123 protein-coding genes and 4 tRNA genes (2 of these 127 cut by a window edge) are annotated in these 114,989 nt (G+C 38.3%); 80 read left to right on the top strand and 47 right to left on the bottom strand.

What is annotated here, in order from left to right; all coding sequences use genetic code 11:
- Positions 1-1,265: the 3' portion of an ATP-binding protein gene (locus ACOMC3_RS13670; RefSeq protein WP_420316441.1), read on the top strand. It extends 241 nt beyond the left edge of the window; 1,265 of the gene's 1,506 nt are visible here — the last part of the coding sequence; its start codon lies off the left edge, out of view; it ends in the stop codon at positions 1,263-1,265.
- On the opposite strand, the gene ACOMC3_RS13665 is transcribed toward ACOMC3_RS13670, so the two are convergent.
- The 9 genes from ACOMC3_RS13665 to ACOMC3_RS13625 form a co-directional block, all read right to left on the bottom strand.
- The gene (locus ACOMC3_RS13665; protein ID WP_420316440.1) at positions 1,262-2,305 is read right to left on the bottom strand and encodes a hypothetical protein; all 1,044 of its coding nucleotides are present in this window, start codon (positions 2,303-2,305) and stop codon (positions 1,262-1,264) included. The genes ACOMC3_RS13670 and ACOMC3_RS13665 overlap by 4 nt on opposite strands.
- Before the next feature lie 6 nt (positions 2,306-2,311).
- Positions 2,312-3,271, bottom strand: coding sequence for a bestrophin family protein (locus tag ACOMC3_RS13660; protein ID WP_420316439.1), 960 nt, complete (start codon positions 3,269-3,271; stop codon positions 2,312-2,314).
- Positions 3,272-4,345, bottom strand: a complete 1,074-nt coding sequence (locus ACOMC3_RS13655; protein WP_420316438.1) for a glycosyltransferase family protein — start codon at positions 4,343-4,345, stop codon at positions 3,272-3,274.
- Positions 4,346-4,358: 13 nt separating this feature from the next.
- A complete protein-coding gene (locus ACOMC3_RS13650; protein WP_420316437.1) occupies positions 4,359-5,675 on the bottom strand; it encodes a sensor histidine kinase in 1,317 nt (438 codons plus the stop codon).
- 37 nt (positions 5,676-5,712) lie between these two features.
- A complete protein-coding gene (locus ACOMC3_RS13645) occupies positions 5,713-7,095 on the bottom strand; it encodes a sigma-54-dependent transcriptional regulator (protein WP_420319320.1) in 1,383 nt (460 codons plus the stop codon).
- A 115-nt stretch (positions 7,096-7,210) separates the two neighbouring features.
- Positions 7,211-8,668 carry a TolC family protein gene (locus ACOMC3_RS13640; RefSeq protein WP_420316436.1) on the bottom strand — a complete coding sequence of 486 codons (1,458 nt, stop codon included), beginning with the start codon at positions 8,666-8,668 and terminating at the stop codon, positions 7,211-7,213.
- On the bottom strand, positions 8,665-9,966 hold the full coding sequence (locus tag ACOMC3_RS13635; protein WP_420316435.1) for an HlyD family secretion protein: 1,302 nt from the start codon (positions 9,964-9,966) through the stop codon (positions 8,665-8,667). Before ACOMC3_RS13635 ends, ACOMC3_RS13640 begins: the two co-directional genes overlap by 4 nt.
- A 41-nt stretch (positions 9,967-10,007) precedes the next feature.
- Positions 10,008-12,170 (bottom strand): peptidase domain-containing ABC transporter, encoded by a 2,163-nt coding sequence (locus tag ACOMC3_RS13630; RefSeq protein WP_420316434.1) that lies wholly within the window; start codon positions 12,168-12,170, stop codon positions 10,008-10,010.
- Positions 12,167-12,844, bottom strand: coding sequence for a TetR/AcrR family transcriptional regulator (locus ACOMC3_RS13625; protein ID WP_420316433.1), 678 nt, complete (start codon positions 12,842-12,844; stop codon positions 12,167-12,169). The genes ACOMC3_RS13630 and ACOMC3_RS13625 overlap by 4 nt, the downstream gene beginning before the upstream one ends.
- A gap of 393 nt (positions 12,845-13,237) precedes the next feature.
- Between ACOMC3_RS13625 and ACOMC3_RS13620 the strand changes: the two genes are divergently transcribed.
- The 3 genes from ACOMC3_RS13620 (at position 13,238) to ACOMC3_RS13610 (ending at position 16,646) form a co-directional block, all read left to right on the top strand.
- Complete coding sequence (locus ACOMC3_RS13620; protein ID WP_420316432.1) at positions 13,238-14,485, top strand: efflux RND transporter periplasmic adaptor subunit; 1,248 nt, start codon at positions 13,238-13,240, stop codon at positions 14,483-14,485.
- 58 nt (positions 14,486-14,543) lie between these two features.
- Entirely contained in the window at positions 14,544-15,254 is a 711-nt protein-coding gene (locus ACOMC3_RS13615; protein ID WP_420316431.1) for an ABC transporter ATP-binding protein, read from the top strand.
- Positions 15,255-15,344: 90 nt separating this feature from the next.
- Entirely contained in the window at positions 15,345-16,646 is a 1,302-nt protein-coding gene (locus ACOMC3_RS13610) for a TolC family protein (protein WP_420316430.1), read from the top strand.
- A gap of 6 nt (positions 16,647-16,652) precedes the next feature.
- Here ACOMC3_RS13610 and ACOMC3_RS13605 read toward each other — a convergent pair whose 3' ends face one another.
- The 4 genes from ACOMC3_RS13605 to rsfS are packed head-to-tail and all read right to left on the bottom strand — an operon-like array spanning position 16,653 to position 20,702.
- Entirely contained in the window at positions 16,653-17,432 is a 780-nt protein-coding gene (locus ACOMC3_RS13605; RefSeq protein WP_420316429.1) for a hypothetical protein, read from the bottom strand.
- A complete protein-coding gene (locus ACOMC3_RS13600) occupies positions 17,413-18,204 on the bottom strand; it encodes a UDP-2,3-diacylglucosamine diphosphatase (RefSeq protein WP_420316428.1) in 792 nt (263 codons plus the stop codon). Before ACOMC3_RS13600 ends, ACOMC3_RS13605 begins: the two co-directional genes overlap by 20 nt.
- 2 nt (positions 18,205-18,206) lie before the next feature.
- A complete protein-coding gene (gene ftsH, locus ACOMC3_RS13595) occupies positions 18,207-20,273 on the bottom strand; it encodes an ATP-dependent zinc metalloprotease FtsH (RefSeq protein WP_420316427.1) in 2,067 nt (688 codons plus the stop codon).
- 51 nt (positions 20,274-20,324) lie between these two features.
- Positions 20,325-20,702 carry a ribosome silencing factor gene (gene rsfS, locus ACOMC3_RS13590; RefSeq protein WP_420316426.1) on the bottom strand — a complete coding sequence of 126 codons (378 nt, stop codon included), beginning with the start codon at positions 20,700-20,702 and terminating at the stop codon, positions 20,325-20,327.
- A 44-nt stretch (positions 20,703-20,746) separates the two neighbouring features.
- Here rsfS and ACOMC3_RS13585 point away from each other — a divergent pair, with 44 nt between their 5' ends.
- The 6 genes from ACOMC3_RS13585 (at position 20,747) to nadD (ending at position 25,263) form a co-directional block, all read left to right on the top strand.
- Positions 20,747-21,505 (top strand): biotin--[acetyl-CoA-carboxylase] ligase, encoded by a 759-nt coding sequence (locus tag ACOMC3_RS13585; protein WP_420316425.1) that lies wholly within the window; start codon positions 20,747-20,749, stop codon positions 21,503-21,505.
- A 92-nt stretch (positions 21,506-21,597) separates the two neighbouring features.
- The gene (gene ahcY, locus ACOMC3_RS13580) at positions 21,598-22,905 is read left to right on the top strand and encodes an adenosylhomocysteinase (protein WP_420316424.1); all 1,308 of its coding nucleotides are present in this window, start codon (positions 21,598-21,600) and stop codon (positions 22,903-22,905) included.
- A 268-nt stretch (positions 22,906-23,173) separates the two neighbouring features.
- Positions 23,174-23,764: a sigma-70 family RNA polymerase sigma factor gene (locus ACOMC3_RS13575; RefSeq protein ID WP_420316423.1), complete on the top strand. Its 591-nt coding sequence runs from the start codon at positions 23,174-23,176 to the stop codon at positions 23,762-23,764.
- Positions 23,765-23,883: 119 nt separating this feature from the next.
- Positions 23,884-24,069: a hypothetical protein gene (locus ACOMC3_RS13570; protein ID WP_420316422.1), complete on the top strand. Its 186-nt coding sequence runs from the start codon at positions 23,884-23,886 to the stop codon at positions 24,067-24,069.
- Positions 24,070-24,122: 53 nt separating this feature from the next.
- Positions 24,123-24,689, top strand: a complete 567-nt coding sequence (gmk, locus tag ACOMC3_RS13565; protein WP_420316421.1) for a guanylate kinase — start codon at positions 24,123-24,125, stop codon at positions 24,687-24,689.
- Position 24,690: 1 nt separating this feature from the next.
- Positions 24,691-25,263 carry a nicotinate (nicotinamide) nucleotide adenylyltransferase gene (nadD, locus tag ACOMC3_RS13560; RefSeq protein ID WP_420316420.1) on the top strand — a complete coding sequence of 191 codons (573 nt, stop codon included), beginning with the start codon at positions 24,691-24,693 and terminating at the stop codon, positions 25,261-25,263.
- Positions 25,264-25,306: 43 nt separating this feature from the next.
- Here nadD and frr read toward each other — a convergent pair whose 3' ends face one another.
- Genes frr through ACOMC3_RS13545 form a run of 3 tightly spaced genes read right to left on the bottom strand, consistent with a single transcriptional unit; the run spans position 25,307 to position 27,137 of the window.
- A complete protein-coding gene (gene frr, locus ACOMC3_RS13555; RefSeq protein WP_420316419.1) occupies positions 25,307-25,861 on the bottom strand; it encodes a ribosome recycling factor in 555 nt (184 codons plus the stop codon).
- Positions 25,862-25,880: 19 nt separating this feature from the next.
- A complete protein-coding gene (gene pyrH, locus ACOMC3_RS13550; RefSeq protein WP_420316418.1) occupies positions 25,881-26,585 on the bottom strand; it encodes a UMP kinase in 705 nt (234 codons plus the stop codon).
- Positions 26,586-26,642: 57 nt separating this feature from the next.
- Entirely contained in the window at positions 26,643-27,137 is a 495-nt protein-coding gene (locus tag ACOMC3_RS13545) for an acetyl-CoA carboxylase biotin carboxyl carrier protein subunit (protein ID WP_420316417.1), read from the bottom strand.
- Positions 27,138-27,293: 156 nt separating this feature from the next.
- Between ACOMC3_RS13545 and ACOMC3_RS13540 the strand changes: the two genes are divergently transcribed.
- The 51 genes from ACOMC3_RS13540 (at position 27,294) to ACOMC3_RS13290 (ending at position 63,202) form a co-directional block, all read left to right on the top strand.
- Positions 27,294-27,376 (top strand) — tRNA-Tyr (locus ACOMC3_RS13540).
- 56 nt (positions 27,377-27,432) lie between these two features.
- Positions 27,433-27,505 (top strand) — tRNA-Gly (locus tag ACOMC3_RS13535).
- Positions 27,506-27,776: 271 nt separating this feature from the next.
- Positions 27,777-27,848: transfer RNA gene (locus ACOMC3_RS13530), tRNA-Thr, on the top strand.
- Positions 27,849-27,914: 66 nt separating this feature from the next.
- On the top strand, positions 27,915-29,102 hold the full coding sequence (tuf, locus tag ACOMC3_RS13525) for an elongation factor Tu (RefSeq protein ID WP_420316416.1): 1,188 nt from the start codon (positions 27,915-27,917) through the stop codon (positions 29,100-29,102).
- Between the two features lie 94 nt (positions 29,103-29,196).
- A tRNA-Trp gene (locus ACOMC3_RS13520) sits at positions 29,197-29,269 on the top strand.
- 21 nt (positions 29,270-29,290) lie between these two features.
- Positions 29,291-29,482, top strand: coding sequence for a preprotein translocase subunit SecE (gene secE / locus ACOMC3_RS13515; RefSeq protein WP_420316415.1), 192 nt, complete (start codon positions 29,291-29,293; stop codon positions 29,480-29,482).
- Between the two features lie 16 nt (positions 29,483-29,498).
- Complete coding sequence (gene nusG / locus ACOMC3_RS13510; RefSeq protein ID WP_420316414.1) at positions 29,499-30,062, top strand: transcription termination/antitermination protein NusG; 564 nt, start codon at positions 29,499-29,501, stop codon at positions 30,060-30,062.
- 10 nt (positions 30,063-30,072) lie between these two features.
- Positions 30,073-30,516, top strand: a complete 444-nt coding sequence (gene rplK, locus ACOMC3_RS13505; RefSeq protein ID WP_420316413.1) for a 50S ribosomal protein L11 — start codon at positions 30,073-30,075, stop codon at positions 30,514-30,516.
- A gap of 9 nt (positions 30,517-30,525) precedes the next feature.
- Positions 30,526-31,227 (top strand): 50S ribosomal protein L1, encoded by a 702-nt coding sequence (gene rplA / locus ACOMC3_RS13500; RefSeq protein ID WP_420316412.1) that lies wholly within the window; start codon positions 30,526-30,528, stop codon positions 31,225-31,227.
- Positions 31,228-31,229: 2 nt separating this feature from the next.
- Positions 31,230-31,760, top strand: a complete 531-nt coding sequence (rplJ, locus tag ACOMC3_RS13495; RefSeq protein ID WP_420316411.1) for a 50S ribosomal protein L10 — start codon at positions 31,230-31,232, stop codon at positions 31,758-31,760.
- Between the two features lie 31 nt (positions 31,761-31,791).
- Positions 31,792-32,175 (top strand): 50S ribosomal protein L7/L12, encoded by a 384-nt coding sequence (rplL, locus tag ACOMC3_RS13490; RefSeq protein WP_420316410.1) that lies wholly within the window; start codon positions 31,792-31,794, stop codon positions 32,173-32,175.
- Positions 32,176-32,293: 118 nt separating this feature from the next.
- Positions 32,294-36,163, top strand: a complete 3,870-nt coding sequence (gene rpoB, locus ACOMC3_RS13485) for a DNA-directed RNA polymerase subunit beta (protein WP_420316409.1) — start codon at positions 32,294-32,296, stop codon at positions 36,161-36,163.
- A 60-nt stretch (positions 36,164-36,223) separates the two neighbouring features.
- On the top strand, positions 36,224-40,534 hold the full coding sequence (rpoC, locus tag ACOMC3_RS13480) for a DNA-directed RNA polymerase subunit beta' (RefSeq protein ID WP_420316408.1): 4,311 nt from the start codon (positions 36,224-36,226) through the stop codon (positions 40,532-40,534).
- A gap of 6 nt (positions 40,535-40,540) precedes the next feature.
- Entirely contained in the window at positions 40,541-40,882 is a 342-nt protein-coding gene (locus ACOMC3_RS13475) for a DUF3467 domain-containing protein (protein WP_420316407.1), read from the top strand.
- Between the two features lie 120 nt (positions 40,883-41,002).
- Positions 41,003-41,377: a 30S ribosomal protein S12 gene (rpsL, locus tag ACOMC3_RS13470; RefSeq protein WP_089356794.1), complete on the top strand. Its 375-nt coding sequence runs from the start codon at positions 41,003-41,005 to the stop codon at positions 41,375-41,377.
- Between the two features lie 12 nt (positions 41,378-41,389).
- Positions 41,390-41,857 (top strand): 30S ribosomal protein S7, encoded by a 468-nt coding sequence (gene rpsG / locus ACOMC3_RS13465; protein WP_420316406.1) that lies wholly within the window; start codon positions 41,390-41,392, stop codon positions 41,855-41,857.
- Between the two features lie 8 nt (positions 41,858-41,865).
- Positions 41,866-43,974 (top strand): elongation factor G, encoded by a 2,109-nt coding sequence (gene fusA, locus ACOMC3_RS13460; RefSeq protein ID WP_420316405.1) that lies wholly within the window; start codon positions 41,866-41,868, stop codon positions 43,972-43,974.
- A gap of 11 nt (positions 43,975-43,985) precedes the next feature.
- Complete coding sequence (gene rpsJ, locus ACOMC3_RS13455; protein ID WP_089356797.1) at positions 43,986-44,291, top strand: 30S ribosomal protein S10; 306 nt, start codon at positions 43,986-43,988, stop codon at positions 44,289-44,291.
- A gap of 172 nt (positions 44,292-44,463) precedes the next feature.
- On the top strand, positions 44,464-45,096 hold the full coding sequence (gene rplC, locus ACOMC3_RS13450) for a 50S ribosomal protein L3 (RefSeq protein ID WP_420316404.1): 633 nt from the start codon (positions 44,464-44,466) through the stop codon (positions 45,094-45,096).
- Between the two features lie 2 nt (positions 45,097-45,098).
- The gene (gene rplD, locus ACOMC3_RS13445; RefSeq protein WP_420316403.1) at positions 45,099-45,725 is read left to right on the top strand and encodes a 50S ribosomal protein L4; all 627 of its coding nucleotides are present in this window, start codon (positions 45,099-45,101) and stop codon (positions 45,723-45,725) included.
- Between the two features lies 1 nt (position 45,726).
- Positions 45,727-46,014 carry a 50S ribosomal protein L23 gene (gene rplW, locus ACOMC3_RS13440; protein ID WP_420316402.1) on the top strand — a complete coding sequence of 96 codons (288 nt, stop codon included), beginning with the start codon at positions 45,727-45,729 and terminating at the stop codon, positions 46,012-46,014.
- A gap of 9 nt (positions 46,015-46,023) precedes the next feature.
- Positions 46,024-46,845 carry a 50S ribosomal protein L2 gene (rplB, locus tag ACOMC3_RS13435; protein WP_420316401.1) on the top strand — a complete coding sequence of 274 codons (822 nt, stop codon included), beginning with the start codon at positions 46,024-46,026 and terminating at the stop codon, positions 46,843-46,845.
- On the top strand, positions 46,845-47,123 hold the full coding sequence (gene rpsS / locus ACOMC3_RS13430; RefSeq protein WP_350217600.1) for a 30S ribosomal protein S19: 279 nt from the start codon (positions 46,845-46,847) through the stop codon (positions 47,121-47,123). Before rplB ends, rpsS begins: the two co-directional genes overlap by 1 nt.
- 8 nt (positions 47,124-47,131) lie before the next feature.
- Entirely contained in the window at positions 47,132-47,602 is a 471-nt protein-coding gene (rplV, locus tag ACOMC3_RS13425) for a 50S ribosomal protein L22 (RefSeq protein ID WP_420316400.1), read from the top strand.
- Positions 47,602-48,327, top strand: a complete 726-nt coding sequence (rpsC, locus tag ACOMC3_RS13420) for a 30S ribosomal protein S3 (protein WP_420316399.1) — start codon at positions 47,602-47,604, stop codon at positions 48,325-48,327. Before rplV ends, rpsC begins: the two co-directional genes overlap by 1 nt.
- Before the next feature lie 13 nt (positions 48,328-48,340).
- Positions 48,341-48,763: a 50S ribosomal protein L16 gene (gene rplP, locus ACOMC3_RS13415; RefSeq protein ID WP_348280430.1), complete on the top strand. Its 423-nt coding sequence runs from the start codon at positions 48,341-48,343 to the stop codon at positions 48,761-48,763.
- A complete protein-coding gene (rpmC, locus tag ACOMC3_RS13410; protein ID WP_420316398.1) occupies positions 48,763-48,975 on the top strand; it encodes a 50S ribosomal protein L29 in 213 nt (70 codons plus the stop codon). Before rplP ends, rpmC begins: the two co-directional genes overlap by 1 nt.
- A gap of 9 nt (positions 48,976-48,984) precedes the next feature.
- On the top strand, positions 48,985-49,239 hold the full coding sequence (rpsQ, locus tag ACOMC3_RS13405; RefSeq protein ID WP_089356807.1) for a 30S ribosomal protein S17: 255 nt from the start codon (positions 48,985-48,987) through the stop codon (positions 49,237-49,239).
- Positions 49,239-49,607, top strand: a complete 369-nt coding sequence (rplN, locus tag ACOMC3_RS13400; RefSeq protein ID WP_089356808.1) for a 50S ribosomal protein L14 — start codon at positions 49,239-49,241, stop codon at positions 49,605-49,607. The genes rpsQ and rplN overlap by 1 nt, the downstream gene beginning before the upstream one ends.
- Positions 49,608-49,609: 2 nt before the next feature.
- Positions 49,610-49,942 (top strand): 50S ribosomal protein L24, encoded by a 333-nt coding sequence (rplX, locus tag ACOMC3_RS13395; protein WP_420316397.1) that lies wholly within the window; start codon positions 49,610-49,612, stop codon positions 49,940-49,942.
- A complete protein-coding gene (gene rplE, locus ACOMC3_RS13390; RefSeq protein WP_420316396.1) occupies positions 49,935-50,489 on the top strand; it encodes a 50S ribosomal protein L5 in 555 nt (184 codons plus the stop codon). Before rplX ends, rplE begins: the two co-directional genes overlap by 8 nt.
- A gap of 6 nt (positions 50,490-50,495) precedes the next feature.
- The gene (gene rpsN, locus ACOMC3_RS13385) at positions 50,496-50,765 is read left to right on the top strand and encodes a 30S ribosomal protein S14 (RefSeq protein ID WP_420316395.1); all 270 of its coding nucleotides are present in this window, start codon (positions 50,496-50,498) and stop codon (positions 50,763-50,765) included.
- A gap of 86 nt (positions 50,766-50,851) precedes the next feature.
- The gene (gene rpsH / locus ACOMC3_RS13380; protein ID WP_420316394.1) at positions 50,852-51,250 is read left to right on the top strand and encodes a 30S ribosomal protein S8; all 399 of its coding nucleotides are present in this window, start codon (positions 50,852-50,854) and stop codon (positions 51,248-51,250) included.
- Between the two features lie 10 nt (positions 51,251-51,260).
- Positions 51,261-51,812, top strand: a complete 552-nt coding sequence (gene rplF / locus ACOMC3_RS13375; protein WP_420316393.1) for a 50S ribosomal protein L6 — start codon at positions 51,261-51,263, stop codon at positions 51,810-51,812.
- 6 nt (positions 51,813-51,818) lie between these two features.
- Complete coding sequence (gene rplR / locus ACOMC3_RS13370) at positions 51,819-52,166, top strand: 50S ribosomal protein L18 (protein WP_420316392.1); 348 nt, start codon at positions 51,819-51,821, stop codon at positions 52,164-52,166.
- A 13-nt stretch (positions 52,167-52,179) separates the two neighbouring features.
- Entirely contained in the window at positions 52,180-52,698 is a 519-nt protein-coding gene (gene rpsE / locus ACOMC3_RS13365; RefSeq protein WP_350221207.1) for a 30S ribosomal protein S5, read from the top strand.
- A gap of 4 nt (positions 52,699-52,702) precedes the next feature.
- A complete protein-coding gene (gene rpmD, locus ACOMC3_RS13360; RefSeq protein WP_420316391.1) occupies positions 52,703-52,882 on the top strand; it encodes a 50S ribosomal protein L30 in 180 nt (59 codons plus the stop codon).
- A 1-nt stretch (position 52,883) separates the two neighbouring features.
- Positions 52,884-53,333, top strand: a complete 450-nt coding sequence (gene rplO, locus ACOMC3_RS13355; protein ID WP_420316390.1) for a 50S ribosomal protein L15 — start codon at positions 52,884-52,886, stop codon at positions 53,331-53,333.
- On the top strand, positions 53,333-54,640 hold the full coding sequence (secY, locus tag ACOMC3_RS13350) for a preprotein translocase subunit SecY (RefSeq protein WP_370089307.1): 1,308 nt from the start codon (positions 53,333-53,335) through the stop codon (positions 54,638-54,640). Before rplO ends, secY begins: the two co-directional genes overlap by 1 nt.
- Positions 54,640-54,858 (top strand): translation initiation factor IF-1, encoded by a 219-nt coding sequence (gene infA, locus ACOMC3_RS13345; RefSeq protein ID WP_089356818.1) that lies wholly within the window; start codon positions 54,640-54,642, stop codon positions 54,856-54,858. The genes secY and infA overlap by 1 nt, the downstream gene beginning before the upstream one ends.
- Positions 54,859-54,887: 29 nt before the next feature.
- On the top strand, positions 54,888-55,004 hold the full coding sequence (gene ykgO, locus ACOMC3_RS13340; RefSeq protein WP_348280443.1) for a type B 50S ribosomal protein L36: 117 nt from the start codon (positions 54,888-54,890) through the stop codon (positions 55,002-55,004).
- 2 nt (positions 55,005-55,006) lie between these two features.
- Entirely contained in the window at positions 55,007-55,384 is a 378-nt protein-coding gene (rpsM, locus tag ACOMC3_RS13335) for a 30S ribosomal protein S13 (protein ID WP_420316389.1), read from the top strand.
- Positions 55,385-55,391: 7 nt separating this feature from the next.
- On the top strand, positions 55,392-55,784 hold the full coding sequence (gene rpsK / locus ACOMC3_RS13330) for a 30S ribosomal protein S11 (protein ID WP_350217613.1): 393 nt from the start codon (positions 55,392-55,394) through the stop codon (positions 55,782-55,784).
- 21 nt (positions 55,785-55,805) lie between these two features.
- Positions 55,806-56,408: a 30S ribosomal protein S4 gene (rpsD, locus tag ACOMC3_RS13325; RefSeq protein WP_420316388.1), complete on the top strand. Its 603-nt coding sequence runs from the start codon at positions 55,806-55,808 to the stop codon at positions 56,406-56,408.
- A 20-nt stretch (positions 56,409-56,428) separates the two neighbouring features.
- Complete coding sequence (locus ACOMC3_RS13320; RefSeq protein WP_420316387.1) at positions 56,429-57,418, top strand: DNA-directed RNA polymerase subunit alpha; 990 nt, start codon at positions 56,429-56,431, stop codon at positions 57,416-57,418.
- A complete protein-coding gene (rplQ, locus tag ACOMC3_RS13315) occupies positions 57,418-58,035 on the top strand; it encodes a 50S ribosomal protein L17 (RefSeq protein ID WP_420316386.1) in 618 nt (205 codons plus the stop codon). The genes ACOMC3_RS13320 and rplQ overlap by 1 nt, the downstream gene beginning before the upstream one ends.
- An 89-nt stretch (positions 58,036-58,124) precedes the next feature.
- Complete coding sequence (carA, locus tag ACOMC3_RS13310; RefSeq protein WP_420316385.1) at positions 58,125-59,228, top strand: glutamine-hydrolyzing carbamoyl-phosphate synthase small subunit; 1,104 nt, start codon at positions 58,125-58,127, stop codon at positions 59,226-59,228.
- Entirely contained in the window at positions 59,228-60,505 is a 1,278-nt protein-coding gene (eno, locus tag ACOMC3_RS13305; RefSeq protein WP_420316384.1) for a phosphopyruvate hydratase, read from the top strand. The genes carA and eno overlap by 1 nt, the downstream gene beginning before the upstream one ends.
- A gap of 160 nt (positions 60,506-60,665) precedes the next feature.
- Entirely contained in the window at positions 60,666-61,358 is a 693-nt protein-coding gene (locus ACOMC3_RS13300; protein WP_420316383.1) for a LiaF transmembrane domain-containing protein, read from the top strand.
- A 49-nt stretch (positions 61,359-61,407) separates the two neighbouring features.
- Entirely contained in the window at positions 61,408-62,463 is a 1,056-nt protein-coding gene (locus tag ACOMC3_RS13295; protein ID WP_420316382.1) for a sensor histidine kinase, read from the top strand.
- Positions 62,456-63,202 (top strand): LytR/AlgR family response regulator transcription factor, encoded by a 747-nt coding sequence (locus ACOMC3_RS13290; protein ID WP_420316381.1) that lies wholly within the window; start codon positions 62,456-62,458, stop codon positions 63,200-63,202. The genes ACOMC3_RS13295 and ACOMC3_RS13290 overlap by 8 nt, the downstream gene beginning before the upstream one ends.
- A 74-nt stretch (positions 63,203-63,276) precedes the next feature.
- Here the strand turns inward: ACOMC3_RS13290 and ACOMC3_RS13285 are convergent, their stop codons facing one another.
- The 4 genes from ACOMC3_RS13285 to ACOMC3_RS13270 form a co-directional block, all read right to left on the bottom strand.
- Entirely contained in the window at positions 63,277-64,581 is a 1,305-nt protein-coding gene (locus ACOMC3_RS13285; RefSeq protein ID WP_420316380.1) for an NAD(P)/FAD-dependent oxidoreductase, read from the bottom strand.
- An 88-nt stretch (positions 64,582-64,669) separates the two neighbouring features.
- Positions 64,670-65,266, bottom strand: coding sequence for a hypothetical protein (locus ACOMC3_RS13280; RefSeq protein WP_420316379.1), 597 nt, complete (start codon positions 65,264-65,266; stop codon positions 64,670-64,672).
- Positions 65,259-65,753, bottom strand: coding sequence for an RNA polymerase sigma factor (locus ACOMC3_RS13275; RefSeq protein WP_420316378.1), 495 nt, complete (start codon positions 65,751-65,753; stop codon positions 65,259-65,261). The genes ACOMC3_RS13280 and ACOMC3_RS13275 overlap by 8 nt, the downstream gene beginning before the upstream one ends.
- Positions 65,750-66,583, bottom strand: coding sequence for an alpha/beta fold hydrolase (locus ACOMC3_RS13270; RefSeq protein ID WP_420316377.1), 834 nt, complete (start codon positions 66,581-66,583; stop codon positions 65,750-65,752). The genes ACOMC3_RS13275 and ACOMC3_RS13270 overlap by 4 nt, the downstream gene beginning before the upstream one ends.
- A 121-nt stretch (positions 66,584-66,704) precedes the next feature.
- Here ACOMC3_RS13270 and ACOMC3_RS13265 point away from each other — a divergent pair, with 121 nt between their 5' ends.
- Together ACOMC3_RS13265 and ACOMC3_RS13260 are read left to right on the top strand one after the other, a co-directional pair.
- Complete coding sequence (locus ACOMC3_RS13265; RefSeq protein ID WP_420316376.1) at positions 66,705-67,076, top strand: BlaI/MecI/CopY family transcriptional regulator; 372 nt, start codon at positions 66,705-66,707, stop codon at positions 67,074-67,076.
- Complete coding sequence (locus tag ACOMC3_RS13260) at positions 67,076-69,211, top strand: peptidoglycan DD-metalloendopeptidase family protein (RefSeq protein ID WP_420316375.1); 2,136 nt, start codon at positions 67,076-67,078, stop codon at positions 69,209-69,211. The genes ACOMC3_RS13265 and ACOMC3_RS13260 overlap by 1 nt, the downstream gene beginning before the upstream one ends.
- Positions 69,212-69,216: 5 nt before the next feature.
- Here the strand turns inward: ACOMC3_RS13260 and ACOMC3_RS13255 are convergent, their stop codons facing one another.
- The 4 genes from ACOMC3_RS13255 to ACOMC3_RS13240 form a co-directional block, all read right to left on the bottom strand.
- A complete protein-coding gene (locus tag ACOMC3_RS13255; RefSeq protein ID WP_420316374.1) occupies positions 69,217-69,885 on the bottom strand; it encodes a LytR/AlgR family response regulator transcription factor in 669 nt (222 codons plus the stop codon).
- Entirely contained in the window at positions 69,878-70,909 is a 1,032-nt protein-coding gene (locus ACOMC3_RS13250; RefSeq protein WP_420316373.1) for a sensor histidine kinase, read from the bottom strand. Before ACOMC3_RS13250 ends, ACOMC3_RS13255 begins: the two co-directional genes overlap by 8 nt.
- A complete protein-coding gene (locus ACOMC3_RS13245; protein ID WP_420316372.1) occupies positions 70,909-71,763 on the bottom strand; it encodes a hypothetical protein in 855 nt (284 codons plus the stop codon). Before ACOMC3_RS13245 ends, ACOMC3_RS13250 begins: the two co-directional genes overlap by 1 nt.
- A gap of 145 nt (positions 71,764-71,908) precedes the next feature.
- Positions 71,909-73,009: an MFS transporter gene (locus ACOMC3_RS13240; protein ID WP_420316371.1), complete on the bottom strand. Its 1,101-nt coding sequence runs from the start codon at positions 73,007-73,009 to the stop codon at positions 71,909-71,911.
- A 221-nt stretch (positions 73,010-73,230) separates the two neighbouring features.
- Between ACOMC3_RS13240 and ACOMC3_RS13235 the strand changes: the two genes are divergently transcribed.
- Positions 73,231-74,505, top strand: a complete 1,275-nt coding sequence (locus ACOMC3_RS13235; protein WP_420316370.1) for an acetyl-CoA hydrolase/transferase family protein — start codon at positions 73,231-73,233, stop codon at positions 74,503-74,505.
- A gap of 10 nt (positions 74,506-74,515) precedes the next feature.
- Here ACOMC3_RS13235 and ACOMC3_RS13230 read toward each other — a convergent pair whose 3' ends face one another.
- The 3 genes from ACOMC3_RS13230 to ACOMC3_RS13220 all read right to left on the bottom strand — a co-directional run bounded on the left by ACOMC3_RS13230 (position 74,516) and on the right by ACOMC3_RS13220 (position 77,572).
- A complete protein-coding gene (locus ACOMC3_RS13230; RefSeq protein ID WP_420316369.1) occupies positions 74,516-76,255 on the bottom strand; it encodes an ATP-binding protein in 1,740 nt (579 codons plus the stop codon).
- A gap of 79 nt (positions 76,256-76,334) precedes the next feature.
- On the bottom strand, positions 76,335-77,003 hold the full coding sequence (locus ACOMC3_RS13225) for a DUF2490 domain-containing protein (protein ID WP_420316368.1): 669 nt from the start codon (positions 77,001-77,003) through the stop codon (positions 76,335-76,337).
- The gene (locus tag ACOMC3_RS13220; protein ID WP_420316367.1) at positions 77,003-77,572 is read right to left on the bottom strand and encodes a hypothetical protein; all 570 of its coding nucleotides are present in this window, start codon (positions 77,570-77,572) and stop codon (positions 77,003-77,005) included. The genes ACOMC3_RS13225 and ACOMC3_RS13220 overlap by 1 nt, the downstream gene beginning before the upstream one ends.
- 103 nt (positions 77,573-77,675) lie before the next feature.
- On the opposite strand from ACOMC3_RS13220, the gene ACOMC3_RS13215 reads away from it, so the two are divergent.
- Complete coding sequence (locus tag ACOMC3_RS13215; RefSeq protein WP_420316366.1) at positions 77,676-78,437, top strand: TerC family protein; 762 nt, start codon at positions 77,676-77,678, stop codon at positions 78,435-78,437.
- A 6-nt stretch (positions 78,438-78,443) separates the two neighbouring features.
- On the opposite strand, the gene ACOMC3_RS13210 is transcribed toward ACOMC3_RS13215, so the two are convergent.
- Positions 78,444-78,914, bottom strand: coding sequence for a YHS domain-containing (seleno)protein (locus tag ACOMC3_RS13210; RefSeq protein ID WP_420316365.1), 471 nt, complete (start codon positions 78,912-78,914; stop codon positions 78,444-78,446).
- A gap of 95 nt (positions 78,915-79,009) precedes the next feature.
- Between ACOMC3_RS13210 and ACOMC3_RS13205 the strand changes: the two genes are divergently transcribed.
- Positions 79,010-79,408 carry a hypothetical protein gene (locus ACOMC3_RS13205; RefSeq protein WP_420316364.1) on the top strand — a complete coding sequence of 133 codons (399 nt, stop codon included), beginning with the start codon at positions 79,010-79,012 and terminating at the stop codon, positions 79,406-79,408.
- 34 nt (positions 79,409-79,442) lie between these two features.
- On the opposite strand, the gene ACOMC3_RS13200 is transcribed toward ACOMC3_RS13205, so the two are convergent.
- The 3 genes from ACOMC3_RS13200 to ACOMC3_RS13190 all read right to left on the bottom strand — a co-directional run bounded on the left by ACOMC3_RS13200 (position 79,443) and on the right by ACOMC3_RS13190 (position 81,922).
- Complete coding sequence (locus ACOMC3_RS13200; RefSeq protein ID WP_420316363.1) at positions 79,443-80,420, bottom strand: acyl-ACP desaturase; 978 nt, start codon at positions 80,418-80,420, stop codon at positions 79,443-79,445.
- Positions 80,421-80,497: 77 nt separating this feature from the next.
- Positions 80,498-81,517, bottom strand: coding sequence for a nucleoid-associated protein (locus ACOMC3_RS13195; RefSeq protein WP_420316362.1), 1,020 nt, complete (start codon positions 81,515-81,517; stop codon positions 80,498-80,500).
- A 21-nt stretch (positions 81,518-81,538) separates the two neighbouring features.
- Positions 81,539-81,922, bottom strand: coding sequence for a VOC family protein (locus tag ACOMC3_RS13190; RefSeq protein WP_420316361.1), 384 nt, complete (start codon positions 81,920-81,922; stop codon positions 81,539-81,541).
- A gap of 336 nt (positions 81,923-82,258) precedes the next feature.
- Between ACOMC3_RS13190 and ACOMC3_RS13185 the strand changes: the two genes are divergently transcribed.
- Positions 82,259-83,332, top strand: a complete 1,074-nt coding sequence (locus tag ACOMC3_RS13185) for a hypothetical protein (RefSeq protein ID WP_420316360.1) — start codon at positions 82,259-82,261, stop codon at positions 83,330-83,332.
- A 61-nt stretch (positions 83,333-83,393) separates the two neighbouring features.
- Here the strand turns inward: ACOMC3_RS13185 and ACOMC3_RS13180 are convergent, their stop codons facing one another.
- The 3 genes from ACOMC3_RS13180 to ACOMC3_RS13170 form a co-directional block, all read right to left on the bottom strand.
- Positions 83,394-84,065 (bottom strand): DUF2461 domain-containing protein, encoded by a 672-nt coding sequence (locus ACOMC3_RS13180; RefSeq protein WP_420316359.1) that lies wholly within the window; start codon positions 84,063-84,065, stop codon positions 83,394-83,396.
- An 85-nt stretch (positions 84,066-84,150) separates the two neighbouring features.
- The gene (locus ACOMC3_RS13175; RefSeq protein ID WP_420316358.1) at positions 84,151-84,654 is read right to left on the bottom strand and encodes a uridine kinase family protein; all 504 of its coding nucleotides are present in this window, start codon (positions 84,652-84,654) and stop codon (positions 84,151-84,153) included.
- 211 nt (positions 84,655-84,865) lie between these two features.
- Positions 84,866-85,456 carry a hypothetical protein gene (locus ACOMC3_RS13170; protein WP_420316357.1) on the bottom strand — a complete coding sequence of 197 codons (591 nt, stop codon included), beginning with the start codon at positions 85,454-85,456 and terminating at the stop codon, positions 84,866-84,868.
- Between the two features lie 186 nt (positions 85,457-85,642).
- Here ACOMC3_RS13170 and ACOMC3_RS13165 point away from each other — a divergent pair, with 186 nt between their 5' ends.
- Positions 85,643-86,530 (top strand): helix-turn-helix domain-containing protein, encoded by an 888-nt coding sequence (locus ACOMC3_RS13165; RefSeq protein WP_420316356.1) that lies wholly within the window; start codon positions 85,643-85,645, stop codon positions 86,528-86,530.
- Positions 86,531-86,536: 6 nt separating this feature from the next.
- On the opposite strand, the gene ACOMC3_RS13160 is transcribed toward ACOMC3_RS13165, so the two are convergent.
- Positions 86,537-86,917, bottom strand: coding sequence for an endonuclease domain-containing protein (locus ACOMC3_RS13160; RefSeq protein WP_420316355.1), 381 nt, complete (start codon positions 86,915-86,917; stop codon positions 86,537-86,539).
- Positions 86,918-87,133: 216 nt separating this feature from the next.
- Positions 87,134-87,604, bottom strand: coding sequence for a hypothetical protein (locus ACOMC3_RS13155; RefSeq protein WP_420316354.1), 471 nt, complete (start codon positions 87,602-87,604; stop codon positions 87,134-87,136).
- Between the two features lie 238 nt (positions 87,605-87,842).
- Between ACOMC3_RS13155 and ACOMC3_RS13150 the strand changes: the two genes are divergently transcribed.
- Together ACOMC3_RS13150 and ACOMC3_RS13145 are read left to right on the top strand one after the other, a co-directional pair.
- Positions 87,843-91,226: a methylmalonyl-CoA mutase family protein gene (locus ACOMC3_RS13150; protein WP_420316353.1), complete on the top strand. Its 3,384-nt coding sequence runs from the start codon at positions 87,843-87,845 to the stop codon at positions 91,224-91,226.
- Complete coding sequence (locus ACOMC3_RS13145) at positions 91,226-91,600, top strand: DUF1801 domain-containing protein (RefSeq protein ID WP_420316352.1); 375 nt, start codon at positions 91,226-91,228, stop codon at positions 91,598-91,600. Before ACOMC3_RS13150 ends, ACOMC3_RS13145 begins: the two co-directional genes overlap by 1 nt.
- A 2-nt stretch (positions 91,601-91,602) precedes the next feature.
- On the opposite strand, the gene ACOMC3_RS13140 is transcribed toward ACOMC3_RS13145, so the two are convergent.
- From ACOMC3_RS13140 to ACOMC3_RS13130, 3 genes are all read right to left on the bottom strand, one after another.
- Complete coding sequence (locus ACOMC3_RS13140; protein ID WP_420316351.1) at positions 91,603-91,989, bottom strand: group III truncated hemoglobin; 387 nt, start codon at positions 91,987-91,989, stop codon at positions 91,603-91,605.
- Between the two features lie 83 nt (positions 91,990-92,072).
- Positions 92,073-93,935: a gamma-glutamyltransferase family protein gene (locus ACOMC3_RS13135; protein ID WP_420316350.1), complete on the bottom strand. Its 1,863-nt coding sequence runs from the start codon at positions 93,933-93,935 to the stop codon at positions 92,073-92,075.
- A gap of 123 nt (positions 93,936-94,058) precedes the next feature.
- Complete coding sequence (locus ACOMC3_RS13130; protein ID WP_420316349.1) at positions 94,059-99,767, bottom strand: Ig-like domain-containing protein; 5,709 nt, start codon at positions 99,765-99,767, stop codon at positions 94,059-94,061.
- A gap of 111 nt (positions 99,768-99,878) precedes the next feature.
- On the opposite strand from ACOMC3_RS13130, the gene ACOMC3_RS13125 reads away from it, so the two are divergent.
- Entirely contained in the window at positions 99,879-100,424 is a 546-nt protein-coding gene (locus ACOMC3_RS13125; RefSeq protein WP_420316348.1) for an RNA polymerase sigma factor, read from the top strand.
- Positions 100,412-101,101, top strand: coding sequence for a CDC27 family protein (locus ACOMC3_RS13120; RefSeq protein ID WP_420316347.1), 690 nt, complete (start codon positions 100,412-100,414; stop codon positions 101,099-101,101). Before ACOMC3_RS13125 ends, ACOMC3_RS13120 begins: the two co-directional genes overlap by 13 nt.
- Here the strand turns inward: ACOMC3_RS13120 and ACOMC3_RS13115 are convergent.
- Entirely contained in the window at positions 101,092-103,944 is a 2,853-nt protein-coding gene (locus ACOMC3_RS13115; protein ID WP_420316346.1) for a CHAT domain-containing protein, read from the bottom strand. The genes ACOMC3_RS13120 and ACOMC3_RS13115 overlap by 10 nt on opposite strands.
- A gap of 141 nt (positions 103,945-104,085) precedes the next feature.
- Between ACOMC3_RS13115 and ACOMC3_RS13110 the strand changes: the two genes are divergently transcribed.
- A complete protein-coding gene (locus tag ACOMC3_RS13110; RefSeq protein ID WP_420316345.1) occupies positions 104,086-104,871 on the top strand; it encodes a hypothetical protein in 786 nt (261 codons plus the stop codon).
- Between the two features lie 77 nt (positions 104,872-104,948).
- Here ACOMC3_RS13110 and ACOMC3_RS13105 read toward each other — a convergent pair whose 3' ends face one another.
- On the bottom strand, positions 104,949-105,716 hold the full coding sequence (locus ACOMC3_RS13105) for a class I SAM-dependent methyltransferase (RefSeq protein WP_420316344.1): 768 nt from the start codon (positions 105,714-105,716) through the stop codon (positions 104,949-104,951).
- 84 nt (positions 105,717-105,800) lie between these two features.
- On the opposite strand from ACOMC3_RS13105, the gene ACOMC3_RS13100 reads away from it, so the two are divergent.
- From ACOMC3_RS13100 to ACOMC3_RS13090, 3 genes are read left to right on the top strand one after another with little or no spacing between them, the layout of a single operon-like run.
- On the top strand, positions 105,801-106,211 hold the full coding sequence (locus tag ACOMC3_RS13100; RefSeq protein WP_420316343.1) for a hypothetical protein: 411 nt from the start codon (positions 105,801-105,803) through the stop codon (positions 106,209-106,211).
- A 21-nt stretch (positions 106,212-106,232) separates the two neighbouring features.
- The gene (locus ACOMC3_RS13095; protein ID WP_420316342.1) at positions 106,233-106,991 is read left to right on the top strand and encodes a hypothetical protein; all 759 of its coding nucleotides are present in this window, start codon (positions 106,233-106,235) and stop codon (positions 106,989-106,991) included.
- A 2-nt stretch (positions 106,992-106,993) separates the two neighbouring features.
- Positions 106,994-107,578 (top strand): acyl-CoA thioesterase, encoded by a 585-nt coding sequence (locus tag ACOMC3_RS13090; RefSeq protein ID WP_420316341.1) that lies wholly within the window; start codon positions 106,994-106,996, stop codon positions 107,576-107,578.
- Here ACOMC3_RS13090 and ACOMC3_RS13085 read toward each other — a convergent pair.
- From ACOMC3_RS13085 to ACOMC3_RS13070, 4 genes are read right to left on the bottom strand one after another with little or no spacing between them, the layout of a single operon-like run.
- Positions 107,553-107,960, bottom strand: coding sequence for a DUF3052 domain-containing protein (locus tag ACOMC3_RS13085; protein WP_420316340.1), 408 nt, complete (start codon positions 107,958-107,960; stop codon positions 107,553-107,555). The genes ACOMC3_RS13090 and ACOMC3_RS13085 overlap by 26 nt on opposite strands.
- A complete protein-coding gene (locus ACOMC3_RS13080) occupies positions 107,961-109,145 on the bottom strand; it encodes a J domain-containing protein (protein ID WP_420316339.1) in 1,185 nt (394 codons plus the stop codon). It lies immediately after the preceding gene.
- Positions 109,146-109,191: 46 nt separating this feature from the next.
- Positions 109,192-109,557 (bottom strand): fluoride efflux transporter CrcB, encoded by a 366-nt coding sequence (gene crcB, locus ACOMC3_RS13075; RefSeq protein WP_420316338.1) that lies wholly within the window; start codon positions 109,555-109,557, stop codon positions 109,192-109,194.
- An 8-nt stretch (positions 109,558-109,565) separates the two neighbouring features.
- Positions 109,566-110,144 carry an ACP phosphodiesterase gene (locus ACOMC3_RS13070; RefSeq protein WP_420316337.1) on the bottom strand — a complete coding sequence of 193 codons (579 nt, stop codon included), beginning with the start codon at positions 110,142-110,144 and terminating at the stop codon, positions 109,566-109,568.
- A 149-nt stretch (positions 110,145-110,293) separates the two neighbouring features.
- Between ACOMC3_RS13070 and ACOMC3_RS13065 the strand changes: the two genes are divergently transcribed.
- The 4 genes from ACOMC3_RS13065 (at position 110,294) to ACOMC3_RS13050 (ending at position 113,191) form a co-directional block, all read left to right on the top strand.
- Positions 110,294-110,668, top strand: a complete 375-nt coding sequence (locus tag ACOMC3_RS13065) for a TerB family tellurite resistance protein (RefSeq protein WP_420316336.1) — start codon at positions 110,294-110,296, stop codon at positions 110,666-110,668.
- Positions 110,665-111,087, top strand: a complete 423-nt coding sequence (locus ACOMC3_RS13060; RefSeq protein ID WP_420316335.1) for a YybH family protein — start codon at positions 110,665-110,667, stop codon at positions 111,085-111,087. The genes ACOMC3_RS13065 and ACOMC3_RS13060 overlap by 4 nt, the downstream gene beginning before the upstream one ends.
- A gap of 86 nt (positions 111,088-111,173) precedes the next feature.
- Positions 111,174-111,623, top strand: a complete 450-nt coding sequence (locus tag ACOMC3_RS13055; RefSeq protein ID WP_420316334.1) for a CBS domain-containing protein — start codon at positions 111,174-111,176, stop codon at positions 111,621-111,623.
- Positions 111,624-111,673: 50 nt separating this feature from the next.
- On the top strand, positions 111,674-113,191 hold the full coding sequence (locus tag ACOMC3_RS13050) for a serine hydrolase (RefSeq protein WP_420316333.1): 1,518 nt from the start codon (positions 111,674-111,676) through the stop codon (positions 113,189-113,191).
- Positions 113,192-113,200: 9 nt separating this feature from the next.
- On the opposite strand, the gene ACOMC3_RS13045 is transcribed toward ACOMC3_RS13050, so the two are convergent.
- Together ACOMC3_RS13045 and ACOMC3_RS13040 are read right to left on the bottom strand one after the other, a co-directional pair.
- A complete protein-coding gene (locus ACOMC3_RS13045) occupies positions 113,201-114,835 on the bottom strand; it encodes a peptidoglycan DD-metalloendopeptidase family protein (RefSeq protein WP_420316332.1) in 1,635 nt (544 codons plus the stop codon).
- A 54-nt stretch (positions 114,836-114,889) separates the two neighbouring features.
- Positions 114,890-114,989, bottom strand: partial view of a YdeI/OmpD-associated family protein gene (locus ACOMC3_RS13040; RefSeq protein WP_420316331.1) — the end only. The gene runs 476 nt beyond the window's last position; the window shows 100 of its 576 coding nt (coding positions 477-576); the start codon falls outside the window, past its right edge — the gene reads right to left on this strand; the stop codon is at positions 114,890-114,892.

The raw sequence follows: 114,989 nt of genomic DNA, 5'->3' as shown, positions 1-114,989 counted from the left end.
GAGATTTGATGCATGACATGATGGCCGTTAACAGAGCCATTGAGGTTTATCTTATTAGTCTGAAGGGTGAGATTCTTTATTCTGTTGTTTTGGATCATGACAATCCTAACAATCCTACAGAATTTATAGATCTGGCGCCTGTAAAGGAGTTTATAAATTCCAATGGAAACCGTTATATCCTTGGAGATGACCCACGAGATAAGAATCAAAAGAAAATTTTCTCAGCAGCCAGATTCAATGAAAATGGACAGGAAGGCTACATATATATTGTTTTAGCAGGCCAGGAGATTGATAAAGTATCGTCAAGCTTGTTCACTAGTTATTTCATGAAATTAGGAATCGTAGCTTCAATTTTGACAACACTATTTATTCTATTTCTTGGTTTTTTAAGCATCTGGTTTCTAACAAAAAATCTAAGATCGATCATTGCTACGGTTAGAAGATTTAGGGAAGGAGATATGGATATTCGTATTGAAAATCCTCAACAAAATGATCTATCAGTGCTTGCAGTCAACTTTAATGAGATGGCAGATACCATTAAGGAAAATATAGAAGAGATAAAATCTGTTGACATACTCAGAAGAGAATTAATAGCCAATGTGTCTCATGATTTAAGAACTCCACTCTCCATCATCAACGGGTATATCGAAACTTTACAGATGAAAAAGGAGACATTAAGCGAGGATGAGCAGAATAAATATTTGAATATCATCAAAGGGAGTTCGGATAAACTTTCTCGTTTAGTTTCTCAACTATTTGAGTACTCTAAGCTTGAAGCAAGACAGATTCAACCTCAAAAAGAACCTTTTGCAATCACCGACTTATCATTGGACCTTGTCTCGAAGTATCAGATTTTAGGTAAAGAAAAAAATATTGAAATTAAACTGGAGGCAGATGATCAATTACCGCTCGTTTTTGCAGATATAAGTTTGGTAGAACGAGCAATACAAAATTTGCTAGATAATGCAATAAAATTCACTCCGATAGGTGGATTAATTAAACTACAAATTTCTTCAAACGATGATGAGATAAAAGTCGGAATATCAGATAATGGACCAGGAATAAAAAAGAGCGATCAATCCATAATTTTTGATAGATATCGGCAGTCCAGAAAACACTCTCAAAATGAAGGATTAGGTCTGGGATTGGCTATCGTGAAAAAGATAATGGAATTGCATAACACAACCATCAAGGTCATAAGCACACCTAATCAAGGAAGTACTTTTGAATTCAATCTTCCTAAATATCAAGTTTCAATGTCTTAATAGTCCTTATATAGATTCGGCTTCCTGGTAAGCATCTCCAGACTCATTTCGACTAGTTCACCCATATTTTCACAAACAAGAAAATCTTTTTCTTCATAAAAATCTGCAAGCTCTTTCCTGAGTCGCTTAATATTATCAGGCTTTGATAATTTGTCTTTTTTCATAGCCGAGAGCAGATCAGCCACACGCTTGTGCTCGACTTTTAACCTGTTAGCGATGTTAGATCTTTCCTCTCGTTGGTATTGCCTTACGGTCTCTGGAGTCATGTGCTTAAGGCCGATTTTGATTATAGGGTTATTCTGTGTGTAGTATTGAGGAAGATAAATGGCCCTCCTTCCCTCATAAGATTGCTGGTCAAAGTCAATGGCTCTCAAGCGATATTCTACATCTTCAAAATCAGGCGTAATGTCAATTACGAAATTACTGCTGTGCATATCACCTAATAGCCTCACAAAACAGCGCTCATTAAACTTCACAAATTCTTTAGCTAAACGTATTTCATTTAGTGTACTACTTTTTAAATACTTCTTAATAAAAAGTTCAGCCGGAACACCAACAATATGTTCCTCGATTAGCGTTTCTCTATTTACTACATAACTTATTTTATTCGGAGAAAGTAGGTGTTCTAACTCAAGCCCATAAATGCGGGAAGCATCTGCACGCTTAATATAGAAATAGTCAAAATTGTCATTGATTTGGTTAACGACCCTAATTCTAAATGGCTGTGTATTTCCGTAAGCACAAAGGTCTACACGATCAATGATGAGATGGTCCATCACAGAAAGGTCACCATCGGACTTCATGATCGCATAAACTTTTTTCAATGATGCATTGATATGCACCATATCTCCTTGTGGAAAGAAAACCGTTTCCCATAAGGTGTCATTGCCCGATTTATCATAAAGTGGAATCGAATTATCATATCTCAATAGGTCACCATAGTAGATGGGCAAATCAATCTCACGATCATATTTTTTGATATAGGATCTCAGGGGTTTACTTATTGGAAAGATTTCTTTTTTCTTACTGATTATTGCCATCGGTTCTTAATCAAGGTATTTAACACCAAAACGGCCTGTCTTTGGTTCTATTGGTGCTGGAACAGTATCACTTTTAATCATTTCAAGAAGATCAATTTCAATATTTCGAGTAATCGTAGTTATCGGAGTGTCAGCAGCTCTTCCCTCAAAAGGATCTTCAGTTACAGCCCCTGATTTTTCCAAAATGGTAAATACGAACGAGATGGCAATGGCCATTGGAATAGCTCCCCATCCCATTTCTGGCGTTAGCGCAAATGGGAGACAAATGACAAAAAGCCAAAGAAATACTCCGGTGAAGTAGTTGTAGTAGTAGGGAAATATGGTTCCTTTTATACGCTCTGCTTTGCCTTGTAAATCATAAAATTCTTTTATGACATTAGCCAACTCCATGTGTCTGAAGTCTTCAATGATTTTACTTTCATAGGCTTCCTGCAATTTTTTTCCTTGAATGTGAAGAAGCTGAGTGGGTTTGTTATGCAGTTTTTTTATTGCTTCAATTTCATCTTCTGAAATATATTTCTCCAGGTCACTCCAGTGATTGTGTTTTCTTAAATGCATAATCAATGCATATAACCAACCAATGTGCCGGTGAATCAACTCTTTCCGCCATGACTCTATCTGATCGTTTTTAATCTTACCTTTTGAGAAATGGCCTGATGAAAATGTACAGATCATCACTCCGAACGTACGGCTTGCGTTAACCACACCACCCCAGACTTTGCGTGCTTCCCACCAGCGGTCATAGGCACTGTTATTTCTAAATCCCAGAAATATCGCTAACGCTCCACCTAAAATGGTTACTGGAACCATAGGTAGAGTGATTGGATTGAATGTGAAGATTTCACCAAACTTATATTGAACAGTAGCCAATATGGAAATGATTGTAAATAATAGGATATTCTTTCTGTTGTAGAAAGTGATTCCAAGAACCTGTTTAAAAGGATTATCTGAATATTTTATTAACATTTATGTCAGAATTTTTAAGAATGTTTCTGGTGTTGAATGGCACCATTGCCTAAATTCATCACCCACATCTTTATGATTAGGAAGATAATCCAACAAAATTTCTAAGTCAAAAATTTCACTAGAGACCCCAGCGCCTGCCTTTACAGCATCAAGTGCATTGCATGCTTGCTCATAATGACCTGCTACTGGCACCATGAGTATTGGTTTTTTTAGATACATCGCTTCACATACAGATTCAAATCCTGCTGTTGTTAAGTAGCCTTTGCATGAGGCCATCAATTGGATAAATTTCTTATCATCGAGTTGATGAAAGGTGAGTGTGTCATCAATGATAAGTTCATTTGGTTCATCTTTTTTATCCCAAAAACATTGAATTGGAATTTCAGGATGTTTTAAATGAAATGCTTTGACATCTTCAGCGTATCCATGATTTACCATATAAACCAAAAAGTGATTCCCCTTTTTAGAAATTTGTTCTTTGATCTCATCTCTTAGCAATGGGGGAACAACATGTAAATTTTTAGAAGGCTCGTCTTTCATCTTCCTAAACGAAAGTGCAAGAACTTTTTTTGCTTTATAACCTGCCAGTTTATTGCCTAAAAGGAGGGATGCTTTGTCATAAATACGCCCCTTAGGAAACTCAAATTCAGAGTGATTTAAAAGAAACTGATGCGCAAGTACAAAATGCTCAGGTTGAGGTCTTTTAAGTAGAAAATAGAGACCACTTAAAAAGTCGTAGAAATTGATGATTGCATCAGGATTTTCTTTATTAACAATTTGATCAATTTCTCTTATGCTTCTAAGAAAAGTTCGAAACCTGATTAGGTTAAAAAAAAGTGTTTTAAAAAAATTGACTGACTTATTCTTTTTGTCAGTTACAAAATTTGGACTTTCAAGTTGAGTGATAGGCGAGTGTATCTGGTCTAAAAAGAAATTTGGAAGTATCCTCCGCTTACTTTTCCCAACAATCACATGAGACACCTCATGACCGTTAGAGTTAAGGATGTGATACAAGGAGATGGCTTGAGTCATGTGCCCTCTTCCTTCGCCCTGAACGATGAAAATGTATTTCAATTGATCCAGCTATTTAGCTGGCAAACTTAAGTAGAAACTCAGTGCCTTCTCCGATTTGAGACTTTGCGGTTATGTTACCACCGTGCTTTCTCATTATTTGCTTTGAAAGGCTTAGACCAATTCCGGATCCATTTTTCTTAGTGGTAAAGAATGGGATAAATATTTTCTTCAATGCTTCCTCTTCTATACCAGTTCCATTATCAGTTACCGAGATAAAAGCTCCACCACCATCGATCGGCATAGCAGTTATTGTCAATGACTTGTTTTCCTTATCTGTTGCTGCCAAAGCCTGCACTGCGTTTTTTACCACGTTGATGATTACCTGCTCTATTTGTTCTCGATCAATATTGACTGAGAGACCAGGCTTTACAGAACAATTGACTGAGATATTGGAATGTTCGATATCTGGTTTAAGCAATACCAGGATATGCTTGATCATATCCTCTATTTCATGGCACTCAAGGTTTGGATGCTTGATTCTGGTCATGTTCCTGAAGTCAGAAACAAACTTGATAAGGCTTTCACTTCTATTATGGATTGTTTTTACCGACAGATAGAAGTCTTCAATGGTGTCATCTTTTATCTGATTTATATTCTTCCCATTCTCTAGAAATTCTGCAAGTTCTGTTTCAACTGTTGCTGCAAGTGAGGAGATTGGAGTTACCGAGTTCATGATTTCATGAGTTAAAACTCTTATAAGGTTTTGCCAGGCCTCCATCTCTTTTTCTTCCAATTCTGACTGAATATTCTGGATAGAAATCAATTTAAAAGGTTTGCCCCGAAGTGATAATTCTATAGCATAAACTGCTAATTGAACCTCATCTTCGTTTTTAGAAATCTTTAGAAGATCTCGTCCGCCAGTACGTAAATCCTTTATTGTTTCAAACAACGAAGGGTGATCCCTGCCTATTTGGTTAATATTTTTTATCATCTTAAGACCAAGCAGCTTTTTAGCTGCATTGTTCATGATTTGAACTTCACCATCATCATCAAATGTGATAATTCCTATGCCTATATGCTGTACTATCGTTCTCAAATACTGATGTTGTGCTTCTTTATCTGCACGGATCTCCCTGAACTTTTTTAAAATTTCATTGAACTCATGATATAATAAATCTCTACTGGATCCTGTGTGTCTCTCCGGATAGGTATTGGTAAAATCGTCATAATGGATACTCTCCAAAAAATGTACGATTTCACGATTTGACTTCTCCAAAAAGTTGTACAAGTACCATACTTGAAAAAGCACCAGACAAAACACAAGAAACTTGGTGAAAAAATAGGACTCAGAGTAGTAGAGATGAGTAAATACAAATAGGGTTAGTAGCATTGCTATCAACCTTATGAGTAACTGAAATTTGAATGATTTATAAGCCATGCTTCTCTAATCTTCTGTATAATGAGGCTCTGGTAAGCCCTAGCTCTTTGGCGGCCTTTGAAATATTTCCCTCATACTTATTCACAACCTTTTGAATGGTTGTTTTTTCCATATCATCCAGATTATAAGAGTCAGGTTCGAGTGAAAGGTTGCTGTCTGGTTTCTGTGCAAGAAAGAAAAAATCCTCAGGCATTAACTGAGAATTGTCACTCATGATGATTGCTCTCTCGATGGCATGTTGAAGCTCTCGAATATTTCCAGGCCATGGATATTTCTGGAGTTTGCCTACTGTTGATGATGCTACCCCATCAATACTTTTTCTATATTTTCCAGCGTACATTTTTACAAAATGATTAGCCAGCATCTCCATGTCCTCCATACGCTCTCGAAGAGGTGGTAGCTGAATTTCAACCGTATTGATTCGATACAGAAGATCTTGCCTGAATGTGTTTTCATTTACCATTTCATAGACAGGCATGTTTGTAGCACTAATTAGTCGAATATCTACCGGTATTTCCTGATTACTGCCAATTCGAGTTACTTTTCTGTTTTGTATGGCTGTGAGCAGCTTCGACTGCAATGGCTGACTTAAGTTTCCAATCTCATCGAGGAAAAGTGTACCGCGAGATGCTACTTCAAACCGACCAGCTCTATCTTCTTTTGCATCTGTAAAAGCTCCCTTTTTGTGACCGAAAAGCTCACTTTCAAATAGCGACTCAGTAATTGCACCCATGTCCACACCAATAAATGGCATGTCTTTGCGTAAAGATTTTTGATGGATGGCTCTAGCTATTAATTCCTTGCCTGTTCCATTCTCACCCAATATCAAAACATTGGCATCTGTTGAAGCGACTTTGTCAATCAGTTTGAATACCTTTTTAATCGCATCACTTTCACCAATTATATCCTTAAACGCTTTGCTGCTATCTGCTTGGAGAGTTTTACTTGTTTGCTTAAGCATAGAAACCTCCTTACGACTATTTTTTAGCCGCGCAGCACTTGACAAGGTTGCAAGAAGCTTTTCATTTTGCCATGGTTTTAATACAAAATCAGTTGCGCCAGCCTTGAGCGCTTTTACAGCCATCTCTACGTCACCAAATGCTGTTATAAGAATTACTACAGCTTCCGGATCCTTTTCAAGGATTTGCTCTAGCCAATAAAATCCCTCTTTACCACTTGTAGTATCCTGACTGAAATTCATATCCAGCAGGATTACTTCGAAGCTGTCATTATTTAATAAGAATGGTATTTTTCTGGGGTCTTTTTCAATAACAACTTCTTTGATATGCTTCTTCAACAACATTTTTGCTGCTAAAAGCACATCTTCATCATCATCTATTATTAAAATTTTATTAATTGCTTCTTCCACGATTAGATTGATTTTCTTTATTAAACACGATAATGGTGCCAACCCCTAAAAAGGACTAATAATGCACACTAAGGCTAATCTAGATAAATATAACCGTTCGATAACGAACAGTGGAGGATTAATTTGTTATAAAATCGGACATATTCTGCAATCCGAGAATGGGGTAACCGACAATATGATAGAATTCAGCTTTGCTCTTCTCCCATTTTGTAAACGCATCGAAAAAATCAGTTTGAGCTTCAATGTACTTATCCTGCTGTATATTCAGCTTAAATAAGTCAGTCTCACCATTTTGAAGGTTAATGATTTCAGCTTCTAAAAGTCTTCTGTAATTATTTGACACGCCGAGATATTGATTCAAAAGCTCTTGAAAAGCGACACTTTGAGCGTATGCGCCAAGAACTTCATTCTTGAGCTCCACCTGACTCTGAGCCATTTCAAATTCATTGCTCTGCAACTTCAATTGAGTTTGTTGAATTTTGCCACGTTCCTTTCTTAAAAGTATCGGTAGTGAAAATTCAACTCCCAGTTTGTAATTATCCCCGAATTCAGGCGAACGAGAATCGAATTCTGGATTAATAGGTGCATCGATGAATGAATAAGAAAGATCTATTTGTGGTTTTAAGCTTTCTCGTGCCCATCTCATGTCAGCATCTAGCTGATTTCTCTTTCCTAATAGTTTAGCAATATCAGGATTACTTGTCATCGCAAATTCGATTGCACTTTTTACTTGGTCCTCTTTTGGAGTAGCAAAAAGAGATGTTGAATCAGGAAGTACATTGGGAAGAAGTTCCAATGGTAGAAGATTCTCAGACCACATATGTTTACTCAAGTTTAGCTTTGCGAGTTCATATTCAAGTATTGCCTTTCGGTAGTCTACTGATCGTTTTTGAAAGTTGATTTTGGCTTGTAATGTATCAACCATTGCAGCTTCTCCAAATTCATAATCGATGAGTGTTCGATCAAAAAGATTTTGGGCCAGGACAATTGCTTGCTGCATAAGTTCGCGCTTTCTACTAGCCATGTACCAATTCCAGTAATCTTTCACGATAGTAAAAAGGACCTTATTGATTTCCTTGTTCTGTTCGGCTTCAGCAATCTGAGAAAAGGCATCCGCTTTTCTAATCGCATTTCGTCTTTCGTCAAAAAATAAGCCTTTGCCCAAAGGAACTGAAACTCCAACGGACAATTGTTCGAAATCTGATTCAGGAGAAATGAAATTTTCTGGGTTTAAAAATTCACCGCTGTTTCTCGTAAATTCAACTTTGGGATCAATTCCAATCCAGGTTGGGATTTTGAAAGAGGTATTTAATAGGTTGTAATACTCTTTTTCTTTAAACTCTTTCAGGTTATAATCAGCTTCAATTTTAGGATCCAAATTACCCCTGGCCTCTCTTATCACCGCTTCTGCAGTTTCATCTAGTAAGTTGGCTTGTTTCACCACAGGGTGATAAGAAAGCGTCATTTTAATGACATCCTCTAGTGATAGATACGAAGTATCGGCATTCAGAGAATCCTGCTGAGCAAATCCTATATTAGCCAAAGCCATTGATATGAGAAATAATGCTACTCTCATTTTTTATCATCCTTTGCTAATCGTTCAATTCCCTCAATGTCTTCATAAATGGTAGGAGGGAAGCCATTCATGTTTCGCCAGATTTCATACCAAATAGGTACATTGTTTAACATAACCCAGCCTTTAGCCGCAGAGCCCATTCTTAGGAGTTGGGGCCAATTGTCCTCGTCAGGATCAGGTTTTACAATTATTCTGAACATGCCATTTTTACTTTGTACTCGATCAATAATTGCTACCTCACCTCCAAATGTGCCGACTGATGCATTTGGCCAACCGGAAAATTGTAAAGCAGGCCAGCCATCAAATTCTACCCGGACCTTCCTGCCCTCTCTTATTAATGGAATATCCATCGCTTTCACATACATTTCAAATGCGATATCAGTTGATTTTGGAAGAATTGTTGCCACGGCATCACCTTCTTTTATGGTTTCTCCAATCCCGGCTTTCATTGCTTGAACCACATATCCTGATTGAGGGGCTATCAATTGATATTGTGATTGTCGTACCAGAATATTGGCGAGTTCATTTTCCATTTTGGAAATCTCGCCTTGAGTTTCATTTAAACTGGCTATTGTCTCATTTAAGTCGGATTGCGCTTTACTAATTTTGTCTGCATAATCAGCATCAATTGAAGCAAATTCAAGGTTTGCATTCGCAAGATCCGCCTTTCTCTGAAGCCACTCATTTTCGGCTTTTAGAACTTTAGCAGCACCCATTTGAAATTTATTCTCTATTTCCTGGAATTTTGTCAACGTAATGTTGCCAGCATCATATCTGTTTTTATTCCTCTCAAATACGCTTTTAGCATTATCATAATTTACTTTCTCTGCAACGAATTCTAAACTATCTGCTTCTAGTTTCAAACTTGCCTGACGGAGTTTATTTTGTGCTTGCGAAGATTTCGCCTTTAATGCATCACGTAAAGCAGCAACCTGTCTTCTTAAAGCTAAAATTTTATTGTTTTTAGCTTCTGCTGCATTTTTCTTTGCATCAAGTTGCTCTTCAATTCTCATGACCAGATTAGGGTCAAAATACTTATCCTTAATCTCTGTGATGGTCAAAATAGTATCTCCAACAGTTACAAACTGTCCTTCGACAATGTGCCATTCGATAATACGCCCTGCTATTGCCGATTGAACCTGCTGTGGCCTATTCATTGGATTGAGGGCTGTAAGTTTTCCCTTGCCACGAATATTTTGTTGCCATGGGAGAAAAAGAAATATGATAAATATTATGGTTGCGAAAATGAGAACTTTAGCTACAGTTCGACCGACTCCAGGAGTTTTAAGTGTTCTCAAGGAGTATAGATGAGTTTCGGAAAGTTTATCTAAATGGTCCATTAGTAAATCTCTTTAATGATTTCTTCTCGCTTAATAAGGTCGTCAAAAGGATCCAATGCTTTTGCCGCCCCATCTTCCATATAGAGTACTTTGTCACATGCCGCCATTACAAGCGGGTCATTAGAAACCACAATGAGCGTCCACTTTTTATCTTCCCTCGTGAGCATTTCAATCAACTTAAGGCGTTCTCCTTTTGTGAAAGTGTTAAAGAAGTCATTGAGAATAAGCATGGCTGGTTGTTTTGCCAAGCACCTTGCTAAGACTAATTTGTTCACAAACGATGATGAAAACCCTTTGCCTGCACTCAACACCTGAGTGTTTAATCCATTATCCAAAGAATTGATGCTTTTTGATAGCCCCACTTCTTTGATTGCGTCAAGTGCATGATTAATATCTGAAGTAGGCTTTCCAACAAGAATATTCTCCAAAATGGTACCTTCAAAAATATCCTCCTGAGATACGTTTTTACCAATTTTATCCCTTATGTATGTTGAATCAAGGTCTTTTAAGGATAAGTCATTGTAGGTTAAAACACCATCATAATTCTGATGAATACCAGCAATAATGTTCGTCAGTGTGGTTTTTCCAGCACCACTTCCACCACTTATACAAAGTGAGCTACCTTTTGGTATTTCAATATTTAAATGTTTCAGAGAGGGATTTTTTGATCCTGGATAGATATAGGTGACATCTTCCAATGTAACTTTCAATCCATCGGCCATTTGGGATTGTGGAATGTCAATTCCACCTGGTCTTTCTAATGGTAGGTCTGTAACATGAGAAATTTTATCCACTGCAGTAAGCATGTCATAAACAACATCCATGTACATGATAATTTTTTCTACCGAACCAAGGACCAAAATGATGATTACTTCCGATGCAACAAATTGTCCTAAAGTGATTTCTCTTTGAACAACCAGGAGTGTACCAAGAATTAAAAGTCCGCCGGTGACCACTGCTTTAAATAAGAGAATAAATGAATATTGTGAGATGAGCACTTTGAAATGAGCGCTCCTGTTTTTTAAGTAGTTATTCACATAATAGTCAGTCTTTTTTAGAGGAAGAATTGTGTTCCCAGCAAGCTTAAATGAATAAAGAGTTCTTGCCATCTCCTCTAGCCAATAGACCACCTTGTACTTATACTTTGATTCCTGGATGGAGCTTTTTAAACCTTTTGGGCCGGTTAAATAGAAAATAAGGAATAATAGACCTAATAAACCCAAGCCAAACAGAATGAAGAATGGGTGATAGAAGGATAGCAATAACAATCCAAATATGATCTGAATTACACCGGTAGATAAATCAATCAACAATTTTGGTAATCCTTTTTGAAGTGTCAGAACATCAAAAAAGCGATTCATGAGCTCCGGCATATGCAGATTTAATACAGATTCCATTTTGATGCGTGGCACACGAAATGCAAATTCAAATGCTGCTTTTGTAAATACCCTCCGTTGTAAGTACTCTACAATGGTGATTTGAAGAACTTGCAAAACTCCCGTTCCAAGAACCCCTAATATGATTAAGCCTATTAGTAAGTACACTGAACTGAAAACCACCCCTCCTGAAATCAATTCAACAGCGGCCTGAATTCCCAGCGGCAAAGTCAAACTCACTAAACCGATGAGCGCTGCGTAGACATACACGTAGAAAATATCTTTTCTGTCCGCAGATAACAAATTAATTAACCTTTTAACAGGAGTGATTAAGGAAGATTCTCCATTAGCTGTAAAACTTTGATAAGCGAAGCAGGTCAGTGTTAGAATTTCCCCTTCAGAATTCGTGGAGAAATTGATTTTTTTGAAGTCTGGAGTTCTTAACTCCCGTAGCTGTCCTCCGGGGGTAATAAACTCAAGCAGAACTTCTTTTTTTCTCTTACTTATAAATGCAGGATGAAAACCATCTTGTTGAATAAATACTATGGTTGGAGATGCAGTGTCAGATATAAATTCCTGAAGTGTTTCATGCTTCATGTGTTTCTCAAAAAGGACTATACCTCCTTCATTTCCAGCTTCAATTAAGTCTCTTTGAAATTCAGCGAGCTCATTATCTTCATAGAATCTTGATATTATGTCAACTCGTTCCAGCTTTGAAATATTTAGATCAATATCAAGCTTCGTCGCACATTCCTGCAGACACCTTATAATTTGTTGATTATTCATGATTTCAGTGAACTAAATATTAAAGATGTAAGGAACTCACAATTACGATCGTACATTTTTTCTTCTTTTTTAATGTCTGTGAGCCTGGGTAAATGCTCTGCGAAAAATATCTGTTGATGAGCTGCCTCAAGACAAGTACTTGTGAGGGATCTTGAAAATTTAAATGCTGGATTAATTTCGAGCATATAAGAAGCTATTGTCATGCAAAGAGATTTATAACCTTTAAATAGCCCTTCTCTGTTTATTTGATCCACATTTTTAGTAAGATAGGTTTTATCCGATTCACTAATCACTATTCTCTGCAATACGCTTTCACTTATTCCTGGAAAATTGTCGTCATCTGCCAGTTTACTTGTAATAAGTTGTATTGCAATTTTTAGTTTTTCTTCAGCATTTGAAATATTGTGGGTTTCGAAAGTGATTTTGTATTCAACATAATTCCAATACCAAGCAATGAGATAAACAAGTAATCTATGCTTATTCTCAAAATATCGATAGATGGAAGCTTCAGTCGAATTGATTCTTTTTGAAAGCTTCTTGAAGGTAAAAGATTCAAATCCTATTTCATCAATCATGTAAATGCCCTCCTGTACTATTTTTTGGCCTAAATCTGTTGATTGAGGATCTCTTAAGTAAAGAGCAGTATTCAATTGAATTTGAAGTTTTGCTATCATAATAGATTATTTCACTATCAAGTATAATAGTAATGCTATCATAACGAATAATTTTCTTATTGGTTCACATTTTTTTTTCAATTGAACTTTTACTAATATTGAAGTCATTAGTCCTTTTTATTTTGAGTTTTTGACCTTTGGGTTCAGGTGTTAGTCCTCCTGAACCTTTTTTTTTGACTGAAGTCACCAAATCTTCCTCAGCATTTTCCTGATTTTTATTTAGAAGCAAGAATGAAGTGATCGATTGCGAACACTTTTCTGTACCATTCTGTACATAGCATCATCTGGCTTTGTTGAAATAATTAGCATAAGAGCCTGTTAAATAGGGTTTTATGATTAATGGCATTCTTATTGGCATAGAAGATCGACGAAACCTAAACGACCAAATTGTCAATGGACAGAAAGATTAAAAAGAAGAAGTGGACCATTAAGAAAATCAGTATTTACTGTGGCAGTGGATTACTTGTGGTCTTTATAGTATACAATTTCTTGCTCTCAGGTGGTGGAACCCGCCTGAATGTTGAAAGAAATAAAATCAATATCGCTTCAGTGATAGAGGGTGATTTTCAGGAGTTTATCCCTGTGGATGGCAATGTTTTGCCAATAAAGACAATTCGGCTAGACGCTATAGAAGGAGGAGTTGTTTCGAAGAAATATTATGATGGAGGTATCCTGATAGATAAAGGGGATACTATTCTAGCATTAGCCAATAATGATTTAGTGCAAAGTTTTGTCCGTGAGGAAACTCAAGCATCCATTTTGGTGAACAATCTAGAAAACACCAAGCTAAGCCTTCAAAGAAATCAGTTTGATCTTCGAAGGAGTCTAATTGAGCTTGATTATCAAATTGATGCGGCAAGAGATGCATATGAGAGAGGTGAAAAACTCTTTGAAGAAAAAATCATTTCAGAGCAAGAATTTTTGAATCTGAAAAGAGAATACAATCGATTGATAGATAATCGGGAGATCCAAATTGAATCCAACAGATTCGATTCTTTAAATGCAGTTATTCAAATAAGGCAGACTGAGGAAACTTTATTAAGAACCCGAAATAACCTCGATATGATAAAAAGGAATTTGGACAACTTATACATCAAAGCACCAATAGATGGAAGATTGTCCACTGTTGATGTTGAAGTTGGGGAATCTATAGGCCCTGGTCAGAACATCGGACAGATAGATGATCTGAATGGATTTAAGGTTCGTGCAACTATTGACGAACATTATATATCTAGAATATATGCAGGGTTGCAAGGAACGTTCACGTTTGCTGGAAATGATTTCGGTTTGGCGATTACAAAAGTGTATCCAGAGGTGAATAACGGACTATTTGAGGTAGATATGGCATTCGACACCATTCCAAATGGAATTAGAAGAGGTCAGACGCTCCAAATCCGTCTGCAACTGAGCGAAAATATTACAGCTGTTCAGATTCCTAGAGGAAGTTTTTATCAGACTACCGGTGGAAATTGGATTTTTGTTGTGAATGAGGATGAGACTGAAGCTGTAAGAAGAGACATAAGATTAGGCAGACAAAATCAACGATACTACGAAGTAGTGGAAGGATTGCAACCTGGAGAGAAAGTTGTTGTCTCTTCATATAGAGGATATGAAGACAAAGATATCCTTGTGATAAAGTAACCAATTAAAAAAAAGAAAGTAATTAATTAGAACCCAAAAGACTAAACTCAATAAAATCATGGAAAACGCTAAAGCACTTATTCAAACGAAAGATCTAAAGAAATTTTACTACACAGATGAAATTGAAACAACTGCCCTTGCAGGTGTAAACCTAACTATTAAGGAAGGTGAGTTTGTTGCGATTATGGGGCCATCTGGTTGTGGTAAATCAACATTACTCAATATAATTGGACTATTAGACAACCCTTCAGAAGGTGAATTTCATTTCACTGAACTGGAAATCTCTGGGTATAAAGAGAGACAAAGAGCGGATCTTAGAAAAGCAAATATTGGATTCGTATTTCAGAGCTTCAACCTAATTGATGAATTAACAGTTTTTGAAAACATCGAACTGCCATTGATTTACTTGAAGTATTCTGCAGCGGAAAGAAAGAAAAGAGTAGAAGAAGTGATGGAGCATATGAAAATTATGCACAGAAGAAATCACTTTCCTCAGCAACTTTCTGGTGGTCAGCAGCAACGTGTGGCAATTTCAAGAGCAGTGGTTGCAAAACCTAAATTAATTCTAGCGGATGAGCCCACGGGTAATTTGGACTCTGCAAACGGACAAGAAGTGATGAACCTACTTACTGAGCTTAACGAAGCTGGGACTACAGTAATTATGGTGACTCACTCTCCTGTAGATGCAGAATATGCGCATCGTGTTGTACACTTATTTGATGGTCAGATCGTCTCTGAAAACATCAATGCTAAAGAAGCTTTAGTGTAATTCTCTTCATACTTACACATAATCAGCCCCGACCCATCATCATTGATGGGTTGGTAGCTGTGCACTAAAAAACCTTCAAAGACCTTTACTATGCGGGAATTTATTTTCGGACTTCTTATAACTTTTGGATTTGTAGCGTTGGCACAAGTCGAAGGACGTATACTGACACTTGATGAGTGTATTGAAATGGCATTGTCAAGAAATTTGACGATCAAACAAAATCAAAATACGCTGATTGGCGCCCAATCCAACAAAAGACAGGCGTATTATAATTTCCTCCCGGATTTGAATGCCAACTTAAATCACTCTTATTCAGATGGTAGTGATATTGTGGCCGGTGATGTAATCGCATTTACAAGTTGGAACGGAAGACCCAACATTTCATCTAACGTAATTATTTTTAATGCTTTTTCAAATCATCATTTGCTTAACAGAAGACAACATGAATTTGAATCCTCAAGGTATCTACTAGAAGATAGCAAGATAGCTATCAAAGCAACAGTAATTAGAAACTACCTCAATGTTTTGGTAGACACAGAAAATAAGCGTATTTCAGATCAAAGACTTGATTTTCTGGAAGAGCAATTGGACAGGGAAAAGAAACGAGTTACAGTCGGTGTTGGAAACCTTGAAACGGTTTACAATTTCCAATCTCAAGTTGCAAATGAAAAATTGAATAATGTTAATTTAAATAATCAATATCGAGCTGATCTTTTAAATCTATTGCAATCCATTCAAATCGAAACTTATCAAGGCATCACTTTGGAGCCATTACAGATAGATGATGTTGAATTTCTAGTTGAGTATGATGAGTTTAATGAGGTTTTAGATGAAATATTAAATTATTCATTTAGACTTAAAAGTGCAGAGGAGAGTGAAGTCGCTGCTGAGTCTCAGCTAAAGCAAGTGAAAAGTGGAAGGTACCCAACACTATCTCTGTTTGGGCAGCATGCAAGAAATTTCACCTCTCAAAACGATATAGATTACACCAATCAGATTAAGGATACTCCAACCAACTTTGCTCAGCTGTCTTTCCAAATTCCTATTTTCAATCGGTACAGAATACAAAATAACATTGATAATACACGAGTGGTCATGATGAATGCTCAATTACAGTCTGATCAGGCTTTGCTTAATGTAACAAATGCAGCGCAAAGAGATTACTTGGATTTACTAGCAGCACAAGCGTCATACGAAACAGCTCATGAAAACTATGAAGCATTGAATCAAACCTTTGAGTTTATTAAGAAGAGATTTGAAACGGGAAATACTGACTTTTATTCTTATCTGGAAAGTCTTAACAATAAGAATAGGGCAGAAGGACAATTAATTAATGCAAAGTATACGATCGTACTGAGAAAGCGTATCCTGGATCTCTATAGAGGAAAATAATATCAGCTACTCTGTGTAATTGTAAAAGGACAGCTTTCTGTCATTGATATAAAGAAATTTTTCTTTCAGTTTTAATACCCCATCAGGATTTCCTTTCAAAGAAATCTTGCCGATATCACGTCCGGATATTGGATCAAATTGTAGGATTCCTCCCTGTGTAAAAGCGAGTAATTGATCGTTAATTAATTGAAAATACCGCATGTCGCTTATTTGTTTGGAGTAGACTCGCCCCCCATATTGATCCAATACGTGGATGCCTTGATTATGACCAACAATCAAAAGATTTTGGTATGCCTGAATTTTATTGATTGAATCTCCAAGGTCAAGCTGCACTTCTAGCACCACACTTTTTCGTAGTGTGCTTATTTTTATTAATCGTTGAGGATTATTTTCAATTACCCAGATATCTCCATCTGGTGCAGGGCAAGCAATCATCCCTAATTGAACGCTATAGTCCTGTAAGTAGTAATTTTTCGGAACTGAAGAGAACCTATCTAGAATGGTGATTTGTTGATTATCAAAGTAGAAAATAAAAGGTTTTAGATTGTTCTGAACATCAATTAGTGTGATTGAAGAAGAATTAGATAATGCAAAATTTTCAAGCAATTCTCCTTCTGAATTGTATTTAACTAATCCACCATCTTTAAAACCTAAATAGAAATTCCCTTGAATATCGGCAGTATAATAGCTAGCCGATTTGTTAATCTTTAATTCACCTGTTTTTTCCCAACTCTGAGCTTGAATAAGTGAAGGTATAAAAACGAGACTAATCTTTAAAAACTTCAAGAGTCGCTTTTTCACCATCGAATGCAAGATAGTTACATTGTGAGACCCACTCGCCCAAATTATAATAAGTGGAATTTTTATTTACAGTAAGTTCCAGAGGAAGGTGACGATGACCAAAAACATAATAATCATGATGAAGTTTCTGATCCATTTTTTTGCAAAAAGTTAACAATTGTTCGTTCTCTTCTTCCTCACATTTTTCATTGAAGGCCCCTGAAGATAATCGACTTTTCTTACTCCAATATTGCGCTATTGAAACGCCAATATCAGGATGAATCCATTTATACAGCCATTTAGAAAGTGGGTTTATAAAAACCTTCTTAAGAACCTTGAATGTTTGATCGCCTGGTCCCAATCCATCACCATGACCGATAAGGAATAGTTTGTTTTGAATATCGAGCCTGACAAGATTGTTATGAATTTGAATATCTAGCTCGGAGCTAAAATAATCTTTCATCCACAAATCATGATTGCCGGTAAATATATGAATAGGAATTCCACGATCTCTTAGCTCAGCTAATTTACCTTGAAATCTAAGGAACCCTTTGGGCACAACAGTTTTGTATTCAAACCAGAAGTCGAAAATATCGCCCAATAAAAAAATGGCTGAAGCATCTTTAGATACATACTCCAGCCATTTTGCAATTTTCTTTTCGCGTTTTAGACTTTCTTCTTTGTTTGGAATTCCAAGGTGGAAGTCGCTTGCGAAATAGACTTTCTTGTCTGAAGGTAGCTCCTTATAAGAGCTAATTAGCTCAGGATGTACCTTCATGTTTACTTGTCTTTACCTGCGGTAGATTCTTCTTTTTCGACCGCCTCTTTTACTTCATTTTTTACCTTATCTAAATTTTTGGCTTTTTTCTCCTTCTTTTTTTCTTTCTTTTCATCTACATCATCAGTTCCATTTGTGAAGGCATCATAAGTAGTTGGAGTCTTAAATGGACGCTTACCAATCAATCCTTCAAGGTCAGACTGGAAGATGATTTCTCTTTTTAGAAGTTCTTTAGCTAATATTTCAAGCTCACTTTGTTTAGACTGAAGCAGTTCCTTTGTTCTTTTATATGCCTTATCTATGAGTGCCTTAACTTCCTTGTCGATTAGTTCTGCCGTTGCATCAGAGTAAGGCTTAGTGAAATTATAATCAGACTGTTTGGAATCATAGAAAGACACATTTCCTATCTTCTCATTCATTCCATAGATAGTAACAATACTGTAAGCAAGTTTGGTAATACGCTCTAAGTCACTAAGAGCACCAGTTGAAATTTTGCCGAAAATGATATCTTCAGCAACTCTTCCGCCCAAAGCCATACACATTTCATCAAATAGCTGCTCCGTTTGATACAAGAATTGCTCTTTTGGGAGATACTGAGCATAACCCAAAGCTGCGACACCTCTTGGAACAATACTCACTTTTACCAATGGATCAGCATGCTCCAGAAACCAGCCAGCTACAGCGTGTCCTGCTTCGTGGTAGGCTACAATTTTCTTTTCTTCTGGAGAAATGATTTTATTTTTCTTCTCAAGACCACCTATCACTCTATCGATAGCATCCTGGAAGTCTGTTATATCTACTTTTTTCTTGTCTTTACGAGCTGCAATAAGAGCAGCTTCGTTGCAAACGTTCGCAATTTCAGCTCCTGCGAATCCAGGTGTCTGAGCAGCTAGTTTTTTAGTATCAACATCTTTAGAGATTTGGATGGGTTTGATATGAACTTTAAATATCGCTTCTCGCCCAACTATATCAGGCTTGTCAATGCTGATTTGACGATCAAATCTTCCAGGTCTTAATAAAGCTGAATCCAATACATCTGGTCTGTTGGTTGCTGCAAGAATAATTACTCCTACGTCTGTAGAGAAACCATCCATTTCTACCAATAGTGAATTCAATGTATTCTCACGCTCATCATTAGAACCAGGCATCTGACCTCTACCTCGTGATCGGCCTATTGCGTCTATCTCATCAATGAATACAATGCAAGGTGCTTTCTCTTTTGCTTGCTTAAATAAATCTCTCACTCGAGCTGCTCCTACACCAACAAACATTTCTACAAAATCAGACCCAGATAAGGTGAAGAAAGGAACACCTGCTTCTCCTGCGACAGCTTTTGCCAGTAAGGTTTTACCAGTTCCTGGAGGGCCTACAAGTAGAGCACCTTTTGGGATTTTACCCCCAAGCTTGGTAAACTTTTCTGGGTTTTTTAAAAACTCAACGATTTCACGGATCTCCTCCTTGGCTTCCTCCAAGCCTGCAGCATCTGAAAAGGTAATTTTTACTTTATTCTGAGCGTCAAATAATGAAGCTTTCGATTTTCCAATATTGAAAATTTGACCCCCAGGTCCACCGCCTCCGGTCATTCTTCTCATCAAGAACCAAAATCCAAAAATCAATAGTATCAAAAATCCCCAGTTGAAGAATATATTGGTGTAGTCGCTTCTTTCCTCAATCTGATAATCGTATCGTTGATCCTCAGGAAGTTCAGTCATTAATTCCTCATAATCTCGAACAAATTTTTCGATACTTACAATCTCTACCTTATAATGAGGTCCACCTCCAGGATTTAGAATGCTTCTATTCTGCTCTAATTCTATTTTATATTTAGTATTACTTAAAGCTTCTGGTTTTAGAGTTATCTCAATGAAATCTTGATTTTTTATTAAAACCACCTTTTGTACATCATTGGATTTAATCATTTTTTCAAATGATCTAAAGGTGGTAGTCACAGCACCACTGTCATTAGAGAATATGGTTAATCCAATGACTAGAGCTAGTAATCCGCCGATTAACCAGCCCTGAAATCCAGGTCTTGGTTTGGGTGCGTCTTTTCTTTTCTTATCGGGCATATTTTTGTTTCTCCTGTAAAAATTTGGTTTAGCTAACGAGGTATGTTGGTATTAGTTTTCTTCTACGCGTGTAATCTTCGCATCTCCCCACAATTCCTCTAATCCGTAAAAAGTTCGTTTTTCTTTATTAAAAATATGAGCAACTACATCTACATAATCTAATAATATCCATTCTTTGTTTTGCTGCCCCTCTCTTTTCCAGGGGTTTTGTTTGGAATTCTTATGAATTTGTTCCTCAACAGAGTCTGAAATGGCATCAATTTGTGTATCAGAATTACCACTGCAAATCACGAAATAATCAGCGATTGCATGTTTTACATCCCTCAAATCCATCACCACAACGTCAATGGCTTTCTTATCCAACATCCCATCTACAACCCACTCACTCAGAACTTCCGAATTGACGTCTTTACTTACTTTCTGGTTCACTAATAGTTTACAATTAATTTTGCCGCAAAGTTACATTAATTCTATTGCATAAATTCTTTGCCAAACCCTTATTCTTAGGTAAAAAAGTCCTTTTTCTGCCAGAATGTCATTCAACTAATGATGAGTTGATGAATTTGGCCAAAAATCCTCATGAAGCAGAAGGTCTGATAGTCTACTCAAACGATCAAACGAGTGGTAAAGGCCAAAGGGGAAATCAATGGTTGGCTGAATCAGGTAAAAACATCCTGATGTCACTGTTATTGAGACCTAAGTTTCTCGATCCTAAAAATCAATTCTACCTTAACCTAATAGCGGGGTTAGCCATTGTAGATGCCATTGAGTCTTTAACAGACGGAAATGTGACATTAAAATGGCCGAATGATGTCTATCTAAATGGAAAAAAATTAGCTGGGATCTTAATTGAGAACAATTTGCGTGGGAGCAATCTTGAATCTTCAGTCGTCGGGATAGGATTAAATGTAAATCAGAAAAGTTTTAACATGCCTAAAGCAACTTCTTTAAGACTTGAAACCGGGCAAAAATATGATCTTCAAGAGATTCTTGAAGAATTAACCGTTCAAATTGAAAGATGGTATTTGAAATTAAAATCTGGAGAAAACGACGTTATTCTTAGCAAATATCATGAACTCCTCATGTGGAGAGGTGAGCAAAGAAAGTTTAAGGTGAAGGAGAATGAATTTCTTGGGGAAATTATAGGAATTGATGAGCACGGAAGACTTGCAATAAATCACCATCACGGTCTTCATTATTATGGAATTAAGGAAGTAGAGTTTATAAGTTAGTACTATTTGGCAGGTATAGAACCTTAATGATCTTTAAGGGTTATATCTTTGCACTCCCAAAACGAGAATTGAGATTGAAATTATTATAAATAATGAGCGTAACAACAGAAAAATTTAAAGTAAAAGACATTGCCCTTGCTGATTGGGGCCGGAAAGAAATTGAACTGGCTGAGGCTGAAATGCCGGGTTTGATGGCGTTGAGAGAGGAATATGGTAAAAGCAAACCATTAGCAGGAGCCCGTATAGCAGGTTGTCTTCATATGACAATTCAAACTGCTGTATTAATTGAAACATTGGTTGAGTTGGGTGCAGAAGTAACATGGTCATCATGCAATATTTTCTCAACTCAAGATCATGCTGCTGCGGCTATCGCGAAAGCTGACGTTCCAGTGTATGCATGGAAAGGAATGAATGATGAGGAATTTGATTGGTGCATCGAGCAAACACTATTTGCTTTTGAAGATGGCAAACCTTTAAATATGATTCTTGATGATGGTGGTGACCTAACCAATATGGTTCTAGATAGATATCCTGAATTGGTGAAGGATATCAGAGGATTATCAGAGGAGACTACTACTGGAGTTCACAGATTATATGAGCGCATGAAGAACGGCACCCTCCCAATGCCAGCGATCAACGTAAATGACTCAGTTACTAAGTCTAAATTTGATAATAAGTATGGCTGTAAAGAGTCACTTGTTGATGCAATAAGAAGAGCTACTGATGTCATGCTTGCTGGAAAAGTTGCCGTAGTAGCAGGTTATGGCGATGTAGGAAAAGGTTCTGCTGCATCTTTAAGAGGGGCAGGAGTAAGAGTAATTGTTACAGAGATAGATCCAATTTGTGCACTACAAGCTGCAATGGACGGGTTTGAAGTGAAAAAAATGTCTGATTCTGTTTCAAGAGCTGACATTGTAGTTACTGCCACCGGAAATAAAGATATCATTAGAGGTGAGCACTTCGAGAAAATGAAGGACAAAGCGATTGTTTGTAATATCGGTCACTTTGATAATGAAATAGACATGGCATGGTTGAAGAAAAACCATGGTAACTCACATATTGAGATTAAACCACAAGTTGACCTTTACAACGTGAATGGTAATGATATAATAGTACTTGCTGAGGGTAGACTGGTAAATCTTGGATGCGCAACAGGTCACCCATCATTTGTAATGTCAAACTCATTTACGAATCAAACATTAGCTCAATTAGAACTTTGGCAAAATCATGAAAATTATGATAACGCTGTTTATATGTTGCCTAAGCATTTAGATGAAAAAGTAGCAGCATTACACCTGGCTAAGATTGGAGTTGAATTAGATACTCTTTCAAAAGATCAGGCTGATTACATTGGCGTTGAGGTAGAAGGACCATTCAAACCTGAGTATTACAGGTATTAAAATGTATTTGATCTTAAATAGAAAAGGATTCTTCTAATTAGGAGAATCCTTTTTTGTTTTATAACAATATCTGACTCAATGACAGGTTTTTTGGGATTGGCAGGCTTTATGTGTATTTTATATAGATGCGATTTATTATTTATCAGTGAACATTCATTGGATAAATAAGTTCTAATTGTATTGTGCATGACATGCTAGAATTTATTTAGAACTATTCTAAATCAGACACGTATGTTGATGTACATACACATAAAAATGTGAGAAGAGAATGACCAATCAAGTAGATACTCCAGTAAAAAGATCTTATTCTGAGGTGAAAAAAGTGCAAGTCTTTGATGGCGAGTTTATGCCACATATCGACTCCATGTACAATTTTGCTTATCGTTTGACATTTGATGAAGACGATGCAAAAGATTTGGTTCAGGATACATACATGAAAGCCTATAGATTCATTAATTCGTTCCAGGAAGGAACAAATGCAAAAGCATGGTTATACAGGATCTTGAAGAATAGCTTCATAAACGACTACAGAAAGAAAAGTAAACAACCCTCTAAAGTTGATTATCAAGAGGTTGAGCAATTTTACAATTCTGAAGACACACCAAGCAATGCGACAGTAGATCTCCGAATGGAGACAACTAAGGATATGATTGGCGATGAGATCAGCAATGCTTTAAATTCTTTAGCCGTAGATTTTAGAACAGTCGTTATACTCTGTGATCTAGAAGGATTTACTTATGAAGAGATGGCGAAAATTCTAGATATTCCAATTGGTACAGTTAGATCGAGATTGCATAGAGCCCGTAATCTGCTAAGGGAAAAATTGGGGACCTACGCTTACTCAATGGGATACAACTAGGCTGGAACTTTTTTAATCAACTCACGATTCCATACTAAACGAAATACGTTCTAGAAATGTCAGATTGTCCCGATTGTGGTTGCAGTGATTTTGATAAGTGCTTGAGGATATTGAATCTCATGTTGGATAACGAAGCTACTCCTGCTCAGGAAGAATTCTTTTATGGTCACATTGAAAAATGTATGGTGTGTTTTGCTCATTACAATGTTGAAAAACAAATAAGACAACTTTTGAAAACAAAGCTTAATAACAAGGACGTTCCCTTCGCTCTGGCTGACGAAATCCGAAGAAAGATTGTTTCTTAATTATTGTTCAAGATAAATTGTGCCACCAATTCATTCGGTCTTAAATTCGCCGGATGGAGGGAAAGGCTATCATATTTTCAGCACCATCTGGAGCAGGCAAAACTACCATAGTTCATAGCTTGCTCGATAGAATCCCCAGTTTAAGATTTTCTATTTCAGCCACTACCAGACCTAAACGCCCAACCGAAATTCATGGTCGGGACTATTATTTTTTATCTCTTGAAGAATTCAAATACAGGCAGTCTTCTGACTTAATGGAATGGGAGGAAGTCTATGCAGACACATTCTATGGCACTCTTAAAAGTGAAGTTGAAAGAATTTGGGGGGAGGGGAATCATGTGATATTTGATGTAGATGTAAAAGGAGGAAAAAAATTAAAAAAAATCTTCGGAGATAAAGCATTATCAATATTTGTCAAGGTAAAAACCGAGGATGTGTTGAGAGAGCGATTGCAGATGCGAAAAACAGAAAGCGCAGACTCACTCAACCAGCGAGTGAATAAAGCTGCTGAAGAAATGAAGGAAGAAATTCATTTTGATAAGGTGGTTCTAAATGACGATCTCGACAAGGCTATTTTGGAGGCTGAGATTCTTGTTAAAGATTTTATTAAAAAAACCTAAAATGGAAATAGGGCTTTTTTTTGGTTCGTTTAATCCTGTTCATACTGGCCATATGATTATTGCCAATCTTGTTAAAGAAACCACGGATGTTCAAGAAGTTTGGTTCATAGTCAGTCCTCAAAATCCTTTTAAGAAAAATAAAAACTTACTGCATGAATTTGATCGAATTGATATGGTCAATGCAGCCATCGCAGATGATTATAGTTTTCGGTCGAGCGATATAGAGTTCAACATGCCTCGTCCAAGTTATACAATTGATACCCTAACAATTCTTCAGGAAAAACATCCCGATAAAAAATTTAGACTAATTATAGGAGAGGATAATTTGGCTTCATTTCCTAAGTGGAAAAATTACGATCAGATACTTAAGCATTTCGGTCTTATTGTTTATCCTCGTCCACATTCCAAAACTTCAGAACTGACCTCTCATATAAATGTAGAGATGATAGAGGCCCCTCAAGTAGACATTTCTGCTACTTTAATTAGGAAATTGGTTAAGAATGAAAAATCAATCAAATACCTGGTTCCTGATCAAGTAGAAGGATTAATTAAGAAAAAAGGATTTTTTAAATAGGTAGAAGAATTACTATCTAGTCTTTCGTTATAAATTCACCTATTTAAATTGTCATAATATCCTTCTCTTTACTTTCCACAAGAGAATCGATTTTATTAGTATAATTATCTGTCAACTTTTGCACCTCATCTTCAGCATTCTTGATAAGATCCTCTGAGACACCATCCAATTTCTTAAGAGAATCATTAGTTTCTTTTCTTGCATTTCTAATACTGATCTTCCCTTTCTCTGCTTCAGCTTTCACTTGTTTCATTAGGTTAGTTCTTCGCTCTTCGGTGAGTGGGGGGATATTTATTCGAATTTGCTCTCCATCATTTTGAGGATTGAAACCTAGATTGCTATTAATTATGGCTCTTTCAATCTCTTGGAGCATAGCTTTTTCCCATGGCTTAACACTTAAAGTACGCGCGTCTGGGGTCGTCACTCCAGCAACTTGATTTAGAGGGGTCATTGTGCCGTAATATTCCACTTCCACTCCGTCAAGCATATTGGGCATGGCTTTTCCAGCCCTAATTTTAGAGAATTCGTCTAAGGTGTGCTGCACAGCACTTTCCATCATTTCTTTAGCAGTATCCAGATATATGTCAATTTCTTCCATGATTGAAAATTAAGAATTATCAATGAATAAGAGTGCCAACTTCCTCTCCCGAGACAATTTTAGCCAGGTTTCCCTCTGTATTCATGTCAAAAACAATGATTGGCAAATCATTTTCTTGACAAAGAGTAAAGGCTGTCATGTCCATAATATTCAGGTTCTTTTCGTAGGCTTCCTGAAAGGTGATTTTTGCATAACGTTCTGCGTTCGGATTTTTTTCAGGATCTTCAGAATAAACACCATCAACTCTCGTACCCTTCAAAACAACATCTGCTTCTATTTCAATGGCTCTCAAGCTAGCAGTGGAGTCTGTTGTGAAATATGGGTTTCCTATTCCGGCACCAAAGATTACTACTCTACCTTTCTCAAGGTGACGAATGGCCCTCCTTCTTATAAATGGCTCACATACTTGCTCCATTTTCAGACCTGACATAAGACGAGTATACATTCCTTGCTTTTCAAACATACTCTGCAGAGCCATCGCATTAATCACTGTGGCAAGCATACCCATGTAGTCCCCCTGCACTCTATCAATTCCTGAAGCTTCACCTTCTACACCTCTAAATATATTTCCACCACCTATTACCACGGCGACTTCAATTCCTTGGTCAACCACATTTTTAATCTCTTCGGCATATTGAATAAGCCTATTAGAATCAATACCATGCTGTTGATCTCCCATCAGCGCCTCACCAGAGAGTTTTAATAAAATTCGTTTGTATGTCATAAATGTTTATAGGTAATGATGGATGAAATCGTGCAAATATATATGGAATACTACCTACTACTCGAATGAAATTAATACCTGATTTTTTTCAACATTATCTTTTTCTGAAACATGAATTTTACTAACTGTGCCTATTCCAGGAGATTTGATAACATTTTCCATCTTCATCGCTTCAAGTACAAGAAGCTTGTCCCCTTCATTTACTTCATCCCCCTCATTTACAATGATGTTGAGTATGGACCCGGGCATTGGAGCTTTAATGTCTTTTACTGCAGTTGATGCTGCAACGTCCATTCCAAGTTTCGCTAATATTTGATCAATATGATCAGTTACTTTGACGTCTAATATTTGATCATTTATTTTCAATTTCATTTCTTTTCCATCTTGCTCTACGATATCTACTCGGAATATGCGATTAGATTTGAAAATTTTATAAGAGTTATTATCTATTTGAATGATCTCTCCGTCAAAGGCGTGGTTGTTTAGAAAAACCCCCTCTTTTTTGTTTTCTACGCTAATTATTTCGGTTTCTCCGACCTGTACTTCAATCATGGAAATGCGGTTTGTTTATTAGGTTGTCAAAAATATGGATTGCTAAAGACTTTTTATCTAAAAATGATATTTGATTAGTTAGAAAAACCATATACTTTTGCAATCCTTTTTCTGGAAAGCTTCTGGAAAAAGTCGTTCTTAAAAGTGTTTTAGAAAGGGGAGATACTCAAGCGGCCAACGAGGACAGACTGTAAATCTGTTGGTGAATTCCTTCGCAGGTTCGAATCCTGCTCTCCCCACTTTGAAAATTTTCAAATTTCAAGAATAAATGAAGATTGATGTTTGAAAATTCTAAGCGGGTGTAGCTCAGTTGGTAGAGCGACAGCCTTCCAAGCTGTAGGTCGCGGGTTCGAGCCTCGTCACCCGCTCAAATGTCGAAAAAGTTCGACATTGAGCAAAAGTGAAATTGTAAAGATTTCATTTGTGTTCAGTACTGTAAAAAATGAAAGTGGGTGTAGCTCACCTGATCGATTTTTCGGTCAGTTGAGAAACAGCTCGTTCAAACTACAGCTTTTAAGCTGTATGTCACGGCGGTTCGTCGTTACGATTCGAGCTTTGTCACCCGCTCAAATCCCTGAGAAATCAGGGTCTTTGAGCTCTTTGGTTCAAAAATCTGAACTTTAAGAGTTTTGATTTAAAGCCGATGTAGCTCAGGGGTAGAGCGTTTCCTTGGTAAGGAAGAGGTCAGGGGTTCAAATCCCCTCATTGGCTCTTATTCAAGGTGAATAAAGAAAATAGAGTAATAACAATAAATTAAACAAACGAGGATTATCAAGCATGGCTAAAGAAACCTTTGATCGTTCGAAACCACACGTAAATATTGGTACAATCGGACACGTTGACCATGGTAAAACAACTTTAACTGCCGCAATTTCAGCTGTGTTAGCTGGAAAAGGATTGGCAGATATTAAAGATTTCTCTTCTATCGATAACGCACCGGAAGAGAAAGAAAGAGGTATTACCATTAATACTTCACACATTGAGTATCAGACTGAAAAACGTCACTATGCTCATGTTGACTGCCCTGGTCACGCGGATTATGTAAAAAACATGGTAACTGGAGCTGCTCAGATGGATGGAGCTATCATCGTTGTAGCTGCAACTGACGGTCCAATGCCACAAACAAGAGAGCACATCCTTCTTTCAAGACAGGTTGGTGTACCAGCTTTGGTTGTGTTCATGAACAAGGTTGATTTAGTAGATGATCCAGAACTACTTGAACTTGTTGAAATGGAAATCAGAGAGCTTCTTTCTGATTATGATTTCCCAGGTGATGATGTTCCTGTAATTCAAGGTTCTGCTCTTGGTGGTCTTAATGGAGACGCCAAGTGGGTAGAGAAAATCGAAGAATTGATGGATGCTGTGGATGAATACATTCCACTTCCAGAAAGAGCTGTCGATAAAGATTTCTTGATGCCAGTAGAGGACGTATTCTCAATTACTGGTCGAGGTACTGTTGCTACAGGTAGAATTGAGAGAGGTGTGATCAACTCGGGTGATCCTGTTGATATCATCGGAATGGGAGCTGAAGGACTTAAGTCTACAATTACTGGAGTAGAGATGTTCCGTAAGATTCTTGATAGAGGTGAGGCTGGCGATAACGTTGGACTTCTTTTGAGAGGTATTGAAAAAGACCAGATCAAAAGAGGAATGATTATATGTAAGCCTGGATCTGTAACTCCTCATGCTAAGTTTAATGCAGAGGTATACGTTCTATCAAAAGAAGAAGGTGGACGTCACACACCATTCTTCAACAAATATAGACCTCAGTTTTACTTGAGAACTACTGACGTAACTGGTGAAATCATGCTTCCTGCAAATGTGGAGATGGTAATGCCTGGTGATAACGTAACAATTGAAGTAAACCTTATCAACCCTGTCGCTCTTGAAAAAGGATTGCGATTTGCGATCAGAGAAGGTGGACGAACTGTAGGTTCTGGTCAGGTAACTGAAATTCTTGATTAATAAATAGTTATCCCGTAAGCGATTGTCTTACGGGATTTGTTTATACAAACTGATTACTCTAAATTTGCAGTCCTTTTGGGACTGCTTGTTTTTTACGGGTGTAGCTCAATTGGTAGAGTAGCGGTCTCCAAAACCGTTGGTTGGGGGTTCGAGTCCCTCCTCCCGTGCTTTTAAAATGAAGGAAAATTATGTCTAAAGTTATCACATTTTTCAAAGAATCATACGATGAGTTGTCGCACAAAGTGTCATGGCCAAAGTATGGTGATTTGCAAAATAGCGCCATTCTGGTTTTGGTCGCATCACTGATTTTTGCTCTTATGATAGGAGCAATAGACTATGCCTTCGAAAATTTGATGGAATTTATTTATCAGGAACTATAATACGTACGGGGTAGACATGGAGCATAAGTGGTACGTAGTAAGAGCCGTAAGCGGCAAGGAGAGAAAGGTCAAAGAAGCTATTGAAAACGAAGTAGCTCGTCAAGAATTGGCTGATTATATCCCTCAGGTACTTATTCCTTCGGAAAAAGTATACGAGATGCGAAACGGTAAAAAAAGAGTTAGAGAAAGAAATTTCTTTCCAGGATATGTATTGATCCAAGCTGACTTCTCCAATGGTGAAGTACAACACCTGGTTACGAATAAAGAGCTAATTCCTAATGTGATCGGCTTCTTAGGATCAACAGGAAGTAGCACTACAAAAGATCCAATCCCTTTGAGACAAGCTGAGGTGAATAGAATTCTCGGTAAAGTTGATGAGGTGGAGGAATATGAAGAGAAGCTTGACACCCCATTCATTGTGGGTGAAAGCGTGAAAGTGATGGACGGTCCCTTTAGTGGCTTCACGGGTACAGTAGAGGAGGTTTTTGAGGATCGTAAGAAGCTTAATGTTACGGTTAAGATTTTTGGCAGAAATACACCTGTCGAATTGAATTATATACAGGTAGAAAAAGAAGATTAATTAGGTAGAAATGGCTAAAGAAATAACAGGCTATTTGAAATTACAGATTCGTGGAGGTGCGGCTAATCCGTCACCACCAGTTGGACCTGCGCTTGGAGCTAAAGGTCTGAATATCATGGACTTCTGTAAGCAGTTTAACGCAAGAACTCAGGATAAGCCAGGACAGCTTCTTCCGGTTGTTGTTACTATATATGCTGACAAGTCTTTTGATTTTGTAATTAAGACACCTCCTGCTGCATCCCTTATAATGGAAGCAGCTAAGTTGAAAAAAGGATCTTCCGAGCCGAACCGTGTGAAAGTAGGATCTGTGACTTGGGATCAGGTGAAAACAATCGCCGAAACCAAAATGCAGGATTTGAATGCGTTCAATATTGAGTCTGCTATGAGAGTGGTGGCCGGTTCAGCGCGAAGCATGGGTGTGAAAATTTCAGGTAAAGCCCCTTGGGCAAATTAATATTTGGTAATGGGAAAGCTTACAAAAAATCAAAAGAAAGCTCAGGAACTTTTAGAAGTTGGTAAAGAGTATTCTTTGGAAGAAGCGTCTAAGCTGGTGAAGGAAATTACCTTCAGTAAGTTTGATGCATCAGTAGATATCGATATCCGATTGGGTGTTGATCCAAAGAAAGCTGACCAAATGGTTCGTGGAGTAGTATCTCTACCTCATGGAGTAGGTAAAGATGTGAGAGTTTTGGTGCTATGCACGCCTGATAAAGAGCAAGAAGCAAAAGATGCTGGTGCAGATCACGTAGGGTTAGATGATTATGTTAAGAAGATTGAAGGTGGATGGACAGATATTGACGTAATTATCACTATGCCAACAGTGATGGCACAAGTAGGTAAACTCGGAAGGGTTCTAGGACCAAGAGGTTTAATGCCAAATCCAAAGTCTGGTACAGTTACTATGGACATTGGACAGGCAGTAAAAGAAGTAAAAGCTGGTAAAATCGACTTTAAGGTTGATAAGTTTGGAATCATCCATACGAGCGTTGGAAAAGTATCTTTCGAAGCAGATAAGATCAAAGAAAATGCATTGGAAATGATCCAAACAATATCAAAGTTGAAGCCTGCTTCTGCGAAAGGAGCATACTTCAGGTCGATCACTCTCTCAAGTACAATGAGTAGTGGAATACCAATTGATAAAAGTAGCATAGCAAGCACAAAATAGTTATGACACGACAAGACAAAGCACAATTAATAAGTGACCTTACTGAAAAGTTAAAGGAAACAGATCATTTCTATATTGCTGATACTTCTGGTCTCTCTGTAGCTGAGATCAACAAGTTCAGAGAAATGTGCTTCAATAAAGGAGTTGAATACAAGCTTGTTAAAAACACGCTTATCAAGAAAGCTCTAGAGAATATTGAAGGAGACTTTTCATCTTTAGTTGAAGTGTTGAAAGGTACTTCAGGAATTATGTTCGTAAATGAAACTGCGAACGCTCCTGCAAAGATCATTAAGGAATTCAAGAAAGAGGATTCTAAAGATAGACCGAAATTCAAGGCTGCTTCCATAGACTCGGATTTATTCATTGGTGAAGACCAACTAGGAGCACTTGCTAGCTTGAAATCTAAACAAGAGCTTGTTGGAGAGGTCATCACGTTATTGCAATCGCCTGCTAAGAATGTACTTACTCTTCTACAGAGTGGGGAACATAAGCTTGCTGGTATTGTTAAAACACTTTCAGAAAGAGAGAATTAAAAATTTTTAAACAGAATTAACACTTAATAAAATGGCGGATTTAAAAGAATTTGCAGAGCAATTAGTTAACCTTTCAGTTAAAGAGGTAAACGAACTAGCTAATATCCTTAAAGACGAGTATGGCATAGAGCCTGCTGCAGCTGCAGGACCAGTAATGGTTGCTGGAGGTGCTGGCGGTGATGCTGCTGGTGGAGCTGAAGAGAAGTCTTCATTTGACGTTATCCTTAAATCTCCAGGCGGTGCAAAACTTGCTATCGTTAAGTTGGTGAAAGAACTTACTGGACTAGGCCTGAAAGAAGCGAAAGAGCTTGTTGATGGAGCTCCTAAAGCAGTAAAAGAAGGTATCGCTAAGGACGAAGCTGAAGCATTGAAAAAGCAGCTTGAGGAAGCTGGTGCTGAAGTAGAATTAAAGTAATTAGCACAATAATACAAAGGCATTAGGCCCTGACAACAAATCGTCAGGGTCTTTTCCTGTTTGTATATGATGCTAAACGTTCTTTTTCAAAAATTTATAAACTAAAACTCCGTAAGCTTTGGCTAACAACAATAACACGAGAATCAATTTCTCTTCAATAAAATCAGTTATTGATTATCCGGATTTTCTGGATGTACAATTAAAGTCATTTGTTGATTTTTTCCAGCTTGACACACCTGCTGAGCACAAAGAAGGTGAAGGCCTTTATAAGGTGTTCATGGAAAACTTTCCTATTACGGATTCCAGAGAGAATTTCGTATTAGAATTTGTGGACTATACAGTAGATCCTCCAAAATACAGCATCCAAGAATGCATCGAAAGAGGATTAACATATTCTGTACCACTAAAAGCAAAACTTCGTCTTCTCTGTAATGACGAAGAAAATGAAGATTTTGAAACAATTGAGCAGGAAGTATTCTTAGGGAATATTCCTTACATGACTGAAAAAGGCTCATTCGTTATAAATGGAGCTGAGCGTGTAATCGTATCTCAATTACACAGATCTCCAGGGGTATTCTTTGCACAAAGTAAGCACACCAACGGTACACTTCTTTATAGTGCCAGAATTATCCCATTTAAAGGATCATGGATTGAGTTTGCTACGGACGTAAACAACGTAATGTATGCATACATCGATCGTAAGAAGAAGTTTCCTATCACAACTCTATTGCGATCTATTGGATATGGCTCTGATAAAGAAATTCTAGACCTATTTGGTCTTTCAGAGGAAATAGAAGCCACTGAAAAAGACCTTAAGAAGGTTATTGATCGAAGACTTGCGGCAAGGGTTCTCAGAACCTGGACGGAAGATTTCGTGGATGAAGATACTGGAGAAGTAGTTTCTATTGATAGAAATGAAGTTGTATTAGAGCGTGATAGTATGATCACGGAAGATGATATTCAAACCATCATTGATTCCGGCTCAAAATCGATTATCGTTCACAGAAAAGACGTGAATATCGCAGAGTATTCAATCGTCTATAACACACTTCAGAAAGACAATTCAAATTCTGAAAAAGAAGCAGTTGAGCAGATTTATCGTCAGTTGAGAAATACGGAGGCTCCTGATGAACAAACTGCAAGAGACATTATCACAAGCTTATTCTTCTCTGATAAGAGATATGACCTTGGTGAAGTAGGACGATACAGAATTAATAAAAAATTAGGTATCGATACTGATTGGGATAGAAGAGTTCTCTCCACTGAAGATATTATCCTAATCGTTAAGTACTTGATTGGCTTAATAAATAGTAAAGCTGTGGTTGATGATATTGACCACTTGAGTAATAGACGAGTAAGAACTGTAGGTGAGCAGCTTTATTCTCAATTCGGAGTTGGGCTTGCAAGAATGGCAAGAACCATTCGTGAGAGAATGAACGTTAGAGACAATGAAGATTTCAAGCCGGTTGATTTGATCAACGCAAGAACTTTATCTTCTGTAATCAATTCATTCTTTGGTACAAACCAGTTATCTCAGTTTATGGATCAAACGAATCCACTCGCTGAGGTTACTCATAAAAGAAGAATGTCTGCGCTTGGACCTGGAGGTCTTTCAAGAGAAAGAGCGGGATTTGAGGTTCGAGATGTTCACTACACTCACTATGGTAGACTTTGTACCATTGAAACTCCGGAGGGACCAAACATTGGTTTGATTTCTTCGCTATGTGTTCATGCGAAAGTGAACCAAATGGGATTCATTGAAACGCCATATAGAGAGGTTGGGAAAGGTACTGTGGATATGTCAGGGAATGTTAAATACCTAACGGCAGAAGAAGAAGATACACACAACATCGCTCAAGCAAATGCCCCATTATCTGATAAGGGCAAATTCTTGAATGATAAGATCAAAGCAAGATTCGAAGGTGACTTCCCACTTTGTAGTGAAGATGAAGTTAGTTATATGGATGTTGCACCAAACCAAATTGTGTCCGTTGCAGCGTCGATGATTCCATTCTTGGAGCATGATGATGCGAACAGAGCATTGATGGGATCAAACATGCAGCGTCAAGCCGTTCCTTTGATGAGACCCCAGGCTCCAATCGTTGGTACAGGCCTTGAAGAAAGAGTGGCACTTGATTCAAGAGCATTGATTCGTGCAGAAGGCGATGGTTTGATCGAATACGTAGATTCTAATAAAATTACCGTTCGATACGACCTGTCTGATGAGCAAAAAATCATATCCTTTGATGATGACATAATGACCTATGATCTGGTTAAGTTCAGAAGAACTAATCAGGATACATGCATTAACCTAAAGCCTATCGTTCAAAAAGGAGATAAGGTTAAGAAAGGACAAGCATTATGTGATGGATTTGCTACTGAGAAAGGTGAGCTAGCATTGGGAATTAATATGCAAGTTGCCTTTATGCCGTGGCAAGGATACAACTTTGAGGATGCAATTGTAATCTCAGAAAGAGTAGTAAGAGAAGATATCTTCACTTCAATTCACATTGATGAATTCGAACTCGAAGTAAGAGATACGAAGCGTGGTGAGGAAGAGTTAACCAGTGAAATTCCAAACGTTTCAGAAGAGGCAGTTAAAAACCTGGATGAAAATGGAATCATTAGAACGGGTGCTGAGATCAAGGAGGGAGATATCCTTATTGGTAAAATCACTCCAAAAGGAGAATCTGATCCTACTCCTGAAGAAAAGCTATTAAGAGCAATCTTCGGTGATAAAGCGGGTGATGTGAAAGATGCTTCATTGAAAGCTTCCCCATCTCTGAAAGGAGTAGTAATTGATACAAAACTCTTCTCAAGACCTAAAAAGGACAAAGATGTAAGAGCTAGAGCTAAGAAAGAAGTTGAGTTACTTAAGAACAGGTACAGTCAGCAACTTACTGAAGCTAGGGCTACAATGATTGAAAAGATCGCTCAACTTCTAGATGGCAAAACATGTCAGGGAATCAAGCATAAGTTTGGTGAAGAGGTAATGAGTAAAGGAGTTAAGTTCAGCAGAAAGAATATTGAAGCGAACTTATTCCCTCCAAAGAATAAGTACAGAGATGAAAGTAATTATAACGTTCCAGAAGAGGCGAACTTAATTTCTGACTTAATTATAGAAAACTGGGTGACCGATGAAAAAACTAATGAGCTTGTATTTAAGCTTGTTAAAAATTACATGGGTTATAGAAATGATATTTCAGGCCACTTCAAAAGAGAAAGATTCACTTTAGAAGTAGGTGATGAACTACCGGCTGGAATTGTACAACTAGCAAAAGTTTATGTTGCTAAAAAGCGTAAGCTGCAAGTTGGAGATAAAATGGCGGGACGCCACGGAAACAAAGGTGTGGTTGCTAAGATTGTTCGTGAAGAGGATATGCCATTCATGGAAGACGGAACTCCAGTGGATATCGTATTGAACCCGCTAGGTGTACCATCGAGGATGAATATTGGTCAGATTTATGAGACTGTTCTCGGATGGGCTGGTTTGAAGCTTGGAAGAAAATATGCAACTCCAATTTTTGATGGGGCAACTGAGGAAGAAGTTCAAAATGAGCTTAAAGAAGCAGGTCTTCCAGATTTTGGTAGAACATACTTATATGATGGTTTAACTGGTGAACGTTTTGATCAGCCGGTTACTGTTGGTGTGATTTACATGCTTAAACTCGGTCACTTAGTTGACGATAAGATGCACGCACGAAGTATTGGCCCATACTCTCTCATTACTCAGCAACCGCTTGGTGGTAAGGCTCAGTTTGGAGGTCAGCGTTTCGGTGAGATGGAGGTTTGGGCTCTTGAGGCATTTGGTGCTGCCAATGTTCTACAGGAAATCCTTACTATTAAATCTGATGATGTAATTGGTAGAGCAAAAGCTTATGAAGCGATCGTCAAAGGCGAGAACATGAATAAGCCTAACATTCCAGAATCATTCAATGTATTAATACATGAATTGAGAGGATTGGCTCTTGAAATTACTTTGGACTAATTAATTATTGACAATCATTTCCCTGACCACTGCGTCAGGGGACTTTATTGATATACAAACATGGCGTTCAGAAAAAACAAAAAAATTCACAACGACTTCTCTAAGGTTACCATAAGCCTTGCCTCTCCAGAATCAATCTTGGAAAGCTCACATGGTGAAGTAACCCAGCCTGAAACCATCAACTACAGGACTTATAAGCCTGAGATGGGTGGCCTTTTCTGTGAGCGAATTTTCGGTCCAGTAAAAGATTGGGAATGTCACTGTGGAAAATATAAAAGAATTCGATACAAAGGCATCATCTGTGATAGATGTGGTGTTGAAGTGACGGAGAAAAAAGTACGAAGAGAGCGAATGGGCCATATTGAATTGGTTGTTCCTGTTGCTCACATTTGGTACTTCAAATCTTTGCCAAACAAAATTGGATACCTACTTGGTGTTCCAACTAAAAAATTAGACCAGATTATTTATTACGAGCGATACATCGTAATTCAGCCTGGTGTAAAAGAAGAAGATGGCATTACAAGACTTGATTTCTTAACTGAAGAAGAATACTTAGATATTCTGGATAAACTTCCACGAGAGAATCAATTACTTGATGACGATGATCCGAATAAATTCATTGCTAAGATGGGTGCGGATGCATTGGAAATGCTATTGGCAAGAACCAAGCTTGATGAATTGTCTTTTGAACTAAGACATCAGGCTGCAACCGATACTTCTCAGCAAAGAAAAGCAGAAGCTCTTAAGAGACTCAGAGTGGTAGAGGCATTCAGAGATGCAAAAACGCGTATTGAGAATAAGCCTGAATGGATGATCGTAAAAATGGTACCGGTAATTCCGCCAGAATTACGACCATTGGTTCCATTGGATGGCGGTCGATTTGCTACTTCTGATTTGAATGATCTTTACAGAAGAGTAATCATCAGAAATAATCGTCTTAAGAGACTTATAGACATTAAAGCTCCGGAAGTAATTCTTAGAAATGAGAAGAGAATGCTTCAGGAAGCAGTGGATTCACTTTTTGATAACTCAAGAAAAGTAAATGCAGTAAGATCAGATGGAAACAGAGCGCTTAAATCTTTGAGTGATATGCTTAAAGGTAAGCAAGGTCGATTCCGTCAAAACCTACTTGGTAAAAGGGTTGACTATTCTGGTCGATCTGTAATCGTGGTAGGTCCTGAATTGAAAATGCATGAGTGTGGGTTGCCAAAGAATATGGCAGCAGAGTTATTCAAGCCATTCATTATCAGAAAGCTGATTGAACGAGGAATCGTGAAGACTGTAAAATCTGCAAAGAAAATTGTAGATCGAAAAGATCCAGTCGTTTGGGATATCCTTGAAAACGTATTGAAAGGACACCCTGTATTACTTAACAGGGCACCTACATTGCACAGATTAGGTATTCAAGCTTTCCAACCAAAACTTATTGAAGGAAAAGCGATTCAGCTTCACCCGCTAGCATGTACAGCATTCAACGCCGATTTCGATGGTGACCAAATGGCTGTTCACGTACCACTAGGGCATGAAGCAATATTGGAAGCTTCTTTATTGATGCTTTCTTCTCACAATATCCTTAACCCTGCGAATGGAGCACCGATTGCGGTACCATCTCAGGATATGGTATTGGGACTTTATTACATTACTAAAGGAAGAAGAAGTACCGATAAGGAAAAAGTTGCTGGAGAAGGGAAAATATTCTACTCTCATGAAGAAGTAATTATTGCCCTTAATGAAAAGCAAATTTCTCAGCACGCTTACATCAAGGTTCGAACTAAAGTTCGAAATGAAAAAGGTGAGCTGGAAACAAAAATTATTGAAACTGTAGCAGGAAGAGTATTATTTAATGAGTCTGTTCCTGAGGAAGTTGGTTTTGTTGATGAACTTCTAACTAAGAAAAAACTACAGAAGATTATCTCCAATGTATTCAAGATTGTGGGTATGGCTAGGACCGCACACTTCCTTGATGATATTAAGTCTCTTGGTTTCCAAATGGCTTACAAAGGAGGTCTTTCAATGGGACTTGATAACATCAACGTACCAGCAGAGAAAGAAAAATTGGTTGAGCAGGCGAAAGAAGAGGTAGATGCTGTATGGCAAAACTACCTTATGGGTCTGATCACTGACAATGAGCGTTACAATCAGGTTATCGATATCTGGACAAGAACCAACACGATGTTGACTAACTCTCTGATGAAGCAGATGGAAGAGGATGATCAAGGCTTCAACTCGATCTATATGATGATGCACTCAGGTGCAAGGGGATCTAGAGAGCAGATTCGTCAGCTTGGTGGTATGAGAGGATTGATGGCTAAGCCACAGAAAAACCTTCAAGGATCTGTTGGTGAGATTATTGAAAACCCGATTCTTTCTAACTTCAAAGAAGGTCTGGATGTAATCGAGTACTTTATCTCTACTCACGGTGCTAGAAAAGGTCTTGCAGATACAGCCTTGAAAACGGCCGATGCTGGATACCTGACTAGACGTCTTGTAGATGTAGCTCAGGATGTCGTAATCAATGAAGATGATTGTGGTACACTAAGAGGGCTTTCTGTTTCTGCATTGAAAGACAATGAAGAAGTAGTAGAGGCGCTTTCCGAGAGAATCTTGGGCCGAGTATCTGTTCATGATATCTACGATCCAATCACGGAAGAATTAGTGATTGAATCTGGTGCTGAGTTTACTGAGGAAATTGCTGATTACATTGATCAGTCGAGTATAGAAGAAGTTGAAATTAGATCAGTATTAACTTGTGAAACTCGTCAAGGAGTATGTGCTAAATGCTACGGTAGAAACCTTTCAACCGGTAGAATGTCACATATTGGCGAGGCTGTTGGTGTAATTGCAGCACAGTCAATTGGTGAGCCAGGTACACAGCTTACGTTGAGAACATTCCACGTAGGGGGTACAGCATCAAACATTGCGGTAGATGCAAATATAAAAGCGAAGTTTGATGGGGTCATTGAATTTGATGAGCTGAGAACGGTAAAGTCTACTGATGATGAAGGCAACAAGATCGAGGTAGTAATGGGACGTTCAGGAGAGATCAAAATCTTGGACGCTAAGAAGGAAAAAGTATTGATCACCAACCATGTACCATACGGTGCTATCCTGAAGGTGAAAGATGGTGGAAAAGTATCTAAAGGTGATGAGCTTTGCTACTGGGATCCATACAATGCTGTTATTATGTCTGAATTTGATGGAACAGCTTCTTTTGATTCAATCATTGAAGGTATTACATTCAAAGAAGAATCGGATGAGCAGACTGGGCACAGAGAAAAAGTTATTATCGATACGAAAGATAAGACTAAGAACCCAGCTATTGAGATCGTTGATAAGGATGGAGAGACACAAAAAGCATACAACATACCAGTTGGTGCTCACCTAGCGATTGATCAAGGTGCTAAGATTAAGCCAGGTCAAGTTCTTGCGAAGATTCCAAGAAAAACTGGTAAATCAAGAGATATTACAGGAGGTCTTCCACGAGTAACAGAATTATTCGAGGCAAGAAATCCGTCAAACCCAGCAGTTGTTAGTGAGATTGATGGTGTTGTTGAATACGGTGGTATCAAACGTGGAAACAGAGAGATTTACATCGAATCAAAAGATGGAATCAAGAAACGTTACATGGTGCCTCTTTCTAAGCATATTTTGGTTCAAGATAATGATTATGTACGTGCAGGTGATGCGCTATCTGATGGCGCCATTACTCCAGCTGATATTCTAAAAATCAAGGGACCAACTGCTGTGCAGGAATACTTAGTGAATGAAATTCAGGAAGTATACCGATTGCAAGGGGTAAAGATCAATGATAAGCACATTGAGGCGATCGTTCGTCAAATGATGCAGAAAGTGGTAATCGAGAATCCTGGAGATACAAGCTTCTTGACAAATCAATTAGCAGATCGATTTGCCTTCATGGAGGAAAATGACATTATCCTTGATAAGAAGGTTGTTGTTGAACCTGGAGATTCTTCGAATTATAAAGCTGGACAGATCATTGATGCGAGAAGCCTTAGAGATGAAGTTTCTAGCTTGAAACGAAGAGACCTTAAGCCGATGGTTACACGGGATGCAGAACCTGCAACTGGCAAGCCAACGCTTCAGGGAATTACTCAGGCGTCACTTGGAACAGAAAGTTTTATATCTGCTGCGTCATTCCAGGAGACAACAAAAGTATTGAGTGAAGCCTCGATAAAGGGTAAAGCGGATACTTTGATAGGTCTGAAAGAAAATGTAATTGTTGGTCACTTGATTCCAGCAGGTACAGGAATTAGAAAGCACCAGAAATACATCGTAAACTCTCAGGAGGAATACGAGAAACTGGTTTCTTCTAAAGAAGAGTTCGAATCAAAAGAGGTTGAAGAAGCCTAAACGATTATGAGCGACGATCAGAATAAAAAAGTAGAAACAAAAAATCCAAATAATAATCAGATTAACATAGAGCTCTCGGAGGAAACTGCCGAGGGCGTCTATGCCAATCTGGCAATGATTGCTCACTCAAGTAGTGAATTTGTTATCGACTTTATCCGTCTGATGCCTGGAGTTCCGAAAGCCAAGGTGAAATCAAGAATTGTGATTACACCAGAGCATGCCAAACGTTTACTTGGAGCTCTTAAGGAGAATATTCAAAAATATGAGGACACCTTCGGTGAGATTAAGCAAGCCGATGATATGCCAAAGTTCCCAATGAACTTTGGAGGTACTGTAGGAGAGGCTTAAAGAACATCTAAACTCATATTTAAAACATTTCCATTTATTTAATCTTTTAACTTTTTGATATAATCTCAATATATCTATCTTTGCGTTCCCAAATTTTGGGACGATTAGAAATTATAGCGTATGCCAACTATACAACAATTAGTAAGGAAGGGTAGAAAAAAGCTGACTTCAAAGTCTAAATCCCCAGCATTGGATTCATGTCCACAGAGAAGAGGGGTGTGTACACGTGTGTATACAACCACTCCTAAAAAGCCAAACTCAGCAATGAGGAAAGTGGCAAGGGTAAGACTTACCAATGGAAAAGAAGTTAATGCTTACATTCCAGGAGAAGGTCACAACCTTCAAGAGCACTCAATTGTGCTTATCAGAGGAGGTAGAGTAAAAGATTTACCAGGTGTAAGATATCACATCATTAGAGGTGCATTGGATACCGCTGGTGTAAATGGACGTCTACAAAGAAGATCTAAATACGGCGCTAAGCGACCTAAAAAATAATTTGCAGGAGAAATGAGAAAAGCAAAACCAAAAAAGAGATACATCCTTCCTGATCCAATTTATCAGGATACTCTCGTTACCAAGTTTGTAAACAATCTAATGTTAGATGGTAAAAAGAGTCTCTCTTACAAAATCTTTTACGGAGCAATTAATCAAGTAGAAGAAAAAACAGGTGAAAACGGTCTTGAAACCTGGAAGTCGGCACTAAGTAACATTATGCCTTCTGTTGAGGTTAAGGCAAGAAGAGTTGGAGGCGCAAACTTCCAGGTACCTATAGAAGTTCGTCCAGAACGAAAAATATCACTCGGCATCAAATGGATGATCAAGTATGCAAGGCTAAGAGGTGAAAAAACCATGGAAGATCGTCTTGCAAATGAAATTATTGCTGCATCAAAAGGTGAAGGAGCCTCTGTGAAGAAAAAGGATGATATGCACAGAATGGCTGAAGCTAATAAAGCATTCTCACACTTCAGATTCTAAGAACCAAAATGGCAAGAGACTTAAGACTTACAAGAAATATCGGTATCGCTGCTCACATTGATGCCGGAAAAACAACAACCACTGAGCGTATACTTTATTATGCAGGTATCAACCATAAAATTGGTGAAGTACATGATGGAGGCGCTACAATGGACTGGATGGAGCAGGAGCAAGAAAGAGGTATTACAATTACGTCTGCTGCAACTACCGTATTCTGGAAGTACAAAGATGAGGATTATCACATCAATATTATTGATACTCCTGGACACGTTGATTTTACTGTTGAAGTAAACAGGTCATTACGTGTACTAGATGGATTGGTATTCTTGTTTAGTGCTGTTGATGGAGTAGAACCACAGTCAGAGACTAACTGGAGACTTGCTGATAACTACAAAGTAGCAAGAATCGGATTCGTCAACAAAATGGATCGTTCTGGAGCTGACTTCTTGAAAGTTTGCAAGCAAGTAAAAGAAATGCTTGGAACGAAAGCAGTACCTCTTCAATTGCCTATCGGAGCTGAAGATAATTTTAAAGGTGTTGTTGACCTGGTTGAGAATAAAGCCTATATCTGGAATGAAGAGGATATGGGAATGACTTTTGAAGAAATTGATATTCCTGCTGACATGCAGGAAGAAGTAGATGAGTATAGAGAACATCTTGTTGAATCAGTAGCAGAATACGATGAGAACTTGATGGAGAAATACTTCGAAGATCCTGCTAGTATTACAAGAGATGAAATCGTTGCTGCTCTAAGAGCAGCAACGATTGACTTGGCTTTTGTGCCAATGCTTTGTGGTTCAGCGTTCAAAAATAAAGGTGTTCAGACGCTATTGAATTATGTGATGGAGTTACTTCCTTCACCATTGGATAGAGATAGTATTACTGGCACAAATCCAGATACTGAAGAACCGACTACAAGAAAACCTTCAAGTGATGAGCCATTCTCTGCATTGGCATTTAAAATCGCAACAGATCCATTCGTTGGGCGTCTATGTTTTGTAAGATCATATTCAGGAACGCTTGAATCCGGTTCTTATATATATAATACAAGAACTAGCAAAAAAGAGCGTATTTCACGAATTTTTCAGATGCACGCCAATAAGCAAAATCAAATTGATAAACTTCATTGCGGTGATATTGGGGCAGTTGTAGGATTTAAAGACATTAAAACGGGAGACACTCTGTGTAACGAGAAAGCGAAAATCGTTCTTGAGTCAATGGTATTCCCTGATCCTGTTATCGGATATGCAATTGAGCCTAAAACTCAGGCGGATGTTGATAAGTTAGGTATTGCAATTGGCAAGCTAATAGAGGAGGATCCAACCTTACAAGTTGAGACTAACCATGAAACTGGTCAGACTATCTTGAAAGGTATGGGTGAACTTCACTTAGATATTATCATTGACCGATTGAAGAGAGAGTTTAAGGTTGAAATCAACCAGGGAGCTCCTCAGGTAGCATACAAAGAAGCAATTACCACTTCTATAGAACACAAAGAGGTTTATAAGAAACAGTCTGGTGGTCGAGGTAAATTTGCTGATATCGTATTTGAGATAGGTCCAAAAGACGAAGATCACGAACAAGATGGCCTGCAATTTGTCAATGAAATTGTTGGAGGAGTAATTCCAAAAGAGTTTATTCCTGCGATTCAAAAAGGCTTTGAGCAAGCAATGGTTAATGGGCCTTTAGCTGGGTATCCAGTGGATACTATGAAGGTAAGATTATACCACGGCTCATTCCACGATGTTGATTCAGATTCACTATCGTTCGAATTAGCTGCTCGTTCAGGGTTTAAGTCTGCGGCCTCAAAATGTGGTCCTGTAATACTTGAGCCAATTATGGCAGTTGAAGTTGTTACTCCGGATGAGTACACAGGAACAATTACTGGAGATTTAAATAAGCGAAGAGGTATGATGAAGGGAATGGATACAAGAGGTACTTCAGCTGTTATTAAAGCAGACGTTCCTCTATCAGAACTATTTGGATATGTGACTGACCTAAGAACAAATAGTTCAGGTCGAGCAACTGCTTCATTGACGTTCTCCCACTACGATCAGGTGCCTAAGAATATCGCTGAAGGAATTATTGCAGATGTGAAAGGCACAGCCAACGTTTAAAAGTTTAGAAGATGAACCAAAAAATTAGAATAAAACTTAAGTCTTACGACCATAACTTGGTTGACAAGTCTTCTGAGAAAATTGTTCGAGCAGTAAAGACTACTGGAGCAGTTGTAAGTGGGCCAATCCCTCTTCCGACAGTTAAAGAAAAATTTACTGTGTTGAAATCACCTCATGTGAATAAAAAAGCAAGAGAACAATTTCAGCTTTGCACCTATAAAAGACTGGTAGATATCTACAGCAATAGTGCAAAAACAGTTGATGCGCTTATGAAGCTGGAGCTTCCAAGTGGAGTAGACGTTGAGATAAAAGTATAATGCGGTTTTAAACCGTCTGAGAGAACCAATTGGTCCATATCGATTGGTTCTTTTTTTGTCTAAAAAATAACCGAACAATTTTTTTGTTCGGCATGTGGATTTGCTATCTTTGCAGTCCTTTTCACGAAAAGTTTGCCTGAGAGGGTGATTAAAAGATATAAACGAGTAGAAAATGCCTGGTTTAATAGGAAGGAAAGTAGGAATGACAAATGTCTTTGACGAGAATGGTAAAAGCATCGCTTGTACTCTTGTTGAAGCTGGTCCTTGCGTCGTGACTCAAGTTAAGAACGAAGAGACAGACGGATATAAAGCTGTGCAGTTGGCATATGGTGAGCGGAAGGAAAAAAATACACCTAAAGCGCTTCAGGGTCATTTTGCTAAGGCAAAGACTACTCCTAAGCAAAAGGTGGTTGAATTTAGAGATTTCAGAGAAGAGTTTGAAGATAAAGTTAAGCTTGGAAATGAAATTAAAATAGAAGATGTATTCAATGAGCAAGATTATGTAGATGCTATTGGTACATCTAAAGGAAAAGGTTTTCAGGGAGTTGTTAAGAGACATGGATTTGGCGGTGTAGGACAGGCAACCCACGGTCAACATAACAGGCTAAGAGCTCCAGGATCTATTGGTGCTGCATCTTTCCCTTCAAGAGTTTTTAAAGGCTTGAAGATGGGTGGCAGAACTGGTGGAGATAGAGTAAAAGTTTTAAACCTTAGAGTTTTGAAAGTATATCCTGAGAAAAATTTGGTACTTATTTCGGGTGCTATTCCAGGAGCTAAAAATTCATTCGTAATACTTGAGAAGTAATCATGAAGGTAGCTGTATTAAATATTAAAGGAGAGGAAACAGGTCGAGAAATCAACCTTGATAAGAGTGTCTTTGGCATTGAGCCAAATGAGCATGCGGTTTACCTTGATGTAAAAAATTACCTGGCTAATCAGCGACAAGGTACTGCAAAGACGAAAGATAAAGGTGAGATCACCGCTTCTACTCGTAAGATTAAGAAACAAAAAGGTACTGGTACAGCCAGAGCCGGGAGTGTTAAGTCTGGAATTATGAGAGGTGGTGGAACATTTTTTGGTCCTCAACCAAGGGATTACGGATTTAAACTGAATAAGAAAGTAAAGAAATTAGCAAGAAAATCGGTTCTTTCTTCAAGAGCTAAGGAAAAAGCTATTCAAATATTGGAGGATTTCAATTTCGAAACTCCAAAGACTAAAGAATTCATCAGCATTCTTAATAACCTTTCTGCATCTGATAAGAAATCATTGGTACTTGTATCAAGCGAAAGCAAAAACGTTTTCTTGTCTTCCAGAAATCTTAAGAAAACACATGTTTCAACTGTTGACGAAGTAAACACTTACGATTTGATTAACGCTGAGCGTCTGATCATTTGTGAAGGAACACTTGAGCAACTTAAAGCGAGATTGAACTAAGATGGGAGTTTTAATAAAACCACTAGTAACCGAAAAAGTATCCGCTCTAAATGAGCATGGTAAATACGGATTCGTTGTTGCTAAAAATGCTAACAAGGTTCAGATTAAGACTGAAGTTGAAAAGACTTACGGTGTTACTGTAGAATCTGTAAATACAATGATTCAACCTGGTAATTCGAAAAGAAGATATACCAAGTCAAGAGTCATCGAAGGAAGAACCCCAGCTTATAAGAAAGCAATTGTGCAAGTAGCTGAGGGTGATATAATCGATTTTTATAGCGGAATATAATAAACAGAGATGGCTGTAAAAAAACTTAAACCAACTACACCAGGACAGAGATATAGAATGGCTCCTGTCTTTGATGATATTACTAAGACTACTCCAGAGCGGTCGTTAGTAGCTACATCAAAAAGAAATGGTGGAAGAAATAATCAGGGTAGAATGACCGTGAGAAATGTTGGCGGTGGTCACAAGCGTAAGCTTAGACTAATCGACTTCAAAAGAGATAAACACGGAATACCTGCAACAGTAAAGGCAATTGAATACGATCCAAACAGATCTGCAAGAATTGCATTGCTTTACTACGCTGACGGTGAAAAAAGATACATTATAGCGCCAGCTGGCCTAGAGGTAGGAACGGTTGTCAATTCAGGTAAAGGAGTTGCACCTGAAGTAGGAAATACCCTTTTCCTCTCAGAAATTCCTCTGGGTACAATTATTCACAACATCGAGTTGAAGCCTGGAAAAGGTGGTGTGATGGCGCGAAGTGCAGGTACTTATGTGCAGTTGGTAGCGCGTGAAGGCAAGTATTCTACGGTGAAGCTTCCTTCAGGTGAAATGAGAATGGTACTTAATACGTGTCTTGCTACTGTGGGAACTGTATCTAATTCTGATCACATGAGTGTCAGATTGGGTAAAGCAGGTAGAAACAGATGGTTAGGTAAGCGACCAAGAGTAAGAGGTGTGGCTATGAACCCCGTCGATCACCCAATGGGTGGTGGAGAAGGTAGATCTTCTGGAGGTCATCCAAGATCTAGAAATGGTCAGTACACGAAGGGTATGAAAACCCGTCGACCAAATAAATATTCTGATAAGCAGATAGTTAAACGAAGGAAATAATGTCAAGATCATTAAAGAAAGGACCTTATATAGACTTCCGACTTGAGAAAAAAGTCGATGCTATGAATGACTCTGGTAAGAAGTCTGTGATCAAAACATGGTCAAGAAGATCAATGATATCTCCGGATTTTGTAGGACACACTTTCGCTGTTCACAACGGAAATAAATTCATCCCTGTTTTCGTAACTGAAAATATGGTAGGACATAAACTTGGCGAATTTGCACCGACTAGAAACTTTAGAGGTCACATCGCTAAGAAGGATAAAGGTAAAAGATAAGAGCACCAATGGAAGCTGAAAAGAAATTAAAGAAATCAGTACGAATCAGACTTCAGAAAGAAGCTGACAAGAAATTCCGTGAAGAGAACAAAGGAAAACTCGGTGCGGTAAAGTCTTCACTTAAAAATGTTCCTACTTCTCCTCGAAAGATGAGATTAGTGGCAGACATGATAAGAGGTGAGCGTGCCAATATTGCTCTTAACATTCTTCGATTTGATGCGCATCACGCATCAAATACGCTTGAAAAGCTTCTTCTAACGGCAATTGCAGATTGGCAAATGCAAAACGAAGACATTAGCATCGAAGAAGCTGATTTGTATGTGAAAGAAATCTATGTGGATAGTGCAAGAATGCTTAAGCGTTTAAGACCTGCCCCACAAGGACGAGCTCACAGAATCAGAAAAAGATCAAATCATGTGACTATCGTAATCGATAATCACAATCAGGATACAAACGAAACTAAAGAAAGCAACAAGTAATGGGACAAAAAGTAAACCCAGTTGGATTTAGATTAGGAGTTATTAAGGGGTGGGATTCTGCCTGGTTTGATAGCAAGTCCTATGCTGATAAGATTGTTGAAGACAACAAAATACGAAAGTACATCGCTGCTCGTATGCCTAAAGGTGGTATATCTAAAATAGTGATCGAACGAACACTTAAAAGAATTACGCTTACAGTTCACACTGCTCGTCCGGGTGTTGTAATTGGTAAGGGTGGGTCTGAAGTTGATAAGATCAAGGAAGAGTTGAAAAACCTTACTGGCAAAGATCTTCAGATTAACATATTCGAGATTAAAAGACCTGAGTTAGATGCTAAGTTGGTTGGTGAGTCTATTGCTCAACAACTTCAGGCTAGAATCTCTTTCCGTCGAGCTATGAAGCAATCAATTGCTTCTTCGATGCGAGTTGGAGCTCAGGGAATTAAAATCAAATGCTCTGGACGATTGGGTGGTGCAGAAATGGCACGGAGTGAGCAATATAAAGAGGGAAGAATTCCTCTACATACTTTGAGAGCTGATATTGATTATGCAATTACTGAAGCTCATACAATCTATGGAAAGATTGGTATCAAGGTATGGATATTCAAAGGAGAAGTTTTCGGTAAGAGAGATCTTTCGCCGAACGTAGGACAAGCAGGTGGTGGAAATAACGCACCTGGAGGAGCTTCGAATAGAAGAAGAAGAGAAAACAGAAGAAGAAAGTAAAGTTTTGTAAAGCATGTTACAGCCAAAACGAACGAAATTTAGAAAAATGCAAAAAGGCCGAGTGAAGGGTCTTGCTCAACGTGGGCATAGACTTGCATTCGGAACTTTTGGAATCAAGGCCATGGAGCCGGGATGGATTACCAGCCGTCAGATAGAGGCTGCCAGGATTGCAATGACCAGAGCTATGAAAAGAGAAGGTCAAGTGTGGATCCGAATCTTTCCAGACAAGCCTGTGACTAAGAAGCCAGCTGAAGTGAGGATGGGAAAAGGAAAAGGAGCACCTGAATATTGGGTGGCAACTGTAAAGCCTGGGACTGTTCTTTTCGAAGCTGCTGGAGTTGATATCGAATTGGCGAAGGAAGCTTTAAGATTGGCGGCTCAGAAACTTCCAATCTCTACGAAATTTACATTAGCAAAAGATTATAAGCCAGAGTAATGAAAAATTCTGAACTAAGAGGATTAAGTCTGGACGAGCTGAAAAATAAGCTTGCGGTAGAAAAAGAGAATTATGCTAAGCTCAAGTTTGCGCATAGCATTACTCCAATTGAAAATCCAATGAAAATTCGAGAAAATAGAAAATTGGTCGCAAGAATTCAGACAGAAATTAAGGCCAAGGAATTAAATCAAGTTGCTGAAGCAAGCAAATAATTTTCAGTAATGGAAAGAAATTTAAGAAAAGAAAGAATCGGACAAGTGGTGAGCAATAAAATGCAGAAAAGCATCACTGTAGCTGTTGAACGTAAAGTAAAACATCCGATCTACGGAAAGTTTGTGAGAAAAACCACTAAGCTCACAGCTCACGACGAGAAGAATGATTGCAATATCGGTGATACCGTGAAAGTAATGGAAACTCGTCCTATGAGTAAAAGCAAAAGATGGAGGTTGGTAGAAATTATTGAAAGAGCAAAATAATGGTACAGCAGGAGTCAAGATTATCGGTTGCGGACAATAGCGGCGCTAAAGAAGTGCTAGTTATCCGTGTGCTTGGTGGCACTAAGAAGCGATATGCTTCTGTTGGTGACAAAGTGATTGTGACTGTTAAGCATGCACTTTCATCAAGTAGTTTAAAAAAAGGAACTGTTTCAAGAGCAGTAGTAGTTCGTACGAAGAAAGAAGTACGAAGAAAAGATGGAAGCTATATCCGCTTTGAGGATAATGCAGCTGTTTTACTTACTGCTAACGACGAGCCGAGAGGTACAAGGATCTTTGGTCCTGTAGCAAGAGAGCTTAGAGAGAAGCAATTCATGAAGATTGTATCATTAGCACCAGAAGTACTTTAATAATGAGCAAAGTAAAATTTCATATAAGAAAAGGCGACACTGTTAAGATCACTGCCGGTAATGACAAAGGAAAGACCGGTAAAGTACTTGAAGTGGATACTGCTAAGTATAGAGCCGTTGTTGAAGGAGCAAACATGGTTACTAAACATGTAAAACCTTCTGCTACCAATCCGGAAGGCGGAATTCAGCAAACAGAAGCTGGTATTCATCTTAGCAACCTAATGGTAATTGATCCATCTTCAGGAGATGCATCACGAGTAGGTAGAAAGAAAAATGCAGATGGTAAGCTGCAGAGATATTCAAAAAAATCAGGAGAATTTATCACTAATGGCTAGTCCTAGATTAAAAGAAAAATATAGCAAGGAGATTGTCGCACACTTGAAAGAAAAGTTTGAGTACAAATCCGTAATGCAGGTACCGAAGCTTACTAAGATTGCTATCAATAAAGGTATTGGTGCTGCAGTCTCTGACAAGAAGTTGGTAGATGTAGGAGTAGAAGAGCTTACAATGATCACTGGTCAAAAAGCAGTTCCTACCATCGCAAAGAAATCAGTCTCAAACTTTAAGCTTAGAGAGGGAATGCCTATTGGAGCTAAGGTTACCTTGAGAGGTGATAAAATGTATGAATTCCTTGATCGACTGGTAACAGTAGCATTGCCACGAGTAAGAGACTTCAAAGGAATTAGAGAAAAAGGATTTGATGGAAGAGGTAACTACACATTAGGTGTGCAGGAACAAATTATCTTCCCTGAAATCAGTATCGATAAAGTAAACAAAATTACAGGTATGGACATCACGTTTGTGACAACTGCACAGACTGATGAGGAGAGTCTTGAATTATTAAGATCTCTTGGAATGCCGTTTACTTCAAAGAAGAACTAAGAAATTATGGCTAGAGAAGCAGTAAAAGCGAGAGAAAGAAAAAGAGAAAAGCTTGTAGCAAGATATGCTGAAAAAAGAGCAGCTTTAAAAGAAGCTGGTGATTATCAGGCACTAGACAAGCTTCCGAGAAACTCTTCTAAAGTGAGATTACATAACAGATGTAAGCTTACCGGTAGACCAAAGGGCTACATGAGGAGATTCGGAATCTCAAGGGTGACATTTAGAGAAATGGCATCTGAAGGAAAGATACCAGGAGTAACAAAAGCTAGTTGGTAGATTTAAGAAATTCTTCCTTTCGTTTCAAAATATAAATTATTATTTTTGCACCCCCTTTTTCAGAGGGGGATAAGTGTGTTTAAGAAATGGTAACAGACCCGATAGCAGATTATTTAACAAGGATTCGAAACGCCATAGGCGCGAATCACCGTGTAGTAGAGGTGCCTGCTTCTAATTTAAAGAAGGAGATCACTAAGGTATTGCACAGCAAGGGTTTCATCAGAAACTACAAGTTTGAGGATGATGGAAAGCAAGGAATCATCAAGATTGCCTTGAAATACAACCCGCAAACAAAGCAGTCAGCAATTACTAGCCTGGAGAGAGTAAGTTCTCCCGGTCTTAGAAAATATACTGGTGCTGAAACCCTACCAAGAGTACTAAATGGTCTTGGTATCGCAATTTTATCTACCTCTAAAGGCGTGATTTCTGATAAAGAAGCACGTCGAGAGAATGTAGGTGGAGAAGTTTTATGTTACGTCTATTAATAGAATTGAGATGTCAAGGATAGGAAAAGCACCGATTAATTTACCCGAGGGAGTTTCTGTCACTATCGATAAAAACGTAGTGAATGTGAAAGGTCCTAAAGGTGAGCTAACTCAACAGATAGATCCGGATATAACTTGTAAAGTTGAAGATGGAGTTATAACTGTAGATCGTCCAACTGAGCAAAAAAGACATAAATCCTTACACGGACTTTACAGATCATTAGTTAATAACATGATCGAAGGAGTAAGTAATGGGTTTAAAAAGGAGATGGAACTTGTAGGGGTAGGTTATAAAGCTGCTGTGCAGAACAACGTTTTGGAACTAAACCTTGGATACTCGCACAGTATTTATTTCGCTGTTCCTGAAGAAATCAAGGTTTCTGCAGAGACAGAAAAAGGAAAGAATCCAAAAGTGACTGTTGAAGGTATCGATAAACAACTAGTTGGTCAGATATCTGCAAAAATTAAGTCACTAAGAAAAGTAGAGCCATACAAAGGAAAAGGTATTCGCTTTGTGGGAGAACAAATTAGAAGAAAAGCTGGTAAAACTGCTGCTAAATAATAAGATATGGCAATTACTAAAACAGCAAGAAGAAAAAGACTTAGACTGGGTATTCGAAGCAAAATATCCGGAACAGCTGAGAGACCAAGAGTTTCTGTATTTAAAAGTAATAAAGGCATTTATGCTCAACTTATCGATGACGTTAATGGTAAAACATTGGCTTCAGCTTCTACTAAGGAGATAGGTAAGCAGAGCTTGAATGTTGAGGTAGCTAAAGAAGTGGGGAAAAAATTAGCTGAAAACGCTAAAAGTGCTGGAATTGAAACAGTAGTTTTCGATCGAGGTGGCTATCCATATCATGGCAGAGTAAAATCATTGGCAGAAGGTGCTCGTGAAGGGGGTTTAAAATTCTAAGGAAACGGAAATTATGTCACAAAGCAATATAAGATCTATAAAAGCAAGTGAAATCGACCTTCAGGAGCGAGTAGTTGCTATTAAGCGAGTAGCTAAAGTAGTGAAAGGTGGTCGTCGATTTAGCTTCTCTGCAATCGTAGTAGTAGGAGATGGAAATGGAGTAGTAGGATACGGGCTTGGAAAAGCAAATGAGGTTACTGACGCTATCACTAAAGGAATCGATGATGCTAAAAAGAACCTAGTTCGAGTACCCGTATTTAAAGGTACGGTACCACACGATGCGATTGGTAAGTTTGGAGGAGGATTAGTGCTTCTTAAGCCTGCTGCAGCTGGTACAGGCGTAATTGCAGGTGGTGCTATGCGTGCAGTATTGGAGAGTGCTGGAGTACATGATGTACTTGCAAAATCAAAAGGTTCTTCAAATCCACACAACGTGGTAAAAGCAACTTTTGATGCTTTGAATAAAATGAGAGATCCATTTGCTGTAGCACAGCAAAGAGGGGTGTCATTAGATAAAGTTTTCAATGGCTAAGGCAATGGGAAAAGTATTAATCACACAAAAGAGAAGTACGATCAAACGTCCTGAGAACCAAAAGCGAACCATGGTTGCTTTGGGTCTTGGTAAAATCAATAAGTCCGTTGAAAAGGAATTGACTCCAGCAATTAGCGGGATGATCAAAACGGTGAATCACTTAGTAGAAGTTAAAGAGCTGTAACATGAGACTTGAATCATTAAAGCCTGCTGAAGGCTCAACAAAAAACAGAAAGCGAATTGGTAGAGGTCAGGGCTCAGGAAGAGGCGGTACTTCTACGAAGGGACATAAAGGTGCTCAGTCAAGAGCTGGGTATTCTAGAAAAACAGGATTTGAAGGTGGTCAGATGCCACTTCAAAGAAGAGTTCCTAAGTTCGGTTTCAAGAACAATAACAAGGTAGTTTCTAAGCCAATCAATCTGGACGACCTTCAGAAGTTAAGTGAAGCAAAGAAACTAAAGGAAATTACTCCTGAGATCCTTAAAGAAAACGGTCTTGCTCAGAAAAATGATATTATCAAAGTTTTGGGTAGAGGCGAATTAAAAGCAGGACTTAAAGTTACAGCACACAAATTCTCAAAAACAGCACAAGAAGCTATTGAGAAAGCTGGTGGATCAATTACAGTTGTTGAATAATGAAGAAATTCATAGATACCATACGAAACATATTTTCCATCGAGGAACTAAGAACCAGAATCCTAAATACGATAGGATTTTTGGTAATTTTTAGAATTGGTTCTTTTGTGGTTTTACCAGGAGTCGATCCATCGAAACTTACCGGTCAGGCATCAGGTATTTTTGGATTATTGGATACATTCCTAGGTGGGGCATTTAGTAATGCTTCAGTGTTTGCACTTGGTATCATGCCTTATATCTCTGCTTCCATTGTGTTGCAGTTGATGACAGTGGCGGTTCCTTACTTCCAAAAACTTCAAAAAGAAGGAGATAGTGGAAGAAAGAAAATTAATCAGTTAACGAGAGTACTGACGATTGCAATTTGTATGGCACAAGGTTTTAGCTATGTGTCTGCAGCAATAGAACCAACGGCAATTCTTAGTAATACATTCTTCTTCAAGTTTACTTCAGTAATCATCCTTACTTCAGGAACGATTTTCTGTATGTGGCTTGGTGAAAAAATTACTGATAAAGGAATTGGTAATGGTATTTCAATGCTTATCATGATTGGAATCATATCAAGATTCCCGGGAAGTATAGCTGCGGAAGCAATTACTAGGGGAATGAGTGAGATGCTTCTTTTCATCCTTGAATTAGTAGCATTATTCTTTGTTGTGTTAGTAACTGTAGCCTTGGTACAAGCTGTTCGAAGAGTTCCAGTTCAATACGCAAAACAAGTTGTTGGAAACAAAGTGTATGGTGGTCAGCGTCAGTACATTCCATTGAAAGTGAATGCATCTGGTGTAATGCCGATCATATTTGCTCAATCTATTATGTTTCTTCCGGCAATGCTTGCTGGTTTATGGAGAGAGGAAAGTGATTTTGCGAACTACATTGGAACTACGTTTTCTGACTTTACATCATGGCAGTATAATTTGACATTTGCGATAATGATTATCGTATTCACATTCTTCTATACTGCTATCACAATCAATCCTAATCAGATTGCAGATGATATGAAAAGAAATGGTGGTTTCGTGCCGGGTATTAAGCCGGGTAAACAAACTGCTGATTTCCTAGACAATATTTTATCAAGAATTACTCTACCAGGTGCGATTTTCCTAGCGATTATCGCCATACTTCCAGCTTTCGCTATGATCGCAGGAGTGAATCAAGGGTTTGCTCAGTTTTATGGAGGAACATCATTATTGATTATGGTTGGAGTGATTTTAGATACCCTTCAGCAGATTGAGAGTTACCTGCTCATGAGGCATTATGAAGGTATGATGAAGTCAGGTAGAGTAAAAGGAAGAACTCAAGCAGCATAATGGCAAAACAAGCATCCATAGAACAAGACGGAACGATTGTGGAAGCATTGTCAAATGCAATGTTTAGAGTGGAACTTGAAAATGGTCATGAAGTAATAGCGCATATCTCAGGAAAGATGAGAATGCACTATATCAAGATTTTACCTGGTGATAAGGTGAAATTAGAGATGTCACCTTATGACTTAACTAAAGGAAGAATAGTTTATCGCTATAAATAACAGTCGGAGACTGATAAAATAGAAAAGAAATGAAAGTAAGAGCATCCGTAAAAAAAAGAAGCGCTGATTGCAAAGTGATCAGAAGAAAAGGGAAGCTTTATGTGATCAATAAAAAGAATCCAAAGTTTAAACAAAGACAAGGATAATTATGGCAAGAGTTGCAGGAGTAGATATTCCCGATAATAAGCGAGGCGAAATCGCCTTGACATACATATTTGGTATCGGAAAAGCATCAGCACAAAAGATTTTGACAGATGCTGGAGTTGATCCCAATAAAAAAGTTCAGGATTGGACTGATGATGAGGGAGGCAATGTAAGAACTGTAATCCGGGAGAACTTCAAAGTAGAAGGTGTTCTTAAAGGAGAAGTTCAATTGAGTATCAAGCGACTTTTAGATATTGGTTGCTATAGAGGTCTTCGTCATAGAAAAAGTCTTCCGGTTAGAGGTCAGCATACCAAGAACAATGCTAGAACTCGAAAAGGTAAGAGAAAGACGGTTGCTAATAAGAAGAAAGCTGTTAAGTAATAGATAGATGGCACAAAAGAGAAAAGATAAAGCTAAAAAGAGAGTTGTTGCTGTTGATGCAATTGGCCAAGCCCATATTAAAGCTTCATTCAACAACATCATCATTTCAATGACCAACGGAACTGGTCAGGTAATTAGCTGGGCCTCAGCTGGTAAAATGGGATTCAGAGGTTCTAAAAAGAACACACCCTATGCTGCTCAGGTAGCTGCACAAGAATGTGCACAAAAAGCATATGATCTAGGTTTAAGGAAAGTAGAAGTTTTCGTAAAAGGTCCTGGATCTGGAAGAGAGTCTGCCATCCGAACCATCCAAAATACTGGTATAGAAGTTACAATGATTAAAGATGTAACTCCACTACCACATAATGGATGTAGACCACCGAAAAGAAGAAGAGTTTAAGATATTAAATAGTTATAGATAATGGCAAGATATACTGGGCCTAAAACTAAGATTTCAAGACGATTTGGAGAGCCAATCTTCGGAGCTAGCAAAGCGCTACAGAAGAAGGCATATCCTCCTGGTCAGCATGGTAGAGGAAGGAGAAAAAAGCAGTCTGAATATGCTATCCAGTTAGCGGAAAAGCAGAAGGCAAAGTACACTTATGGCGTACTTGAGCGTCAGTTCTCTAATGCTTTTGAAAAGGCTTCAAGAAAAAGCGGCATTACAGGTGAAATCTTACTTCAGTTATTAGAAGCAAGATTGGATAACACCGTATTCCGATTAGGTATTGCGCCGACAAGAAGAGCAGCTAGACAATTGGTTTCTCATAAGCACATTACAGTGAATGGAGAAATTGTAAATGTTCCTTCTTATACCTTAAGAAATAATGACGTCATAGGTGTTAGAGAGAAGTCAAAATCTCTTGAAGCCATAACTGACAGCTTAGCATCTAATGCACGAAGCTATTCTTGGTTGGAATGGGATTCTGCTAGTATGACTGGCAAATTTCTAAACTCTCCAAGTAGAGAAGAAATCCCTGAGAATATCAAGGAACAGTTGATCGTCGAATTGTACTCTAAGTAAACACTCTAAAAATAAGATATATGTCTATCCTAGCATTTCAAATGCCGGAAAAAGTGGTAATGGAAAAAGCAGATGATTTCCATGGCCTCTTTACTTTCAAACCTCTTGAAAAAGGATATGGTGTTACTATCGGTAATGCTCTAAGAAGAATTCTTCTCTCCTCATTGGAGGGATATGCAATAACAGGTGTGAAAATACCAAGTGTTTTGCATGAATTCTCTACCATTGAAGGAGTAGTCGAAGACGTGAGTGAAATGATTCTGAACCTAAAGATGGTTCGTTTCAAGAAAATTGAAGACGTTGCTGACGGGTCTATTACAGTTAATGTTTCTAATATGAAGAAACTTACTGCTGGAGACTTGGCAAAAGCAACTACCTCTTTTGAGATCCTAAACCCAGATCACGTGATTTGTCATTTAGACGAGTCTGCAAAGTTTGAAATGGAGCTAACTATCTCAAAAGGAAGAGGGTATGTTGGTGCTGATGAAAATAAGCCAGCTGATCAGAATTTCGGTTTCATTGCTATTGACTCAATCTTTACACCAATCAAAAATGTAAAGTACAGTGTTGAAAACACAAGGGTTGAGCAAAAGACTGACTATGAGCAACTAACACTTGATATTGAAACTGACGGATCAATTCACCCTGAGAATGCATTAAAAGGTGCAGCTAATATTTTGATTCAACACTTCATGTTATTCTCTGATCAGAATATGATCCTTGAGACTCAGGAAGCTGGTGAACCAGAGCAGGTAGATGAGGAGCTTCTTCACATGAGAAAGATGCTTAAGACTAACTTGAATGATCTTGATCTTTCGGTTAGAGCTTACAACTGCTTAAAAGCTGCTGATGTGAGAACTTTAGGAGATCTAGTTTCTCTTGAAATTTCTGACATGATGAAATTTAGAAACTTCGGTAAGAAGTCTCTTGCTGAACTAGAGCAATTGGTTTCTGATAAAGGTCTTACCTTCGGAATGGACCTTGGTAAATACAAATTGGAGGAAGAATAATGAGACACGGAAAGAAATTCAATCACCTTGGTAGAAAGACTGCTCATAGAAGTGCAATGCTTTCTAATATGGCATCTTCTCTTATCATGCATAAGAGGATCAATACCACTGTAGCTAAGGCGAAAGCGCTTAGAAAATACATTGAGCCACTTCTGACCAAGTCTAAAACAGATGATACTAACTCAAGAAGAGTTGTATTCTCCTATCTTCAGGACAAAGAGTCTGTAACTGAACTTTTCAATACTGTAGCTGGAAAGATTGCTAATCGACCAGGTGGATATACTCGTATTATCAAAACAGGTGCAAGGCTGGGAGATAATGCGGAGATGTGCATGATGGAGCTAGTTGACTTCAATGAGCTATTGCTTTCTGAAACAGAGAGCAGTAAGGCTAAGACAAGAAGATCTAGAAGAGGTGGAAAAAGCAAGGCTCAAGAAGAAACTCCAAAGGCAGAAACAGCTGAAGTGAAGGAAGAAGTAGTTGAGGAAGCTCAGGTAGAAGAAGTGAAAGCAGAAGCTGCTGTAGAAGAAGTGGAAGCTAAGGCTGAGGAGGCCGAAGCACCTAAAGAAGAAAAGGAAGAGGAAACAAAAGAAGACAATAAGAAAAAAGAAGATTAAATTGTCACCTCTATTAAAATATAAAGCCATCAGTCATCTCACTGATGGCTTTTTTATTGCCCAATCCATCACTATTTTTGCTCCCCAGTATGAAATACCCTATCCGTAAAAAAGCAACACTTTTACTTCAGGACGGCACTACATTTACTGGACATTCAATTGGCAAGGAAGGTACTTCAGGTGGAGAAATCTGCTTTAATACCGGAATGACTGGATACCAGGAAATCTACACTGACCCGTCTTATTTCGGTCAAATCATTGTAAATACCACATCACATATTGGTAATTATGGTGCTGTTGAATCAGAGGTTGAAAGTGAAAATCCAACTATTAAAGGACTAGTTGTCAACGATTTTTCCCAGATCTATAGCAGAACGAAAGCCTCAGAAAGTCTTCAAGAATTTCTTGAAAGAAACAATACTGTAGGAATCGCAGGATTAGATACCAGAAAAATAGTTCGTCACATTCGAACCAAAGGTGCAATGAATGCCATTATTTCTTCTGAATTGGAAGGTGAAGCCTTGCAGACTGAGCTTGACAAGATTCCTAGTATGGAAGCACTTGAGCTTTCAACTCAGGTTACCACCAAAGAGCCATATGAGCTAGGTGAAACTAATGATGGCTTTAAGGTTGCTGTATTGGACTTAGGAATTAAAAAATCTATTCTTAAGAACCTGGTTGGCAGAAACTGTCATTGTAAGGTATTTCCAGCGAAAACGACTTTTGCTGAAATGGAGAAATGGAATCCTGATGGCTATTTCATCTCCAATGGTCCCGGCGATCCGGCTGTGATGGATTATGCTTCTAGTACTGTGAAAGAAGTGTTGGACGCAAATAAGCCAGTTTTTGGAATATGTATGGGTAGCCAAATTCTTGCATTGGCAGTAGGTATTCCTACCTATAAAATGCATCATGGTCACAGAGGACTTAATCACCCAGTTAAGAATCTTAATACAGGTTTAAGTGAAGTCACTTCACAAAATCATGGATTTGCTGTTGAGATGGAAGCCCTTAAAAATTCTGATGTCGCTGAGTTGACTCACATCGATTTAAATCACGATACGGTTGAAGGGTTGAGATTAAAAAATAAACCTGCTTTTGCAGTGCAATACCATCCAGAATCATCGCCTGGTCCAAATGATTCTACCTATCTATTTGATGATTTTATTCAATTAATAAAAGACAATAAGTAATGAGTGTTATTGAAAGTGTGTTTGCGAGACAAATTATGGATTCTCGTGGTAACCCAACTGTGGAAGTAGAGGTCATCACAGAAGATGGGTATATCGGAAGAGCAGCAGTGCCTTCCGGAGCTTCTACCGGAGAGCATGAAGCAGTAGAACTTAGAGATGGAGATAAGTCGCGCTACATGGGTAAGGGTGTTCAAAAAGCTGTTGATAATGTGAATGAAATCATTGCACCGGAAATAGAAGGGTTGTTGGTGGTAGAGCAGGCGTACATTGATCAGGTTATGATTGACTTAGATGGGACACCCAATAAATCTAAACTAGGAGCTAATGCAATTCTCGGTGTATCATTAGCTGTAGCTCATGCTGGCGCAGACGCTTGTCAACTTCCTTTATACAGATATATTGGGGGCGTTAATGCTAAAGTCCTTCCGGTTCCAATGATGAATATTATCAATGGAGGTTCGCACTCGGATGCTCCGATTGCCTTTCAGGAATTTATGATTCGTCCGGTTGGAGCCCCAACATTTACTGAGGCACTTAGGATGGGTGGAGAAATTTTTCATAACCTGAAAGCAATCATCCATGATAAAGGATTGAGCACTGCTGTAGGAGATGAGGGTGGCTTTGCGCCAAACTTTGAGGGTGGCACTGAGGAAGCCCTTGAAAGTGTTTTGGCAGCCATTGAAAAAGCAGGATATAAACCAGGTTCTGATGTAACTATCGCTTTAGATTGCGCATCTTCAGAGTTCTTCGAGAATGGAGTATACGATTATAGCAAATTTGAAGGACCAAACGGTGCAAAGAGATCAAGTGCAGAACAAGCTGAATATCTTGCAGAATTAGTTGGTAAATATCCCATAGATAGTATTGAGGATGGATGTGATGAGAATGATTGGGAAGGCTGGAAAATTGTAACAGAAAAGATCGGAAACAAATGCCAGTTAGTTGGAGATGATTTATTAGTTACCAACGTAAAATTTCTTGAGAAAGCAATCAAAGAGAAAGCAGCTAATTCTATTTTAATTAAAGTCAATCAAATTGGTACACTAACTGAAACTTTGGATGCCATCGAAATGGCCCACAAAGCAGGATGGACGGCTGTAGTTTCTCATCGATCCGGAGAAACAGAGGACGCTACTATTGCCGATATTGCAGTTGCAACAAATAGTGGTCAGATTAAAACTGGTTCAATGAGTAGATCTGATAGAATGGCCAAATACAACCAGCTGTTGCGTATCGAAGAGGAGCTTGGAGAAGTGGCCATTTATCCAAGTAGATAGAAAAATTTGAAGAAATAATTAAGGCCTCCCTTTGGGAGGCTTTTTTGTTTCACAAGAGTGAAAACTTAGCTTACCAGTATATATCCGCAGCTTACCGATTTGATATAGGAAAAATAATCCCTACTAAAGAGTTTTGAGTATAATTTAAAACTAAAAGGATATGAGAACACATGAAAATTCAAAATCAAAAGCGTGGGTAGGTATCGTGCTGGTAGCCTTAGGTGGCTATTTTCTTCTTAGAAATCTGGACCTCATTCCATCTTTTCTTCCATTCTGGTTATTTAGCTGGGAGATGATCTTTGTCATCATAGGTGGAGCAATGCTCGCCTCCGGAAGGAGAGAGGGATTAGTATTCCTTGGAATAGGGGCCTTCTTTATCATACCTGATATCCTTCATATTCCGCATTTTCATATGCGTGACTGGTGGCCCTTAATTCTTATAGCAGTGGGGTTGTCTATTTTTTTAAGACGGAGAAATTATAACCAAATATCCCCTGGTAAATCAAATGATGAATTCTTTGAGGATGTTTCCATCTTTGGCGGATCAGAAAAGACAATTACGTCACAAAATTTGAAGACGGCTCGCATAAACTCGATTTTCGGAGGCTCTGAGTTAAACTTACTAGGCGTAAAGCTTGGTCAAAAAGAAGTAATTCTGGATTACCTATGCATATTTGGGGGAAACGAAATCATTGTTCCGAACGACTGGACTATTGTGAATGAGATGTTTGTACTATTTGGCGGATACTCGGATAAACGTGCCATTGTTTCAGGTGTAAAGCCGGATCCTGAAAAAGTACTTCGACTCAAAGGACTAATCCTTTTCGGTGGATCTGAAGTTAGAGGAGGCTAGACATCATGGTCGTTGTATACCTTTAGGCATATTTACACCTAAACACTAAATGAAGCACCCAATTCTCAGCGGTTCAGGCTACAAACTTTATGTCATTGTTTGGCTGATAGTTATGATCGCACATGGCTCGGTGCTTTATTTTTTTTACGATTTTTCACTCACGATCTCCATCACGGATAGTATCGTTTATAACCTCACCTTCGGTTCTATTGTACCAGGCTTTTGGTTTATTGTGACTTTTGGAAGCTTGAATAAAGATGAGCTTTCACTCATTGGAACACATACGGGAGCAGCGTTTCTTACTATCGTTGTATGGCTTTCTGTTTCCGGATTTATTCTCAAGTATATATTTCAGAGTAGCTCAGTATATCTTGAATTTCTGTCCTCATCCAATGTATGGCGAATCATTGTTGGTATCCTGTTTTACAGTATCAGCGTTCTTATTTTTTACCTGATCAAATATTATCAAGATATGCAGAAGCGGATGAACCGAGAGCTGGAGCTGCAAAACCTGCTAAAAGATGCAGAGCTAAGAATGCTCAAATCTCAAATTAATCCTCACTTCATTTTTAATAGCCTTAATTCAATCAGTGCACTTACAGTTTCCATGCCCGAAAGTGCTCGGGAAATGGTCATTAAGCTTAGCGAATTTCTAAGGTACTCATTGGGAAAAGACAGCAGCGAGTTGAACTCGCTAGGGCAGGAAATAAAAAATGCAACGCTTTACCTGGATATTGAAAAAGTGCGATTTGGTGATCGATTGAAGTTTGAAAAGAAGCTTTCAGACGAGTGCGTTAAGGTGAAAGTACCCAACCTGATATTACAACCACTGTTTGAAAATGCCATTAAATATGGCGTCTATGATAGCATGGATCCAGTTATCATTAAACTCACTTGTGAGTCGAGTGATGAGGTATTGATACTACAGCTTGTTAATTCTTTTGATCCAAAGGCAGCACCTACTAGAGGAGAAGGAATTGGCTTAGAAAATGTTCGAAAACGACTCCAGGTGGTTTATGGCAGAAATGATTTACTTGAAGTAAACAAGAAGGAAAATGAATTTAGTGTTAGTTTGAAAATCCCAAAACATCTGGAGAATGACTAAGATTCGCACACTTATCATCGACGATGAGCACCTGGCTCGTCAGATCATTAGGGACTACCTAAAGGAAGATAGCCAAATGGAAATTATTGGTGAATGTGGAGATGGTTTTGATGGATTTAAGCAAATAATTGAGCTCAAGCCTGATTTGGTATTTCTGGATGTTATGATGCCAAAGCTCACAGGTTTTGAGATGTTGGAGTTGGTAGAACGGCCACCCGTGATCGTATTTAGCACAGCATATGATGAATATGCGATTAAGGCATTTGAACAAAATGCTGTTGATTATCTACTAAAGCCCTATTCAAAGGAGCGGTTCATTGAAGCAGTGAATAAAGCAAAGGATAAACTGGATCATTCTACGGATCAAAAGGCGATCCATAAGGTGATTGAAAATCATCAAAGACCTGAGACTCTTTCAAGAGTGGCAGTTAGGAATGGGTCTAAGATTCATATTGTTTCTGCCGACAAGATCAAATACATTGAAGCACAAGACGATTATGTGAAACTGCATACTTACGATGGAAACTTCTTGAAACAGCAGACAATGAAGTACTATGAAAACCACCTCTCAGAAAATGATTTCTTGCGCATTCATCGATCTTATATTGTCCGGCTTAAAGAAATATCTCGAGTGGAACTGATGGGTAAAGACACACATGTAGTATTGCTGCAAGATGGGACACAACTTAGTGTTAGTCGTTCAGGCTATTCACGATTGAAAGAGGTATTGGATTTTTAATTCTTTCACTAAGCTAAGTTTAGATCCGGTTCTTATATCTCCATCACTTTCCTCGATTAACCCACCGTACGAGCTTAGTCAACCAGGTCAGATTTTAACCGTTCATTGCCAAGGGCTTTCTTTGTAATTTGATACATGCGATCATTCGAACCTTCCTTACCCAGTAAAAGGTTAGTTGCAATGTCACCATACGTCATCGTTCCTTTTGCCCCAACGCCTGACATACCACCAATTAGAACAGCATTTGTATCGAATGAGCCATCTTCCAATAGTAAGTTGGTCACAAGAGGTACTTCTGATTTTGTGAGTGAATAAACACATGAATAACTGCTATGATACTCCAAGTCTTCTTTTTCAATATCTAAACCAATCATTTTTAGATAGTCAATTGTTTGATTGACGCTCCATTCTTTCTCGGATTCAGTTATAGGTTGAGACCATACATCATCCAAGTTGGTAATTTCTGTTCGCTTAAAGTGTCCACCGACCTTCAAAATGGGGATACCATCTGAATCATATTTTTCTATCATTGAGTAAAACAATTCGGAATGGAGTTTAATCACAGGATATGACTCAATCAATTTTTTTTGTTCTACTTCATTCAACTGCCTATAAACTTCCGGATTGATTTTAAGAAAAGCTAAGAATAAACGTTTAGGTGTGATCAAATGATCAATTGCTGGTGAGATGTTTTCTAATAGTTTTCCATTGTAAGGCCCAGCTGCCGCTATTATTTTTTCTGACTGAATTGTTTGACTTATCTGGTTTTTCCTATCCATGATGGTCACTTCATATCCATGACTTGTTCTATTAACGGTTTTTACATGTTGATTGTATTTTATCTCTCCACCAGCATATTCGATTGCTTTGTGAAGTTTTTGAATAAGTACTCGAGGATTCATTGTTCCTGAATGCTTTCGATATTCTCGAATAACTTTTAGTGAATCTGGGATATTTAAATCAAATTTCAGTTTGGCTGTCTTGGCATCCCCGGCAAAAGAAACACTATCAGAAGAGGTTGATAAAGTATCTGGCTTATCCAAATTGAATACAGCAATTTCTTCTGAACTCTCTGGGTAGAAAATGTAGGTTACTGGAGAAGTTGTATATATATCTTCTAAGGAGTGAGCCATTGGCTCTTTTGTGTTCAGGAAGTTGATCAGTTTTTGAGTTTCTTCAATTCCTTTTATTTGTAAGTAAGCATAGATGTCATCTATTGGTCCTAAACTTCTGGAGATTCGCGCTTCACCATGGCTCGATCCTGATGTGTAAATGGAGTCTTGTTTCTCAAGTAAAATCACGGATTCACCTTTCTGAGCTAAGTGCCAGGCGGTTGCACTTCCCATTAATCCACCACCAATTACTATATAAGATTCCATTTCTTGGTTAGTTTGACAGCAAGTAAAAATCCAAACTGCAAATACAAAAATGATCCACCGCAACATAATGCAAGATAGGCTGTTCGGATTATAAAGCTGTCAGCTCTTTCCTCATCTGAACAATTTCAGCTAACTCCACCATCTCTTTTTTAATCCCTTTTCTAATCTGTGTGATTAGTATAATAGCACCAATTACATATCCCACATCCATGATGATCATCCATTGTAAATCAATGTATTTGCTAAATTCTGGAGTAAGCATGTAGAATCCCAGTGTGTAAAGTCCTACTATGGTGACTGTCACAGGTCCGTGAATTCTTTTCCTAAACTGGTAGAATTTTAATGAGTTGTCAACACTCCTGATTGCGTGTTCGGTTAAATCTATTTGTTTTGATCTAATTGAACTTATCCATTCAATCAAAATCCGAAGCGTGAGCCCGCCAATCATAAGCACTACACCAATTTTGCTGATCAATTGCTGAAAAGGGGTGACGTAGTAAAAGAAAGTGGTAATCATGATGAGTGCCATTGTAAGAATCAGCATGTTCCCATAGTGAGCATAAAGCACATTTTTCTTATTCTTCTTTGCCTTTTCAATGATATCACTAATTTCAATGTCAGCACTTTTAATGGAAGATTTAGCATCCTTCCATTGGTTTTGGAGTTTTTTCAATTCTTCATCCATTACTCATTAGTTTTTTTAGTCTCTTTTTGATCCGGTGAATTTTTACCCTAAGGTTGGTTTCAGAAATTCCAATCACCTCTGCGATCTCTTCATATTCCAATTCCTCCAATACCATTGTTATGATCAATCGATCGATTTTGTTTAATTGGTCAATTGCTTTGTATAGGTCATTGGCTCTTTCTTCCTTTAATCCTGTTTCTTCAACCTCAATACCAACTTCTACTTCACCAATCGGACTGTGTTTTTGTTTTTTGTTTTTGCGATGATACTGAAGGCAGGTATTCACTGTAATTCGGTATATCCAGGTTTTATATGAAGACCTGCCTTCAAATCTATCCATCGCGTTCCATGTGTTGATAAATACCTCCTGAGTAAGATCATTTGCTAAATCATAGTCCCCGCTGGCATACCCAAGGCACAACTGTGCTACCATGGATCGGTATTTATCAAATAATTCTTGAAAGGCCGTTTGGTTTGTTTCCTTCATTTAGCTAGAAAGCTATTTACTTTTTCATAAAACCAATCTTTCTGGTCAAACATGATGAAGTGTCTACTGTTCTCTGCAATCAGTATTTGCTTGTTCGGTACACGTTCAAACTGGCTCTCCACTGTTTCTTGCACCGTCTTTGCATCCGGAAAAGAGGCTGCAATGACAAGTGTTTCTGCTTTAATTGCTGATAAAGATTCCCTGATATCCAATTTCAATAAATCTGTATATCCGTAGACATATGTTTTTCTATCTGCGTCTAAAATCCACTGTGTCAGTGTTTCAACCTTGTCTTCCCTGAATGTCATGTATTTGGCCATCATACTTGCATTTTGTTTAAATGCTTCATCTGTCATTGACAGCATTTGATTGTTGTAAGGGCTTTCATACTGCAATTGATCCGCAGCAACTCCCGGCATCATTACTTCCCGCATACATGGCAAGCCATCCACTACAATTAATCGTTTGATGCGATCAGGTAACTCTGCAGCAATATCAGCCCCTAAAGTTCCTCCCATACTATGACCAATGATGTTCAGATCAGTCAAGTCCTCTTCGACGATATATTTTATCAGTTCACTTTTTATGGTACTGTACCAAGGCATTTCAATCGATTGGATGCCGTTAAACCCTGCGTATGAAATCAGATGGTTTTCGAATGTGCCTTCCATGTTTCGAATGGTTTCTTGCCATACAGATCCGGGGTTGGTAAAGCCTGGCAAGAACAGAATTGGCTCGCCGCTTCCTGATTTTTCTACTTTAATAGCAGGTCCAGCAAATGCTGATATGCAAATTGTGATGAATGATAATGTAATTAATTGCTTTTTCATTTTTTTAGAATTTTTTGGACCTTGGATGCAAAGTCTATTCAATTTGTTACACTTCTGAGAAAAAATATTTATAACTATAAAAATAGTTGTATAATTATAATTATAGTTATAGTATTGTGTCATGAAGGAATTGACCAAAGCAGAGGAACAACTCATGCAGATCCTGTGGGGGCTGGAAAAAGCCTACCTAAAGGACATTGTAGAGCAATACCCGGAACCGGCACCTGCATACACTACAATTTCAACTGTAGTCAATGTATTGGTGAAAAAAGGGTTTGTCGGGTTTGAAACTCATGGGAAGTCGCGGGAATACTACCCGCTAATTACTAAGGAGAAGTACACTCGTCAATCTATGAATGGTCTAATGAGTAGCTTTTTTGACAACTCTGCTAAAAAATTCGCTTCTTTCTTTGCCAGCCAGGAAGAGCTTTCTGTGGAAGAGTTAAAGGCCATACGTAAACTGATTGATGAACAAATAACCCAGCGTAAGTAATGAGTGAAGTGTTGATCTATATTGGAAAGGTGCTTGTGATACAGGTTGTTTTCTATGGATTTTACAGATTAGTGTTGCGGAATTCGATCCAGCATGGCTTGAATCGATTGTTTTTGCTTGCAGCCTTGGTCATAAGTTTTATCATTCCTTTCATTCAGATACCCGAACGAATGCCGATCCAACCGCTTGTAGAATCCCCTGTGATTGTGTGGGTGCAGGAATCGGCATTAGAGTTAGAAGTGGTTCCAGTCAACGCTGAAAGTGAGGAGGTTCTGTTCTCAGTATGGCATTTTATCCCATTAGTATACACGCTAGTTACATGCATCTTGTTCATTCGATCAGGGATGTATCTATTCTTTATTCTAAAACTCAAAAAACATTCATTATATGTAAAAAAACGATGGTTTAAACTTTTTAAGACGTCACAAACTCGTCCGTTTAGTTTCTTTTCAAATGTGTTTATTCCCAAAGACGTCTTTGGTTCAAATGCATTCGATCAAATCCTGGCCCATGAGTGTGTGCATGTCAAGCAGCGTCATTCGATTGACCGGCTGCTATTGGATTTTCTTGTTTCGCTGTTTTGGTTTAATCCCTTCATCTATTTGTATCGAAACGCACTCATTGAAATCCATGAATTTCAGGCAGATGAAGCGGTAATTAATCAGTTCAATGATCCGATTGGTTATCAGGAGGTGTTATATTCTCAGCTGCATCATGCTACATATTCTGGTTTGGTGAGTCATTTCAATTTTTCAATGATTAAAAAACGAATTGTTATGATGAACAAACAAAAAAATAAATACTCAGTGCTGTTATATGCACTGACTTTGCCAGTATTGGTATCGGTTATTTTCGCTTTCTCAAGCAAGGAAGCCATTACTCCAATCCATGACCTAAGTTCGGAGATAGCTGGTTTAATTGGTCCTAGCAATGGACTTAGTATGCCAGATTTCAAGTTGTCGAACTTCTCCAAGTCAGATCAACAAGATTCTAATGTTCCATCCATTTTGCCTATTAAAGATATCGAAAAGGTAAAAATGACCTCAGGGTATGGAATGAGAATGCATCCTATTTACAAGGTGAAAAAGATGCATTTAGGAACTGATTTTTCTTGTCCGCTAGGAACAGAGATCATAGCTCCTGCTAATGGCACTGTGGCCAAGGTAGAAAAAAAAGAGGGCTATGGGAATCTATTAACCATAGATCATGGAGATAAAATGGTCACACGTTATGCTCAGCTTTCAGAATTCAAAGTAAAAGAAGGTGATGAAGTGAAAAAGGGTAACGTGATCGCATTGTCCGGAAATTCTGGGGCTTCTACCGCACCCCATCTTCACTATGAGGTGAAGAAAAATGGGGAGTACGTTGATCCAGCTGGTTATATAAAAGATTATGATTTTAAACCAAGGGTTAAGGAAACCCCCTCCAGTGAGAATGAAGCACGTCAGGAAGCACTTCATAGACAAGAACAAGAACTAGCTGCTCAGCAGAAAATGTTAGTGGCAAAGGAGGAGGCAGAACAAGCAAAAGTCGATGAGATACGAGCGAATGAGAGGCTTAGAGAAGCTACCGAGGAAGAAAGAAAAGCCTATCAGCTCCAAAAAGAAGCAGAAGAGCAGAGACTGATGGAAGAGAAAATTAAGAAGGAAAAGCTAAAATTTAAGGATAGTAAACAAGAATCAGACGGAGCGCTTTTAGAGATAGGGTTAGAAAAAATGACTTTATCTGGCAAAAAACCAATGTATATTCTTAATGGAGAAGAAGTTGATGATGTTGCAGATCTTGATCTATCTGAAATAGATAATATCACTGTGCTAAAGGGAGAAAAGGCAAAGAGTAAGTACGGTGAGAAAGGAGAGGATGGTGTAATTGAAATCGTTACCAAAGACAAAGAGAAAGAGAAAGATAAAGATAAAAACAAAGACAAGGGTAAGGAGAAGAGTAAAGAAAAAGAGAAGATTAAGGATACTGATCCTCGATTGAATAAGGTTTATGAATTTTTGGAAGACTATGATAAAAAGGGATTCGATCCTGATAATTGGAATATTGTCTTAAAAAGTGATCGGGTTAAGTTGAAAAGGGTAGGAAGTCTGGAGGGTATTGTGCTTTATGATGAATTTTTCGCAAAAAAATAGTGTGATCACTTCCTAAAAACTTCATTCACTCTATCCCGGTAGGATTGCCCTATTGGGATTTTTGTTTCTGCAATTTTGATCTGGTTACCTTCTACATATTCAAGGCAAGGAATCGAAATAATGTAGGTTTTGTGTACTCTCAAAAATGTGTCAGGTAAGATTTCCTCGAGTTTACGTAAGGTCTCACTAATAATCAAGGTTTTGTCTTTCAGATGGACTTTGACATAATCACCAATTGACTCAAAATATAAAATCTGATCAAAGTTGACTTTGTGATTTTTCTTGTCTGCCTTGAGCATGATGAAATCTCCAGATTCTTCTTTCTTTCCAGTATCTACTTTATTTACTGCTTTAACAAAACGCTCAAATGAGAAAGGTTTGAGTAGGTAGTCCACCGCCTCCAACTCAAAGCCCTCAACAGCATGATCTGGGTAAGCAGTTGCGAAGATCACCTTTGGTTTCTTTGAAAGTGACTTGTAAAAATTGACGCCTGATAGCTTAGGCATATTGATATCCAGAAAAATCAGATCAATGGATTCCTTGTCCAGCCACTCCAGTGCCTCAACAGCATTCGTGCAGCTGGCAATCAGCTGAAGCTTTGGGAGGTCTGCCACATAAGATTCCAGTACTTCTCTTGCAGGTGGTTCATCATCTACGATCAGGCATCTAATCATTCCACTTTATTTTAATTAAAACATCAAAAGAATCATTTGCATCTTTCACCTCCATGTGAGCCAGGTCTCCATAAATGAGGTGAAGCCGCTTCTTAACATTGGCTAATCCAATGCCTCCATACTTTCCTTCTTCGGAATGATCAGTTGTTCCTTTGTTATTCGTGACATGGAAAGTCAATTCAGTATGGGTGTTTTTAATCATGATACTGACGAAGTTAGTGCCTTTATCACCCTTCAGGCCGTGTTTAAAGCTATTCTCAATGATAGGAAAGAATAACAGGGGAGCGATCATTTGGTGTTCTGTTTCCCCTTCGACAGCAAAAGTAATATTAGCGTCCTCTTCTAACCTCAATTTTTGAAGATCCAAATAATCCTGAATAGCGTCAATTTCTTTGGATAGCGGTACTTCTTCAGACACTTCGTAAATCATGTAGCGCATGAGGTTGGATAAACGTAGAATGGCATCCGGTGCTTTTTCGCTCTTTTTTCTAGCAAGAGAATACATGCTGTTTAGGCTGTTGAATAAAAAATGAGGGTTGATCTGCATTTTAAGTGAATTGAGCTCCAATGAAAGCCTCTCTTTTTCCAGTTGTTGAAGTTCGTACCAGGACTTAGAAAGCTTTAGAAGAGTTGTTATTACCACATAACTTCCAAAAATGGCTATCAGTACTTGAATGTCGGTGAAGGATACGATGTAAAAGACTCCAACAAACTCTTCAGGAATAGTCGGAATAATGATCTCGAATAATAACTCGTGGATGAAATAAGCCAATCCGATATTGAATATGCTGAGTAATATAAATGGAAAGTAATTTTCCTTTTGGAGGAATTTTGGTATCAGGTACCTGATATTGATGTATACTAGTAGCACAAGTGGGATGTGGAAAAAACCAGAATAGATAAAGTCAATGAACTTTAGAAAACCGGAAATGGAAAAATAGCTTCCAATGAAGTAAAAGGACAGCACCCAGAAGGCGAGGTGCTGTACCCATTTTTTAGATATGAAAATTTTAAAAGGATTCATTAGGAAACTTTTTTATACATCTCCACTGCATCAAAAACATTTTCATCGTCTGAATACTTATCGATGAACTTTTGTAGTTCTTTTGGCTGAGCTGTGATAAGAATGGTCCCATCAACATTCTCATGTCTCAGGCGGATTAGATTACTTTCGAATAGCTTATTCAGTTTATCCATGTCAAAATGGATAAGGGTAAATTGATCTTCAGTAATTTCTACCTTATAGAAAGTATGAACAGGAAAGAAATTATCTGAGATGTTTTTTGAGTCATACTCTTTGATAGGGTATAGGTCCATAAAAAGATCATTCCCGATTTCTACCAGATGAGCTACATATGCCTCCTTTTTTCCGTCTTCATCCGTTGCTGTTAGTTTGTAACTTCCTTCTTCGTAAACAGCCACTGACCCTTCATAATCTATACCCGTAGAAGATAGCTTGTCTCCTTGAGCAAAACTTTTGATTTCCTCTTCAATATTGCCTTTAGAGGGGCTTGAAGGTCGGGATGCGGAAGACTTCTGATTATTCTCAGCAATCCGCTCTCGCATGATCATTTTGATACTGTCCTCGTCGTAAATCTTTCTTCCATCCTGGGTGATGAAAAGGGGCTTTTCAGAGCTCATTGTGAAGCCCTCATTGATTTCAATTGAGTATTTATCCTTCTTTTCAGAAGTGTTGGCATTATCACTACTCATGGTCTCAAAAAGTAGCTGAGTTCCATCGTCTTCGAGGCTCCATTTTCCCAATAATTCTTTCTTAAATACAATCGTATCCTCTGTGTAAATGGGGAATAGCGAATAAACGCAGGAGTTAAAAATGATGGCTAGTATACCCAGTAGGAATATTGATCTCTTTTTCATAATAGTTTGTGTTTGAATGATGAGCCAAAAGTGATCGATTGACAAAGTAGTGAAAAAAAATATCTGTGAACCAGCTATTTTTCAGGGTGAACCATAAAAAAAGTCCTTCATTAAGAAGGACTTATCAATATCGATTAAGAAGATATTATTGATATAAATATTCAAACAGTCCTGTTATGACCTCTGATGCACCGATGTAAATACCAACCCCATAGGTAACATGCCTCACTGACAAGTTCCTGATGGCGAATGGTAGCCCACTGATATTAAGGGTAGTGAATCCTCCGGCAATGATCAAAGCCGTAATGATCGTCAGATATAGATTTTCTGTTAAGAACATTCCAATTACACCAATAAATAGGACAATAAAGCTGGTGATAATTACTTTTCTAAGGTTGGCTTTTGCAATCTGCTTACTGATAAGAAATCCTGTAATCGCACACAAACCTAAAATGGCGAAAGATATATAATCACCATACGCTCCTATATCTGGAAATAAATTCGCAAAGTGGCCTGGGAAAAATTCCACCAAAAATGCCTTCCCAATTCCCAGGAATAGGCCGACCATCAATATTGCAACATATGAGATAAGACTTTGATTTTTCACTCGATCATTCTGCATTAGTTCGGTTTTTCGTTGGAGCACCTCGTCTCTTGACACTCGATGAAAAATAAAGCCCGATCCACCTATTAGCACTCCTCCAACAATAAATGTAAGGGTATCACCAAAGAACGTGACTAGCGCAACGATTACGGGCTCCAAAGCATATAAAAGCTCCGTCACAAGAAATAAAACCCCCATGACAATTGGCAGTTTCTTAGCAGGAGCAAACGCTTCAATCATGGAATTGGCAGGACTGATGAAAAGATTCATACAAATCAACCACATGACGATCATGAATGGTAAAATGGCCTGCACATCCATCAAGTGATGCGTACTTATAAGCGATGCTACAACCATAAATACCATAGCAGTTGCGCCAATACCGACTGTAAATATGATCATATATTTCCCATTCTTTTTCATGATCAAATCGGCCAGCCATCCCGCTATAGGAGGTATAACAACCAATATAACAGCCTTAGCTATGATTAGAAAATCTACTAAGTGAGTAATTCCAATCTTCTCCATAAGAACTGGCTGGTACTCATGGTATGCAATCCAGCTAATCACTACAGCTGCATTAAGTGCCGCTAGGCTATAAACTTCTCTCCATTTCAATGTGGATGTTTTTTCTGATAACATATTCGTTCTTTTGGTTAATAGACGTAGCTACATACGGACAAGGGTATGTGATCGGATTTCAAGGTTTTTATTTTATAAGATAGATTAAAAATGAAACCTTTCAAATCTGGATGTAAATCTCAGTTTGATTAATTATATGATTCAAGTTATGTATGGATCTGATATATGTTCTATTGATTAAGGAAATGTATGTTAAAATTCGCGATGGAAAATGAATGAGTATGAATAATTATAAATCTACATCAGCTAAGGAAGCAGTGTCAATTATTGAATCTGGAGAGGCGGTATTTATACACACTGCTGGCGCAGCACCACAAGCGCTTGTAAACGCTATGACTCATCGAGGTGATGAATTAAGGGATGTCACGATATATGAATTACATACGGAGGGTGAGGCTCCATATACAGATATCAAATATCGTGAATCATTTAAAGTGAAGGCATTATTTGTAGGGCACAATGTAAGGAGTGCCATAAATGATGGAAGGGCCGAATTTATTCCTAGTTTTTTGAGTGAAGTTCCACACATGTTTCGAAATGGTGTATTACCATTAGATGTTGCATTAATTCAGGTTTCACCACCTGATAAACATGGTTATTGTTCGTTAGGTATTTCTGTTGATGCATCAAAAGCAGCAGTAGATGTTGCCAAAAAGGTGATTGCCCAGATTAATCCAAAAATGCCAAGGACCCATGGGGATGGTTTGCTTCATATTAGCAAGTTTGATGCGTTTATTGAGGAGGAACAAGACATTCCAGAAATCCCACCTCATGATCTTTCAGAAGTTGAAAAGCAAATTGGTAAACATGTTGCTGGCATTATCGAAGATGGCGCTACTTTACAAATGGGGATAGGAGCCATTCCAGATGCAGTACTTCGGTATTTGGATGGTCATAAAGACCTTGGAGTTCATACTGAAATGTTTTCAGATGGGATATTGCCATTGGTTGATAAAGGCGTCATTACCAATAAATACAAAACCAGTCATCCGGGAGTGATTGTCTCCGGGTTTTTGTTGGGTTCAAGAAAATTATATGATTTTGTTGACGACAACCCCGGTGTTAGAATGCTGGACATCCAATATGTAAATGATACAGCAGTTATAAGGAAGCTGCCAAAAATGACCAGTATCAATAGTGCTATTGAAATTGATATTACCGGTCAGGTATGTGCTGACTCCATTGGGACACGTATTTATAGCGGTGTTGGGGGGCAAATGGATTTTATAAGAGGTGCAGCATTATCAAAAGGAGGAAAGCCTATTATTGCTTTACCCTCTATTACTGCAAAAAATGCTTCTAAGATTGTTCCAATATTGAAACCAGGAGCTGGAGTTGTCACTACACGGGCCCATGTTCATTATGTTGCTACAGAGCATGGAATAGTAGATTTATACGGTAAAACACTCAGGGAAAGAGCAAGACTGATGATTGATATTGCTCATCCTGCTCATCAGGAATCATTGGATAGAGCAGCATATGAACGGTTTAAGTGAGATTAAAATTCTAATGTTTAAGATATTTCATTAAAACTTGTTTCAATGTTTCCGTCTTGATCGGTTTCAAAATATAATCGCTCATGCCTACTTCAAGACACTCTTCCATACTTTTCTTCATTGCATTTGCTGTTAATGCAATAATTATCGGTTTATTTTCTTGTAAGTTGTAGTGCTCTGAAATTTGTCTTGAAGCTTCGAATCCGGAGATGTCTGGCATTTGAAGATCCATGAAGATGATATCATAAAACTCCTTTGTTGCTTTCATTACACCTTCATTACCATTTATTGCAAGATCTACTTTGTGTATATCAATATTCTTGAGCATCTTCTGCGCCACCAATCGATTGATTTCAACATCTTCTACAACCAAAATTCTTAGTTCTGCTAATCCTGGTACTACGATTTTATCAAAGGATTCCGTGTCATCTTTATGCGCAACCCCAAGCGGTATCGTAAAATAAAAGTTTGAGCCTTTCCCATGTTCAGAATCAAATTTTATCGTACCTCCCATAAGTTTTACTAATTTCTCAACGATCGCTAATCCAAGACCTGAACCTTCATAACCGTCTGAATCTGACGCTTTATAGAATGTCTCGAACAAGTGATCTTGTTTGTCTAGTGGTATGCCAGCGCCTGTATCTTTAATACTAAACTTAACAGAAATAACATCACCTGTTCTTCCTATTACTTCTACATCGAGTGTGATATTTCCCTTCCATGTGAATTTGACAGCATTGTTAAAAAGATTAACTATGACCTGCCTGATTCTACCAATATCACCGCTCAAATAGTCTGGGAGTTCATCATCTATATTAAGTTCAATGCTAAGGTTGGGGTTGCTTTGAACCTTTTTTTCAAAAACTTTCCAAATGGCATTTAATTCCTCTTTCGACGAGAATACAGACGTATTTAAATCTAGCTTTCCAGCTTCAATAATAGTCAGATCCAATACATTGCTAATGAGACCATGTAAAATATTGCTGCTATAGCCAAGACTATCAATCAGCTCCTTTTGTTCTTGATTGAGCTTTGTTTTCGCAAGCAATTCTGTCATCCCTACGATCCCATTTAGTGGTGTTCTCATTTCGTGGGAGATGGTTGCTAAAAATGTGGTTTTAGCTTTATCAGTGGATTCAGCATTAAGTTTTTCTGCCTGTAATTCCTTATTTCGTCTCCTTAATTCCCTTCGATCATCAATGTAGGTTCGCTTGAAGATAAAGAGACATATTCCCATTATCGCTAATGAAGTAAGTGTAGAAATGGTGAGATCTTGCATAAGTAGATCATTGCTAGCATATGGCGTTGCTGCTTCAGGGTATCTCATCTCGTAAAGTGATAAGCCAAGTACAGTACCAAATGTGATAATTATAAAGATCAGGTAGTCTTTTATTGGTAAGACCAATAATCCAGATAGATAAACAAGGGCAAGAAAAGTAGGAATGGCTGCCTTGATGCCTCCAGAAGGCAACCATGATATGGCTAATAGAAAAATAGCCAGGTAATAATATATGTGTGTGACTAATCGAAACCCAGCATTTTTCTTTTGGAGGTAATATAAAAATCCATATATGAAGATTCCACTCGTGTAGATCGTTTGTATGAACTGGCCATATCCTACTACCCACCCGTAAATGGACCAAAATGAGAAAACGAATACAGTAAGAACAAGTATGATTTCAAATAAGCGAAACTCTATTTTTATCGACCTGTCAGTGGATGGTAAGATATGTTTAAAAGAGATGTTCAAAGCTGGTACTCACAATGTAGTGAAGTTAACTATTTGAGATTAATATTTTTGACAGTATACGCATTCACGAATGCTTCACTTAAATTTTAATTATAGCAGCCGTAGTAATAAATGGGATATGCATAGTACTTGAGTTAATGTTTTCTGAACGCTGTGTCAAATCTAGCTGCATCTGAAAATTTGTTGAAAACATGTATCCTACGCCAAGGTTGAATCTGTTATCCAACTGCCTTGCAGCTTTTGAAAACGAAACCAACACCTCATTTGAGGCTACAAAATAAAACTCACTGACATCTACCTTGAGTCCACTCAATGGCATATCCAGGGAGAATCTATAGCGATATCTATGTTCAAAAGTGTTGGTGAAAAAACGCTGTTCAAATCGAACTCTACTAACTAATCTTATTTTGTCATTTTTATGAATCATTGCTACTTGCTCTGTGGCTCGTTGTTCATTGATACCTTGGTGATCCGATGGGTCAAGTTTTCGGTATTTATAGCCTGCGGAAAAGGTAAGATCGGGAGTCAATCTCCGTGATATGAATTGATTGACATCCCAAAAAGCCCATCGGGTTTTATCTACCTCATCTATCTTTTCTTTTAATGTTCGATGACCAATGGAGCTATTGAAACTCCATTTTTTAAAAGAATAGTTAACAGCAATTGCACTCTCCCAGGCAAATGACGATTGAGAGGTTGCACCTAAAGTCATTAAAAAAAAGATCAAGTAGATATAGAATCGACTCATTAATAAAGAATATTATTCGAGGACCTTTCTATGATTTCTCTCTGAAATAGGAATTCGCCTGATTGAGAAAAGGTCATTTCGAAAAAGCTCCATTCTCCTTTTTCTTTTATTCCAATTTCTATTTCATAATTAATTATATCACCTATTTGATTAGTTATAGCTTTTTTTATCACCTCTTGATCAGGTGCATCATTAGATGAAATTTGAAGTTGTATTTTTTGAAATTTGAATTTTTCAAAAGTGGACAGATGCTTTTTGATTCTCTTCATTGCATTTTCATCAATCTTTTCCTCGGAAATTTCAATTTCAACATCCTCCAATTTCAGGGAATCATCAAACTCAACACTATACTTCCGATTTAGGTATTTGAACTTAATCTCGTAGCTCTTTTTTTCGCCATCGCGCTCTCTATAGTACTGAGTTTTATTTGATGTATATGGTTCTAAACATTTCAAAATGTACTCGGGTACATTTTTTAGTTTTATAGGTGTCTCTTTTTCATTTTTTTTCTCTTGAGCACGAGATTCGCTGATCACCAAAATCAACAAGACATAGCATACTAATCGCATCAATTAAAAATAGTCACTTATATATAGATTTGAGAATCCGGAACTCATGATAGTCTTTAAAACGTAATTCTAATTAACATCTCTTGATAATTAAATCCATTTTATGATGATTGAAAATATATTCACCTTATTGATGCTCATTTTACTTCAGGCAGTATTAGGGTTTGATAACCTGCTTTACATTTCATTAGAGTCAAAAAGAGCACCTGCAGAAAGTCAAAAAAAGGTGCGAACGTTGGGTATTGGTATCGCAATTGCCTTGCGGATTATTCTTTTATATGTCCTTGTTAATGTCATCAAGTATTTTCAAGATCCTTTCATAGAGATAGATTCAGGTTTTATTAGTGGAGCAATTAGCGTTCATAGTCTTATTGTCCTTATAGGAGGAATATTCATTTTATACACTGCAGTAAAAGAAATTTTTCATTTGGTGTATCTGGAAGAACATGAGAATGAAGAAAAAAGAGTTCAGAGTATGGGCAAGACAATTGCAATGATTGTGCTCATGAATTTGATTTTCTCTTTCGATTCGATTCTTAGTGCCATGGCATTGAGTGATGTTTTTTGGGTCATGGCTACCGCTATCATCATAAGCGGTGGACTTATGATCTGGTTATCCGATGGAGTGTCGCAATTTCTTGCTAAGAATAGACTTTATGAGGTTTTAGGCTTATTCATTCTATTTCTGGTAGGAGTGATGCTATTGTCTGAAGGAGGGCATTTGGCACATTTATCCATTTTTGGAAATCATATCACTCCGATGAGCAAAACTACATTCTACTTTATCATCTTTATTCTAGTTGTAATTGATATTGTACAAGGTAAGTATCAAAAAAAATTAGTAAGAAGGAAATCTGGCGTATAAGGTTTGTTAGTTCTTCCAATTAGCGTCAGCATCGCTAATTACCTGATCCATATTTTTAATGGCATCATCCATTACATCCTGATTTGAAAAGAGATAGAGTTTGCCATTGTCACTTTTGTAAGAGTAATTTGGGTCTCCTGGCGCAGCAAATCCTTTCCCGACAGCAAAGGCGCAATAGCCGCCTGAAGCTGGCATATATAGTTCAGGATTAGATTCAAAAGCACTGAGGTTTTCTTGACTCTCAAATTGCCATGTTACATCCATCCATTCCGATTGAAAATTTTCTGAACCTAAAGTAGCTTTTTGGTTATTAACTAAAACAACTGGATCATAGCCATCAAGTGCAAGCCCATTTTCTGAATAAATGGCGTCATGCATATTAAATGCCAAGGGAGAAATACCGGCTGCTTTACCAGCTATCAATGCAATTATTAAAAGCGAAACAAGTACTATCCCGATAATCTTTATAATCTTCATAACTGTGTTAAGGTAATCAATTTCGCTTATAAGACTGATTTTGCATCCATGGACGTGGTGTTTACGTAAGAGCAATTCAATCAAGCGATTCTTAAATGAAAAATTATTTACTCCTCTTCTCCTTACTAGCTTCAATATCCCTCTCTGGACAATCTTCAAAAGTTTCTACCATTGATTTCGTACAGATTTTAGATGATAATAGAAAAGAGGCCATTTATTATTATGAAAATAACTGGCTAGTCCTACGTAAGCAGGCTGTTGAAAAAGGGTATATAGATTCATATGAAATTATTGAGGTGGAGTCAACAAACGATGCACAGTTTCATTTGATACTCATAACAACCTATCCGGATCGTATAGCTTTTGGTAAGGCAGAGGAACGATTTCAAGAATTAATAGAATTGAAAGGTCCGCTCAGACTATTAAATGATAAACAACCAGGTGATTTTCGAAAAATTATCTTCAGTAAGCCAGACGGAAATCACCTCTTCTAAAGTTGAAAAGCTTCACAAGCGTTCGATTTAAATATTAAGATATTATCCATTTAAACTGATACTGCTTTTCAGGTATCTGTACTCGCTCTGAAAGTCGCTGGAGCCTATTTGGAAGGGTCATTAAATAATCGCGGGCTTCTTCCGCTTTTTCATTGAGATCTTTAATGTTTTCAATATTCCAATCTTTGAGAAGAGAATTAAGAATATCAATGTAATCCTGAGTGGTATAAACCATGGTTCGCTGAGCTGCATCTGAAAAGTGCTTAAAAAGCTCGCCTATCTTCCCGCCGGATTCTCTTAAAAAGTGGGCGGGCATTACAATTTTTTTCCGCATCATATCCTCAAAAGCGAGCATTGCTTCAGAGGGATCAATTTCAAAGATGCTTTTAACAAAGCTTTTATACGCATTAGCATGACGAGATTCATCGGATGCAATGAGGCCACACATTTTTGCTAGGAGTGCATTTCCTGCCTTTTTCGCAAGGCTTGCCACCCGTCTATGAGAGATATTGGTTGCCAATTCTTGAAAGCTGGTGTAGATAAAGCTACGGTAGGGGTCTCTCGCAGTTTGAATATCAAAACCGTCATTCAGTAAATGATGCGTTGACAATTCCATTTCTCGCATGTTAACTCTACCTGATAGGTACAGATATTTGCTTAGTAAATCTCCGTGTCTATTTTCTTCTGCGGTCCACCCTCTGACCCATCTAGTCCACCCTTTTTGACTCGCTTGATCGACACCTTCAACGTCCATTAACCAGGATTCATAAGTAGGCAAGGCTTCTTCTGTTATAGTATCTCCAATAAGCACCGCAAAAAGATCATAATCCATTTCAGCTGAATGCCCCTGGATATCTCTAATTTCCTCTATGAACTGGGGGCTGTTAGAATCAGGAAGAATATCAGATGGTTGCCATATCTTTTCGATTGGCTTGAGGTATTTGTCCAATAGCTCATCCATCGATTTCTCAAGGGTTTTCATCACCTCCTTGCGTACATTATTCAAGTTCATTTAGCTAAGGTATTCCTTTAGTTTGGAGGCATTAGCTTAATGTGAAAAATTGTGAGTAAATAATTTGAGTTACAAGATCAAGATTCATTTTGATAGTAAATCTTATAATATTTTCTTCCATCAGAATCTTCACCACGCTCAATCAATTCTCGATTTCCATGAATATAGACATGGAAGTTCTTATCAAGTTTTAAAACACTTTTGAAAATACGAGCCTGCTTTTTTACAGAATTTGCTGCAATCTTAAAGCTATCAGATAGATCCAGATCCATTTCATCTTGATATTGCTTGTCAAAGAAGCGGAATGAGTTGATTGCTTCCTCTTCTTGTCCGAAAACAGAGAGTTCGAATTCCCCCTTATCAAATTCTTCAGCCTCCTTAAAGTACTTGATTGATTTGTTGAGAAGGTCTATTTGGTCGGTCTTGGAAACTTCGAATTCTTCAGGCATCTGATCGGTGATATATGATTTAGTCATCTGGAGAAAATGATTGGTGTCATTTACATGGTCACGCTTAAAATCCAGATTGATGAAATCATTTTTCCAGTAAACAGCTTCGCTGCTATTGTTATCATAAGCAAGAACAGTGAATGGGTCATCTGTGAATAAAATCAAGCAAGCTTTGTCTAATTTTTTCTCACCAATGCCTTCCTTGAACAACAATGTGGGTTCTTTGGTCCAGTCAGGAGTTTCTATAAAAACATCTTTCTTCTCTACCTTGTAAATTCCAAGACCATCTACCGGAGATCCTCCGAACATTAAATCTCTAAAACGTACAATGAATAAATCACCCTCTTTAATATTTGGATGCCGCGAACTCATTCTTAAATGGCTTACTATTCCTTCGGGTGTTTCATTGAAGCTGCCTTCTGAACAGATTTTTCGGGAAAGCTGAAACAAAACATTCAACTCCAGATCAACTTCGTGTTTAAACTGATAGGTATTGATGGTTTCTGAAAAAGGCTTCAGAAAGATATTTTTCATCGTTTCTTCTTCAGATGGAGCAAATTCCGATTGAATGAGATGTTGCTCATCTGTTTCTTCTTTAATTTTTTTGAAAAACAATTCTTGAATGCTTGCGCCTTTGTATTCTATCATGGGCTTGAAATGAATAAGTAACTAATTGGGTTCTATAAGGTCCCAAAGATTTCCGTAAAGATCAGCAAATACACACACCTTACCGTATACCTCAATAGAAGGTTCACGAATTATTTTGACATTGTTTTTGATTAAATTATCGTAATACTGATCAAAATTATCTGTATGCATAAACAAGAATACTCTACCTCCGGTCTGATTACCTACAGCTATTAATTGATCGCTATTAGCAGCCTTAGCCAATAGAAGTGATGTCTTTGAATTTGGAGGAGCTACTCGTACCCATCTTTTCACATCGCTCAGGGTAGTATCTTCTAATAATTTAAATCCGAGCTTCTGCGTATAGAAATCAATTGCCTCATCATAATTTTTGACGACCAGTGTTAATTGTACTATCTGATTCATAGTGGAAAGTTAGAAAGTATCACTCGGGGAATAACATTATTAGAATCCCTCAATGATTAAGGGTATGACCCGGAAAATGCTGAACCTGCAAATAAAACTTCAGAGCAAAATTTCAACTTATTCAACAAATAACGCCACTTCTTGCTTAAGAAAATAGCGTCTTAATCGAGTTCGCTTTTATTGCGTCTTTATTAAATCATTGATTTTTAGACCAAGCGTTCATTTGAGTAGATGATTAGTACTCAAAGTGTCTCTCAAAGAATTTATCTTACAATAATTAGCATTTCTGGTAGGGTGTTTCTCATCTTACCTGTAGTACTACTAAAATTACCAATTATGAAATCATTTAAATTAATTGCCTTATTAGTAAGCTTCTCATTCTTGATTGCATGCTCGAATGATGATGAAATTCCAAGTAGAATTGATATTCCATCTCAGTTTTCTGTTGATATTCCACAGTCTATCAGTGATAATGCTGGTGGTCTTAATGGAAGAGTTTCAGGAGATGGCGATGGGATAATCGAAGGAAATGAAATTTATGAAAGCCTGAGACACTTTATCAAAATAGGTGAGGGGTCAGCTGAAATCGTAAAATTCACATTACAGATTGCTGTTGCATTGGAAACTCAGAATGTGCGATCATTCACATTCGAAAGTGATGACGATGGTCGTGAGAAGAGAATTGATCTTACTGAGTCAGTTACCAGAGGAGGAGTTGCATACGATTATGAAATGACCATGATCGACACTGAAAATAGTGAAATGGCACTACAGATTCTTTGGAATGCTGATCCAGTCGTAGGAATAGCAATATTGAAACCTTATAATATTGACAGACTTGACAGCCAAGATGCTGTCGATGCTTTTATCAGAATTGACTATAGTGAAAGTGATCTGGATTACGATGCTACAATGACCGTTTCCATTTCAGGATTAGAGACTGTAGATAATGGAGATATTGATAACATGAAGATGTTTGTAGGTAAAAAGGGAGACATAGTTGATGTTATGGGTAATTCGAATCATCCGAACATTGAAATTATTGATCCAAACTTTTCAGGAGGAAGAAATTATGCATTTGTAGCACGTGGAGATGAATCTACTGACTTAGGAGTGGCAAAATTGGCGCTTCCACCATCTTCAACTACCACGGATGATGTTTTGGTTGATTATTCAGTATTTGCAGTTCTGGAGTCTGAAATCAATGCGGTAGCAGATTTGGACCAAAGTATCATTGATGCCATTTTAGCAGAAGCCCTCTCTCCGGCATATTTCAACAATAATGGTTTCATTACATCAGGTCCTGATAATAAGCCAGAAAGCTTCAGTGCAGATTTTGTAGACTTATCTGGTATGAATCCATTCGTACCTAATGACGTAAAAAACTTAACGATAGATTTTATTCAATAAGACGGTTTTTAAGGTTAACGAGTAAACGCCCCAACCGAAAGGTTGGGGCTTTTCTATTTCACTAAACCAAAGGAATCCCGTTTAGGTCAGTAGTTATCATTTCTGTCATACAGTCCAAAAAAGGTCGCATTTTCCTAAATGCTTCAGACATTATTTCTGGGAAATTTGGATCATGTACTTGTTTCAATGTAAAATCATGTCTGATGATGTATTGTTTATGCCTTAGTAAGTCTATGTCGGGATGGGTTTTGTCAAAGCCTTTCGGAGCAGTCTTCAATTTCTCTCCCAATAATTCACCAAAATCATTTTTGAAATCATTAGATTCAATAACGTTTCTCAACGGATCAGCATCTAAAGCTATTTGATTTCTAAAATGCAGGAGGTCCTGAGCATTTGGACCAAAAAAACCTCCCATAGCAAATGATTCTTCATTGCTTATTTTGAAATAATATCCGCCACGTCTATTGGCTCCAGCTCTACGTAATGTGCCAGCCCAATGTGTTTTATATGGAGCTTTATCTTTAGAGAAACGAACATCCCGATAGATTCGAAAGAGACTCTTTTTTCCAACAGATGTCTCAATTACATCATGTTTATTCATCTCCTCAATCAGTTGATCAGCGAAAAGAATCATTTCGTTATAAGAATCCTCGTATTTAGCTCGATTTGACTGGAACCATTCCCTATTGTTGTTTTTGGTCAACTGATTCAGAAATTCGAATGTTGTTTTCATGGGGCTTTATTGACTATCCTTCTCATTGATTTAATTATATGCTTCATATAAAACGGAGATAAAATGTATATCAATGATTGTCCTTTCACACCTGGACTCTTAATAAGATCTCATCCATATTTGCTTCTGTGAGTAGATTTTCTCCAGAAAAAATCAAGTCTGCATTTGAATATTGACCATTCCTTTTGTGTGTTTCCCAAACATGATCCATATACCATTCCGGTTCATCATTCCACCTGGTTTCTTGTCTTCTCCTTTGAAGAAAAGTTTCTTTCGTTATATTCAAGAATATGGTGGTGTCATAAAGTTCATTCAATTCATCATTAGCAAATGCTAAGATTCCTTCAACAATAATGAAGTCATAGTCCTCGAAACCATTCTCAATCGTGGTAATAATCCTGGAGTAATCAATTGATTCAGGCACTTCCCAGTTAGTTGTTCCATTAACCGTAGGAATAGCACTCTCAGCCTTTACATACAGGTCCATTTCTAAGATCATCACTTTTTTAGGTGATAGGTATTCCCTCAATCGCTTCGCCAGTAGCGATTTACCTGACTGACTCGTGCCGCCTATGCCAATGATTTGCATGTGATAAAATTAGAAATATTGGTCCGAATCCCATTGATTATTCATCAATGAAAATCAATGCTTTCCTATTCTCACTCTGATCATGGTGACTTGACTGGATGGGGAACGCCGTTTTAAAAGCCAAAAAACGGATTGTTATAAAATAGCTTTCATAAAAAAATATCCTGCCAAAGCAGGATATTTTCAACCAAATACAATCCATTTTAATTATTCAAAATGAGTAATATTTTACCTCAGAGAAACCATTGCTGGTCAAAGTCAATTTGTAGTTGCCGGGCAAAAATTTAAATCGCTTCCCAATTAGGCCAACGGCCCCTTTTATTTTGTCATCAAAAAGCAATTCCCCTTCAAATGAATGAATACTCACATGTAAATCATTAGTTTCATTAGAAAGTAATTGTACCATCATCAATTCTTTCTCTACTTTCACTTTAGGGAAGTAGGTTTTGGAAAGCAGACTCATATCCACTACTACTTCTTCATTGCTAATATTCAGTGGAACTGATTGCTGTTTTGCTTGATCTCTAAGCGTGAGAGTGTAATCACCCACTTCAACTTTATTGAGATCTATTTTAATTTTCATCTCTTTCTTAGCCTTAAAATTTTGTTCATGAATAATATTCCCTTCTGCATTAGCTAAGTATAACCTCACCTTTCCACTAATGTCAGATAGGTGGAGATCGATGAGTTTTTCACCAACTACGTGAACGAAGAGCGAATGCTCCACACCGGATGCTAAACCTGCGTTGATCGTTGATACCATCAAGATCATCGCGATAACTAAGTTTCTTAGCTTTTTCATTTTCTTACTACTTTATAAATTTCTAATAATGCAAACCTAGAGGCAGTAGCATGTATGTATCACCTGAATATTTTCTAATATCTATGGTATATTATCTATTATTAGATGAATTTCATTGAAATGTGAAATTCATTGCGGAATTTTACAGTAAAATTGATTTTTACTGTTATATAATTCAATAGAACAGTGCATAAGGTATCAAATAAAAAATACAAAAGTCCTCCTTTAGAGAAAGTGGTATTCCCACATGAAGGGTCAATCCTTGTGCGACATTTTTCAGAGCAAAATAGAAATACACGTCCCTATTGGCATTATCATCCTGAGCTGGAATTGGTATTCGTAAATAGAGGCCGGGGAAAGCGTCATATTGGGAGCCATTTATCTTATTTCAATGAAGGTGAATTGGTATTGATCGGGTCAAACCTTCCTCATCAGGGATTTACAGACCGCCTGTCTGGACATGAGAGTGAAACTGTGATTCAAATGCGTCCCGATTTCCTTGGTGAAGAGTTTCTTCGGATACCTGAAATGAAAAATATTAGCACTTTGTTTGAACGAGCGAAGAAAGGGTTATCGTTTTACGGTAAGAGTAAGGAAGATATTGGTGAGAAGATTGTTGCTTTATCCGATAAAGATAAATTTGATCAGGTCTTAAGTTTATTAGATATCCTCAGGGACCTTTCCATTTCTCATGAGTACAGTATTTTAAACGCAAATGGTTTCTCGATGGTGGCCGCTCCACAGGATAATGATCGGTTGAATGCAGTGTTAAATTATGTCCGTAGTAATTTCCAACAGTCAATTTCGATAAATGAGATATCCGAGGTAGTGAGTATGACAGAAACTTCTTTTTGTCGCTATTTCAAGAAGATAACCTCAAAAACATTTACTCAATTTTTAAATGAGTACCGCCTGGTGCATGCTTCCAAATTGTTGGCAGAGAAAGAGGTCAGTATTACTGAGGTTTGCTTTGAATGTGGCTTTAGCAATTATTCTCATTTTGTAGATCAGTTCAAATCGTTTACGGGTAAAAGCCCATCAAATTATCGTAAGTCTATCCAGCAGGTGTTTTGAGTGGGACTAGTTGGATTCTCTACTTTCCCATAATTCTACAAAATGATAGATTTCACCTAGTACAAAAGCCATATTTTGCTTCACATCCAGATCGTCAAATCGGAGGAAGGATAACTCCATTGCTTCCAGGATTTCTTGCCTTGCCTTATCCTGAAGGCGAGCTTCTTCATGATAGTGACTGCTGCCATCCACTTCGATTACGAGGTTTAGCTTCTTGCAATAGAAATCCACGATGTATTGATCGAGCGGTTTCTGCCGATTGAATTTGTAACCTTTAATGGAGCCTGCTCTCAGCTCTTGCCATAGCAACACTTCTCCAAGCGTGCTATTATTGCGAAGGTAGCGTGAGAATTGCTTCAGGTTCTTATTGTACGGCAGGTAGTACATGGAGGTAAAAATAGAAACGTTACGTTGAATTATCTTATCTGGGGTTCGTCGAATCCCCCAGCTTGATTTGCAAAATCAAGCCACCCCCTTTAAGAAAGGGGGATTTCCACGGATCAAAAATCGGATGTATTCCCCCTTCTGCGAAGGGGGTAAGGGGGATTGGTACGTACACAAAAAAGCACAAGTGGTCACTTGTCCGGGTTGGAGATAATTGAACTAATTAGGATTTATGGCAACATCTCTATTATAGTTTAAAATCACTTTATTCAAATGATTTTTTCCTTTACGAGAAAAAATAGCACTCATTCCTATTAAAGTAACACCCGAGTATCCAATACCTTTTGCAACCCCTTCATTTTCATCGAGGATTATCCAAGATGTTATAATAGCAGCAATTCCAATACCACTGAGTATATTCTCAGTTTTCTTATATTTAATATACTTGTCAAGTTCAATTTTAGATTCCTCATTTGAGTTGAGTAATCGAATGAATTCTTTGTTGCTTAACTTCTCATTACCTCTGTAATATCTTAGTCCTTGCTGGTACAATGCATTTTTATTGTAATTCTTTTTAAAGATGTTAACATCGATATTATTACCTCTAAACGTTATTGTATCAGATTGAGAATAAAGCTGAGAAGTAAAAAGAATCAGAGTAAAATAAATTAGTGATGAGAGTTTTTTCATGGCCTCAAACTTAGGATTAAAAATGTTTATTGTCCGTTTGTTAGGAGTTAGATGCCAGTTTAAACATCAGGACTGACGGAATTCATTATATCTTCAACACAATTCAAACTTCCCAAATAAAATCTCAGTATTCACTCACTTCTCCCAAACGATATTCAACTATCCCAGCGTTTGAACCAAATCTCTCCAAATCCACTTCCTTTTCAGTAAATTTGTTGTCCCAAAATTTTGAAGCGACATGACCCAAAAAGTTAAGATTTATAAGCCCAAGAATCACATTCGAATTGTTACCGCTGCATCTCTTTTTGATGGACATGATGCAGCGATTAACATCATGCGTCGCATTATCCAGTCTACCGGCTGTGAAGTGATTCATTTGGGACATAACCGCTCCGTTCAGGAGATTGTGGATTGCGCCATCCAGGAAGATGCGCAAGCGATTGCCATCACATCGTATCAAGGTGGTCATGTGGAGTACTTCAAGTATATGTACGATCTGCTAAAAGAGCGAGGTGCAGATATTAAAATCTTTGGCGGAGGAGGAGGGACTATCCTTCCTGAGGAAATTGAAGAGCTTCATAAACACGGGATTACCCGCATCTACTCGCCTGATGATGGACGAGCGATGGGACTTCAGGGCATGATCAATGACCTGGTTAAGCAAAGCGATTTTGCCGTTGGTGAAAACCTTAATGGGCAGGTGAAGAGGATCAGCACGAAAGATCATTCTGCGATTGCTCGTGTAATCACAGCTGCTGAAAATTATCCGGATCAATACCGGGAAGAAATGGAAGCATTGCGTAAACAGGCCGCTAATACGCCGGTACTTGGTATTACGGGCACTGGAGGAGCAGGTAAATCTTCCTTAGTGGATGAGTTGGTACGTAGATTCCTTGTTGACTTTAAAGATACCGGAGGTTCTTCCGGCACAGGCAAAAACATTGCGGTGATCTCGGTGGATCCATCCAAACGTAAAACGGGTGGTGCGCTCCTTGGTGATCGAATTCGCATGAACGCGATCTTCAACGATCGAGTGTATATGCGATCACTGGCTACCCGTCAATCCAACCTCGCACTCTCCAAATATGTACAGGATGCGATTGATGTAGTGAAAGCTGCCGGATTTGATTTGATCATTTTAGAAACGTCAGGGATTGGTCAGTCAGACACAGAGATCACCGATCACTCAGATGCTTCACTTTACGTGATGACGCCAGAGTATGGTGCGGCTACCCAGCTGGAGAAGATTGACATGCTGGACTTTGCGGATATGATCGCGCTCAATAAGTTTGATAAGCGAGGAGCGTTGGATGCATTACGGGATGTGAAAAAGCAATATCAACGAAATCATCAACTATGGGATGCGAAGGAGGAAGATCTTCCGGTTTTTGGAACGATCGCTTCTCAATTCAATGATCCGGGAATGAATCAGTTGTACCTATCGCTGATGAACCTGATTGCAGAGAAGACAGGTGCAGAACTCAAATCATCATTCGAAAGTACCGAAGAAATGAGCGAAAAAGTGTTCATTATCCCTCCTAAAAGAACACGATACCTTTCTGAGATTACAGAAACCATTCGAGGCTACAACGAAAAGGCACTGCAGCAAAAAGAAGTTGCGCAGAAGCTATACAGTCTGGAGAAGTCAGGTGAGATACTAAAAGACCAGAAAGATGCTTTGGCAGCTATTGATAAAGCGAAAGAGGAATTGAAATTGGATCTCGATCCGCACAACTTGAAGCTTTTAGAAGAGTGGGATGCGAAGAAAGCCAACTATGAAGGTGAGGAATATACTTACGAAGTACGGGGCAAAGAAATAAAGGTGGAAACGACTACTGAGACGCTTTCACATACCAAATTGCAAAAAGTGTCATTGCCGCGATATGAAGGCTGGGGAGATATTCTTCATTGGAGCCTTCAGGAGAATGTACCGGGAGAGTTTCCATTCACCGCGGGGGTATTTCCATTCAAGCGAAAAGGAGAAGATCCTACCCGAATGTTTGCCGGAGAAGGAGGGCCAGAACGGACAAACAAGCGATTTCACTACGTCTCTAAAGGACTACCAGCAGCAAGATTGTCTACGGCATTTGATTCGGTGACTTTATACGGAGAAGATCCGGATCATCGACCGGACATCTATGGAAAGATTGGTAACTCCGGAGTAAGCATTTGCTGTCTGGACGATGCAAAAAAATTGTACTCAGGATTTGATCTTTGTGATCCGACTACTTCTGTTTCCATGACGATTAATGGTCCTGCTGCAACGATCTGTTCATTCTTTATGAATGCGGCGATTGATCAGCAATGTGAAAAGTACATTAAGGAAAATGGGCTGGAAAAAGAGATCGAAGCAAAAATTGCCAAGATGTACAAAGATGCCGGTGTGGATCGTCCAACATACAGTGGTGAGCTACCTGAAGGACACAATGGATTGGGATTGATGCTACTTGGAGTATCTGGTGATCAGGTGCTTCCAGCAGATGTTTACCAGGAAATGAAGGTCAAGGCTCTTTCGTTTGTTCGAGGTACAGTTCAAGCAGACATCCTCAAAGAAGATCAGGCACAAAACACGTGTATATTTTCAACGGAGTATTCACTTCGATTGATGGGAGACGTGCAGCAATATTTTATTGACAATAATGTCAGAAACTTTTATTCAGTTTCCATCTCAGGCTATCATATAGCAGAAGCAGGAGCGAACCCCATCACGCAGCTGGCGTTCACGTTAGCCAATGGCTTCACCTTCGTGGAATATTATTTATCAAGAGGAATGGATATCAATGCTTTTGCACCAAACCTTTCATTCTTCTTCTCCAATGGAGTGGATGCAGAGTATGCAGTAATCGGGCGAGTAGCCAGAAGAATCTGGTCCAAAGCAATGAAGCTGAAGTACGGAGCAAATGAGAGAGCTCAAAAGCTGAAATATCACATTCAAACCTCCGGTCGTTCCCTTCATGCTCAGGAGATTGATTTCAATGATATCCGAACCACCTTGCAGGCGCTTTATGCGATATACGACAACTGTAATTCTCTGCATACAAATGCCTACGATGAGGCGATAACTACACCTACTGAGGGTTCGGTGAGACGTGCCATGGCTATCCAGTTGATCATTAACAAAGAACTTGGATTGGCTAAGAATGAAAACCCAATGCAGGGATCATTCATTACCGAAGAATTGACCGATTTGGTTGAGGAGGCTGTAATGATTGAGTTCGACCGAATTACGGAAAGAGGAGGCGTGCTCGGCGCTATGGAGAGCATGTATCAGCGAGGCAAGATTCAGGAGGAGTCGATGTATTACGAGACATTGAAACATACGGGTGAGTTACCAATAATCGGTGTGAATACGTTCCTTTCTTCTAAAGGATCACCAACTGTTATTCCTGATGAAGTGATACGTGCAACGAAGGAAGAGAAGGAGCAGCAAATTCACAATTTGCGGCAAATGCATAAAGGCAATGCGAGTAAATCAGCTGAGCTGTTAAAACAACTTCAGGAGGCAGCTCTACACAATGAAAATACCTTTGAAGCTTTGATGGAGGCATCTAAATATTGTTCACTGGGACAAATTACCCATGCCATGTTTGAGGTTGGAGGGCAGTATAGACGAAATATGTAATGCTTTACGACGCTTCAACACCGAAAGAATACCTTGAGCAGTTGGAATCCGACTGGAGGAAAGAGAAATTGATAGAAATCAGATCAATGCTTTTCGAACTTCATCCATTTAAGGAAGGCATTAAATATAAAATGCTCAGCTATGAGGATGATAAGGGTGTGATTTTTCAGTTGAATGCCCAGAAAAACTATGTAGCCTTATATGTCGGAGATGCAAGCAAGGTAGATACATCTGGTGAACTATTAGAGGGTATCAATCATGGTAAAGGATGCCTTAGGTTTAAAAAATCAACAAACATTGCTGAAACACGGATTGATGAATTCATCAAAAAAGCGTTGGAAATGTGGCAAAGAGGCGAGGATATTGATTGCTAATTCTAAACCCGACTTTTTACAATCATATTGAATTGTCCATAGGCCATTTGAATGGCTCTGTTTTTTGCATGCTCTACAAGGGAACCTTCAAATAGAGAGTCAAGTGTTTCAAACCAAAGGCCCACCCACTGGCGGAAATGATCTTCGGTGACTCCATTATTTAATGATCGATCCACCATGATGTGTTTCATGCCGGGTCTTCCAGTGAAATTTCCGGTTCCGAATAAATTCATTTCCCAAAAATCCGTCAACATTTCTAAATGTCCCGGCCATCTTTCTTCTTCAATGTGATGATTGAAAATTGGGCCAAGTAACTCATCCTTTCGAATGCGATTGTAAAAGGCATTTACTAGTAATGAAATATCCTCTCTGGATTCGATTTGTTTCATGGGATGTGAATGTATTACTCAGCAAATCCCTTTTTGGGCATTTCAGTTCCCTATTTTGGATAGAAATCCATTTATTTAAAACATTACCAACCAATTCCGTAATCCTCACCAAAGTTACTGCTGCCACCCCACATGCTACCATTTTCCCAATCAAAGAAAATTGCATTGATAGGACCGGAAGTCCGCTCTCGGATCTGTAGCGTATAACCCATCTCTCTCAATTTCTTTCGTACATAATCAGGAGTATCTTCTCGAATTAAGAGTTTCCCAGGCTCAATTTCATGTTGGCCAAATGATCCACGCATTTGAAAGCTATTGATGTTTGCTGCTTCAGCCGCTTCCTGAACATTCATATCAAACTCTACCATATTCAGAAAGAACTGCAACAGGTTTTGGTCTTGAGAATCACCTCCCTGAACTGCGAATGAAAGGAATGGCTTGCCATCTTTTAAAGCTAACGTGGGTGTTAATGTAGCTCTTGGACGTTTTCCCGGTTCAATGACATTGTATGGGTTTTCACTTTCATTGAGTACAAAGCTCTGGGCACGCTGGCTTAATCCTATTCCGGTATTCCCGGCAATTGCAGCGGGCACCCAACCACCACTTGGAGTGATTGATACAACCCAACCTTCTTCATCGGCAGCTTGTATCGAAGTGGTACCGTTATAGATTTCTGTTCCTGTTGGGAATTCTGATTCTGGAGATTGCATATCTGGTACGAATCCGGTTTTTCCATTCATTTCTTTGGTCCAGTCCTCAATGTATTTTAAGTAAGGATTCTTACCATCTTGAAATGGATAAGGATCTCCGGGTCTTACCTCAGCGTCATTTTCCTCCCAGTTGATTTCTTCCAGCCTCGCCTTTGCGTACTCTTTAGACATCAGTCCCTTAATTGGTTCTTCAGGCGGGAAATAAGGGTCTCCATAATAAAAATCTCGGTCAGCGAATGTAAGGTTCATGATTTGGTACAATGCATGTATATAGTTGACCGAATTGTATCCCATAGACTTGACATCCAATTGCTCTACCATGTTTAGTGATTGAAGCATTACAGGGCTTTGTACCCAGGAAGTAAGCTTATACACATCGATTCCTTTGTAATTAGTCTTGAGTGGCTCTTCAATATAGACTTTCCAATCCTCTAAATCCTTCTTAGTGATCAAGCCACCCAAATCCTGAACACCCTTTACAAAATCATCTGCAATATCTCCTTTGTAGAATCGATCATAAGCTGCATAGATGGCTTCTTTTCTGTTTTTCCCTGCCTTAAGTGCGTTTCGTTCAGCTTCAACAAGTTTAGATAAGGTGTTATACAGGTCTGATTGAACAAAAATTTCTCCTGCTTCCGGACCTTCCCATTCTTTACCCTTGTTAGTTAGGAATACCTTTTCTGAGGGTGGCCATTTTTTAATTTCATCTTTTGAGCCTTCAATTCTACTCGCTGTTTGTCCCTCCATCGGATAACCTTGGGCCATTTCCATTGCAGGAGCTAAGACTTCTTCAAGGCTCATGGTGCCATATTCTGCTAGCATAGTCATCAATCCCCCAGGTGTTCCTGGTGTTACCGCCGCTAATGGGCCAAATCGAGGAGGGTAGTCGTATCCTTTTTCCTTATAGAACTCTGCAGTTGCTCCCGAAGGTGCCACACCAAGAGCATTGATGCCGATTACCTTCCCCGTATTGGGATTGTAAATCAAAGCTTGCGTTTCACCACCCCAGCTCAATACATCCCACATAGTGCTTGTCGCACCAAGCATGGCGCAAGATGCATCCACAGCATTTCCCCCTTGATTGAAGACCATCGCACCAGCCGTTGCACCGAGAGGTTTTCCTGTGATGGCCATCCAGTGCTTACCATGTAGAACTGGTTTTTGGGTGGATTGTGCAACGAGTAGAAAGACACTGAATATGCCGAATATTGAGTAGAGAAGTCTTTTGGTTAACATGATGAGGATGGGTTTTGGTCATTGAATGTACCTCAATTTACTAATTATAGCTGTTTTTTGAAGCCATAAAAAAGGGCCGCTCCTTGAGCGGCCCTAATCGCATAGCCATTAGCTTATGCTTCCTTAGTTAGCCTTAATAATCTGTTCCCTAAAAACCTGATCGCCTGATTTAATTTCAAGTACATAAAGACCTGGTTTTATAGTTGAAAGATCAAGTGATCCATAGCGAATTTTATGTTTAACCAATAGAACCTTTCCATTCATTCCAATCAAACGAATGGTAGAATTTTCGCTGGTTTTGATGGTTAATTTGTTTCTAACAGGGTTTGGATAGTATTCTACATCAATCTCATTTTCAAAACCCAATGCATTTTCAGTTACCTCAAATGACTCTATTGCTGAAGCAGAATTGTAATTCTCATTACCTGCTTGCGATACAGTGACGGTCACTACCCCTGTTTCCCCGGTTAGCGTTACAATTGCACCACTATTTGTTGCAGGACCAGAAACGCTGTAAGTAAGCTCAAGCCCAGAGTCTACTTCTGCATCAATATCAAACGCTGCATCGATTGTCAACTTATCCTCAATTGGAGTGATGGTGATCACTTGTTCTGCTTTGACAATTTCAAAAGATTGAGTCACTTCTGAGGCTGGATTATATGTGTCATCACCGGCTTGATTGGCGGCAATGATTGCTGTTCCTGCTCCTGTAATGGAAACGGTATTTCCATCCAGTGAGATTGGGCCTTCAACTACTGTGAACGATACATCAAGATCAGAGGAGCTGGAAGCGGAGAGCTGAAATGATTCATCACCGAAGACTTTGTCTTCAATTGCGGAGAATGTGATGGTTTGATCTTGTTTTGCAGGATCAGTCACATCAAATGATTCAGTGGCCGACGTACCATTGTAATTCTCATTACCCGTTTGAGATATCGTAACAGTCACAGTTCCACTTTCTCCAGTCAGCGTTACGGTTGCATCCTCATTAGTTGCAGGTCCAGAAACGCTGTAAGTAAGCTCCAGTCCAGAGTCTACTTCTGCATCAATATCAAACGTTGCATCGGTTGTCAACTTATCCTCAATTGGAGTGATGGTGATGACTTGGTCTGCTTTGACAATTTCAAAAGATCGAGTCACCTCTTGAGCAGGGTTGAAAGTGCTATCACCAGCTTGATTGGCGGCAATGGTTGCATTCCCCGCTCCTGTAATGGTAACGGTATTTCCATCCAGTGAGATTGGGCCTTCAACTACTGTGAACGATACATCAAGATCAGAGGAGCTGGAAGCGGAGAGCTGAAATGATTCATCACCGAAGACTTTGTCTTCAATTGCGGAGAATGTGATGGTTTGATCTTGTTTAGCAGGATCCAAGACATCAAAAGACTCAGTGGAAGACGTACTATTGTAATTGTCATTACCTGCTTGAGATACCGTAACAGTCACAGTTCCACTTTCCCCAGTTAGTGTTATGGTCGCTCCCTCATTACTTGCAGATCCAGAAACGCTGTAAGTAAGCTCCAGCCCAGAGTCTACTTCTGCATCAATATCAAACGCTGCATCAGTAGTCAGCTTATCTTCAATTGGAGTGATGGTGATAACCTGGTCAGCTTTAGCAATTTCAAATGATTGAGTCACTTCTGATGCAGGATTGAAAGTGTTGTCACCGGCTTGATTGGCGGCAATGGTTGCTGTTCCTGCTCCTGTAATGGTCACACTATTTCCATCTAATGAGATTGGGCCTTCAACTACTGTGAACGATACATCAAGATCAGAAGAACTGGAAGCAGCGAGTTGAAATGGATCATCACCGAAGACTTTGTCTTCAATTTCAGAGAATGTTATGGTTTGATCTTGTTTAGCAGGATCAATAACATCAAATGACTCAGAGGAAGACGTACTATTGTAATAGTCATCACCTCCTTGAGATACCGTAACAGTCACAGTTCCACTTTCTCCAGTCAGCGTTATAGTTGCATCCTCATTAGTTGCAGGTCCAGAAACGCTGTAAGTAAGCTCCAGTCCAGAGTCTACTTCTGCATCAATATCAAACGACGCATCAGTTGTCAACTTATCATTAATTGGAGTGATGGTGATGACTTGATCTGCTTTAGCAATTTCAAAAGATCGAGTTACCTCTTGAGCAGGATTGAAAGTATCATCACCGGATTGATTGGCAGCAATCGTTGCATTCCCTACTCCAGTAATAGTTACTGTATTCCCATCCAAAGAGATAGGGCCTTCAACTACTGTGATCGATACATCAAGATTAGATGAGCTTGAAGCGGAGAGCTGAAATGAATCATCTCCATAGACTTTATCAGTAATTTCAGAGAATGTAATGGTCTGATCTAGCTTACTTTCAGTGGTGAAGTTCCATTCAGTAGATTCTATTATTCCACTGAACCAATTATTTGAGAGATCCGCAATTACCCCATCAGCCAGGTACATGTAATAGGTTGTTTCTCTTGCAAAATCCTGATGAGGTATTGAAAGTATGTTTCCCTGAATGTTATCATTTGTAAGGGTAACAACTTCGAATATCTGGTTACTACCATACTTTATAATCGCTTGCTTTGTTGCTCCACTAGTGGCAATCATAACGTCTTCATCAAAGGTGATTTCCATCATTTGATTGACAGCTATATCAATGGCATCATCGGTTGGATTTAATACTTCTATCGCCGGTTCTATTTCATCGGGCTCAGCCATGGTTGTAATTACCCAGTCAGAACTATTTGTGAAATTGGGAGCGTTATTTCCCCATTCATCTTCGATCGCATTGGTTATGGTGAAATAAATTTCTGTTTCGTATGGCAGGTCTATGGGAATGTCATAGGTAACCGTACTTCCATCAACAGTGGCACCTGAGCTAAATGCCCAATTAGCACCAATTTGTTTATCAGTAGCGGCGTTGTACATTTTGAATAAACCCGACCCAGTCAATTGAACATTCTCATCAAAGTTCAACACTAAGTTTTCAGTAATTGAAACATCAGTTGCACCATTCAACGGAGATAAAGATGTTATTTGCGGAGCATCCAGCTCTCCTTCGACAGTAAAATACCAATCATCACTGCCTGTGATATTTTCTGCTCTATTACCTGCTAAGTCCTCGATTGCATTTGTTATTTCAATATAGATTTCAGTACCATAAGGTAGATCTATTGGAATATCATAGGTTACCGTGTTTTGATTTATTGTCGCTCCAGCATCAAAAGACCATATGGTTCCTATTAGCTGATCATTGGATCGATCATACATTTTAAATATTCCTTCACCACTCAATTGAACATCTTCATTAAAGGTTATAACCAAATCCTCATCTGCTGCAACGTCTGTAGATTCATGTAATGGAGAAAGTGCGACGAGACTTGGTGCAATCTCATCGCCAGTTGTGAAATTCCATGTTTCTGTACCCGCGATAGTGAATGTCTGGTTGAATTCATCTCTGAACGCACTATTTGGGATATAAACATAATAGGAGGTGTTCGTATTCAATTCACCAAAATCGATTGTTACCTCATTGCCATTGAGTGTAACCTCTTCTGAGTCTGTAGTAACAACTGATGCATTTGCGTTATTGCTTGCATACTTAAGGTAAATAGGAGCACCGGTGGCCACAGTAATATCATTATTTGTTGTGAATGATACTACTCCTGAAGTACTTACATCAACAGCATCATCAGCGGGAACTGTGGATTGAATTTCTATCGCTCCGTATGTGGTAAAACGCCAATCGTTTTCTCCATCAATGGCAGTTACATTGTTTCCATCAGCATCAAAAATGACTTGATTGGAACCATTTGTCTCATCCAGAAGAATATAATGTTCTGTATTTTCAAACATGTTATAGTTTCCTGGAATATTGAAAGTTACAGTTAAGTTATCCTCGCTTATAGACGCAATATTTCCAATATTATAGTAGAGCACATCCGTTTCACCTGCTTCACGATATAATCTTACAGCCCCACTTGTATTTCCTAAATAGACAGGCTCATCAAATGTGATTTCAAAATCAATGGCATTACCGGCACGTTCAACTTTGGTAGCACCATTCGAAGGGCTCAGAGAAACGATATCAGGTCCGTTACCATCATTGATTCTGGTACTAAAATTCCATGTTTGATCATCTTCTATGTCCTGACCTCCATTTGCAATATCCTCTGCATCCACAAAAAGGCCTTCTCCCAGCGTAACGTAGTAATCCGTTCCGGAAGCCAGAGGGTTAGGTAATGAAATAGTTGCCGTAGCTCCATTCAATTCAATATATGGGCTGTTTTTGTTTGCAAAGAATACTTGCGTATCGTCAGAGTTATAGACCCTAATGGCTGGAATAGTGGATGTAGTCAGAACCATCTCACGATCATATGTTAATGACAATTCCACATTGACCGGTATAATTTCAGTTGTGGGAGAAAAGGAGATGATTTGTGGTCGTGTATCTTCTACTGTAAAAGTCCAGCTTGTGTTGTCTTGAATCCCCTCCCAATCTTCACTAATCAAATCACTTCTGAGATAAGCGTCAGATACTTGAACATACAACTCCTCACCTTGCGGGAAATCTACCGGAAAATCGAAGGTTATATTGGGGCCATCAATGGTCATATAGGTGCTATTGAAATTATTCAATTGTGCGACCAGGGCATCATCAGATACTTTATAAACCTTAATGTTACCTGCGCCAACATCCGCATCGTGAGAAAATGTTAACGTTAATACAGATTCTTTAGAAGCTTCCGTCGAGCCATTTCCTGGAGTCAATGAAACCAACTCAAAAGGACCTGGACAGTCAAGACTAAAGGTAGCAGTCTCATCTTTTTCCCAGTTAGCATTAGCATAAGCTACGTCGCTAACCTGAATGCAGGTAAGATTAGGCGATGTATCTACTTCCAGATATAAGTTTTGATTATTGCCATTCGCAGCATTTAAATGACGTAAAGGTGTATTACCATTCAAAATAGCTTCTACTAGCATGGTGTTTTGAGAAATATCAATTTGATCTAATTGGTTATACTCAATATCGAGGTATTCAAGGTTTGGATTTTGAGTGAGATCGATGCTTTGAATTTGTGTGCTATAAACATATAATTCGGTCAGTTGACTCAAAGGAGTCACATCTATTTCAGCCAGGTTATTACTGGTAATCGATAAAACTTCCATGGAAGTATTATTTGATAGGTCGATTGATGTAATGCCAGTTTCTGAAGCATCAAAATCTATCAATAAAGTATTCTGGGATAGATCTAAAGACGCGATTCCTGTATTGTTTGCACAATTCAATTCAACCAATTGGGTGTTATTTGAAATATCTAAAGACTTAAGCAGATTGCCCCAAACATTCAGCTCTGTAAGCAATGTGTTGTTAGAAACATCAATGGATGATAAGGAATTGTTGTTGGCAATTAGAAACTCTAGTTGAGTATTTGCAGAAAGGTCTATGGTAGTAAACGAATTCTCTCCGATACGCAGACTTGTTAGTGCGGAATTATTACTCAAATCCACACTAGATAGATTATTTTGTCTGACGTTTAGCTCAGTAATGTTTGGAAAAGCTTCAATTCCTGTCAGATCAGAGATGCTCAAGCTATTACAAATGATTGCCCCGGAGTAGGCAGTAGCTTCGCTTACCTGGATTTCTCCATCAGCATTGGTGTTAATGGATGTATTACCAACCAAATATGATTTAAAGTTCGCATCCGGGATAGTGACATCCTGCGCATTGCTAACTTGAACAAATAGTAGACTTGCGATAAAAACTATGGCTTCAATGATCCAAAGTTTTCGTTTGAGTCTTCGGTGGTTGTGATCAGTAGTGTTAAATGTTTTCATGACTATTGCGATTTTTCAAGTCTTAATAGCCGATTATGCTAATGGTTAACAGCTCGGTAAAATTTTTTTTCGATTAGGTGTTAACTATTTTGGTTGATGAAATACTAAGTAGTGAAAATAAGTAGCGACGAAAATGTAATTGATCGATTGTCTAAAGGTGATGAAGCTGTATTTAAGCAGGTTTATAACTTTTATAAAAAGGAAGCTAGAAGCTGGTTGATGAAGCACTTTGGTGATGATTTTTCATTTGAAGATGTTTATCAAGATTCGATCATTGTGCTTTATGAAGCTGCCCTTGATGGAAAGTTAGTTGACCTCAAGTGCACGTTGAAAACCTATTTGTTTGCGATTTGCAAGAATCAATTACTAAAGAGATTCAAACTACAAAAGCGACAAGATGATAAGGTTGATGAAGTGACGGTCTACTATAGGGAGTGGTTGGAAAAAGAGGACGAAGAAAATGGACTAGTCAATCAACTAAAAAAATATTTTGATGAAATGCATGAACCCTGTAAGTCTATTTTGAAACTGTTTTACTATCAATCAATGAGTCTGGGACAAATTGCTGAAGCATTGGAATACTCGGATAAAAATGTATTGAAGGTTCAAAAATCAAGGTGCATCAAATACTTAAAGGACAAAGTATGGAAGACATAGAACAAATACGAAAATACATTCAGAATCAACTTTCTGCCGAAGATAAATCCAATTTTGAGAAAAAGCTGGATGCAGAAAAAGGGCTAAGAGATGAGGTAGAAAAGGAGCGTTTGATTATGAAAGGAATTGCTTTTTCTGAACGTGAACGCTTAAAAAGTGTGCTTCACCGGGGTGAACAAACACGTTCTAAATATTGGTACGCAGTGGCAGCATTGATTCCACTCTTGATCATAAGTTATCTTTTCATTTATGACTCACCGAATGCAAATTCCATTTATACCAATTTCTATGAGCCCTATGGAGTGTATGAGTTTGGAGAAGTGAGAGGTGAAAGTTTAGAGAATAATCTTGAGGAGGAGGCATTTGAGGCATATAAGCAAGGAGAGTATCAAGAGGCCTACGAAAAGATTCAACAGTTAAAAAATTCAAGTGACCGAATTGGATATGATCTTTATGCTGGCATTTGTTTAATGGAGTTAGAACGATTTGAAGAGGCACTCAACATGCTTGATCAAATACCCGAATCATCAAAATACAATGATATCGGAACATGGTATCAAGCCCTGATATTGATCAAGTTAGAGCGGGTAGATGAGGCCAGTGAATTATTGAGAAAGCTTTCTAAAGGGAAAAATGGATTAGCACGTAAGTCTAAGGAGGTGCTTAATCAGCTTTGACGTTTTCTTCTGGCGAGAAAAACTACAAAAATTATTGGAATCAAGATGATAAACCATTTTTTAAAATCGCTATCAAATATCATAGGTTCTGGGTTTCCTGTGAATGTAAAACCCGCCCAGTAGTATGGATGAGATTTGACAGGATCAGCATTTTGAAGATATGTCAGCTTGGCTTGACGAAGTGCTTCATCCTTGTTCATTCCGTCCTTCAAATTTTCATATAGATATTCCATTAGCTCAGCAGTGGATTCGTCATTTACTTCCCAAAGACTTATGATCAAATTAGGACAACCGGCGTATAAAAAGGCTTTACCCAAACTTTGTAAACCTTCTCCATTCTGTAGTTTACCTACTCCAGTATTACAAGCGCTTAATGTGACCAGGTCAGCATTAAACCGTTGATTGTACAATTCATAGGCATAAAGGATGCTGTCCTCAGAATCTGTTAAGTATACGGCAGATCTTCCAGGACTTTGAAGGTTAACTTCTGCATGTGTGGCAAGATGGATTAAATCAGATTGCTCAAGCTGTTGAATAATCTTCTTTTTCGAGCTATCTGTAAATCTTTGACCACTTATTATTTTCCCTATTTGATTGATTTCCCTGTTAGCGCTAGTTAAGGTGGCTTTAGAGCTTTCCCGCACTATTCCATCTGCCATATCTACCGATGAACTAAAATCAGGGGAGATTAACGTGCTTATTTTAACAATTCTAGGTTCAGTATTTGCTAGTAAAGCTTCCATAGATGCAGATTGCAAGTATCTAATGGTATACTTTTCAAGTAAATAGTTCCCTTCAGTATCGGTCAGAAGATCAAAAGGAAGATAGAAAAGCTCATTGCTAGGGACAATGTTAAGATTTGTGATTTCAGGGAATAGCGCCAGTTCGGAAAAACTCAAAAGTTGGTATAGCTCACCCTCATAGCGAAGCTGATCCTTCCTATTTCTTACATCTGAAAGATAGCTTTCCAGCTTATCACTGAAATCCTCCGTTTGTTTGTTCCATAATTTCACCCCATCTCTCATAATTAACATGGCATAAACTTCAGATTTTTTATTAACCACATATTCACCGTTATTGTAGATGAGAAAAGCAGATTTATTATCCAATTTTTCTTGAAGCTGAGAAATAGATGCGTATGATGTGTTGATTCGTTCTTGGTAATAAGAAGGATAATTATTCCGAATCACCCTCTTTAAACTGTCTCTTTGATTTGTCTTCTTAATTAGTTCTGTTTTTGACCCTTCCTCTTCGTTTTGTAAGGCTAAAATCTCTTGTTCAATCTCGGCTCTCAAGTTTAGTATATCATCGGGAACATTGAGTTGTTCCATTCGCTCTGCAAGTTGGAACGTGGAGTATGAAATGGATGATTTACATTTTTCAGTGGAGTATAGGAACCTATCTGCATAGGTCAAATTATTACTTTTCTCAAATAAGGTGAAAAAGAGCTTTGATGCTATGAGGTACAAGTCTGTATGGAGATTGAGAAAGTGCCGTTGATTGTCGTAATAGTCGATGTTACCCCAAAAATGATTCGCCAATGAATCAGCTTCTTCAAAAGTGTTAAGAGCTTTTTGAAGAGATTCATCTTGACCTAATTCAATTCCACTTTCAATAGCTGAAATGGCAGATTTTCCATAAAAATAGAAAGCCAATATTTTATCCATCATTTCTGTATTAAAGTATTCTTCCCTTACTTCTTCATGCTGTTGGATTGCGTTTTTCCAATCTTTACTCTCCTTATATGCAACACCAATTAACGCTTGTAAGCGAAGTTGATTCTCAGGATCACTAGCTAGTGAAATTTGACTTTGGAGTATATTCTTTCCTTCAGAGGCTCTACCTATAGCCGATAGCAGATTTCCATAGTTGATGGCTGAACTTACAGTTAACGGATGCTCTTCTCCGTAAATCTCTTTTTTTGATTCCCAAGCTTTGAATGTGTACTCCAAGGCCCGATCGGTTGAATCTAAATATGTATAAATCCTACCGAGATTATTGTAAATGGCAATTGTTTGTTCATGTGATTGTATTCCTTCCCTCATTTTAAGCTCCTTCAATGCAAAAAACCTGGCTTTATCATATTCTTGTAGATAGAAATAGCTCATGCATAAATTCCTGCAAGCATTTAGCAATAGGCGTTTATTTGACCCGCCATTTTGAGCCAATTGATACTGCGCCTTAGCATACTTCAAAGCTTGGTCTTGCAGACTTAACCCCTCATAATAGTAGTAGGCTGCATTGTAGAGTCTTGACCATTCACTATCATTTTCATCGTATAATTCCCCATAGATTTTTAAAGCTTTTTGTAAGTATTGCTCCGCCTCCTTATCGCGCCCCAGTGAAACCAGAATCTGAGTATAGTTTGATATCGCTTTCGCTGTTTTTTTATGAATAGGACCGAATGAACTTTCAAAAGCGTGAAGGGATTTAAGATAATACTCAGCACCTTTTTCCTTCTTTCTTAGGGCATTGTCATGCAACCAACCAAGTCCGAATAACATTTCGCCTACTCCAGAGCTCTTTTCTCCCATTTTTACAGATGCAAGACTTAGGTCAGCTTCAAGGCTATCCAGTGCTTGCTGTGAATCACGATTGATGAGAACGTAGGAAAGGTTGATGTAATATTTACATTCAAAATAGTTTTTCCATAGGTCCCTTTCCTTAAATGAAAATGCAACCTCTTTCAGAATGGGAACGGCCTTCTGAAATTGAAAACTCAAAAAAAGCTCTTCTCCTTTTTGTTGCCGTTTCAATAATGAATCTTCAGAAACCTGAGCTTGCACCACAAAAGTGAAAAGTAATAATATCAGGGTTGATAACTTGGTGGCGTAGGGTGACATGGCGTTTAGATATTATCTAAGTTATAAAACAGCTTACTATAAGCCAAACGAGTAAGCGTTCATCCGCTAAAAACTCTTATTAGCTAAAAGAGTCATTTTTTCATTTCTGTGGCTCTACATAATAGTTTTGTATCTATGACAATGAAGCAGGCTTTATTGAGTTCGACGCTCCTTCTTTTAATCTTTAGCACAAAAGCTCAAATCCTCAAAGTAGACAAAGGTTTTCTTGCGACCGACTCCTCCAATTATTTCACTGGAGTTATTGATGCCACCTTTGCCATCAACAATAGAAGTTCCACAGTTGATCAGCAGAATATTTATGTTGGCGTAAATAACAATGTCGATCTTGTATATATCGCAGAACGCTCTGCTACTGTACTCATAAGTGGGCTAAACTACTTTAAAATAGGGGATGGACCCCTCATTTACAATGGATCTGCACACCTGAGGCAGGTATTGCGTCGCACTGCCAAGCTGACTCCAGAGTTTTTCATTCAGGGACAATTTGATGAGTCCAGGAATATGGAGTTCAGGATGCTATACGGTGGAGGGCTGAGGTGGAACATTCTTCAAAAAGAGAATTCACTATTTGCTGGAGTAGGTGTATTTAGAGAAAATGAACGTTGGAATGGGCCAGAGGGGGAGATCAATAAGAATCTCTGGAAGTTGAATTCATATTTAAGTGCTGATGTAAAACTGACAGAATCAATAAATATTAACGCAATTATTTATTTCCAGTCAGGCAGAGATGGTGCAATTGATGCATTCAGAAATCGATTGAGTGGGCAGTTAGAATTTAAGAATGCCCTGACTGAAAAATTTAAACTTAAAATGACATCTAATTTTCTTCTGGATGACAAACCGATCATTCCTCTAAATGAGTTTATCTATGAAGTGTATTTTGGAGTAGAATATAGTTTTAATTGATTGAACTGAAATCTTTTATTGAACTGCTCAAAAAAGTACACTTTAATAGGTGTTATATAGCAGATGATTCTGAATTACTATTTAACGACTTTATAGATTATCTCTTTTTCTGGTAAAGCAAAACGATCTTTTTCTTCACCACTTAGCTCCTCTATGATGTTTTCTTCAATCACCTTAAGTCCGGATTCACCCAAGCGGGCGCCATAATCCTCACCGTACATTCGTACGTGATCATCCTGCCCAAAAGCTTTTTCTCTCTCCTTTGGATCGATAATATTTTTATCCTCATAAGTTGTTTGAGGTAGAGGGTAGAAAAACGGTACCTGAAGAATGGCCCAGCCACCCGGCTTCAGCACCCTTTTTATTTCACCAAGTGCTTTTTTATCATCATCTACATGTTCCAAGACATGATTACAGAATATGATATCAATGGAATTATCTTCAAATGGAATTTCATGAATATCCATTTTCACTTTAGCAAGGGGAGATTCAATGTCAGCAGTGATGTAATCAAGGTTTTTTAAGGCTTCAAATCTATCCATGAAACATAATTCAGGTGCCACATGGAGCATTTTTGCTTCTTTGGTGAAGAAGTCTGTTTTTCTTTTTAGATAGAGCCAAATCAGTCTGTGTCTTTCTAAAGCAAGACACTTCGGGCAAAGCGCATTGGGTCTTGATTTTAACCTTCCATAAGGCAAAAATTTTCTAAAATGAGACTCGCAGACGGGACACTCTACTTTATTTCCCCGATAAAATACAGCTACAATCCTTAGTGCAGTGTGACTAAATAGCTGGAGGTACTTACGTGGTATTTTTCGAAGGAAAAATGATATTAAAAACTTCACTTTGGCTCAATTTCGCTTCGCAAGTTATTTATTCACCGTACTACCAGCAATCATTGCTAAAAATTTCTCTATTTTGGTTTCCATATGAGGCGATCGATTTTCTTCTTCGCATATTTTTTCATCTGTTTTGCATCCTTTGCTCAAAGAGAAAAGCCTGTAGAAGATCATCTTCCTACGGAAAATTTGGAGATGAGAAAAGATGCCAATAAAGCTTCCAATAAACCGAAAAGAAAGACTTATTCATTCATTTATGTCCCCAATGCTGACAAGATTTTATATGGGAATCCATGTGTGTTAGAGGCAACACATAAAATGGGATTTGAATACCTAGTAGAGCCTTCTTATTTAAATACAAGTAGAACATGGGAGGGTAAATTTTTGAATAACCTTTGGGTAAAGACTAAATTAGTAGTCACACGCTCACCCTTTTGGAAGGTGATCCTCAATCGGAAAATTAAAAAATGCCGTAAGATGACTGGAGATTTGGTGGGTTGATATTCACCTAAACATACCATAATGAAGCCTTCAAAATCTTTAATAGAAAAGACTTGGGTAGTCTTTGTGCTTTTCATCACCTCATGCGCAAATATCACTGAAGAGATTTATCTCAATGCTGACGGAAGTGGCAAGTACATGGTTTACACTGATGCTATTGAAAGTACCCGATCCATGATGATGGGTATGATGAGTAGCATTTATCCGGATGCCTCAGAAGATAGTCTTAGACAGGTAGTTGAGGCTCAAATATGGGAACAGTTCCCATTGGAAGTTGACTCAATCATAGATTTCTCCTCCAGGGTTCCGGATAGTATTAAAAATGATCCGGATAAAAGAAAGTACCTCGATAAGATGGAGATGTTTATGAAGGGCGGCAAGCAAGACGGTTATATTAATTCAGGTATGCGTTTTTCATTCAGTAGTGTCGATGAGTTACAGGCGTTCAATGATTTCTTAAGTGAAAATCAAGGAGCTTCCGGTGATGCAATGAAGATGGATTTACCACAAATGAAAGTCCAATATACCTTTGATGGGAGCTCTTTTGCCAGAACCTCCAAAATCAATGCGGATGTCAAGATGACTGACTCTACTATGATGGTAATTGGTTCTCTGATTGAGGAATCAAAAACCATCCTAATCCTTCATTTACCAAGAAAGGCTAAGAAGGTCTCAAAAGACCAATTGGTAGGTAAAGTCGGGAAAGATGTCACCTATGAGTTTGAGTTGATCAAAGTATTTATGGGTACACAGTCTTCTGATATTAAAGTAGAATTTTAGATATGGAACCTCGAACCGTACAATTCTCACGAACCAAATTCACAGAATTAATGATTCCTTCTTTCGCAAATTTTGGAGGAAAAGTACATGGTGGACTCATACTTTCATTGATGGATAAGGTAGCCTATGCAGTGGCTAGTAAGCATGCAGGCACATACTGTGTTACCGTTACTGTAGATGGAGTACAGTTTCTCCAGCCTGTTGAGGTTGGTGAGTTGCTGACGCTAGATGCAGCAGTACATCATGTTGGGAATAGCTCATTAGTGGTGGGTATAAAAGTGACATCAGAAAATGTGAAAACGAATCAAGTAAAACATACCAACAACAGTTACTTCACCATGGTAGCTAAGGGGGATGATGGGAAACCAACTAAAGTTCCTGAGCTCATTCTAGAAAATATCACAGAAATGAGACGTTTTGTAGAGGCAATTAAACGGATTAAGGTGAAGAAGGAAGCAAATGCGAAGATTCAGAAAGAACAAGATGAATTCATAATGGTAGATGATATGGAGCTTCTTAAAGATCAGCGCTGCAAAGTAGAGTTTAAAGTCGATGATGAATTCAACGATCTTTTTTCCGATACATAAATTTCAATCCAGACCAATCATCATCTATTGCACAGACTTTGACATCTACTAAGCCGCCATTTAATCCAAATTGACGAACAATATTTCCATTGAGATTTGTATCAAGTTTTGAACTCCCTTTTGGCCAGGATACCCAAAGTGTGCCATCTTTTTTAAGAGATTTCTTCCAATCATTCCAGCCATTTTCTAGCTCTTCAACTTTTGTAACAAATACATGCTCAAAATCATAAGGTGATGAATTCAGATCATCATCCCATTCAGTACCTGCAGGAGTTTCCTCTATTAGTTCAAAGTAATTTTCAGGAGATTGAAATAGAAAACAATTATAGTCTTCCTTAATATTTAGTTTCTTCCAAAGTGGATTTTTAGAGTAACCGGCCATTTATCTGCAATATGAAGGCGTTTTGCCTTTCCAGTTCCTGTCTCTTGCACCACTATACTCTATACATGCCTGGTTAAGATCACCAATAGCAGCATATGCTTGAGCGCTTGTTACATATGAAATGGCGCTATCAGGCCAAACGTACTTATTCCAATCTGCAGCTTTTATGGCCATTTCCGTATCGCTAAGGCGGAGATACAAATCGGCAAGGTTTGTATAGAGGTAAAAATGTGATTTAGGGACGTATTTTTCATTGATCACTAAAGCATATCCATCTCCGTAAATCGCTTTGTATCGCTTAATAGCAAGCCTGTGGGCAATTATTAAATGATCCAGAGCTTCCTCAAGGTTGTTAAATTCGTCACGTTGAATTTCCGCTATTTTCACCAATGAACCAATAATTTCATATTCACCAATCAGAAAGTCCTTTAAGACCTCAATTGCTTTATTAGGTTGATTGTTCCTTTTATAAGACTCTGCAAGTTTTTGTTTTAGCTCATAAAAAGGTAAATGAGGTGCAAACTCTTGGACAAGTGTGTATAGATCTATAGCTGCCTGGTAATCGCCTTTTCTGAATGACTTATTTCCTTTCTCAACTATTTGGTCGAGCATGGTACTCTTGAAAATCTTCATATCTCGCTCTCCTTTTCTAAAGAACTTTAATGATGTCATTATTTCAAAAGCAGATCTGAAATCACCAGATTCAAAGTGATCCTTTGCTTCAAGATAGGTTGATCGCCTATCAGCAAGCAATTTTTCTAGCTTCCTGTCATCATAGCTTTGCTTCATCCAGACACCAGTCATGACCAATAGCGCAATTAAAAATGTAATGCCAAACGCATAGGCGGTTGCAATTGCATTTTGTTTGGTATCCACTGGCTTATACGCATACCTTCTTCTGGCTTGATTTTTCCATTGATTAGGATTTGGAGGCCGGTAAGTACTAGTTCTTGTATGACTGCCAGAAAACTGTCTGTATTTAAGTTTTAGATCAAATCGGGCTTTTTCATATTCGTCCGATAAGATCTGATGTGCAACATTGATTTCCTTGAATTTTTCTTCCATCTCAGGCTTACCTGGATGTTTGTCCGGATGGTACTTGACAGCAAGACGCTTAAATGCGGCCTTGATTTCAGTAGGTGTGGCATCCTCAGAAAGCCCCAGTACGTGGTAGTAATTGGTCATCTGAAATGGAAATTCTCCTCTATAAACGAAGATAGGTAAATAAAGATTATGCTTTATTCATCAAATAAAGCCCTATTAAGCAAACAATCAAACCTCCAATCATACTTACACTTGCATAAAAAATAAACTGTGTGATCATTCCATCACGAATAAGTTTAAGCCCATCCAAAGCAAAGGTTGAAAAGGTGGTAAAGCCACCGCAAAGTCCTGCGATTAGAAATAGGCCAGTCTGATTATTTATTTTTATTAGTTCACCGCTAAGAATCCCGATCAAAAAACATCCAAGTAAATTCACAATCAAGGTTCCTAGGTATGGTTTTTCGAAATACAGTTTAGCAGTAAGGAGGTAAACACCATACCTGGCAGCACTACCAATAAACCCACCAAGGCCTACTATTAGAAAATCTTTCATGTTAAAATTTATTTTTCGAAGTTTTTGACATGAGCCTCCAATTCCGGGAAGAATGCATTGAATTCATCTTCAAATTCAGAATAATGCTTTTGCAATGCCTGAGATGCTTCATCCATGCGATTTTCATAACGTGTACGACGACTCATTCCGGTTAAAGCTTTATCAATCCCTTCGATGAATTGATAATTAAATAGCCAATTATCTCTGGTCATGTAAGTAAGCATATTGATCACCCCTCTTGGAATGCGATCAAAGTATTTGGTAATTGTTTTGTAAAAGTTCTCTGTGTATTCTAAAAGTGGAACATTACAATAATCAGCCCAATTCTTAGCTAGAAAATGATCATAAAATACATCCACTATTACGGGAGCATAGTGCCTGAATTTCTTTCTGAGCCTTATTTTGCTTTGTAGCACAACATCATGTGTATCAGTGAAATAATCAATGCTACGGTGCAGCCTGATGCCTTTTTGAATTTCGTCAGAATATTGATCCATTTGAGATCCTTTTACAAAATCTCCAATAAAATTTCCAATCGAAATTTCTTCGTCCTCGCCACTTAAATACAGATGTGCCAAAAAATTCATTGCCATTCTAAGATAGCCACTTATTATTATAGTTTGAGATTAACGTGTGTGGCTTTACTTTTGTGAAGCATTCGCAATCGGTTGCACTGCATTTAATTCGAAAAGTCATAGAAAGTAATTTTCCAAATATTGTCCGGTCTCATTTGAATATGCTCGTGCAACTAGCTCGAGTAGATGGAGTAGTCGTTCAGGAGGAAATCGATCTTATAAAGCAAATAGGCAAAGCAAACGGGATGTCTGCTGAAGAGATAAGTGAATGTTTTGAGGACCCTTCCGTGATAGAGGGATTGGAAATGCTTTCAGATGATCAGCGTTATGATTACCTGTACAATGTTGTGCAGTTAATGAAAATCGACGGGCGCATCTATAAAGAAGAAATTAAGTTTTGCGCCAAGATCGCTAGCAAACTTGGCTATGATGAGGATGTTTTACGTGAGATGATGCTTAAAATTTACAGCGATCCACACATTACTACCGATAAAGAGACGTTAAAAGCTAAGATTCAAACATATCTTAGAAAATGAGGATAGCACTATTCTTCGCCTTAATATTATTTCATTTCTCATCCATCTCTCAAAGCACAGACGAACGTGCCATTCGAGAAGTGCTAGCTCAGCAAGTGGAATGTTGGAATGAAGGGGATTTAGAATGCTTCATGGAGGGTTATTGGAAATCGGAGCAGTTGGTTTTTATTGGAAGCAAAGGGCTTACTTATGGATGGCAACAAACGCTAGATAATTATAAAAAGAGATATCCTGACAAATCTGCGATGGGAATTCTTTCATTTGAATTAATCATAGTAGAACCTTTAAGTGAAGATTTTTGGACCGTTATTGGGAAGTGGAACTTAAAGCTAAACAGTGATAACCCAAACGGTCATTTCTCTCTGATCTTCAGACGTCTAGGTGATGAATGGGTGATAGTTTCTGATCATTCAAGCTAATAATCTACATACTAAAATTTGGTGAATTCCTGTTTTTTGAGTAGATTCTATGCTACTTAAAACATTAAATTCAGCTAAATATGGTAATGAGCTACAGAGGAGCAGAAGCTCCAAAAATTCAGGAAACTCAAGCGCTTAAAGTAGAAGATTACATGGCGCAAAAACTCATCACATTCAAGCCGGATCAGGCGATGCATGAGGTGGTTGATGCTTTAATGAAGTATAAAATTTCTGGAGGACCTGTAGTTAATGACGATGGACAATTAGTTGGTGTTATCTCAGAAGGAGATTGTTTGAAAGAGGTAGTAAAGGGCAAATATGATAACATGCCAATCTTCACAGGATTGGTAGAGGAACACATGGCAAAAAATGTGATTACCGTGGGTCCAGGCCTCAATATCTTTGAGGCGGCAAGAATGTTTCTTGACAAAAGGTTACGAAGGTTTCCAGTCGTTCATGAAGGTAAGCTGATTGGTCAAATCAGTCAAAAAGATATCATGAAAGCAGTACTCAATGCTAAAAGCTCTACGTGGTAAGAGCTAATTGCTTTTCTTTTGTATTTTCGTTCTTAATCAAATTTTGAAGAATGAAAAAGCTCTTATCTATACTTCTTTTAATCTTATTTATATCATCTCAGGCTCAAGTAGATGTCAAGGCTATTGACAAATACATAGAAAAAGCCAGAAAAGATTGGAATGTGCCGGGTATGGCTGTTGCTATTGTGAAAGATGGAGAGGTAGTATTGAGCAAGGGATATGGAGTTAAAGAAATTGGAGAAAACGATAAAGTCGATGATAATACACTCTTTGCGATAGCTTCCAATTCCAAAGCGTTTGTTGCTTCATGCATGGCCAAGTTGGTTGAAGAAGGAAAGCTTGATTGGAAAGATAAGGTGAGAGAATACCTTCCTTACTTTACATTATATGGAGATGAATATGTTTCTTCAATGGTGACTGTTGAAGATTTACTTTGTCACAGAGTTGGTCTTGGTACCTTTAGTGGAGATGTGATCTGGTACAAGTCTGAGAAAACGCCCGAAGAAATCATTAAAAATGCTGCTTTTGTCCCTGAGGCATTTGAATTCCGCGATGGTTATGGGTACACAAACCTGATGTTTATAGCTGCAGGAGAGGTAATCAGAACAGTTACTGGTGAGCCATGGGAAGCTTATGTGAAAAAGAATTTCATGAATCCATTAAGTATGGATAATACGGTAATCAGCGTAAATGATCTACCAGAAAATACAGCAACTCCTCACAAGCCTACATTAGAAAATGGTACCGTACCGATTAACTGGGCTAGCTGGGATGCTCCGAGTGCCGCAGGGGGAATTATATCATCTTCCACGGACATGGCCAAGTGGATGATGATGAACCTAAATGGAGGCGAATGGGATGGGCAGCAATACATAGATAAAGAGCAGCAAAATCTTTTATGGACCCCACACAACAATTTTAAACTAAGTGAGCGCTCAAAAGAATCTATTCCGGGGCGTCATTTTGCAGGTTATGGACTAGGATGGAGCCTAATGGATTATCATGGCACCATGGCAGTGAGCCACGGTGGAGGATATGATGGCATGTATTCCAGGGTAATGATGATTCCTGATTTAAAATTGGGTATTGTGGTTCTCACCAATACGATGGAAGGAATCTCTACACCAATTGCCTTTTACATCGCCAATCAGTACTTAAAGAAAGATATGAGGGATTGGTCAGCAGAATATCTCGAACGCGCACGCTCCCGAAATGGCCACAAAGAAGATGTAGACGAACGAATGAGCGCAAGAGTGATGAATACCAAACCAACGGTTGATAAGTCTGAAATTATAGGAGTTTATAATGATCCAATGTTTGGAGATATAACTGTCTCAGAGGAAAATGGATCTTTGCGAATGTCTTTTCAGAGCGCTCCAAAACTAGATGCTACATTAGAGCACTGGCACTATGATACCTATCAGATTAAATGGGATGAGGAGCATGCATGGTTTGACTTTGGTACGATCTCGCTTGAACTAGACAATAACCTCAAAGTAGAGGGCATTGAGTTTGATGTTCCTAATGGAGATATCTTTTTCCATGAACTGCATCCAAAAAGAAAATAAGAATCCTAATTACTCAATAATCATTCTTTTGATGGATTTTACACCATCTACATTGAATTTCAAGAGATAGGTGCCAGCGCTAAGATGAGAAACATCCAGTTGATTTGTTTTTGATTGAATACTTAAGATAATTTTTCCGCTAAGGGAGATAACCTCAATTGCATCTACTGCATTCGTGAATTTTACAGATCCCCTCTTCACGGGATTTGGATAAAATAATTCCAGATTCTCTGATTTAGCACTTAGAATGGGTGCTTCTGCTATCACGTCAAGCTCAAAAGATCCTCTTGATGTATTAACAGTGATTTTATCATCCAAAGGCTCAGTACTATTTGGTACGAAGGTGAATTGGATTGTTTTTGACTCTTGAGCATCAATTATTCCATCCCAATGCCCATCAAAAGAATCCGGATAGTCAATTCCTGTGACAATCAGGCCATTGTCTCCGCTATTTACAATTTCGAACGTGCCAACAATTTCTTCTCCTATTTCATAATCTTCCATAATTATAAAGTCCTCAGTAAAAGTTAGTTGATCACTTGGATCATTTGTTAAATAGAAAAACCTAGTCTCCTCATCTCCTTCATAAGATGAGACAAACCTCCATTGACCTTCATTGCCAGCTGATGGTAAATCAAATGATCGATACCAATAAGATCCAGCATAAAACTGTGGGGATACTGTTGTCCATTCCTGAAATAGGGAGCCATCAGGCCTATATACAGCATGATTACTAATCCCATTATCCATTTGATCTCTGAAATAAGTAGCAAAATATACCTTTTCTCCGTGGCTGAAATCCACCCTCAGGTGAGGATTTTCGTCACCGTAGCAACCAAACTCTGGTGGGCTGTCATGTGTCAATACACGACTAACTCCTGAATTGTAATAATCAGGTTGCTCAACCCACCATGATTCTGATGTTGAAGCGTTGCAGTTGCCAGCAAATGGGTCGACCAAGTTTCCATTAACATCATAGATCTCCAAATGAAGATGTGGGCCTGTAGAGTTACCCGAGCTTCCCATGACACCCAGGAATTCACCCGCTTCTACTTGTTCACCTTCATCTTTAGAAGTAAGTGATCCTTTTTTTAAATGACCATACCAAGCAATAGATCCATCACTATGTTCAATATATACTGCATTCCAGGAGTTGCTATTGAAGGAACAACTTTTATCGTCTCTGGACCCTTCTTTGTAAATGATCGTTCCTTGTGCTGCTGCTATTATTCCCACATGATCATTATCCATCTTATGCCAGGTAAAAGGCCAGGAAAAGACATCCGTTCCTTTATGATTGTATCCACTCTGCGTGTCATATGATCTGGTGCCGCAATTGTAGTCAGTTAGGTTATTTGGATAGGTTTCGTTCCAGTCTACATAATTGGATATACCTATCACTTCCTTTTCATTATAGTTAATTGACTGCCTGATAGGCCATTCAAATTTGACAACATTAGTAGATCTGACAGGGTTATGAAATGTTTTTTCCTCAAGTATTTTCTGGATTTGGACTCTTTCCGTTTCAGTTAGGCATTGAGAAGAACGAATTAGAATAGGTGGAACTCCAAAGCCTTCATCTTGTGAAAATGTTGTAGTAGAAACAATTAGTAAAATGAGTGAGGCGAACATTGAAGATTTCATAATGTGGATATTTATAATAAAGATAAAGAATGAATCTTTATGACTAATAACTGTCTATTTACTCCACTTTAAGGGAGGAATCTTATCGCTTTTCTCTGAACATTCGATTAAAATGGCTAATCTCTTTTCTTGTGTTTCTTTACGCTTAGCTGAC

This window comes from Ekhidna sp., from assembly GCF_965212185.1.
In the GTDB taxonomy this organism is placed as follows: domain Bacteria; phylum Bacteroidota; class Bacteroidia; order Cytophagales; family Cyclobacteriaceae; genus Ekhidna.
This window is presented reverse-complemented; position numbering and strand designations above follow the sequence as displayed.

Bases quoted from the DNA above. Each gene is read 5' to 3' on its own strand.
- ACOMC3_RS13665 (WP_420316440.1), bottom strand. From the start codon at position 2,305: ATGGCAATAATCAGTAAGAAAAAAGAAATCTTTCCAATAAGTAAACCC.
- ACOMC3_RS13660 (WP_420316439.1), bottom strand. From the start codon at position 3,271: ATGTTAATAAAATATTCAGATAATCCTTTTAAACAGGTTCTTGGAATC.
- ACOMC3_RS13650 (WP_420316437.1), bottom strand. From the start codon at position 5,675: ATGCTACTAACCCTATTTGTATTTACTCATCTCTACTACTCTGAGTCC.
- ACOMC3_RS13640 (WP_420316436.1), bottom strand. From the start codon at position 8,668: ATGAGAGTAGCATTATTTCTCATATCAATGGCTTTGGCTAATATAGGA.
- ACOMC3_RS13630 (WP_420316434.1), bottom strand. From the start codon at position 12,170: ATGAATAATCAACAAATTATAAGGTGTCTGCAGGAATGTGCGACGAAG.
- ACOMC3_RS13625 (WP_420316433.1), bottom strand. From the start codon at position 12,844: ATGATAGCAAAACTTCAAATTCAATTGAATACTGCTCTTTACTTAAGA.
- ACOMC3_RS13620 (WP_420316432.1), top strand. From the start codon at position 13,238: ATGGACAGAAAGATTAAAAAGAAGAAGTGGACCATTAAGAAAATCAGT.
- ACOMC3_RS13615 (WP_420316431.1), top strand. From the start codon at position 14,544: ATGGAAAACGCTAAAGCACTTATTCAAACGAAAGATCTAAAGAAATTT.
- ACOMC3_RS13610 (WP_420316430.1), top strand. From the start codon at position 15,345: ATGCGGGAATTTATTTTCGGACTTCTTATAACTTTTGGATTTGTAGCG.
- ACOMC3_RS13600 (WP_420316428.1), bottom strand. From the start codon at position 18,204: ATGAAGGTACATCCTGAGCTAATTAGCTCTTATAAGGAGCTACCTTCA.
- ftsH (WP_420316427.1), bottom strand. From the start codon at position 20,273: ATGCCCGATAAGAAAAGAAAAGACGCACCCAAACCAAGACCTGGATTT.
- ahcY (WP_420316424.1), top strand. From the start codon at position 21,598: ATGAGCGTAACAACAGAAAAATTTAAAGTAAAAGACATTGCCCTTGCT.
- ACOMC3_RS13575 (WP_420316423.1), top strand. From the start codon at position 23,174: ATGACCAATCAAGTAGATACTCCAGTAAAAAGATCTTATTCTGAGGTG.
- ACOMC3_RS13570 (WP_420316422.1), top strand. From the start codon at position 23,884: ATGTTGGATAACGAAGCTACTCCTGCTCAGGAAGAATTCTTTTATGGT.
- gmk (WP_420316421.1), top strand. From the start codon at position 24,123: ATGGAGGGAAAGGCTATCATATTTTCAGCACCATCTGGAGCAGGCAAA.
- nadD (WP_420316420.1), top strand. From the start codon at position 24,691: ATGGAAATAGGGCTTTTTTTTGGTTCGTTTAATCCTGTTCATACTGGC.
- frr (WP_420316419.1), bottom strand. From the start codon at position 25,861: ATGGAAGAAATTGACATATATCTGGATACTGCTAAAGAAATGATGGAA.
- pyrH (WP_420316418.1), bottom strand. From the start codon at position 26,585: ATGACATACAAACGAATTTTATTAAAACTCTCTGGTGAGGCGCTGATG.
- ACOMC3_RS13545 (WP_420316417.1), bottom strand. From the start codon at position 27,137: ATGATTGAAGTACAGGTCGGAGAAACCGAAATAATTAGCGTAGAAAAC.
- tuf (WP_420316416.1), top strand. From the start codon at position 27,915: ATGGCTAAAGAAACCTTTGATCGTTCGAAACCACACGTAAATATTGGT.
- secE (WP_420316415.1), top strand. From the start codon at position 29,291: ATGTCTAAAGTTATCACATTTTTCAAAGAATCATACGATGAGTTGTCG.
- nusG (WP_420316414.1), top strand. From the start codon at position 29,499: ATGGAGCATAAGTGGTACGTAGTAAGAGCCGTAAGCGGCAAGGAGAGA.
- rplK (WP_420316413.1), top strand. From the start codon at position 30,073: ATGGCTAAAGAAATAACAGGCTATTTGAAATTACAGATTCGTGGAGGT.
- rplA (WP_420316412.1), top strand. From the start codon at position 30,526: ATGGGAAAGCTTACAAAAAATCAAAAGAAAGCTCAGGAACTTTTAGAA.
- rplJ (WP_420316411.1), top strand. From the start codon at position 31,230: ATGACACGACAAGACAAAGCACAATTAATAAGTGACCTTACTGAAAAG.
- rplL (WP_420316410.1), top strand. From the start codon at position 31,792: ATGGCGGATTTAAAAGAATTTGCAGAGCAATTAGTTAACCTTTCAGTT.
- rpoC (WP_420316408.1), top strand. From the start codon at position 36,224: ATGGCGTTCAGAAAAAACAAAAAAATTCACAACGACTTCTCTAAGGTT.
- ACOMC3_RS13475 (WP_420316407.1), top strand. From the start codon at position 40,541: ATGAGCGACGATCAGAATAAAAAAGTAGAAACAAAAAATCCAAATAAT.
- rpsL (WP_089356794.1), top strand. From the start codon at position 41,003: ATGCCAACTATACAACAATTAGTAAGGAAGGGTAGAAAAAAGCTGACT.
- rpsG (WP_420316406.1), top strand. From the start codon at position 41,390: ATGAGAAAAGCAAAACCAAAAAAGAGATACATCCTTCCTGATCCAATT.
- fusA (WP_420316405.1), top strand. From the start codon at position 41,866: ATGGCAAGAGACTTAAGACTTACAAGAAATATCGGTATCGCTGCTCAC.
- rpsJ (WP_089356797.1), top strand. From the start codon at position 43,986: ATGAACCAAAAAATTAGAATAAAACTTAAGTCTTACGACCATAACTTG.
- rplC (WP_420316404.1), top strand. From the start codon at position 44,464: ATGCCTGGTTTAATAGGAAGGAAAGTAGGAATGACAAATGTCTTTGAC.
- rplD (WP_420316403.1), top strand. From the start codon at position 45,099: ATGAAGGTAGCTGTATTAAATATTAAAGGAGAGGAAACAGGTCGAGAA.
- rplW (WP_420316402.1), top strand. From the start codon at position 45,727: ATGGGAGTTTTAATAAAACCACTAGTAACCGAAAAAGTATCCGCTCTA.
- rplB (WP_420316401.1), top strand. From the start codon at position 46,024: ATGGCTGTAAAAAAACTTAAACCAACTACACCAGGACAGAGATATAGA.
- rpsS (WP_350217600.1), top strand. From the start codon at position 46,845: ATGTCAAGATCATTAAAGAAAGGACCTTATATAGACTTCCGACTTGAG.
- rplV (WP_420316400.1), top strand. From the start codon at position 47,132: ATGGAAGCTGAAAAGAAATTAAAGAAATCAGTACGAATCAGACTTCAG.
- rpsC (WP_420316399.1), top strand. From the start codon at position 47,602: ATGGGACAAAAAGTAAACCCAGTTGGATTTAGATTAGGAGTTATTAAG.
- rplP (WP_348280430.1), top strand. From the start codon at position 48,341: ATGTTACAGCCAAAACGAACGAAATTTAGAAAAATGCAAAAAGGCCGA.
- rpmC (WP_420316398.1), top strand. From the start codon at position 48,763: ATGAAAAATTCTGAACTAAGAGGATTAAGTCTGGACGAGCTGAAAAAT.
- rpsQ (WP_089356807.1), top strand. From the start codon at position 48,985: ATGGAAAGAAATTTAAGAAAAGAAAGAATCGGACAAGTGGTGAGCAAT.
- rplN (WP_089356808.1), top strand. From the start codon at position 49,239: ATGGTACAGCAGGAGTCAAGATTATCGGTTGCGGACAATAGCGGCGCT.
- rplX (WP_420316397.1), top strand. From the start codon at position 49,610: ATGAGCAAAGTAAAATTTCATATAAGAAAAGGCGACACTGTTAAGATC.
- rplE (WP_420316396.1), top strand. From the start codon at position 49,935: ATGGCTAGTCCTAGATTAAAAGAAAAATATAGCAAGGAGATTGTCGCA.
- rpsN (WP_420316395.1), top strand. From the start codon at position 50,496: ATGGCTAGAGAAGCAGTAAAAGCGAGAGAAAGAAAAAGAGAAAAGCTT.
- rpsH (WP_420316394.1), top strand. From the start codon at position 50,852: ATGGTAACAGACCCGATAGCAGATTATTTAACAAGGATTCGAAACGCC.
- rplF (WP_420316393.1), top strand. From the start codon at position 51,261: ATGTCAAGGATAGGAAAAGCACCGATTAATTTACCCGAGGGAGTTTCT.
- rplR (WP_420316392.1), top strand. From the start codon at position 51,819: ATGGCAATTACTAAAACAGCAAGAAGAAAAAGACTTAGACTGGGTATT.
- rpsE (WP_350221207.1), top strand. From the start codon at position 52,180: ATGTCACAAAGCAATATAAGATCTATAAAAGCAAGTGAAATCGACCTT.
- rpmD (WP_420316391.1), top strand. From the start codon at position 52,703: ATGGGAAAAGTATTAATCACACAAAAGAGAAGTACGATCAAACGTCCT.
- rplO (WP_420316390.1), top strand. From the start codon at position 52,884: ATGAGACTTGAATCATTAAAGCCTGCTGAAGGCTCAACAAAAAACAGA.
- secY (WP_370089307.1), top strand. From the start codon at position 53,333: ATGAAGAAATTCATAGATACCATACGAAACATATTTTCCATCGAGGAA.
- infA (WP_089356818.1), top strand. From the start codon at position 54,640: ATGGCAAAACAAGCATCCATAGAACAAGACGGAACGATTGTGGAAGCA.
- ykgO (WP_348280443.1), top strand. From the start codon at position 54,888: ATGAAAGTAAGAGCATCCGTAAAAAAAAGAAGCGCTGATTGCAAAGTG.
- rpsM (WP_420316389.1), top strand. From the start codon at position 55,007: ATGGCAAGAGTTGCAGGAGTAGATATTCCCGATAATAAGCGAGGCGAA.
- rpsK (WP_350217613.1), top strand. From the start codon at position 55,392: ATGGCACAAAAGAGAAAAGATAAAGCTAAAAAGAGAGTTGTTGCTGTT.
- rpsD (WP_420316388.1), top strand. From the start codon at position 55,806: ATGGCAAGATATACTGGGCCTAAAACTAAGATTTCAAGACGATTTGGA.
- ACOMC3_RS13320 (WP_420316387.1), top strand. From the start codon at position 56,429: ATGTCTATCCTAGCATTTCAAATGCCGGAAAAAGTGGTAATGGAAAAA.
- rplQ (WP_420316386.1), top strand. From the start codon at position 57,418: ATGAGACACGGAAAGAAATTCAATCACCTTGGTAGAAAGACTGCTCAT.
- carA (WP_420316385.1), top strand. From the start codon at position 58,125: ATGAAATACCCTATCCGTAAAAAAGCAACACTTTTACTTCAGGACGGC.
- eno (WP_420316384.1), top strand. From the start codon at position 59,228: ATGAGTGTTATTGAAAGTGTGTTTGCGAGACAAATTATGGATTCTCGT.
- ACOMC3_RS13300 (WP_420316383.1), top strand. From the start codon at position 60,666: ATGAGAACACATGAAAATTCAAAATCAAAAGCGTGGGTAGGTATCGTG.
- ACOMC3_RS13295 (WP_420316382.1), top strand. From the start codon at position 61,408: ATGAAGCACCCAATTCTCAGCGGTTCAGGCTACAAACTTTATGTCATT.
- ACOMC3_RS13290 (WP_420316381.1), top strand. From the start codon at position 62,456: ATGACTAAGATTCGCACACTTATCATCGACGATGAGCACCTGGCTCGT.
- ACOMC3_RS13285 (WP_420316380.1), bottom strand. From the start codon at position 64,581: ATGGAATCTTATATAGTAATTGGTGGTGGATTAATGGGAAGTGCAACC.
- ACOMC3_RS13280 (WP_420316379.1), bottom strand. From the start codon at position 65,266: ATGGATGAAGAATTGAAAAAACTCCAAAACCAATGGAAGGATGCTAAA.
- ACOMC3_RS13275 (WP_420316378.1), bottom strand. From the start codon at position 65,753: ATGAAGGAAACAAACCAAACGGCCTTTCAAGAATTATTTGATAAATAC.
- ACOMC3_RS13270 (WP_420316377.1), bottom strand. From the start codon at position 66,583: ATGAAAAAGCAATTAATTACATTATCATTCATCACAATTTGCATATCA.
- ACOMC3_RS13265 (WP_420316376.1), top strand. From the start codon at position 66,705: ATGAAGGAATTGACCAAAGCAGAGGAACAACTCATGCAGATCCTGTGG.
- ACOMC3_RS13260 (WP_420316375.1), top strand. From the start codon at position 67,076: ATGAGTGAAGTGTTGATCTATATTGGAAAGGTGCTTGTGATACAGGTT.
- ACOMC3_RS13255 (WP_420316374.1), bottom strand. From the start codon at position 69,885: ATGATTAGATGCCTGATCGTAGATGATGAACCACCTGCAAGAGAAGTA.
- ACOMC3_RS13250 (WP_420316373.1), bottom strand. From the start codon at position 70,909: ATGAATCCTTTTAAAATTTTCATATCTAAAAAATGGGTACAGCACCTC.
- ACOMC3_RS13245 (WP_420316372.1), bottom strand. From the start codon at position 71,763: ATGAAAAAGAGATCAATATTCCTACTGGGTATACTAGCCATCATTTTT.
- ACOMC3_RS13240 (WP_420316371.1), bottom strand. From the start codon at position 73,009: ATGTTATCAGAAAAAACATCCACATTGAAATGGAGAGAAGTTTATAGC.
- ACOMC3_RS13235 (WP_420316370.1), top strand. From the start codon at position 73,231: ATGAATAATTATAAATCTACATCAGCTAAGGAAGCAGTGTCAATTATT.
- ACOMC3_RS13225 (WP_420316368.1), bottom strand. From the start codon at position 77,003: ATGAGTCGATTCTATATCTACTTGATCTTTTTTTTAATGACTTTAGGT.
- ACOMC3_RS13220 (WP_420316367.1), bottom strand. From the start codon at position 77,572: ATGCGATTAGTATGCTATGTCTTGTTGATTTTGGTGATCAGCGAATCT.
- ACOMC3_RS13215 (WP_420316366.1), top strand. From the start codon at position 77,676: ATGATGATTGAAAATATATTCACCTTATTGATGCTCATTTTACTTCAG.
- ACOMC3_RS13210 (WP_420316365.1), bottom strand. From the start codon at position 78,914: ATGAAGATTATAAAGATTATCGGGATAGTACTTGTTTCGCTTTTAATA.
- ACOMC3_RS13205 (WP_420316364.1), top strand. From the start codon at position 79,010: ATGAAAAATTATTTACTCCTCTTCTCCTTACTAGCTTCAATATCCCTC.
- ACOMC3_RS13200 (WP_420316363.1), bottom strand. From the start codon at position 80,420: ATGAACTTGAATAATGTACGCAAGGAGGTGATGAAAACCCTTGAGAAA.
- ACOMC3_RS13195 (WP_420316362.1), bottom strand. From the start codon at position 81,517: ATGATAGAATACAAAGGCGCAAGCATTCAAGAATTGTTTTTCAAAAAA.
- ACOMC3_RS13190 (WP_420316361.1), bottom strand. From the start codon at position 81,922: ATGAATCAGATAGTACAATTAACACTGGTCGTCAAAAATTATGATGAG.
- ACOMC3_RS13185 (WP_420316360.1), top strand. From the start codon at position 82,259: ATGAAATCATTTAAATTAATTGCCTTATTAGTAAGCTTCTCATTCTTG.
- ACOMC3_RS13180 (WP_420316359.1), bottom strand. From the start codon at position 84,065: ATGAAAACAACATTCGAATTTCTGAATCAGTTGACCAAAAACAACAAT.
- ACOMC3_RS13175 (WP_420316358.1), bottom strand. From the start codon at position 84,654: ATGCAAATCATTGGCATAGGCGGCACGAGTCAGTCAGGTAAATCGCTA.
- ACOMC3_RS13170 (WP_420316357.1), bottom strand. From the start codon at position 85,456: ATGAAAAAGCTAAGAAACTTAGTTATCGCGATGATCTTGATGGTATCA.
- ACOMC3_RS13160 (WP_420316355.1), bottom strand. From the start codon at position 86,917: ATGTACTACCTGCCGTACAATAAGAACCTGAAGCAATTCTCACGCTAC.
- ACOMC3_RS13155 (WP_420316354.1), bottom strand. From the start codon at position 87,604: ATGAAAAAACTCTCATCACTAATTTATTTTACTCTGATTCTTTTTACT.
- ACOMC3_RS13150 (WP_420316353.1), top strand. From the start codon at position 87,843: ATGACCCAAAAAGTTAAGATTTATAAGCCCAAGAATCACATTCGAATT.
- ACOMC3_RS13145 (WP_420316352.1), top strand. From the start codon at position 91,226: ATGCTTTACGACGCTTCAACACCGAAAGAATACCTTGAGCAGTTGGAA.
- ACOMC3_RS13140 (WP_420316351.1), bottom strand. From the start codon at position 91,989: ATGAAACAAATCGAATCCAGAGAGGATATTTCATTACTAGTAAATGCC.
- ACOMC3_RS13135 (WP_420316350.1), bottom strand. From the start codon at position 93,935: ATGTTAACCAAAAGACTTCTCTACTCAATATTCGGCATATTCAGTGTC.
- ACOMC3_RS13130 (WP_420316349.1), bottom strand. From the start codon at position 99,767: ATGAAAACATTTAACACTACTGATCACAACCACCGAAGACTCAAACGA.
- ACOMC3_RS13120 (WP_420316347.1), top strand. From the start codon at position 100,412: ATGGAAGACATAGAACAAATACGAAAATACATTCAGAATCAACTTTCT.
- ACOMC3_RS13115 (WP_420316346.1), bottom strand. From the start codon at position 103,944: ATGTCACCCTACGCCACCAAGTTATCAACCCTGATATTATTACTTTTC.
- ACOMC3_RS13110 (WP_420316345.1), top strand. From the start codon at position 104,086: ATGAAGCAGGCTTTATTGAGTTCGACGCTCCTTCTTTTAATCTTTAGC.
- ACOMC3_RS13100 (WP_420316343.1), top strand. From the start codon at position 105,801: ATGAGGCGATCGATTTTCTTCTTCGCATATTTTTTCATCTGTTTTGCA.
- ACOMC3_RS13095 (WP_420316342.1), top strand. From the start codon at position 106,233: ATGAAGCCTTCAAAATCTTTAATAGAAAAGACTTGGGTAGTCTTTGTG.
- ACOMC3_RS13090 (WP_420316341.1), top strand. From the start codon at position 106,994: ATGGAACCTCGAACCGTACAATTCTCACGAACCAAATTCACAGAATTA.
- ACOMC3_RS13085 (WP_420316340.1), bottom strand. From the start codon at position 107,960: ATGGCCGGTTACTCTAAAAATCCACTTTGGAAGAAACTAAATATTAAG.
- ACOMC3_RS13080 (WP_420316339.1), bottom strand. From the start codon at position 109,145: ATGACCAATTACTACCACGTACTGGGGCTTTCTGAGGATGCCACACCT.
- crcB (WP_420316338.1), bottom strand. From the start codon at position 109,557: ATGAAAGATTTTCTAATAGTAGGCCTTGGTGGGTTTATTGGTAGTGCT.
- ACOMC3_RS13070 (WP_420316337.1), bottom strand. From the start codon at position 110,144: ATGAATTTTTTGGCACATCTGTATTTAAGTGGCGAGGACGAAGAAATT.
- ACOMC3_RS13065 (WP_420316336.1), top strand. From the start codon at position 110,294: ATGCTCGTGCAACTAGCTCGAGTAGATGGAGTAGTCGTTCAGGAGGAA.
- ACOMC3_RS13060 (WP_420316335.1), top strand. From the start codon at position 110,665: ATGAGGATAGCACTATTCTTCGCCTTAATATTATTTCATTTCTCATCC.
- ACOMC3_RS13055 (WP_420316334.1), top strand. From the start codon at position 111,174: ATGAGCTACAGAGGAGCAGAAGCTCCAAAAATTCAGGAAACTCAAGCG.
- ACOMC3_RS13050 (WP_420316333.1), top strand. From the start codon at position 111,674: ATGAAAAAGCTCTTATCTATACTTCTTTTAATCTTATTTATATCATCT.
- ACOMC3_RS13045 (WP_420316332.1), bottom strand. From the start codon at position 114,835: ATGAAATCTTCAATGTTCGCCTCACTCATTTTACTAATTGTTTCTACT.